The organism is Streptomyces sp. NPDC110618, from assembly GCF_055657065.1.
In genome coordinates, this window is record NZ_JBVKBN010000002.1 from 55,781 (window position 1) to 169,981 (window position 114,201).

Genomic DNA, 114,201 nt, shown 5'->3' on the forward strand with positions numbered 1-114,201 from the left:
TGAACGCCAGCTTCGCCCCCAGGGCCACGAAGGACCCCGCGAACGTCCGGCGCAGCCACGCCATCACCCGCGGCCGGGATGTCACCCGGTCGCGGACCGACGCCGCGAGGACGCCGTACAGGGCGAAGACCACGAACGTGGCCAGCATGAAGACCGCGCTCAGGAGCAGCATGCGGGGCACGGCGCCGGAACTGCCGGGGTCGACGAACTGGGGCAGGAAGGCGAAGAAGAACATCGTCAGCTTGGGGTTGAGGAGGTTGATCAGCACGCCCCGCACGATCATCCGCCCCGCCGACACCGGCTCCGTCGCGCGGTCCACCGTGATCGCCTCCTTGTCCCGCAGGGTGGCCCAGGCCATGTACAACAGGTAGGCGACACCGGCGTACTTGAGGACCTGGAAGGCCGTCGCGCTGGCGTGCAGCAGCGCGGCGACTCCGGTGATCGTGGCCAGTATGTGCGGCAGGATCCCCAGAGTGCAGGCGAAGGCCGCGACGACACTGGCCCGGCGGCCGTGGGAGAGCCCGGCGGCGAGGGTGTAGACGACTCCGGTACCGGGCGTGGCGACGATGATCAGGGTGGTCAGCAGGAACGCGATGCTCATGCCCTCAGCCTGCTGAGGGTGAGGCCCCCGATACAGGACCACTTGAGGTCCTGTATCAGGGACCACCGGAGGATCACCCCGCCCCCGACGGGGCTCCCGCGACGCGTACGTACACGGTCAGTCGGCGCCCCCGGACCTCTTCGTCCGACACAAGCCTGAAGTGCGTCCTCAGGACCGCTGCCTTCATCCGGTCCCGCTCCCCCGTGACCGGCCTCGCCACCGCCGCCGCGTCCGTCACCAGCACGATTCGCCGCTGGCGCAGCATGGCGGCCCGTATGCGCCGCGGGCTCGCCTCGACGCCCCTGAGCGTGCCGGACGCCACCGGGTCCTCGTACAGTGCGATGTCCCGCAGCCCGGCGAAGGCGCCCGGCGAGACGGACTTGGCGTCGCGGCGGTCCGACGGGAGGAACAGCACCGCGTCTCCCGCCTCCTTCGTCCGCCGCACCTCCGACGCCAGGGCCATGACGTCGTCGACCCGACTGACGGAGGAACGTTTCTCCAGTGACTGCGGCAGCAGCCCCGCCATCGCCACGGCGACGGTCACCGGCAGGACCCACCGCGCGGCACCGGCATGGCGGCACCCGACCGCCCGTGCCGCCGCCCCGACGCAGACGCCGATCAGCAGCGCGAGCGAGCATGCTGTAGAGGACGTACCGGTCCAGGAACAGCGGCCGGAACAAGGAAGCGACGGCGAGGCCGAGCTGGGGCACGGCCAGCAGCGGCAGCCCCACGGCCGCCGCGGACAGCCGGCGCGAGCGGGGCGCGTCCAGCAGGGCACCGAGTCCTCCGATGGCCAGCAGCACCGCGGGGCCGATCATCATGTGCCAGGTCAGCGGGGGAATCCAGGCGACCTGTCCGGCCTGGCCCCGGCTGAAGAGGATCAGTGGCAGCGCACAGAGGAAGGCGGATACAGCGGCAGCCGTCCAGCGCAGCCACACCTCGCGCCGGACCCCGCACCACAGCAGGGTGACCAGATGGGCGGCGAGGATCATCAGCGAGAGCCAGTTCAACAGGCCCATCAGCGCGACGGTGCCGCCGTACCCGAACCAGCGCGCTCCCGCACCGCCCTCCTGCAGCACGGTGACGAGGAGCAGGGTGGAGATCCCGGCCCCGGCTGCGACCAGGGCGTACGGCCGGCCCTCCTGGAGGTGGAACTGGACCGCCGGCAGCATCCCGAGCGCCAGCCCGCCCGCCAGGCCCGCCCAGGTGCCCGCCAGCCGCTGCCCGATGACCGCCACACAGCCCGCGGCGACGGCCAGGGCGAGGACGGAGGGCAGCCGGAGAGTGGTGGTACCGGCGCCGAAGCACTCGAAGAGCATGTGCATCAGCAGGTAGTAACAGCCGTGCACGACATCGACGTTCTCCAGCATGTTGCAGATCTCGGCCGTGGAACGCCGGGCGACCAGCCAGGTCGCGGCCTCGTCCCGCCAGACGCTTCCCTGACGCGACAGCCCCCACGACCCGAGAGCGACCGTCCACAGCACGGGGAGCACCCATACGGGGAGGGTGCGCGGCAAGGGGGCGATTCGCTGCAAGGAGGGGCTCCGGGAGGGCGTTCGGGCACGCGGAAGCGGACCGACGGCCCGCGCGGACCATGATCCACAGGCACCCTAAGGCGTCGCCATCACCTCATTACCGGCGGGTAGGGGTAGTTCGGAAATCAACTGAAATAGCGCTATCTGCAAGCGGCGCCGGAACCGATATCGCAACCCGGATATCGCAACCCGGAACGCACGAACGCCGGGCGGGCCGGTCATCCGGCCCGCCCGGCGTTCGCCGGAGAGTGTGCGGCCTAGCAGCCGATCAGGCGCTGGGCCAGGTAGCCCTCGATCTGGTCCAGGGAGACGCGCTCCTGCTTCATGGAGTCGCGCTCGCGGACCGTCACCGCGTTGTCGTCCAGGGTGTCGAAGTCGACCGTCACGCAGTACGGCGTGCCGATCTCGTCCTGGCGGCGGTAGCGGCGGCCGATGGCGCCCGCGTCGTCGAACTCGATGTTCCAGTTCTGGCGGAGCGTCTGGGCGAGGCCCTTGGCCTTCGGGGACAGCTCCGGGTTGCGGGACAGCGGCAGCACCGCGACCTTCACCGGCGCCAGGCGGTGGTCCAGGCGCAGCACGGTGCGCTTCTCCATCTTGCCCTTGGCGTTGGGCGCCTCGTCCTCGACGTAGGCGTCGAGGAGGAAGGCCAGCATCGCGCGGCCGACACCGGCCGCCGGCTCGATGACGTACGGCGTCCAGCGCTCCTGGTTCTCCTGGTCGTAGTAGGAGAGGTCCTGGCCGGAGGCCTTGGAGTGGGCGCCGAGGTCGTAGTCGGTGCGGTTGGCGACACCTTCGAGCTCGCCCCACTCGTTGCCGCCGAACTGGAAGCGGTACTCGATGTCGGCGGTGCGCTTGGAGTAGTGGGAGAGCTTCTCCTTGGGGTGCTCGTACCAGCGCATGTTCTCCTCACGGAGACCAAGGCCCGTGTACCAGTTCCAGCGCTGCTCCATCCAGTACTCGTGCCACTTCTCGTCCTCGCCCGGCTTGACGAAGAACTCCATCTCCATCTGCTCGAACTCACGGGTGCGGAAGATGAAGTTGCCCGGCGTGATCTCGTTGCGGAACGACTTGCCCATCTGGGCGATGCCGAACGGGGGCTTGCGGCGCGAAGTGGTCTGCACCTGGGCGAAGTTGGTGAAGATGCCCTGGGCGGTCTCGGGACGCAGGTAGGCGACCGAGCCGGAGTCCTGGGTCGGGCCGAGGTGCGTGGACAACAGACCCGAGAACTGCTTGGGCTCGGTGAACTGGCCCTTGTTGCCGCAGTTGGGGCAGTTGATGTCCGCGAGGCCGTTCTCCGGGAGGCGCTTGTGCTTGGCCTCGTACGCCTCTTCAAGGTGGTCGGCGCGGAACCGCTTGTGACAGGAGGTGCACTCCGTCAGCGGGTCCGTGAAGGTCGCGACGTGACCGGAGGCGACCCAGACCTCGGAGGCGAGGATCACGGACGAGTCGATACCGACGACGTCCTCGCGCGACGTGACCATGTAGCGCCACCACTGGCGCTTGAGGTTCTCCTTGAGCTCGACACCCAGCGGTCCGTAGTCCCAGGCGGCGCGCTGGCCGCCGTAGATCTCACTGCAAGGGAATACGAAGCCACGGCGCTTGCTCAGGCTGACGATGGTGTCGATCTTGTCGGCGGCCACGGTGCTCTCTTCATGACGGACGGACATTTTGAAAGGTGCGGCGCGAAGCGCCTCGATGAGGGGTGGTGGTCGGGAGACGGGCGGGCGAATGCCTCAGGTTACCGGCGTGGCCCGGCTCCGTATCAAATCGGTTCGCCGCAGGGGGCTTGTTGACAACGGTTTCCAGAATCATTGAAAATGACTGTCATGAACGTACGACGACAGCACATATCCGGGCTGGCCGTGGCGGCCGTCACGGCCCTCGGTCTCGGCACTCTCTCCGCGTGCTCCGACAGCGTCGCCGCCGGGAACACGGAGAAGTTCGACGTCGTCGCGTCGTTCTACCCGATGGCCTACCTCGCCGAGGAGATCGGCGGGGAGCATGTGAACGTCACCACCCTCACCCAGCCCGGCCAGGAGCCGCACGACCTGGAGATCAGCGTCAAGCAGACCGCGCAGCTGGAGGAGTCCGACGCCGCCCTCTACCTCAAGGGACTCCAGCCCTCCGTCGACGAGGCGATCGCCCAGTCCGAGGTGAAGACGAAGATCGACGCGGCCGGGCTGACCTCCCTGGAGAAGCACGGCACCGAGGTCGGCGGCCACGCGGAGGAGCACGAGGAAGAGGCCGAGCACGGCCACGACCACGAGCACGAGGACGGACAGGACCCGCACATCTGGCTCGACCCCGTGAAGTACGCCGAGGTCGCCGAGGGTGTGGGCAAGGCCTTCGAGAAGGCCGACCCGGACCACGCGGCCGACTACCGCGAGAACACCGCGGCCCTGGTGAAGAAGCTCGGCGATCTCGACACCGAGTTCGAGGACGGGCTGCGGAACACCGACACCAAGGTCTTCATCACCACCCACGCCGCCTTCGGCTACCTCGCCGAGCGCTACGGCCTGACCGAGGAGGCCATCAGCGGCCTCGACCCCGAGTCGGAGCCCAGCGCCGCCCGCGTGAAGGAACTCTCCGAGATGGCGAAGGAGGACGGGGTCACCACCGTCTTCTACGAGACTCTCGTGAGCGACAGGACCGCCAAGACCCTCGCCTCCGACGCCGGTCTCAAAACGGCCGTCCTGGACCCGCTCGAAGGCATCACCGACAAGTCCGCGGGCGACGACTACATCCAGGTCATGAAGTCCAACCTCAAGGCGCTGCGGACCGCCCTGGGAGCGAAATGACCAGCTCTGAGGAGCAGCACATGAGCGAGCCCGTCATCTCCCTGCGCGGGGTCCGCGCCGACCTCGGCTCGCGGCCCGTGCTGCGCGGCATCGACCTCACCGTGTCCCGCGGTGAGGTCGTCGCCCTGCTCGGCGCCAACGGCTCGGGCAAGTCGACCGCCGTGCGCAGCGTCATCGGCCAGGTGCAGACCGGCGCCGGTGAGATCGAGCTGTTCGGCACCCCGCGCCGCCGGTTCCGCGACTGGCACCGGGTGGGCTACGTCCCCCAGCGCACCACCGCCGCCAGCGGCGTCCCGGCCACCGTGACCGAGGTCGTCTCCTCGGGCCGGCTCTCCCGCGCCCGCTTCGGCGTGCTGCGCAAGGCCGACCGGGAGGCGGTGCGCCGGGCCCTGGAGCTGGTCGGCATGGCGGACCGTGCCAAGGACAACGTCGAGGCGCTCTCCGGCGGCCAGCACCAGCGGGTGCTGATCGCCCGTGCGCTCGCCGCCGAACCGGAGCTGCTGATCATGGACGAGCCGATGGCGGGCGTCGACCTGGCCAGCCAGGAGGTGCTGGCCGAGACCCTGCGCGGCCAGGTCGAGGCCGGTACGACCGTCCTGCTCGTCCTGCACGAACTCGGGCCCCTGGAACCGCTGATCGACCGTGCGGTGGTCCTGCGCGACGGCTGCGTCGTCCACGACGGACCGCCCCCGCGGGCCGTCGGCCAGCACGCGCTGCCCGGCCACGACCACGTCCACCCGCACGCCCCCGCGGGCGCCGAACCGATCCGTACCGGACTGCTGAGCTGATGGAAATCCTCGACTACGCCTTCATGCAGCGGGCCCTGCTCGCCGCCGTCCTGGTCGGTGTCACGGCCCCCGCGGTCGGCATCTACCTGGTCCAGCGCCGCCAGGCCCTGATGGGCGACGGCATCGGGCATGTCGCCATGACCGGCGTCGGCCTCGGCTTCCTGCTCTCCTGGTCCCCGGTGTGGATGGCGACCCTGGTCTCCGTCCTCGGCGCGATCCTCATGGAGCTGATCCGCTGGTACGGCCGCACCCGCGGCGACATCGCCCTCGCCATGCTCTTCTACGGCGGTATGGCGGGCGGCGTCATGTTCATCAACCTCGCGCCGACGGGCTCCAACGCGAACCTGACGACGTACCTCTTCGGCTCCCTGTCCACGGTGAGCAAGTCTGACGTCACCGCGATCTGCCTGCTGGCGGCCTTCGTGGTGCTGGTCACCGTCGGACTGCGCCGTCAGCTGTTCGCGGTGAGCCAGGACGAGGAGTTCGCGCGGGTGACGGGGCTGCCGGTGCGGGCGCTGAACCTGCTCACCGCGGTCACGGCGGCGGTGACGGTGACCGTCGCCATGCGCGTGGTCGGGCTGCTGCTGGTCTCCGCGCTGATGGTGGTCCCGGTGGCCGCCGCCCAGCAGCTCAGCCGGAGCTTCGCGGCGACGTTCGCCATCGCGGTCGCCATCGGCGTCACCGTGACCATCAGCGGCACGGTGACCTCGTACTACCAGGACGTGCCGCCCGGCGCGACGATCGTGCTGCTGACCATCGGCGCGTTCATTCTGCTGACCGCGCTGGCCACGCCGCTCGCCCGGCGGCGGGCGCGGGCCGTCGCGGCGGCGCAGAAGGCCGGGGACCCCGCGGAGTGCGTGATCCCGCCGAGCCGGGGCGAGGGCCGGGGCAGCGGCGGAAAGGTCGGCGTCTGACCTGTGGCACAGCCCGGGCTGGCACAATGGCCGGGGCAGGCAGACCCTGAGGAGGCACCCCGTGACGACCGCTGGACCGCCCGTGAAGGGCCGCTCCACCCGGCAGCGGGCCGCCGTGGCGGCGGCCCTGGACGAGGTCGACGAGTTCCGCAGCGCGCAGGAACTGCACGACATGCTCAAGCACAAGGGCGACTCGGTCGGGCTGACCACGGTCTACCGCACGCTGCAGTCCCTGGCCGAGGCGGGTGAGGTCGACGTCCTGCGCACCTCCGACGGGGAGTCGGTGTACCGGCGGTGCTCGTCGGGTGAGCACCACCATCATCTGGTCTGCCGGGTGTGCGGCAAGGCGGTGGAGGTCGAGGGGCCGGCGGTGGAGAAGTGGGCCGACGCGATCGCCGCGGAACACGGCTACGTGAACGTGGCCCACACGGTGGAGATCTTCGGCACCTGCGCGGACTGCGCGGCGTCGGCTACCGACTGAACTTTCCTCGCCCCCGCCGCCCCTACCCGTTCCCGTCCTCCAGGGGGCTCTGCCCCCCTGGACCCCCGCTCCTCAAACGCCGGAGGGGCTGACTTCCAGCCCGTCCGGCGTTTGAGGACGAGGCCCGTCCAGGGCCGATCGGGGGTCTGGGGGCGGAGCCCCCAGGTACGGGACGGGAAGGGGCGGCGGGGGCGAAAAACACCCCCCGGCTACTCCTGGCGGCCCTCCATCGCCAGCAGCTCCTCATTCGGGATCGCGCCCCCGAAGCGGCGGTCCCGGGACGCGAATTCGAGGCACGCCCGCCACAGGTCACGCCGGTCGAAGTCCGGCCACAGCACGTCCTGGAACACCATCTCCGCGTAAGCGCTCTGCCAGAGAAGGTAGTTGGACGTGCGCTGCTCACCACTGGGCCGCAGGAAGAGGTCGACGTCCGGCATGTCGGGGTAGTACATGTACTTCGCGAACGTCTTCTCGTTCACCTTGGACGGATCCAGCCGCCCCGCCCGCACATCCTCCGCCAACGCCTGCGCCGCGTCCGCGATCTCGGCCCGCCCGCCGTAGTTCATGCAGAAGTACAGGGTCAGCCGGTCATTGTCCTTGGTCTGCTCCTGCGCGACCTGGAGTTCCTTCGCCACGGACTTCCACAGCTTCGGCATCCGCCCGACCCACCGCACCCGGATCCCCAGCTCGTCCAGCTGATCCCGGGTCTTGCGGATGAAGTCGCGGTTGAAGTTCATCAGGAAGCGCACCTCGTCCGGCGACCGCTTCCAGTTCTCGGTGGAGAAGGCGTACAGCGAGATCGCGCCGACGCCCATCTCGATGCCGCCCTGGAGCACGTCCAGCACCCGCTCGGCGCCGACCTTGTGCCCCTCGGTCCGCGGCAGCCCGCGCTCCTTGGCCCACCGCCCGTTCCCGTCCATGACGATCGCCACATGGCGGGGGATCAGCTCCCCGGGAAGCTTCGGGGGGCGGGCCCCGGACGGGTGCGGCTCCGGCGCCCTGTACTCCCGACGCTGCCGCCCCAGGATCCCGCGTACGACCATGTGCCCCTCGACTCCCTTGCTTCCCTTACTTTTCCACGTACCGAAGCGACCGCAGCCCGCGCTCCAGATGCCAGTGCAGGTAGGCGGAGACCAGTCCGCTGCCCTCCCGGACGTACCGCGGCTCGCAGGCGTCCGCAGTCTCCCAGTCTCCCGTAAGCAGCGCACCGAGCAGTTCCAGGGTCCGCGGCGAGGGTACGACGCTACCGGGCACCCGGCAGTCGACGCATACCGAGCCCCCGGAGGCCACCGAGAAGAAGCGGTTCGGTCCGGGCATCCCGCACTTCGCGCAGTCGCCGAAGCTGGGCGCGTAGCCGTTGACGGCGAGGGAGCGCAGCAGGAAGGCGTCGAGGACCAGGTGCGGGGCGTGCTCCCCGCGGGCCAGGGTGCGCAGGGCGCCGACCAGCAGCAGGTACTGCTGGACGGCCGGCTCGCCCTCGTGGTCGGTGAACCGCTCGGCGGTCTCCAGCATGGCGGTGCCGGCGGTGTAGCGGGCGTAGTCGGTGACGATGCCGCCGCCGTAGGGCGCGATGGTCTCGCTCTGGGTGCACAGCGGCAGCCCGCGCCCGATCAGCTCGCTGCCCCGGGCGAAGAACTGCACGTCCACATGGGAGAAGGGCTCCAGCCGGGCCCCGAACTTCGACTTGGTACGGCGTACCCCGCGCGCCACCGCCCGCACCCGCCCGTGCCCCCGGGTGAGCAGGGTGATGATCCGGTCGGCCTCACCCAGCTTCTGGGTGCGCAGCACGATGCCGTCGTCCCGGAACAGGCTCATCGCGCGCCCCCGGGGGGCGGCGGCTGGAGGTGGCTCATGGAGTCATTCTCGCCTACCGAGGGGGCGGTCCGGGGCGCTGATGGCGGTCCAGGGGGCCCGGTTCCAGGGGCTGTCCCGGTTCGCCGGGTCCAGCAGGGAACGCAGGTGTGCGTCGGCGGTCGCCCGGGGTGCCGGGAAGTCGGCGTCGGGGGTACCGCGCAGGGCGTCCTGCCAGACCTCGCGGCCGAGGAGGTAGTGGTCGGCGTACTCGTGCCAGGAGGCGTACGTCCGCACCACCGACGGCACGATGTTCTTCAGCGCGGTCCAGGCGTCGGCCTCGTCCAGCAGCCCGCAGGCGAACCCGCGGCGCGAGATGTCGACGTACAGGGCCGCGTCCCAGGCGAGCGGCGAGACCCCGGTGAGCCGGTAGGCGCGGGTGCGGTACCCGGCGCGGGACAGCTCGTCGAGCCGTTCGACCAGGGCGGCGCGCGAGGTGATCCCCCACTGCTCGGCGAGCCACTGCCGGGCGCAGTCGTCGTCGATCCTGGTGAACGGGTACAGGGTGGTCCGCGAGGCGCGCTTGTCCCGGCTCACGGGCGCGCTCAGGGACACCATCCACAACTGGTGCGCGGTCAGCGGCACGGGATAGCGACGGGCCGCTTTCGGCCCCCGCTTCCTCCAACTCCACAACCCCATGCCGCCGCACCCTAACGCCCGGCGTCAAGGCACCTCACCGCAGGTGCGCGCACTCACCGCCCGCCGCCGCTCGGCGGGCGTGGCATACCGCACCACCTCGGGCGCCGCGTCCCACTCCAGCCCACCGCCGTACGGTCTGAGCTGCACGTACGGCCCCTCGTGCCCCATCACGATGCCGATCCTCCCGGACCGGGTGTCCACGACGTACGAACCGACGGCCGGCTTCACAGCAGTAACCCCTTCCCGCTGCCCACGCATCTTCCGTCCCGTTCGTTCCCCCGACCTCCCCTGTTTCACTCTTCGCATCCCTTTGACGACGCTGCGCGCCTACACTTCGGAAGGATCAGTGGGGCTGCTGGCCTCCCACAGGTACGCGAACCGCTCGATGCGCTCGGAGACATGGTCCGGTGTCATCTTCAGCGTGGTCTTGGTGGGCGTGGCCCGGACATCGGGCTCGATCTCGTAGCAGAGTTCGTCGTCGAAGATGATGAAGTCGTTGACCGAGGTCACCGGTTCGTTGTCGAGCTGGGACTGGTCCACGATCCGCGCGTCGATGCCGTACCTGCGCTGCCGTTCGCAGAGCCGGCGCAGCGAGTCGGTGATTTCCTCGGGGCTGTCGACGAGGAACAACCGCCGTATCTCCACGCCCCGTTTCCGGATCGCGTCGCCCTGCGCGACCATGTACCGCCTGCCGGGGCCACTGGACCAGAAGTCCCGGTCGACGGAGGTGCTGGTGGCGTAGAGCGTCTTCTTGGTGCAGGCGGTCAGGTCGATCAGCCACTCGTGGTTCTCGCCGGGGCAGTCCGCGGTGCCGTTGGACAGGCTCTCCATCAGCTGGGCCAGGCTGGCGATCTCCTCCTGCGCGAACCGCTTGACGATCTCCGAGCCGTGCTCGCCGACCTGGGTGTACTTGCGGGCCAGCCGGGTCACGCCGTCGGAACGCAGGACGGACCGGTCGACCTGGCTGAAGAGCTCGGTGGCCGCGTTGATCTTGGCGAAGCTCTCGTCGACCGCGGCGCGCATCTCCCGGTGGTGGTCGGCGAGGCTGTCCCGCATAGTGCGGATCCGCCGTCTCTGGGCCTCCTCCATGGCTTCGAGGCGTTCCCCGAAGTCCACCAGGTACTGCACGATCAGCACCGCGCAGCCCAGGACCACGGACATCGTCCACTGCCAGAGCTGACCGGCCTCCGGGCTGAGGACATCGGTCAGGAAGAAGGCCCCGGTCGCCACTAACACCGTGACCAGGGTCTTCCTGAACAGTTTCGACCGGCGTTCGTCCTGCTGCGGCGGCGATACGGTCCTTACATCTCCTGTCGTCGCTCCGTTCATGTCTCCCCCGTCGGGTTGTGTCGTCGGGCCGCTCCTCAGCGCGTGCTCAGCGCCTGGTGCAGCAACGGAATTGTCTGGACCGCCAGTTGGTCGCGGATCCGCTGGACCAGGCTGCGCCACTGGCGGGTGAAGCCGGGCTCCTGTTCCAGCTCGTCCCAGAGGTGACCCAGTGAGCGGTCCACGTGTGCGCGCGGCATCCACAGATGCAGCAGATGATCGACGGCCGGCCGCAGCGCGAGGACGGCCGAGGGGCCGTCCTCGGCGCCGAGCCGGCTGTTGTCCAGCATGTGCACGACGGTCGTGAGCAGCCAGTCGTGCAGGGCGAGGTCCTCGGCGAGGCTCGCCGCCGCGGTCGCCGGGATGTCCTCGGGCAGCCGCAGTTCCATGGTGCGCAGGCCGTCCTCGGCGAGCGTGAAGCGGGTCAGGGCCGGGCGCTGTCCGGCCGGGGCCCGGCGGGCGGTCCACCGCAGGTGTGTGCGGCGGGACTTGAAGGGTGCCTTGTGGTCGAGCAGCGGGTGGCGCAGCAGTTGGGCGAGCAGCCCCTCGGCGATCATCCCGAGGTCCAGTTCGCCGCGTCCGGCGCCGCGCAGCACGCCTTCCGCGGTGGCCTGGGCGGGCAGTTTCCCGAACGGCTCGACGAGCCCGGGGCGTACCAGGTACTGGCCCCAGGGGCGGCGCAGGTCGGGGCCGGTGGCCGGGAGGCTGAACCAGGCGGTGGCCTGCAGGACGCGGCCCTCGGTGAGCGCGGCGCGGGCGGCGACGGTGCCGACGCCGCGCACGCGGGCGCCGTTGGAGGTGGGCAGCCTGCAGTCCACGCCGGTGAGCGTGGCGGGCGAGAGGACGTAGAGGTTGGGCCGCTCGGAGACGCGGACGTGTTCGTCGGCGCGCAGGCGCAGGAACTGGGCGGCGGCCCGGCGGTCCAGTGGCTGGAAGGACGGCAGCAGACAGGTGCGCACCTCGCCGCAGACGAGGACCGGGGGCGCCGACTGTCCGGTGGCCGTCATCTCAGGCTCCCTCGGGGGGTGCGTCGGCGGGCTCCTCGTAGAAGACGTACGAGGCGCGCTGGGCGACGGCCGCGGGCACCGGGACCCGTTCGGCGCGGGAGCGCAGGTCGATCTGTTCCAGGGCGTCGGTGTCGACGTCTATCTGGTCCAGGATCAGCCGTACGGCGTCCTCGACGGCGAGGAAGCGGTTGGGCATCAGGGTGCAGGTGCGGTAGGCGCTGAACGGGTCGGCGTCCGGGTTGAGCCGGAGCAACGGCGGCAGCCGGTCCCAGTCGTGCGGGAAGTCGCCGCCGTCCCAGGGCCTGGGCACCAGGACCGGTTCGCCGAGGTGGCGCAGGAGGCCGAGGCGGGCCAGTTGCCACACGGCGGCCAGGAAGGGGCAGGACCACAGGCGCCGGCCGTCCTTGTCGGACCACAGCTCGACGTCCATGAAGACGGAGTGGTTGCGGGCGGCGGTCTCCTGGGGCGGCTGCCAGGCAGGCGCCTCGGAGAGGGCGGCGCCGCGGCCTGGGCTGCGCTGGCCGTTGGCGAGCCAGCCGGTGCGGCTGACGGGCGGGCGGGAGCCGTAGGAGCCGGGCGGCGGGGACTCGACGAGGCGGTGCATGACGGACTCGGCGAGTTCGACGCGGTCGGCGACGGCGCAGCCGGACTCGCGGGCCAGGTAGTCGATGGTGAGCCCGGCCTCCTCGGCCTCCTTGAGGATCAGCGGCACGAGTTCGGCGGGGGTGGAGAAGCGGCTGAAGTAGTCGTCGATGAGGAAGCAGGTGCTGATCCTGGCCCGGCCGCCGCCCGCGCGCCGGGCGGCGGAGGCGCGGGCGGCCTCCACCCAGATCCGTACCTCGGCGAAGTGCTCGCCCAGCCGCTTGGGCCCGTCCTCGAAGTCCTCCATGTACAGGTGGCCCAGCTCCAGCGAGAGATGGGACAGCGGCACCGCCTGGGTGCGTGGCTCGGCGCTGGTCTCCCGGAAGACGGCTTCGCTCATGCCTGCTCCCAGTACTTGTCGTCGGTGAGCCGGCCGGCCAGGTCGCTGAGCGCCCGCCAGGTCTCCATGTTGGCGATCTGGCTGTCGAGCACGTCCTCGTCGGTGATCAGCTGCTCCCGCCACTGGAGCACGGGTTCGAGCGGTACGGCGCCCAGGACCTGGCTGTAGCCGATGCCGTGGGAGGAGGCGAGCTGCTTCAGATCGCGGTCGCACTCGCGCATCCACGCCGACTGGGTGGCCGAGACCTGCGACCACAGCTGGGAGGCGGGGTCGGGTACGGCGGCCCGGACGAAGCGGATCGAGCCGCGCAGGGTGTCCTCGTCGTGGCCGCGGGCGACTCCTCCGGCGACGATTCCGCGCTTGCCGAAGACCAGTCCCGCGGCGGCGGCCACGTGCTGCCGGGTCCAGCGGTGGAAGATCAGCCAGCGCGCGTCGACGCCGCGCATCTCGGGCAGTGAGGTGGCCTCCAATGCCATGTCGACGGCGTAGGAGCGGCCCGCGCTGAGATCGACGATGATCATGTCGAACTCGGAGTTGAGCTTCAGCAGCAGGTCCACGCAGCGGCGCAGGTTGTCGTCGTCGGTGGCGAACTCGCCGCCGCTGAGGTCGCCGGGCATCAGCACCAGCCGGCCCGAGCCGGGCGGCCGGTTGCGCAGCACGCGGTGCTCGGTGTCCGCCCAGACGTCGACCCGGACGGGCTCGCCGACCTCGCCGATGAGGTAGGAGTGCAGTCCGCGGTCCTCGGCGGCCTGGCGGGCGTCGGGCACGTCGAAGACGGCGGTGGCGGTGGGCGAGCCGAAGTCGAAGTCCAGGTAGCAGACGTCGTCGCCGGCCAGCGACCGGTGGTAGGCGAGGTTGGCGCTGGTGACCGAGCGGCCCGTGCCTCCCTTGTCGGAGGCCGCGAAGATCAGCACGGGTCACACTCCCTGGGCCGCTGCTTCGCGGGCGCGGCCGAGGGCGTCGAGCTGCCCGAGGACGTCGAGGGCGAGCGCGTAGGAGGTGCCGGGCTGTTCCTCGACCAGGGCGCGGGCGCGGCGCAGCTTGACCTCGATGTTGCGCAGCTGCATGCCGTGCCGGCCGTCGTCCTTGGGCGCCGGTTCCATCTGTTCGTTGCCGAGCAGATGGGCGGCCTCGGAGAGCAACGCCTTGGCCAGCTCGATCAGTTCGAGGCTGCGGATCGGCGGCTGCTGGTACATCTGGTGGGCCTGCACCATGACCTCGGTGACCCGCTCGGTGATGCTCCAGGAGACGGGGACGCGCCGCTTGGTGATCTCGGCCTCGGGGTAGGCGGCGTGGACGTTGTCCCACAGGCCCACGCCCTCGCCGTCGCGGATCCGGCGGCGCCACATGTGGTCGAAGATGCTCTCGGCGAGACCGAGCAGCCGGTCGTGGGCGGCCAGGCTGCGGGAGAGCGTGCACAGTTGGACGGTCCGCTTCAGCAACTGCGCCGAGAAGTCGGTCATCGACCAGGTCATCTGCGGCCCGAGCCGCTCGCTGCCCTGGAGGGGCAGGGCGACACCCACGTCGTGCAGGGTGTGGACCATCGGGTCGTTCACCGTCATACGGCTGGTGATACGGCCGCGTTCGGCGAGCCGCTCCATGACGGTGACGGTGCGGTTGAGGTCGTCGTCGGTGGCCCGGCGGCGCATCAGGTCGTGCACCAGGATGGCGGCGACGGAGAGGGAGAAGTACTCGGATTCCAGGCGCTGTCCGGTGGTCCGCCAGGGGATGTCCTCCAGGGGCCAGCGCTCGGCGTCGAAGCGGGCGATCCGGGACCAGTACTGCTGGGTCACCTCCCAGCGCAGGCGCAGCGCCTCGGCGAGCCTTTGCTGCTCGGTGTTGAGCAGGCCCAGGGTGAGGGTGCGGTCGGAGAACAGGTCCTGGATACCGTCGAGGGCGACCACGGTGAAGTACAGGTACGGCACCGGGCTGGCGACGCCCTCGGGCTGCGGGCCGACGGGTTCGTCGGTCTCGACCTCGGGGGCGCCCTGGACCAGGCTCCAGGCCCAGCCGCACTCGAACATCTGGCTCTCGTCCTTGAGGCCTTCCTGGACGTCGATACCGAGCTGGAGGCTCTCGACGATCGCGGCGCGCAGCGGCCGGAAGCGGTCCTGGAATCTCTTGAGCACCTGGCGCTGCGAGAGCCGTCCCTGGCCGAGGAGTTCGGCGAGGGTGCGGCCCTGGGGGGCGTCGGTGTCGAAGACGTTGACGGTGAAGGAGCGCAGCAGGCTGACCATGGCCGCGGTGAGCCGGGCGCTGGTGGCGGCGCGCAGTTCGGCGATGGTCTCGCGGATGTCGGTGCGCCGGGTCTTGCCCTCGTAGATCTTCAGGAAGCCGAGGGTGGCCAGGCACAGGGTGATGGACATCGAGTAGGAGTCCACCACTCCGGTGCGCCGCTGTTCCTCGGTGAGTTCCTGGTCCGGGTCGTGGCTGCCGAAGTAGTAGCCGCCGGCGAAGGAGGGGCCTTTGTCCTCGCCGGTGTGGGCGCGCATGAACTCGGCCGTGGCGGTGACCAGGTTGGCCGGGATGTCGAGTCGTCCGCCGGCCTTCTTCAGTACCTGTTGGACGTCGTCCTGGGTGGTGTCCGGATCGTCCAGCCGGAAGGCCGGAATCTCCGTCGCCGGATAAAGGATGCAGAGCAATCGCTCCGCGTCGGCGACGCTGCTCTCACCGCCCCACTGTCCCCAGTTCCACTCGCCACCCTCGAACGAGTGGCGACCTAGCGCCTGCCAGATGTCCAGCAGGTGCTGACGTGGCTTGATCTGCATCCCATGCCCCTCACACAGGCCGCACTGCCATCAATGGAGGAAATTCCCTCTTCTGTTGTCAGCCGCCCAGTGGCGGAATGCGGGAATCCGAATTCCGCCTGCCATAGGCGACGATCATTCCGGAATATCCGTCACGCACGGCTGCGGAGGATTTCAGACGCACCGTCCGGAAGTCGTCGGTGAATCGCTCCAGGCTCGCATCCACCTCCGCCTGCCCCACGTCGCAGGCGGGAAAGAAATGCTCACCCGCGTGATACCCCTTGGAATGCTCCATGAACGCGGCGGCGAACGGCGCGCCCGGGGCCAGCGCCCGCAGGAAGCACTCCACGCCCCGGTCGAACTCCTCCCGCGAGGAGGTCATCGACTCGGCGACGAAGAACATGGTGCCCATCGACCACCGGCCCTCGTGCCGGACGAGGTCGAAGAGGTTGCCCTCCTGGACCCGCACCACATCCCGGAACCGGGCCCTCGGGTCCATGTCCAGGGCGCCGTACGCCTCCTTCTTGCACAGCACGCGCCAGAACTGGTCCCAGTTGCCGTCGTAGGAGGCGACCTGGGACCTCAGGTAGCGGACGTTGGCGGAGGAGCGCTCGAACAGCGTGATCTCGTCGCACCAGGGCAGCATGGCGAGCGCGGGGTAGAGGTTGGCGCCGGCGCCGACGTCGATGCCGCTGACCGGACGGTCGCCGCGCCTCGGGAAATGATCGCCGAAATGATCCCGGATGACGGAAAGGATCTCCGCGTCCTCTGCCTGTAAGTCGCGGTAATTGTGATCTACGTAGGCGATCGGGTCGAATGCTGCCCAGCTCACGTCCGCATTCAGCTGAGCATCCCCCGAGGATCTCAAGGTCATTCGTCAAAGGTACCAACGCCGGAGGCGCGATGGATCCCCCTTGACAGACTATATACCTGCAATCCAGCGGCCGGATCAGGCCTTGAACCCCGCGATTCCCCCGGTCAAGATGGTATGAACTCTGCCTAACAGACCTGAAAAGGCGGACATCTCTCGTCCCACTGAAACCTCCCGTACCACCCGTATGGGCGTCAACGCGCAATTGACCCGGATCCGCAGGGGGCGGAATGGCGGCTCTTCCAGAGGAACGTTTCCCTTCACGCGCCGGCCGCGTGTTCCTGCGCGAACGGGCCTTCCTCGAACGCCCCCTGACGATGCGTGGCGTCACCGAGGCCGACCTGCCGGAACTGGTCCGGGTCGACCAGGAAGCGTTCCCCGAGGAGCCGTACCCCTACTTCGTGCTGCGGCAGCTGTACGACATCCACGGCGACCGCATGCTGGTCCTCGACGACGGGGAACGGCTGCACGGCTACGTCCTCTTCCCGGTCGCCCCGGACGGTCAGGGCTGGATCATGAGCCTCGGGGTCACCCGGGACCAGCGCGGACGGGGGCTCGGGCGGCGGCTGATGCTGGAGGTGCTGCGGCGGCTGCGCGCCGAGGGCGTGCGGGAGGTCCGGCTGACGGTGGAGCCGACCAACGCCGCCGCGATCATGCTGTACCGGTCGATCGGCTTCGTGTCCGAGGACGAGGTGCGCAAGGGCTACTTCGGACCCGAGGAGGACCGGCTGGTGATGACGCTGAGCCTGCGCCGCGGCTGAGACCGCGGGCACCGGTACCGCCCCGCCAGCGCGTGACACGCCTCCTTCGGCTCCCAGTGCCAGTCCGAACGCGGGTCCTCGGGGCGGTCCATTGTCCCACTGTGGCGAGCGGGGCCGCCGCGGTCTGTCGGCCGATGGTCTACGGCACGGCGACCAAGGTATGAGGCCGCGCGTCGCTCACTGCGGAGACCGTTTCCAGCAGTACGACCAAGGAGCCGGGCGCGGTCAGCTGAACCGCCGTACGTACCGCCGCTGCCACGGGGTTTCCACCGCCCGCGGGTCGTAGTGGCGGCGGACGTAGGCGACGGCGTCCTCGGGCGCCACCCCGTCCAGGACCGCGACACAGGCCAGCGCCGTGCCCGTACGGCCGCGTCCGCCCCCGCAGGCCAGTTCCACCCGCTCGTCGGCGGACCGCCGCCACGCCGCCCGAAGGACCTCGCGGGCCCGTTCGCGGTCGGCGGGGAGCCGGAAGTCGGGCCAGCGGAGCCAGACCGACTCCCAGTCGTAGGACGGGGGTTGGCCGCCCAGGAGGTAGACGCCGTACGTCGGTCGCGGGCCGTCCGCGGGGAGCGGGCGGCGCAGGGCGCGGCCGCGGATCAGGCGTCCCGAGGGGAGCCGCAGGACGCCGGGGGCGCCCTCGTCCCACTGTGAGTCGTCCGTCATGGACGTATTGGAACCCGGTCGCGGGGGCGGGGCAACCGAATCCGCGCGGACGGTGGTCTGGAGGGCGAGGGAGGGTGCTTGATGCAGGTCGATCTAGAAGACCGGTTCCAGGAGTTCGTCAGAGCCCGGTGGTCCCATCTCGTACGGACCGCGTATCTGCTCACGGGCGACGCGCACCACGCCGAGGACCTGACGCAGACCGCGCTGGCCAAGGCGTACCGGTCCTGGCGGCGGGTGGCGCGCAGCGACAACCCGGAGGCGTACGTCCGGCGGATGCTGGTCAGCTGCAACAGCGACCGGTTCCGCAAGCGGCGGGTGCCCGAGGCGCTGACCGCGGCCCCGCCGGAGCGGGCGGGCCGGGACGAGACGGCCTGGGCCGACGAGCGCAGCGCCCTGCTGCCCGCGCTCGCCCAGCTCCCTCCCCGGCAGCGGGCGGTGGTGGTGCTGCGGTACTGGGAGGACCTGTCCGAGGCGGAGGTGGCCGACGCGCTCGGCTGCTCGCCGGGCACCGTCAAGAGCCAGGCGTCCAAGGGCCTGGCGAAGTTGCGTACGTATCCGGGGCTCGCGCGGGCGAAGGGCGCCGGGGAACAGCCATGCGTCGACGGGGGGACCCACAGGTGAGCGAGGAAGAGCGGGACTTCGAGGAGCGGGTGCGCGAGCTGCTCGCCGAGGACGCCTACACCATCCGGCCGTCGACCGTGCCGTACCCGGAGATCCGGCGGCGCGGAACGGTGGAGCGGCGGCGCCGGGTGGCGGCGGCCGGGGCGGTGCTGGTGACGCTGGCCGCGCTGCCGGTGGGGGCGTACGCGGTGAGCGGCGGCGGCTCGGGAGGGAGCGGTGTCGCCGACGCGCCCACTGCCTCGGTGAGCGCCACGCGCTCCCCGAAGCCGACGCCGACCGCCCCCGCCGGTCCGGCGCGGCCCGCCACCGACGGGCAGTTGCTGGACGGCATCACCTTCGAGCGGGCGGCCGAGGCGGTGGACCAGTGCCTCGCGTACAACGCGCAGTTCACGCACGGCCCCGAGGAGATGGACCAGGACCTCGGCCCGGCGAGCAGCTACCGGATCATCCTCGCGATGAAGAGCACCGGTGACTCCAACGCGCCCGGTGACGGCATGTACGTCGTCGCGGTGAAGAAGGACGACCCGGCGGGCATCCGAATGATCTGCAACATCCGTGACGGTGAGGCGCAGGGCCTGAACATCGGCGGCGCGGACGCCTACCCGGGCGCGCCCGCGGTCCTGGCGGACATGAACGGCGGCAAGCTCTACCAGCAGTCGGTGCTGGACCGGGGGCACTGGAAACTGCCGTTCCGCTGGGGGGTGATCGGCACCTTCAAGCCGTCGGTCGCCAAGGTCACCGTCGAGTACGGCGGGGAGACCAGCCAGGCGGTGCTGGACCACGGCTGGTTCGTGGCCTCCGGGGTGCTGGACCACCAGGTGATCATGGCTCCCCGGATCAAGGGGTACGACGCCGGCGGGAAGCTCGTCTACGACTCCGACGAGGACGGCTCATACCAGAAGACCCTGCCGTAACAGGGGCCGTGAGGGGGTGCCGTACAGGGGTGGGCACCCCCTCCGGCGTTCCCCCGGGCAGGGCCGCGCCCGGCATTTCGCGGAGCCATTGGTCCGTTTTGTGGTGAAATGGCGCCGTGACTCTCAGCGTCTCCACGCCCGGCCGCCGGGCCTTCCTGCGACGCACCGGCGCGCTGGCCACCGCCGCCGCGGTCACCGCACCGCTCACGGCCTGCGGGCCGGAGTCCACCATCGCCCTGGACGGCCACGCGAGCGGCCCGGACCGCACGCTCACCGCGGTCATCGGCTACGGCAACGACGGCAGCTGGGACCCCGCGCAGACCGCGTCGGCGTTCGCCATGGCCGCCAACAACCACGTCTACGAAGGCCTGCTGGACACCGACCCGGTCTCCCGCGCCCCGTACCCGGCGCTCGCCACCGCACCGCCCGCCGACCCCAGCGCCACCACCTGGCGCTTCACGCTCCGCGAGGGCGCCACCTTCCACGACGGCGAGCCGGTCACCGCCGACGACGTGCTGTTCGTCTTCGACCGCGTCCTCGACCCCGCGACCGACACGCTCGCCAAGGGCTTCTTCGCGCCGTGGCTGAAGGGGGTCCGCAAGACCGGGCCCCGGGAGGTCGAGCTGGTGCTCAAGTACCCCTTCCCGGACGGGCTTTCCCGGCTCACCCTGGCCAAGATCATGCCCCGGCACGTGTACGCGCGGCCCGGCGGCTGGGAGGACGCCGTGCGGGGGAAGGCGGTCGGCTCGGGCCCGTACCGGCAGACCGCGCACCACCCGAAGTCCAACACCGTCTTCGAGGCGTACCCCGGCTACCACGGCCCGCGCCCGCCCGCCTTCCGGAGGATGAACTGGCTGACCGTCGTGGACGCGGCCCCCAGGGTCGCCCGGATCTCCGGGGCGAGCGCCGGGGCGCAGGTCGCCGACAACATCCCGTACGCCAATATCGGGCAGTTGGAGAGCGACGGGCTGACGGTCGCGGGCGGCGCCGGGATGAACAACCTGTTCCTGATGTTCAACACCGCGCACCCGCCCTTCGACGACGTACGGGTCCGCCAGGCCCTGCACTACGCCGTCGACACCGAGCAGATGATCGAGGTCGCCCTCAAGGGCCATGGCACACCGGCGAGTTCCTTCCTCGACCGGGCCAACCCCGCACACCGCCGCGCGCGCACCGTCTACGACCACGACCCGGACCGGGCACGGGCCTTGCTGAAGGCGGCCGGGGTCAGCGGGCTGGAGGTCGACCTGATGGCGGTGAACGTCAGCTGGATCGTGGACTGCCTGCCCACCATCAAGGCCTCCTGGGACGCGATCGGCGTCCGCACCACGCTCTCCCCGCAGGAGACGACGGCCGTCTTCACCAAGCTGGACCAGAACCAGGACTACCAGGTTGTCGCCGCCGCCTCGAACCCCAACCAGTTCGGCCTCGACGCCGACCTGATCATGCGTTACAACCACGGGCCCGACAACCTCTGGATGCGGTACACCCGTTGGGCCCGCAACCCGGTCGCGCGGCGGCTGTTCCGGGACATGGACCGGGCGGCCCGGGAGCCGGACCCGGACCGCAGGCGGGCGATGATCCAGGACTACGTCGATGTCGTCGCCGAACAGGCCGTGCTCTACCCGGTGGTCCACAACGAGCTGATGACGGCCTGGGACGCCCGGCTGCTCACCGGGCTGCGGGCCCAGCCCTATCCCGGGATCAACCTCCTGCAAGCGAAGTGGGCCTGACGGTATGACAGCTGTCGTACGGATCCTGCTGCGCCGGCTCGCCCTGCTGGTGCCGCTCACCCTCGGCATCGTGCTCTTCGTGTTCCTGGTGATGCGGTTCTCCGCCGTCGACCCGGCGTCCGCGTTCTTCCAGGGCGCCAACCCCACCCCCGCGCAACTGCGCACGTTCCGCGAGGAGAACGGCCTGCTGGACCCGCTGCCCGTGCGCTACGTCGCCTTCCTCGGCGACCTCCTCCACGGCGACCTCGGCACCAGCGCCCTCACCCGCGGCGAGGTCGCCGACCAGGTGCTGACCGCGCTGCCACTGACCCTCCAGCTCACCTTCCTCGGGCTCGGGATCGCGGTGGTGCTGGCGCTGCTCGGCGGGGTCGTCGCGGCCGTGTACCGGGACCGGCTGCCGGACCAGGTGATCCGCGTGGTCTCGCTGGTCGGGGTGGCGGCGCCCGGGTTCTGGCTGGCGCTGCTGATGATCCAGTACCTGGCGGTGGAGCTGGGCTGGTTCCCCTCCGGGGGTTACATCAATCCGGCCGACTCCGTCACCGGCTGGCTGTGGACGATGACCCTGCCCGCGCTGGCGCTGTCCCTGCCGGTAGCCGCGCAGCTCACCCGGATCGTGCGCACCTCGGTGGTGGAGGAGCTGGACAAGGACTACGTGCACACCGCGATCGCCGGGGGCCTGCCGCCGCGCGTGGTGGTGGGCCGGAACGTGCTCAGGAACGCGCTGGTCAATCCGCTGACCGTGCTCGGTCTTCGGGTCGGCTATCTGCTGGGCGGCGCGGTCGTCATCGAGACGATCTTCTCGCTGCCCGGCATGGGCAAGCTGATGATCGACGCGGTGAAGAACGGCGACCCGGCGGTCGTCCAGGGCGTGGTGCTGACCACCGCGTTCGGCTTCGTCGTCGTCAACCTCGTGATCGACGTCCTGTACCTGCTGGTCAACCCACGACTGAGGGACTCGGCCGCATGATCGTGAACCGTGCCGGGCTCACCCGGGCACTGGCCCGCCCCGGCATCCGCCTGCGCCGACTGCCGCCCTTGTCGAACGCGGCCCTCGCCTTCCTCGCACTGGTGGTCCTCGTCGCCGTGTGCGCGCCGCTGCTCGCCCCGCACGACCCGCTGGAGCAGCAGCCGCCCGTCGGCGGCACCGGGGCGCCGTCCGCCGCGCACTGGATGGGCCAGGACAGCCTGGGCCGGGACATCCTCAGCCGCCTGATGTACGGGGCGCGCTGGTCGCTGGCGATCGGGCTCGGCGCGACCGCGCTGGCCCTGGTGGCGGGCGCGCTGATCGGCACGGTGGCGGCGACCTCGCGGCGGGCGGTGGACGAGGCGCTGATGCGCTGTCTGGACGTGGTGATGGCGTTCCCCGGGATCGCCCTGGCCGCCGTCCTGGTCGCCGTCTTCGGCGGCGGGATCACAGTGCTGATCTGCGCGATCGCCTTCCTGTTCACCCCGCCCACGGCCCGGGTCGTGCGGGCCAACGTCCTGGACCAGTACGGCGAGGACTACGTGACCGCGGAACGGGTGATCGGCGCCCGCACCCCGCACATCGTGTGGCGGCACGTCGCCGTCAACTGCGCGGCGCCCGTGCTGGTGTTCTGCACGGTGCAGGTCGCCGAGGCGATCGTGTTCGAGGCGTCGCTGTCCTTCATCGGGGCGGGGGTTCGGCCGCCGGATCCGTCGTGGGGCAGTGTCATCGCCGACGGCAAGAACATGGTGCTGACCGGGGGCTGGTGGGCGACGGTGCTGCCGGGGCTGGTGATCCTCGGCACCGTGCTCTCGCTGAACCTCCTGGCGGAGGGCGTGTCGGACGCGTGGGCGGCGCCGGCGGCGCGGGAGGTGGCGGAGGCACCGGAGGCGGCGGACGCGGGCAGCGGTGCGCAGGTCACCGTGCTGCCGGGCCTCGCGGAGGCCGCCCGGCGGGTGCGGTCGAGGGCCCGGCCGCTGCCCTCCGGCACGGCACCGGTGCTGACGGTCGAGAACCTCGCCATCGGCTTCCCGGACCGCCACCGGGGCGTGGACATCGTCGACGGGATCAGCTTCGAGGTGCGGCCCGGCGAGGTGCTGGGGCTGGTCGGCGAGTCGGGCTGCGGCAAGTCGCTGACGGCGCAGACGGTGATGGGCCTGCCGCCGAAGGGTGCGCGGGTGCGCGGCCGGGTCCGCTTCCGGGGCCGGGACCTGCTGGCCGAGCCGATGCGGGCGCGGCGCAGGCTGCTCGGGCACGAGATCGCGATGGTCCACCAGGACGCCCTGTCCGCGCTGAACCCGGCGATGACGGTACGGGCCCAGCTCAAGCAGCTCGTACGGCGCGGCGGCCACCGCACCCCGGCCGAACTGCTCGCCCTGGTGGGCCTCGACCCCGACCGCACCCTGCGCAGTTACCCGCACGAACTGTCCGGCGGTCAGCGCCAGCGCGTCCTGATCGCCATGGCCCTGTCCCGGGACCCACGGCTGATCGTCGCCGACGAACCGACGACGGCCCTGGACGTCACCGTGCAGGCGCAGATCATGACCCTGCTGCTGCGGCTGCGCGAGGAACTGGGTTTCGCCCTGGTCCTCGTCTCGCACGACCTCGCCCTGGTCGCGGAGGTCACCGACCGGGTGGTGGTGATGTACGGCGGCCAGGTCGTCGAAACGGGCACGACCGCCGACCTGCTCGAACAACCGGCCCACCACTACACCCGGGGCCTGCTCGGCAGCGTCCTCTCTCTGGAGGCGGCCTCGGCCCGCCTGACCCAGATCAAGGGCGTGGTCCCGTCCCCCGCGGACTTCCCGGCGGGCTGCCGCTTCGCCACCCGCTGCCCCAGCACGACGCCCCACTGCCGGACCGACCGCCCACCCCTGCTGGGCACCCCCACGCATACGGCGGCCTGCCATGAACCGGCGGTCGCGCTGGCTCGGAGAAAGGCAGCGCAGTGACCGCCATCGTCGAGCTGCACGACACCCACGTCACCCACAAGGCCCGCGGCGGCGGCCTCCTCACCCGCGACCGCGTCCACGCCCTCACCGGCGTCGACTTCCGCGTCGCCCCCGGTGAGACCGTCGGCGTCGTCGGTGAGTCCGGGTGCGGCAAGTCGACCCTGGCCAAGGTGCTGGTGGGAGTGGAGCGGCCGGCGGCCGGCACCGTGCTCTTCCGGGGCCGTGACCTCTGGGGCATGGCCCCGGGCGAGCGGCGTACCACCGTGGGCCGCAGCACCGGAATGATCTTCCAGGACCCCTCCACCGCCCTGAACCGTCGTCTGACCGTGGGGCGCATCCTGCGCGACCCCCTCGACGTCCACGAACACGGCACCGGACGTGAACGTGAGGACCGGGTAAGGGAGTTGATTGCGCTGGTCGGGCTGCCCCCGGCGCTCGCCGACGCCCTGCCCGGACAGCTGTCCGGAGGTCAGCGGCAACGCGTCGCCATCGCCCGCGCCCTCGCACTCGAACCCGAACTGGTGGTGGCCGACGAGCCGACCAGCGCCCTGGACGTGTCCGTCCGCGCGCAGATCCTGAACCTGCTGCTCGACCTCAAGGAACGCCTGGGCCTCGCCCTCGTCTTCGTCTCGCACGACATCCAGACCGTGCGCCGGATGAGCGACCGGGTGGTCACGATGTACCTGGGCCGGATCGTGGAGGAGGCACCGGCCGACCGGGTGACGGACCGCTCCTGCCACCCGTACACCCGCGCCCTGTTCTCCGCCGCGCCCGGCCTGTTGCGGACCGCGGAGCCGATTCCGCTGGCCGGGCCGGTCCCGTCGGCGACCCGGCCGCCGAGCGGGTGCGCCTTCCGGACGCGATGCTGGAAGGCGACAGAGCTGTGCGCGCGGCAGGTGCCGGAACTCGCCGACGCGTCCACGCCGGGGCACCGGTACCGCTGCCACCATCCTGTCGACGAGGACCGGTCGACCCGCGACCTGGCACAGTCCGCAAGGGAGCCCTCATGAATCCGCTCACCGGTGTCGTCCCTCCCGTGTGCACCCCCCTGACACCGGACCGCGAGATCGACGTCCACTCGCTGCTCAGGCTGGTCGACCACCTGATCGACGGCGGGGTGTCGGGCCTGTTCGTGCTCGGGTCGACCTCCGAGGCCGCCTTCCTGACGGACCGGCAGCGGCGCCTGGTCGTCGAGACGGTGGCCCTGCACGTGGGCGGCCGGCTCCCGGTGCTGGCCGGGGTCATCGACATGACCACGCCCCGCGTGCTGGACCAGGTGTCACGGGCCGCGGCGGCCGGCGCGGACGCCGTCGTGGCCACCGCCCCCTTCTACGCGGCCACCCATCCGGCCGAACTCGCCCGCCACTTCCGCCTGATCGCCGCCGGCAGCCCCGTCCCCGTGATCGCCTACGACATCCCGGCCGCCGTGCACACCAAGCTCCCCGCCGACCTGGTCCTGAAGCTCGCCGCGGAGGGCGTGCTGGCCGGGCTGAAGGACTCCAGCGGCGACCTGGCGGGCTTCCGCGAGGTCGTCACCGGCGCCCGCGACCGCTCCGACATCTCCGGCTTCAGCGTGCTCACCGGCTCGGAGCTGTTCGTGGACGCGGCCCTGGAACTGGGCGCGGACGGGGCGGTGCCGGGACTGGCCAACGTCGACCCGCACGGCTACGTCCGCCTGGACCGCCTCTGCCGCGCCGGCGACCGGCACCGGGCCCGCGCCGAGCAGGAGCGGCTGTGCGCCCTGTACGGCATGGTCCGGGCCGGTGACCCGGACCGGATGGGCGGCAGTTCGTCGGCGCTCGGCGCCTTCAAGGCGGCCCTGCACCTGCGCGGCGTCATCGACTGCCCGGCGACGGCCCACCCGCAGGTACCGCTCACGCCGGACGAAGTGGCGCGAGTGGGCAAGTTCCTCGCGTCGGCGGGACTGCTCTAGGGTCTGAGTTCCGCCACCGGCAGCCTGCGGAACTCGATCGACTCGTACGGCCCCTTCAGCCCCGTCTCGTACAGCACGCCGACCGTGTCCGCGTCGACCTGCACCAGGTCGGAGTAGGCGGCCCGGCGCTCGGACAGCGTGAGCGCCTTGGTGAAGCCCGCCCCGCCGTCGGTGCTGCGCCACACCGCCATGGACTGCCGGGCCGTGGGCACGGACGGGCCGGAGAACAGCAGCGGCGCCCCGTCGCCGGCGAGCTGCAGGACGCTGCCCTGCACCACCGGCACCTCGTCGAGGGCGGACTGGATCGCGTACGGCCGGGTCAGGGTCTCGGCGCCGTCCTCGGACCAGCTGTCGAGACGGTTGCCGATGCCGCTGCCGTGCTGGTCGCGGGCGTTGAAGTAGAGGCGGCCGTCGGGCAGTTCGGTGGCCGTGGTCTCGTTGGCGTTGTGGAGTCCGTCGTAGTCACCGGCCACGAATCCGATGTGCCAGGTGGCGCCGCCGTCGTCACTGACGATCGCGTGGCCGCCGTAGTACCTGGGCTCCTGACCGGAGTCGGCGGAGCCGGGCGGCGGGGCCACCGAGTGGTTCGCGGGGATCACCAGGCGCCCGGCGTGCGGGCCGTGACGGAGGGCCACGGCGTGGCCGGGGCCGGTGGCGTACCAGCGCCAGTCGGGCCGCTTGACCTGCTCGGTGATCTCCTCGGGCGGGCTGAAGCTCTCCCCGTCGTCCCGGCTGCGCTGGACGAAGACCCGGCGGCCCTGCTGGGCCGTCACCTCGCCCCGCATGATCTGCCCCTCGGTCACCGTGCCGCCGTTGTACGACGTGACCAGCACGACCGCGCCGGTCCGCGGGTCCACCACCGGCGCCGGATTGCCGCGCGTGTCGCCGTCCCCGTACGCCACCACGGTCTGCGTGCCCCAGGTGCAGCCGCCGTCGGTGGAGCGGCGCAGCACGACGTCGATGTTCCCGGTGTCGCCCGCGCCGTCCCGGCGGCCCTCGGCGAAGGCCAGCAGGGTGCCGGCGGGCGTGGTGACGGTCGCCGGGATGCGGTAGGAGGCGTAGCCGCCCTGACCGGAGACGTAGGGCACGGAGGAGGTGCACTCGGCGGCAGCGGCGGCCGGGCCGGTCGTGGTGACCGGGGTGAGGAGTACCGCGGTGACGAGGAGAGTGCGGCTGAGCAGGGTCATCGAGCTCCCTTGACGGAATGCCGGTTGCTGACGGTCCGTCACAGGGTTCCCGGGGTCACCAGCCCCGACTCGTAGGCCACGATCACCAGCTGCGCCCGGTCCCGCGCCCCCAGCTTGCCCATGATCCGGCTGACGTGGGTCTTCGCGGTGAGCGGGCTGAGCCCCAACGCCTCGGCGATCTCGGTGTTGTTGAGCCCGCGCGCGACCAGCGCGAGCACCTCGCGCTCCCGCTCCGACAGGCCCTCCGGACCGCCCACCGACGGCGCCGAGGGGCTGCGCAGAAATCGCGCGATCAGCCGTGCGGTGGGCCCCGGCGACAGCAGCGCCTCCCCGGCGGCGACCGTGCGGATCGCGTCGAGGAGGTCGGCCGGGCGGGTGTCCTTCACCAGGAACCCGGAGGCCCCGGCGCGCAGCGCCTCCACGATGTGCTCGTCGGTGTCGTAGGTGGTGAGCACCAGGACCCGTACCCCGGCCAGGTCCTCGTCGGCGGCGATGAGCCGGGTCGCCTCGATGCCGTCGAGGTCGGGCATGCGGATGTCCATCACCACCAGGTCGGCGCGTTCGGCGCGGGCCAGCTCCACGGCCTCGCGGCCGGTCGCGGCCTGTCCGACGACCTCCATGTCCGGCGCGGACTCGACGAGCATGGCGAACGCGGCCCGGACCAGGGTCTGGTCGTCGGCGAGCAGGACGCGGACGGTCACGTGGCTCCTCCCAGCGGCAGTACGGCGGTGACGTGGAAGCCGCCCGGTGCGCGCGGCCCGGCGTCGAGTGTGCCGCCCACGCTGCGCGCCCGCTCGCGCATTCCGACCAGACCGAACCCGGGTGCCTTGCCACCCGGAGTCGGTCCGGCGCCGTCGTCGGTGACCGCCAGATGCAGGGCGCCGTCCCGCTCGTGCAGGTCTATGCGTACGGCCGGTTCGGGTCCCGCGTGCCGTACGGCGTTGGTGAGCGCCTCCTGCACGATGCGGTAGGCGGCGGCGCCGACAGCGGGGGGCGCCTGGTGGACCCGTACCGTCTGCTCCACCTTGGCGCCCGCGAGGCGGGCCGCCTCCACCAGGTCGGGCAGGCCGTCCAGGCCGGGCAGCGGGCCGCGCGCGTCCGGTCCGGGCTCGCGCAGCACCTCCAGCGTGGTGCGCAGTTCGCCGCGCGCGGTGCGGCAGGTCTCGGCGATGTCGTCGAGGGCCTTGGCGAGAGTCGCCCGGTCCAGCCGCTCGGGGTCGGCGTTCAGGACATGGGCGGCGACGGAGGTCTGCACGCCGATCAGGGTGATGCTGTGGGCGAGCAGATCGTGCAGGTCGCGGGCGATGCGCAGGCGTTCCTCGGCGACCCGGCGGCGGGCCTCCTCCTCGCGGGTGCGTTCGGCGCGTTCGGCTCGTTCGAAGACGGCGGCGATGTACTGGCGGTAGAAGCGGACGTCGATGCCGACGAAGATGACGGCGAAGACCCAGCCGTAGATGCGCAGCAGTTCGGCGGCCTCCTTGCCGCCGTTGATGGTGAGCATCGCGGTCATCGACAGGAAGAGTCCACTGCCGGCCACCAGGATCGTGCGCAGGGCGCGCTGGGTGACGGTGACCGTGTACAGCGCGATGAACGAGGCGGGGACGGGCGCGGTGTGGTTGTTGTCGAGGCCGTGGTACGGCAGGACGAGCGCCACCACCGCCACGAACACCAGCAGCGGTCGGCGCCGCCGCCACAGCAGCGGCACATGCGCGCCGACGAGGAGGGCCCAGCCGACCGCGTCGGGCCGCCGGCCGGCGTCGGTGATCGTGCCCAGGAACACGGCGAGGACGAGCGCCGCCACCGCGAGCAGGGCGTCGTTGCGGGCGCCGTGCGGGGCGGTGGTCGGGTCGCGGTTGATGGCGGCCATGATCCGCTCCCCTGTTCGGGGGCGGGCCGCGGGGCTGGTGGGCTGCACGGGGTCATCCTCCGCTGGAAGGCGCCCCTCCGGGAGGGAGGGGCGCCGATCGGTCAGTGGGTGGCCGCGGTGACCCGTTCCGGTTCCATCGGCGGTACGACGTGTTCCGGCGCCTTGGACAGGGCGCCCGGCCACCACACCTTGCGGCCCAGGACGACGCTGGCGCTGGTCACCAGGTAGGTGCGGACCAGGAAGGTGTCCAGCAGCACCCCGACCGCGATGACGAAGCCGAGCTCGACGAGCTGGACCATGGGCATGTTGGTCAGCACCGCGAAGGTGGCGGCGAGGACCAGGCCGGCGGAGGCGATCACCCCGCCGGTGGTGCGCAGCGCGGTGAGGGCGGCGCTGTCCGGTTCGGCGCCGCGCAGGGACTCCTCGCGCATCCGGTGCATCAGGAAGATGCCGTAGTCGACGCCGAGGGCGACCAGGAAGACGAAGGAGAGCAGTCCGAGCCCGGGGTCGGTGCCCTCGAAGCCGAACAGCGGCCCGAAGACGAGCCCGCCGATACCGAGGGCGGCGCCCCAGACGGCGACCACCGCGGAGACCAGGATCAGCGGGGCGACGACCGAGCGGAGCAGGGCGATCAGGATGAGCAGTACCGACACCAGCACGATCGGCACGACGATCGTCCGGTCGCGGGCGTTGGTGTCCTTCAGGTCCAGCTGCTCGGCGCTCGGCCCGCCGACGTAGGAGCCGTCGAGCCGGTCCCGCAGGTCCTTGATGGTGTCCGTCTCCCCCGCGCTCTGCGGCGGTGCGACGGCCAGCACGGAGATCTCGGTCCAGCCGTCCCCGGTGCGCCCGGTCTCGGCGCTGTCGACGCCGCGGGTGTCGCGGATCTCGGCGAGGGCGTCCTCGACGCGGCCGGCCGGGGTGATGACCGTGATGGGCTGGGTGCTGCGCTCGGGGTAGGCGGCGGCGAGGGTCTCCATCGCGGCGATGGCGTCGGGCTTGCTGGTGAAGGAGTCCTCCTGCTTGAGGCTGCCGGGCAGGTTGAAGGTGCCGAGCGCCAGCGCGCCGAGCAGCACACCGCCGCCGAGGAGGACGGCGACGGGACGGCGTCCGGCGGAGCTGCCCATCGCGGAGAACAGCGACCGGCGTGCCTTCGGGACGGAGCCGTGGCGCGGGATCAGCGGCCAGAACACACGCCGCCCGAGCAGGACGAGCACGGTCGGCAGCAGGGTCAGCATCGCGGCCAGCGCGCACAGCACACCGACGGTGCCCAGCGGGCCCATGCCCCGGCTGGAGTTGAGGTCGGCGGCGAGCAGGCACAGCAGCCCGGCGGCCACGGTCCCGGAGGAGGCGAGCACGGCCGGACCGCAGCCCTTGAGGGCGGCGACCATGGCGTCGTACGGGCGCTCGATGCGGCGCAGTTCCTCGCGGTAGCGCGAGACCAGCAGCAGCGCGTAGTCGGTGCCGGCGCCGAAGACGAGGATCGTCATGATCCCGGAGCCCTGGCCGGAGATCGACGTGCCGAACCACTCGTGGAGCCCGTAGGCGACGCCCATGGAGAGATAGTTGGCGGCGCCGGCCACGACGAGCGGCACCAGCCACAGGAACGGGCTGCGGTAGATGAGGATCAGCAACAGGGCCACAACAGACACGGTCGTATACAGCAGCGGCCCGTCGAGCGACTGGTACACCTCGGCGGCGTCGGTGGCCAGAGCCCCCTCCCCACCCACCTCGACACGCAACCCGTCCCCGCCCTTGGCGACCTCCCGCACGGCGTTGACGAGCTCGTCCCGGGCGTCCTCGTCAGTCCCCGGCTCATTGCTGGCCACCGGGTACATCAGCGTGGTGCCGTCCTCGGACGGTACGCCCTCGGGCTCGGCGGCCAGCCGGTGCGCTCCGGCGATCTCCCCGATCTGCCCGGCGGCGAGGGCGCGGTCGGCCTCCGTCAGCCCGCCGGCCCGGTGATAGACCACGACCATCTGCGTGGTCTCACCCCCGGGCAACTCGTCCTGGATCTTGGCGACCTGGGTGGAGTCGGCACTGGCGGGCAGGTAGTCCACCGCCCGGTCGCGCTGCGCGTCGGCGAGCTTGGAGGCGAACGGCGAGGCGATCGCCAGCACGACGACCCACAGCCCGAGCACCACCCAGGGCACGGCCCGCCGCCCCCGATCAGAAGTCCTACCGGCCCCCATGAGCGGGCCTCCCTCCGTTACGTGTCGTCCGGTTCGGGTTCCAGACTTCCGGGGGGAGGGGGCGTATTCGTCCGGCGGCAGGGCGAGTTGGGCGATACTTCCAGGGGTGGCACAGGGGGTGCTTTACTCCCGCGGGAGTACCGGTGCGTACGCGGGAGAGCGTGCTCACGGAAGACGGGCCGGGACCTCCACCGCGGTGGGTACGAAGGGGCACGTGTGACAGGGCGCGAACTGGACGCGGTCGAGCTGGAACTCATCGCGAGAATCGTGGAGGTACTGGAGGAGCCCTCCGGCGGGCTGATGGACGACGCGGCGCGCAGATTCTGGCGGGACCGGATGAACCGCCAGGTCGAAGGACTGCCCCAGGACACCTATCCGAGCCCCCGTCTGGTCTTCCTCAGCGTCGTCACCGCCTGTGCCGAACGGGACCGCGGGCTGGAGCCGCTGATCGACGTGACCCAGTTCGTCGCCCCCGCGCTGGAACGGCTCTTACGGCCGCTGATCGACGAGTGGCGGGCCTACCAGGTCTACCGGGGCCACGACTGGGTCCCGCTGCGCAAGGCCCTTCAGCAGTCGACGGATCCGACGGACCTGGCGGAGCTGTTCGCCGCCGCCTCCCAGGGCCGACGGCGCCTGCCGGAGCACTGCAGGACGCCCTGGGAGGCGTTCTTGAACCTCGCGGACCTCAACACCCCACCGGACGGCCCCCCGCCGAGCATCGCCTTCCTCCACCGGCTCGCCCGGTCCCCGGACCTGGACCCGGCGGCGGCGGACGCCCTCCGCACCTGGAACGCCCAGCTCCCCGACGAATGGCAGCTGCCCGCCCTGCCTCCGGCGCAGGAGACGACCGCCCTCCCCGCCCCGGAGTCCCTGGAGAAGCCCTCGCCGGACGAACCCCGGCCCCCGATCCGCGTCTACATCAGCATCGCCCCCGACCACGCCCCGCAGCGCCGCCGCACACCGCGCTACCGCGTGGCCGCCGCCGTGAAGTTCGCGGACTCGCCCGCCCTGCAACGCGAACCGGAGACCGAATCGCAGGAGCCGGTCACCCGTGACCGGCTCAGGACCCGGGTCGCCGAGCTGCTCAGCCGGGTGGCGGCGGCGTGCCACGACCGCTCCGACCCGATCGCGCTGGAGTTCTTCCTGCCCGTGGAACTCCTCGACGAACCGGTCGAATGGTGGGACAGGGACCCGGCACGCGGCTTCGCCAACCCGCTGCTGTACGCCTACCGGGTGACCCTGCACAGCCTCGAACGCGTCCAGCGCCCGGAGTTCCACCGCGCCTGGCGGGAACGCCACGCCCGCTGGACGCGGCAGCAGATGAACAACGGCGGCTCTCCCCACGGACCGGGGCGTGTGCACGTGTGCCCCCAGGACCCCGCCGTCACCGGCGCCCAGCATCTGAGCCGGCTGGACGCAGTGGTCGGCCGTGACGAGGATGTGGTGGCCATGGTGATGTGCGAAGTCCCGTGGAAGAAGGACACCTTGGGCGGCCAGGAGGTGAACCTCGCGCTGGAGCACGGGGTCTTCGTGTGGATCTACCACCGCGCCGAGGGGCCACCGCCGGAGTGGCGGAGCGCGCTGGAGGACGCCATGGGCGAAGTGGGACTGGCCGGACTCCCCGAGCACGCCCATCAGTGGAAGACAGACACCGACACGGACAGACCCGGCGCACATGATCCAGCGGTGGTCCGCTCGCTGGTCGTGCTGTGGGACGACCCCGAGCAGTTGCTCGACGGCGGCCCGGCCGCGCCTGCCGCGTTCGTAGGGGGGATCTCATGAGCGGCACCGAACCGGCCCTGTACCAGGGCACGGGTGTCCAGGAGCCGCAGGCTCCCTACACGGAAAGGGAGTGGCCCGCCGGGCCGCCCTGGCGCACCTTCGACACCGAGCCGAGCATGCCGGAGCCGCCGGACGACAGGGAGGCGGACCGCAGGCTCGGCCCCGGCTCGATCCGGCGGACCCCGCCGCCGGACGAAGTGCGCATGGTCAACGCGGCCCTGCTGCTGCGCCGCCCGCTGCTGGTGACCGGGCGCCCCGGTGTCGGCAAGTCCGGCCTCGCCTACCGCATCGCCCGGGAACTGCGGCTGGGGCGGGTGCTGCACTGGCCCATCACCAGCCGCACGACCCTGACGTCGGGCCTGTACGAGTACGACGCCATCGGCAGGGCCCAGGCGGCGCACGAGGACGGGAACACGGACGGGGTCGGCTCCTACGTACAACTCGGCCCGCTGGGCACCGCCCTGCTGCCCTACCGACTGCCGCGGGTGCTGCTCATCGACGAGCTCGACAAATGCGACATGGACCTGCCCAACGACCTGCTGACCGTGTTCGAGGACGGCCGCTACAGCATCCCGCCCCTGGTCCGGACGAAGCGGCTCGAACCTCGCGCGCAGGTCCACACGGCGGATCCGGGCGGCACCGCCGAGATCGAGGAGGGCGAGGTCCGCTGCCACGCCTTCCCCGTGGTCGTGATGACCTCGAACGGCGAGCGGGAGTTCCCCGAGGCGTTCATGCGCCGCTGTCTGCGACTGGAGGTGCGCGACCCCGGCGCGGAGGCGCTCGGGCAAATGGTCGGCGCCCACTTCGGCGACCGGCTGGGCGCCCGCCAGCAGCAGCTGATCGAGGACTTCCTGCGCCGCAGGGAAGAGGTCGGCGGGCTCGCTGCCGATCAACTCCTCAACGCCGTCCACCTGGTGACGTCGGGTCATCAGGCCGGGCCGCCCGATGACTGGGAGGAACTTCTCACCGCCATCTGGCATCCACTGGGCGACGAAGGGGCGGGTCAGGCGTGACGTCCGGCGGCGGCGACGGGCTCCATCCGCGGGAGATCGCGGACGCCCTGTGGCTGGCGAGCGAACACGCCTGGCTGGTCGGGGCGGTGGACGAAACCGGCACCGCCCCGGCCGACGGGACTCCGGCCCCGGCACCCGAACTCCACGTGCGCGCGGCCACTCCCGCACCCACCGCCGACGAGCCCACCCCACTCCCCGAGCCGCACCCGCTCCCGGCCGCCATTCCCGCGGCCCTCCCCACGCAAGCGGCACGGCACCGACCGGCCCCGGCACCGGCCCCGCGCGCCCTCACCGCACCGCCACAACCCCCACCGGGCGACCGCTCCCTGGGCCGGGCGCTGCGCCCCTTCCGTACGTCCGTGTCCTCGGCCCATGCCACGGAGCTGGACGAGGAGGCGACGGCCGACCTGATCGCGGTGGCCCCGTACCTGCCGCCCGTGCTCCGGCCGGCAGCGGAGCGGCGCTGGCGGGCCGTGCTGGTGGTGGACACCGCCCCGCGCATGGCGCTGTGGCGGCACACGGTGTCGCGGATCGCCCGGGTGCTGCGCGGCTACGGCGGCTTCCGGGACGTCACCGAACTGACCCTGGACACCGGCCGCTGCGAACAGGCCACCACCCGTCCCGTACCGCCGCGCGCGCTCGTCGATCCCACCGGCCGGTCGGTGATCCTCGTACTGACCGACGGCGTGGCCCCCGCCTGGCGTTCCGGCGCCGCCCAGCGGCTGCTTGCCCGGTGGGGCCGGGGCCAGCCGGTGGCGGTGCTGCACATGCTGCCCCAGCGCCTGTGGCACCGCACAGGACTGCATCCCTCGCGGATCGGCCTGCGCGCGTCGGGGCCGTGGACAGCGGCGGGCCCGCCCTCGTGGGAACCCGCCGAGGCCGTCTCCGCGTTATTGGGCTTCAGGGCCGGCTGGGGTGCGGCCGTCCCCGTGCCGGTACTGGAGGCGCGCCCGGAGTGGCTGGAGCCCTGGGCCCGGTTCATGGGCGGCGACGGGCCCCGTGAACTGGAGTTGGCCGCCGTACTCACCACGGCGCAAGCGCGGCCGGAGCCGCCGCCTGCACCGGTCCGGACACATGACCCCGCCGAAAGCGTCGCGAGGTTCCGCGGCAGCGCGACTCCCGAGGCGTTCGAGCTGGCCGTCCGGCTGGCCGCCGCCCCGCTCGATCTGGCCACCATGACCGAGGTCCAGCACCGCACCCTGCCCCGCTCGGGCACCGAGCATCTGGCGGAGGTGCTGCTCGGCGACAGCCTGTTCTCCCTCCAACCCGACCGGCCCACCGGTGAATTGTCCTTCGTCCTGGACGATGGTGTCCGCCGGGAGTTGCTGGCCTACGGTTCACGGACCGCCACGGAGCGAGTGATCACCCACGTGGCAGCGCTGATCGCGCCGAAGAGCGCGGCGGCCCGGAATCTGCTGTTCTACCTCCGGGAGGGAACGACCACCGTCGTACCTGCCGAGGGCGAGGACCGCACCTTCAGGACCATCGAACGCGTGGTACTGCACGCCCTGAGCGGCCCGCACGTGCGCCGGGCGCACCAACTCGACGAGCTGGAGACGAACGACATGGCAATGACTGCGCTTCCCGGACCGGAGCCACGGCCCGTCGAGCGTGGACCGCGTCCGGTCGCCGGGCCCACGGTCTGGGGGAACGTGCCGCCCCGCAACGCCGCCTTCACCGGCCGCGAGCAGCTGCTGGACCAGCTCCGGGAGTCCCTGTCCTACGGGCCGGCGGCCGTACTGCCGCACGCCCTGCACGGCATGGGCGGCGTCGGCAAGTCCCAGCTGGCGGTGGAATACGTCTACCGCTTCGGCCCGGAGTACGACTTGGTGTGGTGGATCAACGCCGAGCATCCGGGCCGGATCCGGGACGCCTTCGTGGAGCTGGCAGGGCGCCTGGGGCACTCGGGGCCCTCCTCCGCAGCGGTACCCGCCGTTCTGGACGCACTGCGCTCGGGCCATCCGTACGCCCGTTGGCTCCTGGTCTTCGACAACGCCGACAGCCCGGAGGCGGTGCAGGAGTTCATCCCGAGCAGGTTCGAGGGCGGTCCCGGGGGCGCGGTGATCGTGACCTCCCGCAACCCGCAGTGGAACGCCCTGGCCCGCACGATCGAGGTCGGGGTGTTCGAGCGGCGGGAGAGCGTGGCACTGCTCCGGCGCCGCACCCCCGACATCACCGACGACGAGGCCGAACTGCTCGCCGAGACGCTGGGCGACCTTCCGCTGGCCGTGGAACAGGCGTCGGCGTGGCGGGCCGAGACGGGGATGCCCCCCAAGGAGTACGTCCGGCTGTTCGAGGTCACCGCCGCGGAACTGATGGCCTCGTCCCCTCCGGCGCAGTACGGGGGCTCGATCGCGAAGGCGTGGGGTGTCTCGCTGGACAAGCTTCAGGAGCGGGACCCGGGCGCCCTCCAACTCCTGCAGATCTGCTCGTGCTTCGCACCGGAGCCCATCCCCCGTTCGTTCTTCGACGAGCCGTTGGGAGAGGTCGTCGCACCGGAGCTGGGCGGAGTCGTCGGCGATTCCCTCCGGTTCGCCCGTGCCGTCCGGGAGATCAACCGCTATTCCCTGGCCCGGATCGACCACGCGGCCAACACCATCCAGCTGCACCGGTTGGTCCAGTCCGCCCTCCGGTCCCGGATGAGCGACGAGGAGGGCCGATGCTTCCGGCACGGCGCCCATCTGCTGCTCGCCCGTAATCTGCCGGGCGACCCGGGCGACCCCCGTCACTGGCCGGCCTACGCCGCGCTGTATCCGCATGTCCTCGCCTCCCGCGCGGTCGAGTCCGACGCTCCCTCGGTGCGCGAGCTCGTGCGGTCGGTCGTCGAGTGGCTGGTCCAGGCCGGGAACCACGGCACGGCGGTCTCCCTCGCCCAGCAGGTCCACGGCGACTGGCTGGCGAGGTTCGGCGAGGACGACGTACTGACCCGGGTGATGGGCCGGCACCTGCGCCAGGCCCTGTGGCACACGGGACGCTACGACGAGGCGGCGCAGCTCGGAGAGCGCCTGGTGGCCCAGTGGGAGGCGGACGACCGCGAGCCCGATGACGAGGAGCTGCTCAGGGCCAAGGCGCAGACCTGCGACGACCTCAGGGCACGCGGCGACTTCCGCGGTGCCCTGGAGCTGGCCCGCGACATCGAGTCCCGTGCCCGGCGAGACCTCGGCCCTGACGCCTCCCTTGCCCTGGAGTGCGCGGCGAACCTCGCGGTGTGCCTGCGCGCCAACGGGAACCTGTCCAGGGCACTGGAGCTGGACGAGGACACGTTCAGGCGACGTGCTTGGGCGTTCGGCTCCGACGCCCCCCTCGCCCTGTCCTCCCGTGCGGCGGTGGCCCAGGGCCTCCAGGAGCTGGGCCGCTACCGGGAGGCGATGGTGCTCACGGACGAGGTGGCGGCACAGACCCGGGAGCTGTACGGGGCGACGCATCCGACGACGCTGCGGCTCGTCGTGCAGGGGGCCGTCGCCCGGCGCCGGGCCGGCTACCCGAGGGAGGCGGTGGAGGCGACCGCCTTCGCCCTCGCCACTCTGACCGGGATGTTCGGCGAGCGGTCCCCCGACGCCTTGCACGCGGCCCTCACCCAGTCCATCGACCTGTGGCACAACGGATACTTCCATGAGGCCGTTGAGCTCGCCGGACGGACCTACCACTTGTACACGCGGGTCATGGGGGCGCGACATCCGCTGACCCTGGCCGCCGAGGCCGACCTCGCCGTGACTCTGCGGTTGTCGGGTCGATTCGACGACGCCCGCCGACGGGAGGAGGCCGTGTACGCAGAGTGCAGGGATGTGCTCGGCGACTCCCATCCCTGGACCCTCTTCGCCGCGATGAACCTCGCCACCAGCCTGTACGAGTCGGCTGATCCGAGCGGCGCGCACGCCCTGGACGCCTGGGCCTTCGGCCCGATGCCGGACGTACTCGGCGAGTCGCACCCCATGACGCTCGTCCTGCGGGCGCACCTCGCACTGGATCTGCGCGCCCTCGGCGACCGCAGGCACTCGTCCGCGGAGCTCCATCCGCAGGCCGTCAGCCGACTGCGGAAGGTCCTCGGCCCGCGCCACCCCGTCTGCCTGGACGTCGAGGCCGGACGCCGCGTCAAGGTCGCCATCGACCCCATGCCGCTATGACTCCGGCGTGAACCACTCCGGGTACTCCCCCAGCACGGCTTCGAGGTCCCCGAGCGCCGTCGTGCCCGCGTCCAGGTGGGAAACGGCCCGCCACAGATGGCCGAGGCCGTTCTCGAACAGGACGCAGACGCCGATCAGTTCCAGGATCTCGATCCGTGCGACCGGGTTGCGGGGCACGGAGGAGGCGATCGCCGACGGCAGCCGGGCGATCACCGCCGCCCGGGTCCCGGGGTCCTGCATGACCGGCACCGCGTACAGCGCCTCGTACAGCCGTTTCTCGTCCTCCAGGTCCGGTCGGCGCCGCCCCCCCCCGCGCCTGGCCTCGATGCGGATGCTGTCCCCCTCACCCTCGATCCACAGCGTCGTCGGCGCGCCGCCCCTGGCTCCCTTGAACCGCTCGCGCAGGGCGGCGGCCAGCCGGTCGGTGTCGTCCCGCAACTCCGGCTGCTCCCGCAGCAGTTCGAGCACCGAGCGGCTGAACAGTCCGGAGGCCTCCCGAACGTCCGCGCTTGTCACCGCTCGGCGCTGGACGGCGGTCCCGCCCGGCCCGCACGCGAACAGCACCCGTTGCCCCGGCACGCTGCGCAGCCTCGCGCGCGGCACCGGATCGGGCGGCAGCTCGTACGCGGTGGCCGTCTCGACGAAGGTCTGGCAGGCGTCCGCCACCCACAGCTGCCGGGGATGGGAGGGCGCGAGGTCGGAGCGGAAGGCGGCGAGGGCTGCGTCGAGGTCGAGGCAGCGCACGTCGATGTCCCGCGCGTCGGCGTACAGGAGCCGCCGGTGCCCGGCGCCGTCCACCAGCCCGTGCCCCGACCAGGCGACGAAGAGGCCGTCGCTCGCCGTCGGCCCCACCTCGTGGAAGAGCACATCGTGCACGATGTCACGGGTCGCGGGGCGCCACTCCACCCCGGCACCCGCGAGCAGGCCCTCGCCCTCCGGCAGCGGGGAGGCCAGCACGGTGATCGCCTCCGCCGCGCATCCCTGCCCGAGCAGCCATTCCCGGTAGGCCAGCAGATCCCGTACGGGCCCGTCGAGCTCCCACCCCGTCCCGTACGTCTCGACCGCCACCAGTACCGCTCGGCCGCGCGACAGCGCCCCCTGTGCCGTGTCCATGGAGGGAGTCTGCCGGAGAGCCGCCCTGCGCGCGGGACTACGACAAAGTGCCCGCGTGATTACGACGGCGTCCGGGCCGCCGCCAGTAGCCGGGTCACGTCGTCGGCGCAGATCGTCAGGGCCGCGCCCACCGTGGCGAGGACCTCGCGCTCGGCCGGGGTGTAGGGCCCGTCCGCGAGGGCGATGCGGGCGCCCTGGAGGAGGATCGACTCGCGGCCGGCGGGGGCCAGGTGCGGGGCGAGGGGGTCCAGGGCCTCGTGGAGCTCTATGGCCAGGCCCGCGCCGCAGGGTTCGCCCAGGACCCGGCCGGTGTCGGCGGCGAGGGCCTCGACGAGGGCGTCGAGCTGTTCCTCGGTGCAGTCCTCGAAGCCGGCCGCGCGGACCGCAGCGGCGGCGGTCTCCAGGGACGTACGGGCGCAGCAGCCGCCCGCGGCGAGGACCGCGAGGGCGACGGTGTGCACGGCGTCGCGCAGCATCGCGGAGAAGCGGGTGGTGGTGGGGTGGTCCAGCACATCGGTGCCGAAGTGGCGGCGGCAGGCCGCGCACTCGACCACGGGTCCGGTCTCGCCGCGCGGCAGCACCGGGACGCCGAGCAGGGTGAAGCGGCGGCGTCCGGTCAGCCGCTGGTAGTTGCGGTCACCGCCGCAGCCGGGGCAGAAGAACTCGCCGTCCCCGACCGGCGTCCAGGCCGTACGGGTGCCCAGGATGCGGGCAGGCCACGTGGCACGGCCGTTTCGTCCCCGTCCTGGCAGCACGTCGCACCTCCGCGAAACCTCGCGGCAACGTCGCCGCGCCCCGTGATGTTAGCCACATCCCACGGCCCGAGTCAGCACCTTGGACGAGACCTTTCCGTGACCTGGGGTGAGATTGGCCGGTATATGTCGGGTACGGGAACCGGCGTGAACGGCGCGGGGGCCGTGCGCCGGGCCGCGATACGAGCGCGACCGGCGCACGGCCCCCGGAGGAACCCCAGGCGTCTCCCGGTTACCGGGCGGCGCGGTTCACGGCGGAGACGACCGCCTTCAGCGAGGCACGTGTGGTGTTGGCGTCGATGCCGATGCCCCACAGGACCTTGCCGTCGATCGCGCACTCGATGTAGGAGGCGGCCTGCGCGGAGGCGCCCTCGCTCATCGTGTGCTCCTGGTAGTCCAGCAGGCGTACGTCGATGCCGATGGACTGCAGGGCGTCGAAGAAGGCCGAGATCGGACCGTTGCCGGAACCGGTCAGCACGGTGTCGACACCGTCGACGGTGGCCTCCACCTTCAGCGTGTCCACGCCGTCGGTGTCGGTGGTGGACTGGCCGTTGCGGACCTGGATGCGGCCCCACGGGTTGTCCGGGTTCGGCAGGTACTCGTCCTGGAAGACCGCCCAGATGTCGGCGCCGGTGACCTCGCCGCCCTCGGCGTCCGTCTTCGCCTGGATGATCCTGGAGAACTCGATCTGCATCCGGCGCGGCAGGTCCAGCTTGTGGTCGTTCTTCAGGACGTAGGCGATACCGCCCTTGCCGGACTGCGAGTTGACGCGGATGACCGCCTCATAGGAGCGGCCGACGTCCTTCGGGTCGATCGGCAGGTACGGCACCGCCCACTCGATGTCGTCGACGGTGACGCCCTTGGCCCTGGCGTCGGCCTCCATGGCGTCGAAGCCCTTCTTGATGGCGTCCTGGTGGGAGCCGGAGAAGGACGTGTAGACCAGGTCGCCCACGTACGGGTGGCGCGGGTGGACCTCCATCTGGTTGCAGTACTCCCACACGCGACGGATCTCGTCGATGTCGGAGAAGTCGATCTGCGGGTCGACGCCCTGCGAGAACAGGTTCATGCCCAGGGTGACCAGGTCGACGTTGCCGGTGCGCTCGCCCTGCCCGAACAGACAGCCCTCGACGCGGTCGGCGCCGGCCATCAGCGCCAGCTCGGCGGCGGCGACGGCCGTACCGCGGTCGTTGTGCGGGTGGACCGACAGGCAGACGTACTCGCGGCGGGACAGGTTGCGGCCCATCCACTCGAAGCGGTCGGCGTGGGTGGAGGGCGTGGAGCGCTCGACGGTGGCGGGCAGGTTCAGGATGATCTCGCGGCCCGGGCCGGGCTGGTAGACGTCCATCACCGCCTCGCAGACCTCCAGCGCGAAGTCCAGCTCGGTGTCGGTGAAGATCTCGGGGCTGTACTGGTAGCCGAACTCGGTCTCCGGGTCCAGCAGCTTCTCGGCGTACTCCATCACCAGGCGGGTGCCGTCGACGGCGATCTGCTTGATGTCGTCCTTGGAGCCGCGGAAGACGACCCGGCGGAAGACCGGGGCGGTGGCGTTGTACAGGTGGACGGTGGCCCGCTTGGCGCCCTTCAGGGACTCCACCGTGCGCTCGATCAGGTCCTCGCGGGCCTGGGTCAGTACGGAGATGGTGACGTCGTCGGGGATGGCACCGGGCTCTTCGATGATCGACCGTACGAAATCGAAGTCCGTCTGGCCCGAGGCCGGGAAGCCGACCTCGATCTCCTTGTAGCCCATCTTCACCAGCTGGTCGAACATCCGGCGCTTGCGCTCGGGCGACATGGGGTCGATCAGGGCCTGGTTGCCGTCGCGCAGGTCGGTGGAGAGCCAGCGGGGGGCGACGGTGATCCGCTTGTCCGGCCACGTGCGGTCGGGGATGTCGACCTGCTCGTAGCGGCCGTACTTGTGGATCGGCATGGAACTGGGCTGCTGGCGGTTCGCCATGATTGCGGGGCTCCTCAAGGTGTCCGGAAGGACGGCCGACGACGCAACACCAAGCACCGCGGGGAGGGAGTCGACCTGGACTACAGGCCCTCGCCGCGGCAGCTAAGAAGAAGCAGCCCGAAAAGCATGATGCGCAGCATGCTAGCCGAGCCGCCCGCGATGCGACGGTGCGTATCAGTATGCGGGACCGCACGGACCAATGGGACAAAAAGTGCGCTATACCACCTTGCACACGCGAAGACGGTTCGTTGTCGGCACATTTCACCAATCATGGTTGCGGGTAGTGACAGCGGTATAACGCAGTGCAATGGTGCCGGGCATGACGAACCACGGGGGCCATGAGCCCGTCTTCTGCACTGTCGTACCGCCGCATGTCCTCGACAAGCTGGCCCAGGCCGAGGACCCCGCGCTCGCCCGGCCCGCCCGCCGGACCCTCCAGCGCGACGCCTACGAGCGCACCCACCGCCGGCTGACCACCGTGCTCGGAGCGCCCGCCGTCGCCCTCGCGCCCGACGCCGAGCCGGACAAGCCGAACCGCACCGTCTACGACGCCCGGCACGGCACCGAGTTGCCCGGCACCAAGGTCCGCGGGGAGGGCGACGAGCCCGGCAAGGACGCCACCGTCAACCGCGCCTACGCGGGCCTCGGCGCCACCTTCGAGCTGTTCCTGACGGCGTTCGAGCGCAACTCCATCGACGGCAACGGACTGCCGCTGGACGCCACCGTCCACTACGAGGAGGACTACAACAACGCCTTCTGGAACGGCGAGCAGATGGTGTTCGGCGACGGGGACGGGGAGATCTTCCTCGACTTCACCATCCCCATCGACGTCATCGGCCACGAACTCGCCCACGGCGTCACGCAGTACACCGCCAACCTGACCTACTTCGGCCAGCCCGGCGCGCTCAACGAGTCACTGTCGGACGTCTTCGGCTCGCTCATCAAGCAGTACACGCTCGGCCAGACCGCCGCCGAGGCCGACTGGCTGATCGGCGCCGGACTGCTCGCGCCGCGGGTCACCGGCAAGGCGCTGCGCTCGATGAAGGAGCCGGGCACGGCGTACGACGACGACGTCCTCGGCAAGGACCCGCAGCCCGCCACGATGGACGACTACGTCCGCACCGGCCGCGACAACGGCGGCGTGCACATCAACTCCGGTATCCCCAACCACGCCTTCTACCTCGTGGCCACCGCCCTCGGCGGCCACGCCTGGGAGCGCGCCGGACAGATCTGGTACGACGTGCTCATCGGCGGCGAGTTGAAGTCGCAGGCCCTGTTCACCGACTTCGCCACGCTCACCGTCTCCGCCGCGAAAGCGCGTTACGGCGACGGCAGCGACGAGTTCCAGGCCGTGCAGAAGGCCTGGGAGCAGGTCGGGGTGCGCACCCTGTGAATCCGTACTAGACAGATCCCATGCGTATTCAGGTGAGGCGCACGGGCGGATTCGCGGGCATCGAGCGGCAGGCCGAGGTGGACACCTCGGGCCGCCCCGACGCGTCCGAGTGGCACGCCCTGGCCCAGAAGGCGCTCGCCGCGGGCCGGGGCACGCCGCCGGTGGGGGTGCCCGACGGGTTCAGCTACCGGATCACGGTGGACGGGAAGACGGTGTACTGCGCCGACCCGCGACTGACCGAGGAGCAGCGCAAGCTGATCAGCAGGGTGCTCAAGGAAGGCGCGTAACCGCCTGTTCACGCCGGGCCGTTGACTTCCCTTACCGACGGTAAGGATGATCCGGCCCATGGCGACTCAAGAGCATCCGATACCCCGGTTCCCGGACGGTTTCCTGTGGGGCGTGTCGACCTCCGCCCATCAGATCGAGGGCGCGGCCGAGCTGCGCGAGCGGTCGGTGTGGGACGAGTTCACGGACACCCCGGGGCGGGTGAAGGACGGCTCGACGGCGGCGGTGGCCTGCGACCACTACCACCGCTACCGCGAGGACGTGGCCCTGCTGGCGGACCTCGGGGTGGGGGCGTACCGCTTCTCGGTGTCCTGGCCGCGGGTCAACTCCCCCGGCGGACTCGACTTCTACGACCGGCTGGTGGACGAACTGTGCGCGGCGGGCGTCCGCCCGGTGCCGACGCTCTTCCACTGGGACCTGCCGGCCGGCCTGGACTGGCTGGAGCGGGACACCGCGTCCCGGTTCGCCGAGCACGTCTCCCGGGTCGCCGAACGCCTCGGGGACCGGGTGCACAAGTGGATCACCCTCAACGAGCCCGCCGAGCACACCCTGCTGGGCCACGCCCTCGGCGTCCACGCGCCGGGCAAGCAGCTCCTGTTCGACGCACTGCCGGTGGCCCACCACCAACTGCTCGCGCACGGCCTCGCGGTGCGGGCTCTGCGCGCGGCCGGGGTCACGGACATCGGCATCGCCAACTCCCACGGCCCGACCTGGCCGGCGTCGCGCGAGCAGGCGGACGTGGAGGCGGCGGACTTCTACGACGTCCTGCTCAACCGCCTCTTCGCGGACCCGGTCCTGCTCGGCGAATACCCAGCGGGGCTCGGCGAGTTGATGCCGGGCGGCGACGTGGAGGCGGACCTGAAGGTGATCGCCGAACCGCTCGACTGGTACGGCGTCAACTACTACGCCCCGACCAAGGTGGGCGCGCCGCAGGGCGCCGAGATCGAGTTCGGCGGCGTCTCCATGCCGGCGGACCTCCCCTTCTCCGTACGGGAGATCACGGACGTACCGCTGACGGACTTCGGCTGGCCGGTGGTGCCGGAGGCGCTGACGGAACTGCTGACCGGCTTCGGCGAGCGCTACGGCGACCGGCTCCCGCCCGTGATCATCACGGAGAACGGCTGCTCGTACGAGGGCGTCGACGACCAGCAGCGCATCGCCTTCCTCGACGGCCACGTCCGGGCCGTGCACCGGGCGCTGGAGTCGGGGGTGGACGTCCGCGGCTACTTCGTCTGGTCGCTGCTGGACAACTTCGAGTGGGCCGAGGGCTACGCCCGCCGCTTCGGCTTGGTCCACGTCGACTACGCCACGCAGAAGCGGACCCCGAAGGCCTCGTACCACTGGTACCGGGAGGTGCTGCGGTCGCAGGGGTGACGGTACGGGCACGGTCGGTACCCGGTCCCGGGGGGCTCCTGGTACCCCCGGGAAAAGTCCTACGAGGTTGTCAGCCCCCCGGCGTACTCTGGAAGCGCCAGGTCGCCCAGGGGGCGGACGGACCGTTTCGAGGAGGACGAGCAAGGCCACAGAGCCGGCCCATGACTCAGACACCCACAGATCGCACACCCGCGCAGGGGCAGGCGAGAGCACAGTTCACCGTCCCCGCCCAGCACCCCATGGTGACCGTGCTGGGGTCCGGCGACTCCCTCCTGCGTGTGATCGAGAAGGCCTTCCCGGCGGTCGACATCCATGTCCGGGGCAATGAGATCAGCGCGGTCGGCAAGGACGTCGAGGTCGCCCTTGTCCAGCGCCTGTTCGACGAGATGATGCTGGTGCTCCGCACCGGGCAGCCGATGACGGAGGACGCAGTGGAACGCTCGATCGCCATGCTCCGGGCGAGCGAGAACGGCGAGGGGGCGCCCGAGACCCCGGCCGAGGTGCTCACCCAGAACATCCTCTCCTCGCGCGGACGCACGATCCGCCCGAAGACCCTCAACCAGAAGCGGTACGTCGACGCGATCGACAAGCACACGATCGTCTTCGGCATCGGCCCCGCCGGCACCGGCAAGACCTACCTGGCCATGGCCAAGGCGGTACAGGCCCTGCAGTCCAAGCAGGTCAACCGCATCATCCTGACCCGGCCCGCGGTCGAGGCGGGCGAGCGGCTGGGCTTCCTGCCGGGCACGCTGTACGAGAAGATCGACCCGTACCTGCGGCCCCTGTACGACGCGCTGCACGACATGCTGGACCCGGACTCGATTCCGCGGTTGATGGCGGCGGGGACTATTGAGGTGGCGCCGCTGGCTTATATGCGCGGTCGCACCCTTAATGATGCTTTCATCATCCTGGACGAGGCCCAGAACACCAGCCCCGAGCAGATGAAGATGTTCCTCACCCGGCTCGGGTTCGACTCGAAGATCGTCATCACCGGTGACGTGACCCAGGTCGACCTCCCCACCGGCACCAAGTCCGGTCTGCGGCAGGTGCAGGACATCCTGGAGGGCGTCGACGACGTCCACTTCGCCCGGCTGTCGTCCCACGATGTCGTCCGGCACAAGCTGGTCGGCCGTATCGTCGACGCGTACGAGAAGTACGACAGCAAGCACGGCACCGAGAACGGCTCGCACAAGGGCCGCTCCTCGGGGGCCAGGGGATCCAAGGGGAAGTAGACCAGCACGACCATGTCGATCGACGTCAACAACGAATCCGGCACCGAGGTCGACGAGCAGGCGATCCTCGACATCGCCCGGTACGCGCTCGCGCGGATGCGCATCCACCCGCTCTCCGAGCTCTCGGTGATCGTCGTGGACGCCGACGCCATGGAGCAGCTGCACATCCAGTGGATGGACCTGCCCGGCCCCACGGATGTCATGTCCTTTCCGATGGACGAGCTGCGCCCGCCGTCCAAGGACGACGAGGAGCCGCCGCAGGGCCTGCTCGGTGACATCGTGCTCTGCCCCGAGGTCGCCAAGAAGCAGGGCGAGGAGGCGCCGACGAAGCACTCCATGGACGAGGAGCTGCAGCTGCTCACCGTCCACGGCGTGCTGCACCTGCTCGGCTACGACCACGAGGAGCCCGACGAGAAGGCCGAGATGTTCGGCCTGCAGGCGGCCATCGTGGACGGCTGGCGCGCGGAGAAGGGCCTGACCGGCCCCTCCCCGGCTCCGACCGTCTCATGAGTCCGCAACTCGTCCTCGGCGCGATCGCGCTGGTCGTCGTGGCCTGGCTCGCCGCCTGCGCGGAGGCGGGCCTGGCCCGTGTCTCGGCCTTCCGCGCCGAGGAGGCCGTACGGTCCGGCCGGCGCGGCAGCGCCCGCCTCGCGCAGGTCGCCGCCGACCCGACCCGCTACCTCAACGTGGCGCTGCTGGTGCGCGTGGCCTGCGAGATGGCGGCCGCCGCGATGGTCACCTACGCCTGCCTCAACGAGATCGACGGCACCACCCGGGCGCTGCTCGCCGCGATCGGTGTGATGGTGCTGGTCTCCTACGTCGCCGTCGGGGTCTCCCCGCGCACCATCGGCCGCCAGCACCCGCTGAACACGGCCACCGCGGCGGCGTACGTGCTGCTGCCGCTGGCCAGGATCATGGGCCCGATCCCCTCGCTGCTGATCCTCATCGGCAACGCCCTCACCCCGGGCAAGGGCTTCCGGCGCGGCCCGTTCGCCTCCGAGGCGGAGCTGCGCGCGCTGGTGGACCTCGCCGAGCAGGAGTCGCTGATCGAGGACGAGGAGCGCCGCATGGTGCACTCCGTCTTCGAGCTGGGCGACACCCTGGTGCGCGAGGTGATGGTGCCGCGCACCGACCTGATCGTCATCGAGCGGTACAAGACCATCCGCCAGGCCCTCACCCTGGCGCTGAGGTCCGGTTTCTCGCGCATCCCGGTCACCGGGGAGAGCGAGGACGACATCGTCGGGATCGTGTATCTGAAGGACCTGGCCCGCAAGACGCACATCAGCCGGGACGCCGAGAACGAGCTGGTCTCCAGTGCCATGCGCCCGGCCGCGTTCGTGCCGGACACGAAGAACGCCGGTGATCTGCTGCGCGAGATGCAGCAGGACCGCAACCACGTCGCCGTCGTGATCGACGAGTACGGCGGCACCGCCGGGATCGTCACCATCGAGGACATCCTGGAGGAGATCGTCGGCGAGATCACCGACGAGTACGACCGTGAGCTGCCGCCGGTGGAGGAGCTGGGCGAGAACCGCTTCCGGGTCACCGCCCGCCTGGACATCACCGACCTCGGTGAGCTGTACGGGCTCGACGAGTACGACGACGAGGACGTGGAGACCGTCGGCGGACTCCTCGCCAAGGCGCTCGGCCGGGTCCCGATCGCCGGTGCCTCGGCGGTCGTGCCGCTGCCCGACGAGCGGGAGCTGCGGCTGACCGCGGAGGCCGCGGCGGGCCGCCGGAACAAGATCGTGACGGTGCTGGTGGAGCCGGTGGGCGCCGCCGCCAAGGAGGAGGAGCCGGAGGGCGCGTGACACCCGAGGAGCTGCGCGACCTGTGCCTGTCGTTCAACGCGGCCGAGGAGGACTTCCCCTTCGCCCCGGAGATCTCGGTGTTCAAGGTGCGCGGAAAGATGTTCGCGCTGAGCTGGATCGAGGCGCGCCCGCTGAAGGTCAACCTCAAGTGCGACCCGGAGGACGCCGTCCGGCTGCGCTCCGAGCACCCTGAGCTGATCATCCCCGGCTACCACATGAACAAGCGGCACTGGAACACGGTCACCGTCGACGGGGGCCTGCCCGACCGCCTGGTCCGGGAGCTGGTCGAGGACTCCTACGACCTCGTCGTGGCCGGTCTGCCGCGCGCCGAGCGGCTCCGCCTGGACCGGCCCTGACCGGCACTTCGTATGCTCGGAGCATGACCGAGACCAGTGCGCTTGACCCCGAGGACCGCAAGATCGTCACCCTGGCCCGTTCCGCGCGGGCCCGCAACGGCGTGCCCGAGGGCGCGGCGGTACGGGACGAGACGGGCCGTACGTATGTCGCCGGGACCGTGGAGCTGGACTCCCTGAAGCTGAGCGCGCTGCGCACGGCGGTGGCGATGGCGGTGGCTTCCGGGGCGAAGTCGCTGGAGGCGGCGGCCGTGGTGACCGAGGCGGAGAGCGCGGCGGCGGAGGACCTGGCGGCCGTACGGGATCTGGGCGGGGCGGGAACGCCGGTGCTGCTCGCGGGGCCGGACGGTGCCGTACGGGCCACGGTGCCCGCGGAGTAGTCCGGATGCGCGGGGCGGTCCGGATTCATGGAGTGGTCCGGATTCATGGAGTAGTCCGGTTTTCATCCTTGCCGGGGTTGGTCTCTCGCGCATCAATGGGACCGTAAGTTCCGACGGACCGTCAGATCCGGCCCTCCCGCAGTGTGCCCGCACCCACCTGCCGCGGACGGGCCGTCGGTCCCCCCACACCATCCGAAGGGACCCCGAACCCATGAAGGGCAACCGCTTACTCTCCGGTGCGGCATTCGCGGCCGGCGCGCTCGCGCTGACCGGACTCGTGTGCGCGCCGACCGCCTCGGCGGTCACCCCCGCCTCGGCCACGATCAACGCGAACTGCGGCTTCTTCGGCGGCGGCGCGGCCACCCTGACCGCCACCCAGGACGGCACGTCCGCCACCATCACCCTCACCACGTCCGCCATCACCGCGCCGCTCGCCCTCGGCGAGGACTCCATCGCCTCCACGCTCACGCTGGTGAAGGCGGGCGGCGGCACGACCGTGTTCACCGCCACCGAGAACCCGGCGATGGCGGCCGGCGACCCGGTCCAGGTCGGCCCGCTGCCCGGCACGGTGGCCGCCGGGGACACCCTGGAGGCCTACGGCGGCTCGCTGACGATGACGGTCTTCGGCATCACCATCACCTGCACGGCGACGGCGCCGCAGTCACCGGGCCCGTTCGTGTTCTGACGCCCGCGTGCGGGCGAGCGGGGTTGCTCAGAGCGCGTCGGGGCCGCGCTCGCCCGTCCGCACCCGGACGACCGTGTCGACGGGCAGCGCCCACACCTTGCCGTCGCCGATCTTGCCGGTCTGCGCGGCCTTCACGATGGTGTCGATCACGTTGTCGGCGTCCGCGTCCTCCACGACGACCTCGATACGGATCTTCGGCACCAGGTCGATCTGGTACTCGGCGCCCCGGTACACCTCGGTGTGGCCGCGCTGACGGCCGTAGCCGCTGGCCTCGGAGACGGTCAGACCGTGGACGCCGATCTCCTGGAGCGCCGACTTCACCTCGTCGAGGCGGAACGGCTTGACGATCGCGGTGATGAGCTTCATGCCTCGGCCTTCTGGGCAGCGGGAGGGAGGGCGCCGACAGGGGCGCCGGGGCCCGGGACGCCGAGATCGTATGCGCTCACGGCGTCCGGGGCCACGGTGCCTTCGGGGATCAGGGAGAATGGGCGGCATGAGCGTTCGCACCCAGTCATCCGACAAGTCGGCCGAGGCCGTCCATCGCGCCGGTTTCGCCTGCTTCGTGGGCCGCCCCAACGCGGGCAAGTCCACCCTTACGAACGCTTTGGTCGGGCAGAAGGTGGCGATCACCGCCAACCAGCCGCAGACCACCCGGCACACGGTGCGCGGCATCGTGCACCGGCCGGACGCGCAGCTGATCCTGGTGGACACCCCGGGACTGCACAAGCCGCGCACGCTGCTCGGCGAGCGGCTGAACGACGTGGTCCGTACGACCTGGGCCGAGGTCGACGTGATCGGCTTCTGCCTCCCGGCGAACGAGAAGATCGGTCCCGGTGACCGTTTCATCGCCAAGGAGCTGGCCGGGATCAAGAAGTCCCCGAAGGTCGCGATCGTCACCAAGACCGACCTGGTCGACTCCAAGGCCCTGGCCGCCCAGCTCATCGCGATCGACCAGCTCGGCAAGGAGCTGGGCATCGAGTGGGCCGAGATCGTCCCGGTGTCGGCGACCGCGAACAAGCAGGTCGACCTGCTGGCGGACCTGCTGATCCCGATGCTCCCGGAGGGCCCGGCGCTCTACCCCGAGGGCGACCTCACCGACGAGCCCGAGCAGGTCATGATCTCCGAGCTGATCCGCGAGGCGGCGCTGGAGGGCGTCCGTGACGAGCTCCCGCACTCCATCGCGGTGGTGGTGGAGGAGATGCTGCCCCGGGAGGACCGCCCCGCGGACAAGCCGCTGCTCGACATCCACGCCAACCTCTACATCGAGCGCCCCAGCCAGAAGGGCATCATCATCGGCCCCAAGGGCAAGCGCCTGAAGGAGGTCGGCATCAAGTCCCGCCGCCAGATCGAGGCCCTGCTCGGCACGCCGGTCTTCCTGGACCTGCACGTGAAGGTGGCCAAGGACTGGCAGCGCGACCCGAAGCAGCTGCGGAAGCTGGGCTTCTGAGGACGCCGGACGCGGGTTTCCGACCGAAACGGGTCGGGGGACCGGGCGCCGGGTGCGCCTGACCCGACCCGAAACTGCCGCACACTCGCCGGGCGCGTGGGCTGCTACGCGCTCCGCCCGAACCCGATCGTCGGTACCGCCCGCCGCAGCGGCCAGGGCCGGGCCAGTTCCGTGGGGACCAGGTCGCTCAGGAAGGCGTACCGGCGCAGGGCCGCCGGGTCCTGGTCGGCGTAGGACTGGATCTCCCGCCACCAGGCGCCGATCTCCGCCCAGCCGGGGGCGGAGAGGGAGCCGCCGAACTCCTGGACGGAGAGGGCGGCGGTGAGGCCCGCGAAGGCGAGGCGGTCGGCGAGCGGCCAGTCGGCGAGGGTGCCGGTGACGAAACCGGCCACGAAGACGTCCCCGGCGCCGGTGGGGTCGAGGGCCTCCACGGCGATGGCCGGCACCGAGGCCGTCTCACCGGTGCGTCCGTCCACGGCGTAGGCGCCCTCCGCGCCGAGGGTCACCACGGCGAGCGGGACGTGTTCGGTGAGGGCGTGGGCGGCGGCGCGGGGGCAGTTGGCGCCGGTGTAGCGCATGGCCTCCTCGGCGTTCGGCAGGAAGGCCTCGCAGTGTTCGAGGTCGGCGAGCCCGGCCAGGTCCCAGGCGCCGGTCTCGTCCCAGCCGACGTCGGCGAAGATCCGGGTGCCCTTGGCGGCGGCCTGGGCGATCCAGGGGGCGCGTCTGCCGGGTTCCAGGGCGGCGACGGCGGCTCGGGCGCGGGGCGGGCACTCGGGGGCGGGCTTCTCCGGGGGCGGCTCGTGGCCGTGGGAGACCATCGTCCGCTCACCCTCGTAGGCCATGGAGACCGTCACCGGGGAGTGCCAGCCGGGCACGCTGCGCGAGGCGGAGAGGTCGATGCCCTCGCCCTGCTCCAGGGCGTCCCAGCAGTACTCCCCGTAGTGGTCGTCCCCGAAGGCCGCCGCGAGCGCGGTGCGCAGGCCGAGGCGGGCCAGCGCGGTGGCCATGTTGGCGACTCCGCCGGGGCTGGACCCCATGCCCCGGGCCCAGGACTCGGTGCCGCGCACCGGGGCGGAGTCGAGCCCGGTGAAGATGATGTCGAGGAAGACGGTGCCGGTGAGGTACACGTCCCAGGGCGGGTCCGTGGGCCGGCGCAGCCCGGCCAGGGGGTCGACCTGAGCCTGGCTCTGCGGCCTCCCGGCGACGGAGGAAGAGGGTCCCTTTCCGGCGGACGCGGCGGACGCGATCACGGTGCGCTCCCTGACATGGTGCGGATCAGGCCAGTGTGCACCACCGCACCGGCCGGATGCCGCCGCTCACGGGGGAACCACCCACCGCGTCAGACCGCTCCCGTCACCACCGGGGCGCACCCGGCATGCACCGCCCCGGTCCCGGCACCCCGGCACACACCGCCCCGGCACACGGCACCCGCGCCCCCTCTACCCCGGCTCCGCCACCCACATCACCACCGCGGCACCCTCCACCCCGGCTCCGCCACCCACATCACCACCGCGGCACCCCCGGCACCCTCCACCCCGGCTCCGCCACCCGCATCGCCGCCGCGTCGTCCCGGTCGCGCAGGGCCCCGTCGTCCTCCAGCCACCGCCGGTGCAGGAACCGGAGCCGCTCCCGGTCGAGTTCCACTCCCAGCCCGGGCCGGTCCCCCACCGCGACCCGTCCCCCCTCGAACCGCAGCCGCTCCGTGAGCACGTCCTCCGACTGCCACGGGTAGTGGGAGTCGCAGGCGTGGTGGAGGTTGGGCACGGTGGACGCCACGTGGGTCATGGCGGCCAGGGAGATCCCCAGGTGGGTGTTGGAGTGCATGGAGACGCCCACGCCGAAGGTCCGGCAGACCGCCGCGAGGTGCTGGGTGTTGCGCAGTCCGCCCCAGTAGTGGTGGTCGGAGAGGACGACCTGCACGGCGTCGCGCGCGAACGCCTCCTTGATCTCGGCGAACGTCGTCACGCACATGTTGGTCGCCAGCGGCACGTCCGTCCCCGCAGCGACCCGGGCCATGGCCGGGGTGCCGAGCGCGGGGTCCTCCAAGTACTCCAGGACGTCCCCGAGTTCCTTCGCCACCGCCAGGGAGGTCTCCACGGACCAGGCGCCGTTCGGGTCCAGCCGCAGCGGATGCCCGGGGAAGGCCGCGGCAAGCGCCCGCACCGCCGCGATCTCCTCCTCCGGCGGGAACACCCCGCCCTTGAGCTTGAACGAGGTGAACCCGTACCGCTCGGTGAACTTCCGCGCCTGCGCGACGATCCCGTCGGGGTCCAGGGCCGCGCCCCAGTCGTCCTGCTCCGCGGGCACGCCCTCGGGATGCGCGGCCCACTTGTAGAACAGGTACGCGCTGTACTCCACCGAGTGGCGCACCTTGCCGCCGAGCAGCGCGTGCACCGGCAGCCCCAGCGCCTTGCCGAGCGCGTCCAGGCACGCCACCTCGAACCCGGAGACCACGGAGAGGCGGAGCTTGTCGGCGGTCTGGACGCCGCGCAGTCCGCCGACGTCCACGGCCGCCGAGACCCGCGAGCCGTCGACGGCCACGGACTCCGCGACGGTGAACAGGCCGTTCAAGTCGCTGACCTGACGGCCGATCAGCTCGGCCGCGAAGGGGCGGGCCAGCTCCAGGTACTTCGTGTCCCCGTAGGTCTCCCCCACCCCCGTCACCCCGTCCGCCGTCTCCACCTCCACGATCAGCCGGGGGGTGTACGGCTGGTGCACGCCCTGCGTGTTGAGCAGGGGCGGGTCGGCGACCAGGATCGGGGTCAGGCGGACGTCCGTGACGGTGAGGTTCACAAGGCGGCTCCCACGAGGTCGAGGCCGGCGGTCAGCAGGGTCTCCAGGTCGGCCAGATCGCCCGGCGCGGGATCGGTGAGCGGGGCGCGCACCGGGCCCACCCGGCGGCCCCGCAGCCGTGCCGCCGCCTTCACCAGGGACACGGCGTATCCGGGCGCCCGGTCGCGGAGTTCGACGAACGGGACGTAGAAGTCCCGCAGCAGCCGCTCGCGCATCTTGTCGTCCCCGGAGCGCAGAGCCGTGAAGTACGCGGTGGCGATCTCGGGCGCGAAGGCGTGCACCGCGGAGGAGTAGGCGGGGACGCCGACGGCGGTGTAGGCACCGGCCTGGATCTCCGCGGTCGCGGCGCCGTTGAAGAACAGGAAGCCCTCCGGGGCGGCGAGGGTGAGGCGCTGGAGCCGGTCGAGGTCGCTGTGGCCGTCCTTGAGCCCGATGACGGTCGGCAGGGCCGCGATCCGGCGCAACGAGTCGGCGGTGAAGGCGACCCGTCCGCGCTGGTAGGCGATGAGCGGCAGGCGGGTTCCGGCGGCGATCCGCTCCAGTTGCCGTACGAGCCCTTCCTGCGGTGCCGCGACCAGGTAGTGCGGCAGGACGAGCAGGGCGTCGGCGCCCGCCTCCTCGGCGATGCGGGCGAACCGCAGGGCCTGCGCCCAGCCGTAGCCGACGCCGGCGACGACGGGCAGCCGTCCGTCGGCCTCCCGGACGGCGAGGGAGACGACCGTGCGGTACTCGTCCTCGTCGAGGGAGAAGAACTCGCCGGTGCCGCAGGCCGGGAAGAGCGCGCCGGGCCCGGCGGCCACGCACTCGGCGACGTGCGCGCGCACGCCCTCGGGGTCGAGGGAGCCGTCGTCGTGGAAGCTCGTCAGCGGGAACGACAGCACCCCGCCCGCCATCCCGTCCCGCAGCCGCCGCGCCACGGCCGTACCGGTATCGAGGGCCACCGTCATCCATCTCCCTATGCAGACGAGGTACATGTATGTAGATGGAGGTTAGGTATGCGAACGACGGGCCGTCAATGGTGCGGCACGGGCGCAATACGATCGGCGCATGCCAGAGTCAGGGGGCGTCCGCGAAGTGAAGTCGGCCGCGCGCACGGTCGAGCTGCTGGAACTGCTCGCCGCGCGGGGCGACCGCCCGGCCCGGCTCCAGGAGCTGGCGGACGCACTGGAGGTGCCGCGCAGCTCGATGTACGCCCTGCTGCAGACCCTGGTCTCGCGCGGCTGGGTGCGCACGGACGTCACCGGGTCGCTGTACGGCATCGGCATCCACGCCCTGCTCACCGGTACGAGTTACCTGGACTCCGACCCCCGGGTGCGGCTGGTGCGCCCCTACCTCGACGAGGCGTCCGAGGCGCTCGGCGAGACCGTCCACCTCGGGCGTCTGGACGGGCGGGACGTGGCCTATCTCGCGACCCGCGAGTCGCACGAGTACCTGCGCACGATCAGCAGGGTGGGCCGCAGGCTCCCCGCGCACGTCGGCGCCCTCGGCAAGGCCCTGCTGGCCGAACGGCCGGACGAGGAGCTGCCCGAGGGCCCGTACGAGGCGCTCACCCCGCGCACCCGCACCACCCGGGACGCCCTCGCCGCCGACCTCGCCGGGACCCGCGCACGCGGCTACTCGATCGACCGCGAGGAGGGCGTCACCGGAATCGTCGGCTTCGGCTTCGCTCTGCGCTACGACACGCCTGCGCAGGACGCCATCAGCTGCTCGGTGCCGGTGGCCCGGCTGACACCCGGACGCGAGGAGCGGATCGTGGCCGTGATGCGGGAGATCCGGGCGAAGATCGAGTCGGCGGTGCCGACCGGCGGGGGCTCCGTGAGCTGGCGGTAGGCGCCGCTTCTACCCGCTCCCGACCGGCCCAAACCGCATGTGCCCCGGATCACACCGCCCGCCCTTCTTCGCGCCTGCCCCCGCTTGATACAAATTGCCCGCGCGTTCCTGTCCGTCGACGGTCGTCGCCCATCCCCCTTTCCGAGCCGCTCCTTTCGCATGCCCTGGGAACGCCCGTGTCCGCCCGCACCACCCTGCCCTGGCCCCTCGTCGCCCTGTTCACGGCCGGGTACCTCGCCCCCTACCTCCTCCCGACCACCGTCGGCCGCCTCGGCTCGGGCCTCGGTCTGACCGCCACGCAGGCGGGCGCCATCGGCAGCGCGCTGCTGCTGAGTTCCGCGACGGCCGGATTCACCCTCGCCTCCCGGGTCGACCGCGTCGGCGCCCGCCCCCTCGCCCGTCTCGGCCTCGCGCTGGCCGTCGTCGGCTACGGCGAGGCCGCGCTGACCCACTGGGTCCCGGCCGTCGTCGCGGGCGCCCTGGTCGGCGGCTTCGGCTCCGGTACGGCGACGGCGGTCGCCGCCACCGGTATCGCCGGCCGCCCCGACCCGCACCGCGTCACCACGTACGGCCTGCTCGGCGTCTCCGCGCTCGCGGGCGCCGTGTATCTGACGGTCCCGCGCCTCGGACCCGGCCACGGCCTGCCGCTCGCCGCGATCGCGCTCACCGCGCTGGCGGTGTGGCCGCTGACCGGCCGCCTCGGCACCGCGGGCACCGGCACCCGCACCCACCGGGAGGCGGGCCCCCTGCCCCATCGGCGCTCCGGGCTCGCCCTCGCCGCGGCCCTGATGTGCTGGTCGCTCGCACAGAACTCCCTGTGGGGCGTCAGCGGGCGGATCGGGATCGGCCAGGCCCACCTCAGCGAGGTCACGGTCGGCGCGGTGTTCGCGGTCGCGCTCGGCGCGGGTCTGCTCGGTGTGGTCGCCGCGAGCGCGCTCGGGCCGCGGATCGGCCTGGCGGTGCCGATCGGGGCCGGTACGGCGGTGATCGCCCTGTGCGTCGCGGTGAGCGCGTCGGCCCGGGACCTGGTGACCTTCGCGGCCGGGGAGATCGCCTGGAACGCCCTCTACCCGATCGTCCTGTCCTACGTCATCGGCCTCGCCGCCTCCCTGGACGGCCGGGGACGGTGGGCGGTGCTGGTGGGCTCGGCGTCCTCGCTCGGCACGGCGGCGGGACCGCTGACCGGCAGCGCGCTGTCGGCCGCCGCCGGGTTCCCGGTGATGGGAACGGTGCTGGCGGCGGGGCTGCTGGTGGTGGCCGTTCCGATGACCGCGGTGGCCGTGGGAGCGAAACGGCGGTCGCTGCCGGTGGTGGAGATCGCGGTGGACACGCCGGCCTACGAACCCGCCAGGGCCGCCTGAACCCCGCTCCTCACCGGCGCTTGGGCACCGGCACCCGCAGCAGGTCGTGCGCCACGGTCAGTTCGCCCTCGTAGCCGGCCGCCCGCGCCTGTCGCTCGAACTCGTCGGGCTCGGAGTAGCGCTGGCTGAAGTGCGTGAGCACCAGATGCCGTACGCCCGCCTCCCGCGCCACCCGGGCCGCCTGACCGGCGGTGAGGTGACCGTGGTCGACGGCGAGGTCGGTGTCCTCGTCGAGGAAGGTCGACTCGATGACCAGCAGATCGCAGCCCTCGGCCAGGGCGTGCACCCCGTCGCACAGCCGGGTGTCCATGACGAACGCGAACCGCTGCCCCCGGCGCACCTCGCTGACGTCGTCCAGCGTCACGCCCCCGAGGGAACCCTCGCGCTGGAGGCGGCCGACGTCCGGGCCCTTGATGCCGTGCGCGGCGAGCCGGTCCGGCAGCATCCGGCGGCCGTCGGGCTCCACCAGCCGGTAGCCGTAGGACTCCACGGGGTGGGAGAGCTTGCGCGCCTCCAGGGTGTACGACCCGGTCGTGGCGAGGACGCCGTCCCGGTCGACCGGCGCCTGCTGGATGTCGACGGTCTCCCGGTACGCGGTCGCGTACCGCAGCCGGTCGAAGAACCGCTGGCCGGACTTCGGGTAGTGCGCGGTGACCGGGTGCGGCACCTTGTCGAGGTTGATCCGCTGGACGACCCCGGCCAGGCCGAGCGAGTGGTCGCCGTGGAAGTGCGTGACGCAGATCCGGTTCAGGTCATGGGCGGCGACCCCGGCGCGCAGCATCTGCCGCTGGGTGCCCTCGCCGGGGTCGAAGAGGAAGCCCTCCCCGTCCCAGCGCAGCAGATAGCCGTTGTGGTTGCGGTGTCTGGTCGGCACCTGGCTGGCGGTGCCGAGGACCACGAGTTCGCGTACGGACATGGGTGCTTATCCGGGGGGCCATTCCAGGCCGCGGCCGCCGAGGACGTGGGCGTGCGCGTGGAAGACGGTCTGACCCGCGCCGGCGCCGGTGTTGAAGACGGTGCGGTGGGCGTCGAGCTTCTGCTCCTTCGCCACGGCCTCCGTCTCGCGCAGGACGTCGGCGGCCAGTTCCGGGGCACCGGCGGCCAGTTCGCCCGCGTTGGCGTAGTGCGCCTTGGGGATCACCAGGATGTGGACCGGGGCCTGGGGGTTGATGTCCTGGAAGGCGAGGGTGGTTTCGGTCTCCCGGACGATCGTCGCCGGGACCTGGCCTGCCGCGATCTTGCAGAACAGGCAGTCTTCCTGGGGCTCTCCTGGCATACGGGCTCCTCCGGAGGGGTGCGTGGTGCGCCTGACGGGTCGGGGGGCATCGTATCGTCGGCGGGTGGGGACGGTCCGTGGCCGGTCGCGCCCGCGCGGCAGAGCCGCACATCGACACCGCCCCGCACCCCTCAGCCGGGAATCGTCGGCGGGGTCTTCGCCGGACTGTCCTCCAGGGCCTGCAGCGCCCTGCTGATCGCCTCGTCCAACTGGGCGTCCCTGCCCGCCGCGTGGTCCTGCGGGCGCTGGACGACCTCCACGTCCGGGTCGACGCCGTGGTTCTCCACGCCCCAGCCCAGGCCCTCCAGCCAGATCGCGTACTTGGGCTGGGTGATGAGGGTGCCGTCGACCAGGCGGTAGCGGCTGTCGATGCCGATCACACCGCCCCAGGTGCGGGTGCCGACGACGGGGCCGATGCCGAGGGCGCGGAGGGCGGCGTTGACGATGTCGCCGTCGGAGCCGGAGAACTCGTCGGCGACGGCCACGACCGGGCCGCGCGGGGCGTCCAGCGGGTAGGCGTACGGCGGCAGGTCGCGCGGGACCACCCAGCCGACGATCCGCCGGGCCAGCTTCTCCACGACGAGCTGCGAGGTGTGGCCGCCGCGGTTCTCGCGGACGTCGACGATCAGGCCCTCGCGGGCCACCTCGACGCGCAGGTCGCGGTGGATCTGGGCCCAGCCCGGCGCCTGCATGTCGGGGATGTGGAGGTAGCCGAGGCGGCCTCCTGAGCGCTCGTGGACGTAGGCCCGCCGGCCGGCCACCCAGTCGTGGTAGCGCAGGGGTTCCTCGTCGGAGACCGGGACCACGACCGGGTACCGCAGCTCCCCGCCCCCGGCCGGGGACACCGTCAGTTCGACCGGCTTGCCCGCGGTGCCCACCAGGAGCGGTCCTGGCCCGGTCACCGGGTCGACCGGCACTCCGCCGACGGCGACGATCGCGTCGCCCGCCCGTACCGCGACGCCGGGTGCCGCGAGCGGGGCGCGGGCCTGGGGGTCGGAGGTCTCCGAGGGGAGGATCCGGTCGATGCGCCAGGTGCCGTCCTCGTGGCGGGAGATGTCGGCGCCGAGCAGTCCCTGGCGCCCGCCGGAGCCGCCGCGCGGGATGACGTAGGCGTGCGAGGTGCCCAGCTCGCCCTGGACCTCGTAGAGCAGGTCGACCAGGTCGTCGTAGGTGGCCACGCGGTCCAGCACGGGGCGGTAGCGGTCCAGGACGCCGGTCCAGTCGACGCCGCTCATGTCGGAGCGCCAGAAGTGGTCCCGCATGATGCGGCCGGTCTCCTCGAACATCTGCCGCCACTCGGCGGCCGGGTCGAGGGTCTGGCGGATCCGGCCGAGGTCGACGGTGATGTTGGAGTCGCTGTCGTCGTCGCCGGAGGCGCGCCGGTCGCTGGGCACGACCTTGAGCCGCCCGTCGGTCCACAGCAGCACCCGCTTGCCGTCCCCGCTGACCTCGAAGTGGTCGGCGTCGGCGGCCAGATGCTCCACGCGCCGCTGGACGAGGTCGTAGCGCTCCAGCTCGCTGCCGGGCTCCGGGTCGTCGGGGGTGGCGCGGGAGGCGCCGAGTTCGCCGGTGACCGGGTGGCGCAGCCAGAGCACGCCGTCCTTGGCGGCGCGCAGTCCGCTGTAGCGGGCCGCCTCGACCGGGAACGGCACGATGCGGTCGGCGAGGCCCTCGATGTCGATGCGGGTGGTGGGGGTGCCCTCGCTGTCGGGGGTCTCGTCCTTGTCGGGCGCGTCGAAGGAACGGCCGTGCCGCTGCGGGCCGAACGGCGAGGGCGTGGTCGCGGCCAGCGGGATCAGGTACGGGCGGGAACCGACGACGAAGGCCAGGTCGAAGACGTGCTCGTCGTAGACGGGGTCGAAGGAGCGGGCGGAGAGGAAGGCGAGGTGCTTGCCGTCCAGGGTGAACGCGGGCGCGTAGTCCTGGAAGCGCATCGGGGTGGCCTCGGTGACCGACAGGTCGGTGACGTTGGCGATGCGGAGCTGGCTGAGCGGTCGGGGGCCGGGGTGCGACCAGGCCAGCCAGGCGGAGTCGGGTGAGAAGACCAGGCCGGAGACGTCGCCGTCCTCGCTGCGGTCGACCTCGCGGACCTCGCCGGTCTCCCGTTCGACGAGCAGGACGCGCCCGTCGTGGGAGGCGACGGCGGCGCGGCTGCCGTCGGGGGCGACCGCGAGACCCAGGACGCGGCCGAGCTGTCCGGCGGCGAGGCGGCGCGGGGTGGCGCCCGGGGCGAGACCGGTGGCCGGGGCGAACTCCAGCGCGTCGTCGCCCTCGGCGTCGGTCACCCACACCACCCATTCCTCGCCGTCGACGCGGAAGGTGCGGGGCCTGCGGGCGCGGACGCCGGGTTCGGCGGACAGGGCGCGGGCGGGTCCGGAGCGGTGGGTGACCCAGTGGACGGCACCGCGCACCAGGACGGCGCTGCCGCGCGCGGTGTGGTCGGGGGCGGCGGAGCCGAACCAGTGGGCGGCGCTGACCGGGCGGGGCCGGCGGTCGGTGCGCTGGCCGCCGAGCCGGACGTCGAGGCGGCGCGGCTCGGCGCCGTCCAGATCGTCCAGCAGCCACAGTTCACCGGCCGAGGCGTACACGATCCGGGTGCCGTCACCGGCGGCGTGGCGGGCGTAGAAACCGTCGAGGGGGGTGTGGCGGCGCAGGTCGGAGCCGTCGGCGAGGGAGGAGTACAGGGCGCCGGTGCCCTCGTGGTCGCTGAGGAAGGCGATGCGCTCCCCGGCCCAGACGGGGTACTCGATGTTGCCGTCCAGCTCCTCGTGCAGCCGGACGAATTCGCCCTGCCCCTCCCGGTCGATCCACAGCTTTCCGGCCCGACCGCCGCGGTACCGCTTCCAGTACGCCGCCTCCAGGCTCATCACCGCCGACAGCAGCACGGTGTGCGGGCCGTACGCGACGTCCCCGACGATCCCGTACGGCAGGGTCGTGGCCGGTCCGCCGTCCAGCGGGACGGCGTGCGCCCAGGTGCGGTCGCGGCTGGCCTGGCCCCGGCTGCTGATGACCAGGACGTGCCCGTCGGGGGTCCAGCCGCGCACCCGGGTGCGGGTGCCCCAGTAGGTGAGCCGGGTGGCGGGGCCGCCGGACACCGGGGCGATGTGCACCTCGGAGGCGCCGTCGCGGGTGGAGGTCCAGGCGACGGTGGTGCCGTCGGGAGAGATCCGCGGCGCGGTGACCGGCATGTTGTCGGCGCTCACCCGCCAGGCCCGGCCGCCCTCCAAAGGGGCGAGCCAGACGTCGTCCTCTGCGGTGAAGGCGACCAACTCGCCGTGCAGATGCGGGAACCGGAGATACGCGGCAGGCTGAGTCACCTGATCACCCTACGCAGACATGTGACCCAGAGTAAGGGGTTTGCGATCACTTGCCCTCGGGCCAGCACTGCGGGTCCTCCTTGCACCACAGCGTCTTGGTGACGGTCACCGTGACCGTGGGCCGGGGTCCCTGTCCACCGCCGTTGCTGGGCGGCGGCGCGACCGGCGACGGCGTGCCCTCGCAGTTGCCGAGCCCGTCGACCTGGAACAGCGTCTTCCCGCCGACCTTCGCGGTGATGTGCCCGCGCACGCACTTGTTGTCGACGGCCCGGGTGACGACGCCCTCGACGGAGATGTCCCTGCCGTCCTTGGTCTTGCCGGAGCAGTCGACCTCAGCGACGGTCTCCTCCCCCGCGGCCGGCTTCGACCCGTCGCCTCTGTCCCCGTAGGAGGCCCTGCAGGTGAGCCACTGGACCCCGGCATCGCGGCGGTCCAGTTCCTCGGTCACCGTCTGGTCGGTGGTCCAGGCGACGGCCGCGGTGGTCATACCCCCGGCATCGCACGCGGTGACCCCGCCGACGGCCAGCACGACCAACCCCGCCGCACCCGCCACACGCGTCGCACGCGGCCGAACCCAAATCCGCCTCAATACCCCCACGGAGGGCAGCCTGCCACTGTCCGGCCCGCGGCGGTAGAGCGCATACGGTCAACAGCGCTCCCTCGCGTCACAATCGAGTGCTGCCCAACTCGCCCGCTACCGGAGCCCCATTGACGCCCCCTCGGATCCGCACCCGCCGTCTGCTGCCGTCCCCCCGCACCCCGGACGACACCCCGCCCCAGCCCGACCCGGCCTCCCCCGACCCGGCGGCGGGCCCTCCCGCGCCACCGCACCGGCGCCGGGTACGGATGCTCGTCGACGTCGTCGACCAGCAGGACGAAGTGGCGTACGTGACCGCGCTGTTCGAGGAGCGGGGATGGGCGGTACGCCCGGCGGAGGCGGCGGAGGCGGCGCCCACGGCCGCGCACCGGACCTCGCTGGTCGTCGAGGTCCGCCTGCACGGCGCCCGTCTCGGCGCCCTGCGCACGGCGACCGTGGAAGTGGAACGTCTCATCAAGCAGGCCGAGTTGGGCGCGTGGGTGCGGGACGCGGCACTGGTCGAGTACAAGCGTCCGGCCCGGACGACGTACTACGTCCACCGCGCCCGCCCGACGCTGGGCCGCTGGTGGATCCGCCTGGGCGGGGCGGACGAACAGCGCGCGGTGACCGTCCCGGCGGGCCCGGACTCCCGGCAGGCGGCGGAGGCCGAGCTGACGGCGCGTGACCTGGGCGGTCGCGCCTACGACCCGGCCGAGCACGCGCTGCGGGTACCGGGCCACTCGGACGCCGACCCGCCGCGCGACGAGACGCCGCACGAGCGGCGGGTGCGGCGGGCGTGGTTCGCGCTGGGCACGGCGGGGCTGATCAACGCACTCGTCTGCGGGATGTGCGTGGTGTGGGCGGACGGGGCGTGGAAGCTGCTGCCGGTGCTGCTCAGTCCGGCGGGGGCGCTGGGGGTGGGCCGGACGGCGAAGGAGACGCGGGCGCAGAGTACGGCGGCGCAGTGGGCCGCGGGGGCTGCGGCCACCACGTCGACGTTGGCCTTCGGGACGCTGATGGGCGTCAACTACAAGCCCTTGCAACTGCTGGCGGTCCTGTCGCTGGCCGCCGTTGCGGTATTCATCGGCGCCGGGGTGTTCCTCGCGCTGCGGCGGACCTTCCTCACCCGGCACGCGGGCTGGCTGGTACCGCTGTCGGTGCCGGTGCTGTGGTCGGTGGTGAACTGGCTGGGCGGGCAGATGCACGCCGAGTACCTGGACCGCTTCGACATCCGCGCGGACGCGGTGCCCACGTCCACCCTCGGCCGCTACTCGGCGGCGGCAGAGCCCATAGGACTCGCGCTGATCAGCGTCTTGTTTGTGGTGGCGGTCGCCGGCTGGCTGCGCCACTTCCATCTGGGCCGGGACCGCGGCAACCGGCTTATGGCGGTGGTCCTGGCCACGCTCCTCGCGGTGGCCTTCGCCCTGACCGCCATCGGCATCGGCACCAGCAACGCGGCGAGCGCGGCGGGCCGGGCCGCGGAGGCTGTCGCCCGCCAGGGCACCCGCCCACCGGACTACTACGGCGTCTACGCCCACTTCGTCTGCGTACGCCCCGTGGACCCGGACAAGCCCCTCGCCGTCGACAACGGCCCCGCCCCCACCGACCACCCGGTGCTCTCCTTCGGCACCTCGGGCGACTGGATCTGGCTCTGGGACCCCGAGCGCCACAACGGCACCGTGCAGGAGTCCTTCGCGGTCCGACGGGAGGACGTACAGCTCCTCCCGGCCAAGGACCCGAAGAACAGGCGCTGTTAGCTCCAGCGCCCCGTACGCCCGAGCAACAGCGCCGCGGCGGCCGTACCCGCGGTGGAGGTGCGCAGGACCGTCGGACCGAGGACGTACGGGCGGGCGCCCGCCTCCGCGAAGAGGGCCAACTCCTCCGGGGAGACGCCGCCTTCGGGGCCGACGACCAGCACGATCTCCCCGTCGGCGGGGAGTTCGGCGGTGGCCAGCGGCTCGGTGCCGCTCTCGTGCAGGACGGCGGCGAAGTCGGCCTTGGCCAGGAGGGCGGCGACCTGCTTGGACGACGCCGCGTCCGTGACCTCGGGGAAGCGGACCCGACGGGACTGCTTGCCCGCCTCGCGCGCGGTGGCCCGCCACTTGCCGAGCGCCTTCAGGCCGCGGTCGCCCTTCCACTGGGTGATGCAGCGGGACGCCGTCCACGGCACGATCGTGTCGACGCCGACCTCGGTCATCGTCTCGACGGCCACCTCACCGCGGTCGCCCTTGGGCAGGGCCTGTACGACGGTGATCCGGGGTGTCGGCTCGGGCTCCTCGGAGACCGAGTCCAGTTGGACGACCAGCCGGTCCTTGCCCTCGGCCGCCAGCACCACGCACTCCGCCCAGCGCCCGGCGCCGTCGGTGAGGACGACGTCCTCGCCGGGCCGCAGCCGCTTCACGGAGACCGCGTGCCGCCCTTCGGGGCCCTCCAGGACGTACTGTCCTGCGCTCCCCGCGTCGAAGTGCTCGACGACGAACACCGGAGCCGTCATCGCAGCGCACCGCCTTCCCGTCCCTCGGACAACGCTGTCCTGGCGGCGGCGAGTTCGGCCGCCAGCACCTCCACCAGCTGACCCGCCGTCAGCTCCCGCGCCATGCGGTGGCCCTGCCCCGCCCACAGCGCCATGCCCTGCGCGTCGCCCGCCTTGGCCGCCGCCTTGCGCAGTGGCGCGGTGAGGTGGTGGACCTCCGGGTAGGCGGCGGGGGCGTACGGGCCGTGCTCGCGCATGAACCGGTTGACGAGGCCGCGCGCCGGGCGCCCGGAGAAGGCCCGGGTCAGTTCCGTACGGGTGAACAGGGGGTTGGTCAGGGCCTGCTTGTGCACGGCGCTCGCACCGGACTCGGCGGTGGCGAGGAACGCGGTGCCGAGCTGGGCGGCGCTGGCGCCTGCGGCGAGCACGGCGGCGATCTGGCTGCCGCGCATGATGCCCCCGGCGGCGACGATCGGAATACCGACGGTCTCCCGGACCTGCGCGACGAGCGAGAGCAGCCCGATCCCGCTCCCGTCGGTCTCGGGATTGTCCCGGTGGGTCCCCTGGTGCCCGCCGGCTTCCACGCCCTGCGCGATCACGGCATCGGCCCCGGCCCGCTCCACGGCCAGCGCCTCCTCGGCCGTCGTGGCGGTGACCAGCGTGAAGGTCCCGGCCCGGCGGAGAGACTCGAACACCTCGGGTTTCGGCACGCCGAAGTGGAAGGAGACCACCGGCACCGGGTTGTCCAGGAGCACGGCGAGCTTGGCGTCGTAGCCGTCGTCCCGGCCGCTGTCCCGGTCCCCCAGCTCGGTCTCGTACCAGCCCGCCTCACCGGCCAGCTGATGCGCGTACATGTCCACGGCGGCCGAGACAGGGGGCGCGGCGGCAGCCGCTCCAGTGGAGCCGGTGCTTGCACCGGGGTACTCCGGCTGCGGCATGAACAGGTTCACGCCGAAGGGGCACCCGGTGAGTCCCCGCAGCTGCTTGATCTCCTGGTACATGCCGTCGGCGGTCTTGTACCCGGCGGCCAGGAACCCCAGCCCGCCGGCCTCGGACACGGCGGCGGCGAGCGCCGGCACGGACACGCCGCCCGCCATGGGGGCCTGCACGATCGGAAGGGGAAAAAGATCGGTCAGCGCGGAGGACATGACGGCATGTTGTCACGTCCCCCGAACAGTTCCGAATCGGCCCTTCCCAGAGGCATAGGCCACTGGAGAAGGGACCGCTCCGCACCCCTCAGCGGCCGTTGAAGGCGTCCTTCAGCCGCGAGAACAAGCCCTGCTGACCCGGCTGGAACTGCCCCTGCGGCCGCTCCTCGCCCCGCAGCTTCGCCAGCTCCCGCAGCAGCCGCTCCTGCTCGGGATCGAGCTTGGTGGGCGTCTGCACCTCCACGTGGACGATCAGATCGCCCCGCCCGCCGCCACGCAGGTGCGTGACACCGCGCCCGTGCAGCGGGATCGACTGGCCGGACTGCGTACCGGGCCGGATGTCGACCTCCTCCATCCCGTCCAGCGTCTCCAGCGGCACCTTGGTGCCGAGCGAGGCCGCGGTCATCGGAATGGTCACCGTGCAGTGCAGATCGTCCCCGCGCCGCTGGAAGGTCGCGTGCGGCAGCTCGTGGATCTCGACGTACAGGTCACCGGCGGGACCGCCACCGGGCCCGACCTCACCCTCGCCCGCGAGCTGGATCCGCGTGCCGTTGTCGACACCGGCCGGGATCTTCACGGTGAGGGTCCGGCGGGAGCGCACCCGGCCGTCGCCCGCGCACTCGGGGCACGGGGTGGGCACCACGGTGCCGAAGCCCTGGCACTGCGGACACGGCCGCGAGGTCATGACCTGGCCCAGGAAGGACCGCGTCACCTGCGACACCTCACCGCGGCCGCGGCACATGTCACAGGTCTGCGCGGACGTCCCCGGCGCGGCCCCCTCGCCGTTGCAGGTGTTGCAGACGACGGCCGTGTCGACCTGGATGTCCTTCGTCGTGCCGAAGGCCGCCTCGTCGAGGTCGACCTCCAGCCGGATCATGGCGTCCTGGCCGCGCCGGGTCCGCGAGCGCGGCCCGCGCTGCGACGCCGTACCGAAGAACGCGTCCATGATGTCCGAGAAGTTCCCGAAGCCACCCGCGCCGAAGCCGCCCGCGCCGGCGCCGCCGGACTGCGAGAGCGGGTCGCCGCCGAGGTCGTAGACCTGCTTCTTCTGCGGGTCCGACAGCACCTCGTAAGCGGCGTTGATCTCCTTGAACCGCTCCTGGGTCTTCGGGTCGGGGTTGACGTCCGGGTGCAGCTCGCGCGCGAGCCTGCGGAACGCCTTCTTGATCTCATCCTGCGACGCGTCGCGGCGCACGCCGAGAACGGCGTAATAGTCCGTGGCCACCTACGACTCCGCCAGGATCTGTCCGACGTACCGTGCCACTGCGCGTACCGCTCCCATCGTTCCCGGGTAATCCATGCGGGTCGGTCCGACCACGCCGAGCTTGGCGACTGCCTCGCCGCCCGAACCGTAGCCGACCGACACCACCGAGGTGGAGTTGAGCCCCTCATGGGCGTTCTCATGACCGATACGGACGGTCATACCCGGATCCTTCGCCTCACCAAGGAGTTTGAGGAGCACGACCTGCTCCTCAAGGGCCTCCAGGACGGGCCGGATCGTGAGGGGAAAGTCATGTCCGAAGCGGGTGAGATTGGCGGTGCCGCCGATCATCAGCCGCTCCTCGTTCTCCTCGACCAGTGTCTCCAGCAGGGTGGAGAGTACGGCCGAGACCGTGCCGCGGTCCTCCTTGTCGAAGCCCTCGGGGAGGTCCTCGACGAGTGTCGGCACATCGGTGAAGCGCCGGCCGGCGACCCGGCTGTTCAGCCGCGCCCGCAGATCGGCCAGGGACGTCTCGCCGAACGGTGCCGGGCAGTCGACCATCCGCTGCTCGACCCGTCCGGTGTCCGTGATCAGTACGAGCATCACGCGCGCGGGAGCGAGCGAGAGCAACTCGACATGGCGCACGGTGGAACGGGTCAGCGACGGGTACTGCACGACCGCGACCTGCCGGGTGAGCTGGGCGAGCAGCCGCACCGTACGGGCCACGACGTCGTCCAGGTCGACGGCGCCCTCCAGGAAGTTCTGGATGGCCCGCCGCTCGGGGGCGGTCATCGGCTTGACGCCGGCCAGCTTGTCGACGAAGAGCCGGTAGCCCTTGTCGGTCGGGATCCGGCCCGCGCTGGTGTGCGGCTGGGCGATGTACCCCTCCTCCTCCAGCGCCGCCATGTCGTTGCGGACGGTCGCCGGGGAGACGCCGAGGTTGTGCCGCTCGGTCAGGGCCTTCGACCCGACCGGCTCCTCGGTGCCCACGTAGTCCTGGACGATGGCGCGCAGCACTTGGAGTCTGCGTTCACTCAGCATCCGCGCACACCTCCAGAAGTTCGCCCCCGGTCCCCGGGGCGCCTCGCTTGGCACTCTGTGCTTCCGAGTGCCAACTCCGACCAAGCCAGTGTACGGCGGCGGGGTACGCCCCCGGCAAGGCCGGTCCTGTGACGCTAGCGTCGCCGTATGACGGTGACTTGGGAAGACCTCGGGTGGGAGCAGGTCGCGACGGGGGTGGGCCGGGTCCGGCTGCCGGGCTGGGACTGCACGGTGGGGCTGGTCCTCGGCGAGGGTACGGCGCTGATGGTCGACGCGGGGTCGAGCCCGGCCGAGGGGGCGCGGCTCAGGCTGGCGGCGGAGGAGCTGGCCGGTCACCGTGTGACCCATCTCGCGCTGACCCATCCGCACTTCGACCATGTCTTCGGGGCGGCGGCGTTCGCGGGGGCGGAGGTGTACGGCGCGGTCGGCGTCGACGCGGTGTACGGGCCGCACGGCCGGGCGGAGCTGCGGGCGGACGCGGTACGGCACGGGCTGGACGCGCGCGTGGCCGACGAGGCGGTGGAGGTGCTGGTGCCGCCCAAGCACCATGTCTTTGGCGAGTGGACCCTGGACCTCGGCCCCGGCCGCCAGGTGCTGCTGGCGAACGTCGGCCCCGGGCACACCGCCCACGACCTGGTGGTCCTGGTGCCGGGCAGCCCGGAGGTGGTGTTCTGCGGCGACCTGGTGGAGGAGTCGGGCGAGCCGCAGGCGGGCCCGGACGCGGTGCCGTCGCGCTGGCCGGACGCCCTGGACCGGCTGCTGTCCCTCGGCGGGCCGGACGCGCTGTACGTGCCCGGTCACGGAGCGGTGGTGGACGCGGCGTTCGTACGGGCGCAGCGGGACGCGCTGGCGGCGCGTTTCGGCGTGTCGTAGGACCCGCGGCGCCGGTTCTCCTATCGTCATCCGAATGCGCCAGTACTCCGCCGATCTGACCCCGCCCTGGAAGAAGCCGAAGCCCGTCCCCGAGGTCGCCGCGGAGCCGGGACTGGTGGTGGAGGAGCCCGGCACCGGGTTCTGCGGGGCGGTGATCCGCTGCGAGGCGGGCACGGTGACGCTGGAGGACCGCTTCGGCAAGCACCGGGTGTTCCCGCTGGAGCCGCGCGGGTTCCTGCTGGAGGGGCGGGTCGTGACCCTCGTACGACCGTCGTCCGCCGCCCCCGTACGCCCCAGCCGCACCGCCTCCGGCTCGGTGGCCGTCCCCGGCGCCCGCGCCCGTGTGGCCCGCGCCGGGCGCATCTATGTCGAGGGCCGCCACGACGCCGAGCTGGTGGAGAAGGTGTGGGGCGACGACCTGCGCATCGAGGGCGTGGTCGTGGAGTACCTGGAGGGCGTGGACGACCTGCCGTCGATCGTGGCGGACTTCGCGCCGGGCCCGGACGCGCGGCTCGGGGTCCTGGTGGACCATCTCGTCCCCGGCACGAAGGAATGGCGGATCGCCCAGTCCGTGACCAGTGAGCACGCCCTGGTGGTGGGCCACCCGTACATCGACATCTGGGAGGCGGTGAAGCCGTCGTCCCTGGGGATCGCGGGCTGGCCGAAAGTCCCCCATGGGCAGGACTGGAAGACGGGGGTGTGCCGGGCGCTGGGGTGGCCGTCGGAGAACACCGGGGCGGTGTGGCAGGCGATCCTGAAGCGGGTGAACTCCTACAAGGACCTGGAGCCGGAGCTGCTGGGGCGGGTGGAGGAGCTGATCGACTTCGTCACGGTGCAGCCCTGAGGGGCGGCAGAGTCCCGAACCCGCTGGTGTCGAGCTCGATGCCGATAATGGGCAGCGGCACCGGGTCGCCGAACTTGCGGGTCCGCTTCGACTGGTAGTCCGCTGACAAACCTGTACCGGTCGGCTCTGTCAGCACCAGGCACTGGGCCTCGAAGGGGTCGATGATCAGGTAGACCGCGACACGTCCAGCAGCGTAGATCGAGCGCTTCTCGACATAGTCCCGGTGGACACTGGTCTTGGAGACGACCTCTACCAACATCGTCACAGCCGGTCCGGGGACGAGGCGTCCCGGGCTGTCATCGGCGCCGATCTCCATCACCACGAGATCCGGCTGAGGCTCGCTGTCTTCAGCGGGGAAGGCCACGTCCTGAGTCTGCAGCCGCTCCCATCGATCGGCCGGGATCTGGTCCTGGACGGACTGAACGATGCGGTTGTGGACCTTGTCGGGCCCGGCCATCATCACGATTTCCCCCCGGATGAGCTCAGCCTTGAAGCCCTCCGGAACCTCAAGGTTCTCGAAGGCTGTGTGCACCCGGCGATCATCCACAGCGGTCATCTCCGTGGCCCTCCGCTTCCTGTCGCCGCACTCACGGCGACAGCTTACGAACCAGGTTAGGGACCGAACCGAGGTCCCGCACCGATTCGCTCGCCCGAGTGATCAGTCCACCAGATCCCTCACCACCGCGTCCGCCAGCAGCCGCCCCCGCAACGTCAGCACGGCCCGCCCCTCCGCGTACGGCCCGTCCTCCAGCAGCCCCTCCCCCAGCGCCCTGCGGGAGGCCGCAAGCCCCGTCTCCCGCAGCAGCTCCAGCGGCACCCCCTCCCGCAGCCGCAGCTCCAGCAGGATCCGCTCCACGCGCCGGTCCTCCTCCGACAGCAGCTCGCGCCCCGCCCCCGGCGACCGTCCCGCCGCCAGCGCCGCCGCGTACGCGCCCGGATGCTTCACGTTCCACCAGCGCACCCCGCCCACGTGGCTGTGCGCCCCCGGCCCCGCGCCCCACCAGTCGGCGCCCCGCCAGTACAGCTCGTTGTGCAGGCAGCGGGCGGACTCGGAGGTGGCCCAGTTGGAGACCTCGTACCAGTCGAATCCGGCCTCGGACAGGACCGACTCGGCGATGAGGTAGCGGTCGGCGTGGACGTCGTCGTCGGTCATCGGGACCTCGCCGCGGCGGATGCGGCGGGCGAGCTGGGTGCCCTCCTCGACGATCAGGGCGTAGGCGCTGATGTGGTCGGGCCCGGCGCCGAGCGCGGCCTGAAGGGAGGCCCGCCAGTCGTCGTCGGACTCGCCGGGGGTGCCGTAGATCAGGTCCAGGTTGACGTGCTCGAAGCCCGCCGCGCGGGCCTCGGCGACGCAGGCCTCGGGGCGGCCGGGCGTGTGGGTGCGGTCCAGGACCTTCAGGACGTGCTGCCGGGCGCTCTGCATGCCGAAGGAGACCCGGTTGAAGCCGCCCTCGCGCAGCCGGGCGAGGTAGGCCGGGTCCACCGACTCGGGGTTGGCCTCGGTGGTGATCTCGGCGTCGGCGGCGAGCCCGAACTCGTCCCGGATCGCGGCGAGCATCCGTACCAGGTCGTCGGCGGCGAGCAGGGTCGGCGTACCGCCGCCGACGAACACCGTGCGCACCTCGCGCGGGTCCTCGCCCAGCACCTTCCGTGCCAGCCGGATCTCGTCGACCAGGGTGTCGGCGTAGTTGTCGCGGGACGCCAGCACTCCGCCCGTGCCGCGCAGCTCGGTCGCGGTGTAGGTGTTGAAGTCGCAGTACCCGCAGCGGGTCGCGCAGTACGGGACGTGCAGGTAGAAGCCGAGGGGCCGGTCGGCGGCGCCGGCGAGGGCGAAGCCGGGCAGCGAGCCGTCGTCGGGGACGGGCTCACCGTCGGGGAGTGCGGAAGGCATGTCCCCCATTGTCCAGTACGCCGGGTGCTAGTCCGCCTGGAGCACCAGCAGCGCCAGATCGTCCTCCGGGGTCGGACCCCCGAACTCGTGCACCAGGCGGCGGATGCGTTCCGCGATGGACTGGGCGCTCAGGCCCGCGCAACCGGCCAGGGCGGTGGCGAGGCCGTCGCCGTCGTCGAACTGGCGGGAGCCGCTGCGGCGCTCGGTGACGCCGTCGGTGACGCACAGCAGGCTGTCGCCGGGGAGCAGCTCGAAGGTCTCGCTGGTGTATGTGGCGTCCTCGACGACGCCGAGCAGGGTCTGCGGCTGCGCGGCGGTGCGGACGGTGCCGTCGGGGCCGAGTAACAGGGGCAGCGGGTGTCCGGCGGAGGCTAGGGTGCAGCGCACCCCGCCGTCGAAGGGGGCCAGCTCGCCGTAGAGCAGGGACAGGAACCGCGTCTGGGGGCCGTCGCCGGGCGCGGCGGGGCCGACCAGCGCGCGGGCGCCGGCGTCGGCGGCCTCGGTGGCGTCGTCGAGGAGGAGCTGGTTGAGCCGGTCCAGGACGTCGGCGACCCGGTACCCCTCGCGGGCCAGCAGCCGCAGCCAGGGCCGGGCGAGGCCGATCACGACCGCCGCCTCAGGGCCCTTGCCCTGCACGTCGCCGACCGCGAAGCACCAGCGGCCGTCCCCCGCCGGGAACAGGTCGTAGAAGTCGCCGCTGGGGCCGCCCTTGTCGCAGGGCTCGTAGACCAGGGCGCTGCTCACGCCCGGTATCTCGGCGACCGCGCCGGGCAGCAGTCCGCGCTGGAGGACGGCGCTGATGGTGGCCTGGCGGGCGTACTGCCGGGCCGCGCCGATGGCGAGCGCGACCCGGCGGCCGAGGTCCTCCACGAGCCCGGTGACCTCGTCGGGGAACCCCGCCGGACCCGCGCGCCCGGTCACCAGGGTGCCGAGCGGACGGCCGCCCGCGATCAGCCGGTACGACAGCGCCGTGCCGACGGCCTCGCCGGGGCCCAGCGCCGCGCCGGGCCAGGGGTGGGGTTCGGGCCCGGAGCGCAGGTCTCCGGGCGGGCGCGGGGGGTCCTTCTCCAGGACCCGGCGCAGTTCCTCGATGCGGGTCTCGCTGCCGTGCCAGACCCGGGCCAGCCGGGGCCCGGTGCCCGCGGCGCCGGGCAGCGGCCAGCCGCGTCCGGTGACCTCGTCCTCCAGCCACACCGCGCACCAGTCGGCGAGCCGCGGCACCAGCAGCTGGCCGGTGAGCGCGGCGACCAGGTTCTCGTCGAGCTGTCCGGCGAGCAGGCCGGAGGCCTCGGCGAGGAAGGAGAGGGCGCCGCGGTTGAGCCAGTCCTGGTCGCGTTCGGAGCGGTGCGGTCCGGGGCCGGGCAGCGCGGAGAGGCGGGGGCCGGTGAGCGGTCCGAAGTCCTCGGGGTCCTCCTCGGCGGGCAGCCGGGCCCAGACCGTCTTCACTCCGGTGCGGTAGGTGACGCCCCAGGACTCGGCGAGCCGGGCGACCAGGTTCAGGCCGCGGCCGTACTCCGGGGTGTCGTGCGCCGGTTCGGCCGCGCCGTCGCGCGGGGCGCGCGCGGGGTGGCGGTCGGAGACCTCGATGACGACGGCGCCGGTCGCCTCCTCGGCCCGGCACACCAGCTCGATGTCGGTCCCGGCGTGCACGACGGCGTTGGTGACGAGTTCGCTGACGACCAGGACGGCGTCCTCGACGAGGCGCGGGGTGTGGTGCTCGGTGCCGGGCCCGAGTTCGGCCCACTCGGCGAGGGCGCCGCGTACGAGGGCGCGGGCGGAACCCGGCGCGAGGGAGCTTCCGGGCAGGCTCGCGTGACTCCATGCGCGGGGGAGCACGGAGGCGCCGGAGGGGGCGTGCGCATCAGAGGCAAGGGAAGCGGTCTCCCGTTGCGTCGGAATGGCACTCATGGACAGCTCCCCGAACGGTTCGTGCGAATACACCTCAGTTGACGCGGACAGAGTGACAGACTGACCACGCCCATAAGCACCGAGTTACCGAATCGGGCCGCCATGAGTGAGAACAGTGGTACACGCGTGCTCGAAGACGGACAGATTCGAGCATCGGATCTGCGCCCCCTGCTCGCCGCGATGACCTCGCGCGCGACGGGGACTTCCGCAGGGTCTCCGATCCGGGCACCGGTCTGGTCGCGGAACTGGTCGCCGCCTACCACCAGATCATGGACCGCAGTACGCACTTCAACTCCGAGGTGCAACGGGTGAAGCGGGAGTTGGTGCGGCACGGCCGCCTCGACGAACGGCTGGCGGCGAGCCCGGGGCCGGGCGCCTGGACGGCCCGGGTCGACGACGTGAACCAGCTGCTCGACGCCATCGTCGCCCCGGCGGCGAACGCGACCCGGGTGCTGGACGCGGTGGCGGGCGGCGATCTGACCCAGCGGGTCGATCTGCACGACGGCTCCCGCCAGTTACGCGGCGACCTGCGGCGCCTCGGCCGTGCCGTGAACAAGATGGTGGACCAGCTGTCGCTGTTCACCGGCGAGGTGACGCGGGTCGCGCGGGAGGTCGGCACCGAGGGGCGGCTCGGCGGGCGCGCCAAGGTGCGGGGTCTGTCGGGCAGTTGGCGGGATGTGACCGAGGCGGTCAACACCATGGCGGCCCGGCTGACGGCGCAGGTGCGGGACATCGCCCTGGTGACCACGGCGGTGGCGCGCGGCGATCCGACCCGTACGGTCACCGTGGAGGCGACGGGCGAGCTGCTGGAGCTGAAGCTCACCGTGAACACCATGGTGGAGCAGCTCTCGGCGTTCGCCGACGAGGTGACGCGGGTGGCCCGCGAGGTCGGCACCGAGGGGCAGTTGGGCGGCCGGGCGCAGGTGCGCGGGGTGTCCGGGGTCTGGAAGGACCTGACCGACAACGTCAACTTCATGGCGTCGAACCTGACGTCCCAGGTCCGCAATATCGCGCAGGTGACCACGGCGGTGGCCAACGGTGACCTGTCGCAGAAGATCACCGTCGACGCCCAGGGCGAGATCCTGGAGCTGAAGTCGACCATCAACACCATGGTCGACCAGCTCTCCGCCTTCGCCGACGAGGTCACCCGCGTCGCCCGCGAAGTCGGCACCGAGGGAAACCTCGGCGGTCAGGCGCAGGTACGGGGCGTCTCCGGGGTCTGGAAGGACCTCACCGACAACGTCAACTTCATGGCCCTGAACCTGACTTCTCAGGTCCGCAACATCGCCCAGGTCACCACCGCCGTCGCCAACGGCGACCTCTCCAAGAAGATCACCGTGGACGCGCGCGGGGAGATCCTGGAACTGAAGACGGCCATCAACACCATGGTCGACACGCTCTCCTCCTTCTCCTCCGAGGTCACCCGCGTCGCCCGCGAGGTCGGCTCCGAGGGCCAGCTGGGCGGCCAGGCCCGGGTGGAGGGCGTCTACGGCACCTGGAAGCGGCTGACGACCAACGTGAACGAACTGGCGTCGAACCTGACCACCCAGGTCCGCGCGATCGCCGAGGTCGCCTCGGCCGTGGCCCAGGGCGACATGTCCCGCTCGATCACGGTGGAGGCGCGCGGCGAGGTCGCCGAGCTGAAGGACAACATCAACCTGATGGTGTCCAACCTGCGCGAGACGACCCGCGCCAAGGACTGGCTGGAGTCCAACCTCGCCCGCCTCGCCGCCCTGATGCAGGGCCACCGGGACCTGATGGAGGTCGCCGACCTGATCCTGCGCGAGCTGACCCCGCTGGTGAACGCCCAGTACGGCGCCTTCTTCCTGGCCGACCCGGAGGGGGACGGCGCCCTGCACACCGCCGAGCCCGCCAAGGGCCTGGCCTTCATCGCCGGATACGGCGCCGCGGAGGGCGCCACCGTGGAGACCGGCGGACTGCCCGTGCACGGGCTGGTGCGGCAGGCGGCGCGGGAGAAGACCCGGATCCTCGTCGAGGGGGCCCCGCCGGACTACATCAAGATCAACAGCGGGCTGGGCGAGGCCGCCCCGACCACCATCGTCATCATCCCGATCATCTTCGAGGACAAGCTGCTCGGCGTGATCGAGCTGGCCTCCTTCTCCCGCTTCTCCGACGTCCATCTGGCGTTCTTCGACCAGTTCGTGAACACCATCGGCGTCGCGATCAACACCATCATCGCCAACTCCCGCACCGAGTCCCTGCTCGGCGAGTCCCAGCGGCTTGGCCCGCCAGCTCCAGGAACGCTCCGACGAACTGCAGAAGCAGCAGGCGGAGTTGCAGCGCTCCAACGCCGAACTGGAGGAGAAGGCGGCCCTGCTGGCCACCAGCTCCCAGTACAAGTCGGAGTTCCTGGCGAACATGTCGCACGAGCTGCGCACCCCGCTGAACTCCCTGCTGATCCTCGCCCGGCTGCTGTCGGACAACCCGGACGGCCATCTCTCCGGCCAGGAGGTCCAGTTCGCCACGACGATCCACCGCTCGGGCTCGGACCTGCTCCAGCTGATCAACGACATCCTGGACCTGTCCAAGATCGAGGCCGGCCGGATGGACGTACGCCCCAAGCGCCTGCCGCTGATCAAACTGCTCGACTACGTCCACGCCACCTTCCGCCCCCTCACCCACGACCGGGGGCTCGCCTTCGAGGTATCGGTCGGCGAGGACGTACCGCGCGAGAGGTACTCCGACGAGCAGCGGCTCCAGCAGATCCTGCGCAATCTGCTCTCCAACGCCATCAAGTTCACCGCGTCGGGCCGGGTCGAACTGAGCGTCGGCCGGATCGCGGACCCCGATCGGGAGGGCGGTGAGGTGATCGCCTTCGCGGTCTCCGACACCGGGATCGGCATCGCGCCGGAGAAGCTCGCGGTGATCTTCGAGGCGTTCCAGCAGGCCGACGCCACCACCAACCGCAAGTACGGCGGCACGGGGCTCGGTCTGTCCATCAGCCGGGAGATCGCGGGGCTGCTGGGCGGCCGTATCGTCGCCGCGAGTGAACCGGGGAAGGGCTCCACCTTCACGCTGTACGTGCCGGTCGTCAGCCCCGGCCACCCGGTGCCCGAGGACCGGGGCGCCGTACCGCTGCCGGAGCAGATGCCGCCGGTGCCGGAGCCCGACGAGGCCTGGCCCGCGCCGACCGGGCTGGAGGAGTGGCAGTCCGGGCGGGCCGGGCGGGTGCTGTCCGGGCGGCGGGTGCTGATCGTGGACGACGACATCCGCAACGTCTTCGCGCTGACCCATGTGCTCGGCCGGGTCGGCATGCCCGTGCTGTACGCGGAGAACGGCCGTGAGGGCATCGAGACCCTGGAGCGCAACCCGGACGTCGAACTCGTCCTGATGGACATCATGATGCCGGAGATGGACGGCTACGAGACCATCGCGGCGATCCGCCGCACCCCGCGCTGGGTCGGCCTGCCGATCATCGCGCTGACCGCGAAGGCGATGCCCGGCGACCGGGAGAAGTCCATCGCGCGCGGCGCCAACGACTACGTACCCAAACCGGTGGACGTGGACCGGCTGCTCACCGCCGTCTGCGCGCTGCTGGACCCGGAGGAAGCGGACGAGGCCCCATCATGAACGCCACAGACGCCCACGACAGCCGCGCCGGGATCCTGCTCGTCGACGACATGGAGGACAACCTCATCGCCCTGGAGGCGGTGCTCGCCTCACTCAACCGGCCGCTGGTGCGCGCCCGTTCCGGCGAGGAGGCGATGAAGGCCCTGTTGCGCCGCCGCTTCGCCCTGGTCCTCATGGACATCCGGATGCCCGGCATGGACGGCTTCGAGACGGCGGCGAACATCAAACGCCTGGACCAGACGAAGGACGTCCCGATCATCTTCCTCACCGGCGCGGACGACGACGCGGGCTTCGCCTTCCGCGGCTACGCCACCGGTGCCGCGGACTACGTCACCAAGCCCTTCGACCCCTGGGTGCTCAGGGCGAAGGTGCGGGTGTTCCTGGACCTGCACAGCAAACAGCTCCAGTTGGAGGCGCTGAGAGCCGAGGTCCGGGAGCTCAGGGCGCTGGTGGAGGCGTCGGGGGAACCCGCGCGACCGGCCACGACGACCGGCTAGCCGCGCGGATCCCCCGACAGCCCGCTACGCCTCGCGCGTGCCCGCGTACATCTCCTCCAGCAGGTGCGCGTACTCCCGCTCCACGACCGGCCGCTTCAGCTTCAGGCTGGGCGTGATCTCGCCGTGCTCCACGTCGAGGTCGCGCGGCAGGAGGCGGAACTTCTTGATGGTCTGCCAGCGCTGCAGGCCCTCGTTGAGCCGCTTCACATAGCCCTCGACCATCGCGACGGTCTCCGGCGCGGCCACGACCTCCGCGTACGACTTCCCGCCGAGCCCGTTCTCCTCGGCCCAGCCCATGAGCGCGGCCTCGTCCAGCGCGATGAGCGCGGTGCAGAAGTTCCGGTCGGCGCCGTGCACCAGGATGTTGGAGACGAAGGGGCACACCGCCTTGAAGGAGCCCTCGATCTCGGTCGGCGCGATGTACTTGCCGCCGGAGGTCTTGAACAGGTCCTTCTTGCGGTCGGTGATCCGCAGGTAGCCGTCGGGCGACAGCTCGCCGATGTCACCGGTGTGGAACCAGCCGTCCGGCTCCAGCACCTCGGCGGTCTTCTCGGGCAGCCCGTGGTAGCCCTCCATGATGCCGGGGCCGCGCAGCAGGATCTCGCCGTCGTCGGCGATCCGGACCTCGCAGCCGGGCAGCGGCTTGCCGACGGTGCCGGTGCGGTAGGCCTCGCCCGGGTTCACGAAGGACGCGGCGGAGGACTCGGTGAGGCCGTAGCCCTCCAGGATGTGGATGCCGGCGCCGGAGAAGAAGAAGCCGATCTCCGGGGCGAGCGCGACCGAGCCGGAGACACAGGCGCGCAGCCGGCCGCCGAAGGCCTCGCGCAGCTTGGAATAGACGAGCGCGTCGGCGATCTTGTGCTTGGCGCCGAGCCCGAAGGGCACCGAGGCGGTGCCGGTGCGCCGGAAGTTGTCCTGGCTGACCTTGGCGTACTCACGGGCCACCCCGGCGGCCCACTGGAAGATCTTGTACTTGGCCCCGCCGCCCGCGCGGGCCTTGGCGGCGACGCCGTTGTAGACCTTCTCGAAGATGCGCGGCACGGCCGCCATGTAGGTCGGCTGGACGACCGGCAGGTTCTCGATGATCTTGTCGACGCGGCCGTCGACGGCGGTGACATGGCCGACCTCGATCTGGCCGGAGGTGAGCACCTTGCCGAAGACGTGGGCGAGCGGCAGCCACAGGTACTGCACGTCCTCGGGGCCGACCAGGCCGGTCGCGGGGATGGCCTTGGCCATGTAGGCCCAGTTGTCGTGCGGCAGGCGCACGCCCTTGGGGCGGCCGGTGGTGCCGGAGGTGTAGATGAGCGTGGCGAGCTGGTCCTTGGTGATGGCCTCGACCCGCTTGCGGATCAGCTCACCCTCCTTCTCCAGCCGGGCGGCGCCGCGCTTCTGCAGCTCGTCCAGGGTGAGGATCCAGTCGGCGGTCTCCACATCGGTGGGGTCGATCACCACGACATGGGTGAGGGCGGGCAGCTCACCGCGCTTCTCGACGGCCTTGGCCAGCTGGGCGGCGTCCTCGGCGATCAGCACCCGGCTCTCGGAGTCGGAGAGGATGAACGCCGACTCGTCCGCGTTGGTCTGCGGGTAGATGGTGGTGGTGGCCGCGCCCGCGCACATGATGCCGAGGTCGGCGAGGATCCACTCGATCCGGGTCGAGGAGGCGAGGGCCACCCGCTGCTCGGGCTGCACGCCCAGTTCGATCAGACCGGCGGCGATCGCGTAGACCCGCTCGGCGGCCTGGCTCCAGGTCAGCGACTTCCACTCGTCCGGTCCCTCACCGGCTGGGTTCGGCACCGGGTACCGGTACGCCTCCGCGTCCGGCGTGGCGGCCACGCGCTCCAGGAAGAGGGCCGCCACGCTCGGCGGACGGTTCTCGATCAAGGTCTGTGCGTCGCTCACGACATCCTCCGGGGCCCGCGACATTGCGGCTGGCTCAGGCTGCGGCTGGTTCACACTCGCGCGCTTGTTTAACTCGCGAGTAACTATCGAGCAGGGATCAGAGTAAGGCTCGACCGGCCGAAGGGTAAGAGCCCGCGCCCTGTCACTTCCTACAGAGACGCGCCCCCGACATGGGCAGAGGCCCGCCGCACTTTCGTACGACGGACCCCTGAGTGCCCTTTTTGCCGAGCTGAACGGCTGTAACCGGCGGTTACTTCTTGCTCTTGGCCGACCCCGTGCTGTCATCACTGCTCAGTACGGCGATGAAGGCCTCCTGCGGAACTTCCACGGAACCCACCATCTTCATCCGCTTCTTGCCTTCCTTCTGCTTCTCCAGCAGCTTGCGCTTACGGGAGATGTCACCGCCGTAGCACTTGGCGAGGACGTCCTTGCGGATGGCGCGGATGGTCTCGCGGGCGATCACCCGGGAGCCGATGGCGGCCTGCACGGGCACCTCGAAGGCCTGCCGCGGGATGAGCTCCTTGAGCTTGGCGACAAGCCGCACGCCGTACGCGTACGCCTGGTCCCTGTGGGTGATCGCGGAGAAGGCGTCCACCTTGTCGCCGTGCAGCAGGATGTCGACCTTGACCAGGCTGGAGGTCTGCTCGCCGGTGGGCTCGTAGTCCAGCGAGGCGTAGCCGCGCGTCTTGGACTTCAACTGGTCGAAGAAGTCGAAGACGATCTCCGCGAGCGGGAGCGTGTAGCGGATCTCGACCCGGTCCTCGGAGAGGTAGTCCATGCCGAGCAGGGTGCCGCGCCGGGTCTGGCACAGCTCCATGATCGAGCCGATGAACTCGGTGGGCGCGAGGATCGTGGCGCGCACGACCGGCTCGTACACCTCGTTGATCTTGCCCTCGGGGAACTCGCTCGGGTTGGTGACGGTGTGCTCGCTGCCGTCCTCCATGACCACGCGGTAGACCACGTTGGGCGCGGTGGCGATCAGGTCGAGGCCGAACTCGCGCTCCAGCCGCTCGCGGATCACGTCCAGGTGCAGCAGGCCGAGGAAGCCGACACGGAAGCCGAAGCCGAGGGCCGCGGAGGTCTCCGGCTCGTAGACCAGGGCCGCGTCGTTGAGCTGGAGCTTGTCCAGGGCCTCGCGCAGCTCCGGGTAGTCCGAGCCGTCCAGCGGATACAGGCCCGAGAAGACCATGGGCTTGGGGTCCTTGTAGCCGCCGAGCGCCTCGGTGGCGCCCTTGGCCTGGCTGGTGACGGTGTCACCGACCTTGGACTGGCGGACGTCCTTCACACCGGTGATCAGATAGCCCACCTCGCCCACGCCGAGACCGTCGGCGGGGAGCATCTCCGGCGAGTTGGTGCCGATCTCCAGCAGCTCGTGGGTGGCGCCGGTCGACATCATCCTGATGCGCTCGCGCTTGTTGAGCTGGCCGTCGATGACACGCACGTAGGTGACGACGCCGCGGTAGGAGTCGTAGACCGAGTCGAAGATCATCGCGCGGGCGGGGGCGTCCTTGACGCCGACCGGGGCCGGGATCTCCGCGACGACCTTGTCCAGCAGCGCCTCCACGCCCAGGCCCGTCTTCGCCGAGACCTTCAGCACGTCGCTCGGGTCGCAGCCGACCAGGTTGGCCAGCTCCTCGGCGAACTTCTCGGGCTGCGCGGCCGGCAGGTCGATCTTGTTCAGCACGGGGATGATCGTGAGGTCGTTCTCCATCGCCAGGTAGAGGTTGGCGAGGGTCTGCGCCTCGATGCCCTGGGCGGCGTCCACCAGGAGGATGGTCCCCTCGCACGCGGCGAGCGACCGGGAGACCTCGTAGGTGAAGTCGACGTGCCCGGGGGTGTCGATCATGTTGAGGATGTGCGTGTTGCCCGGGTCCGTGGTGGGCGCCCAGGGCAGACGCACGGCCTGGGACTTGATGGTGATGCCGCGCTCGCGCTCGATGTCCATGCGGTCGAGGTACTGAGCACGCATCTGCCGCTGCTCGACCACGCCGGTCAGCTGGAGCATCCGGTCGGCGAGCGTGGACTTGCCGTGGTCGATGTGCGCGATGATGCAGAAATTGCGGATCAGAGCCGGGTCGGTACGGCTCGGCTCGGGCACATGGCTAGGGATCGCGGGCACGCAGGGTCCTGATTCTTGAGGCGTCCGCAGCCGTCTGCGGTCTCGGGTCGGAACAACGATCGGGTCTATACGTAGGCTCCATGGTCCCACGGGCGGCTACCGGAGACCGGTTTGGGCCGCATCCTGGGCCGCTGGTAGTCTGGGTGGCTGTGTCTCATGCCCTCTCAGCGCGAGGCACACCCCAAGAAAATCACCGGTACGGGTCCCGTGCGGCCCCGTGCCTGAACCTGAAAAGGCTCATTCGTGGCGAACATCAAGTCCCAGATCAAGCGGATCAAGACCAACGAGAAGGCCCGGCTGCGCAACAAGGCCGTCAAGTCCTCTCTGAAGACCGCGATCCGCAAGGCCCGTGAGGCCGCTGCCGCGGGTGACGTGGAGAAGGCCACCGAGTACCAGCGCGCTGCCGCGCGTCAGCTCGACAAGGCCGTCTCCAAGGGCGTCATCCACAAGAACCAGGCCGCCAACAAGAAGTCGGCGCTTGCTTCGAAGGTCGCCGCGCTCAAGGGCTGAACCCTTCATCTGGTCTGATCGGATCCGGTACGCCGGGTCCAGTCGCCGGTGGGACCCGGGCGGGCCCTCTCTCATCCGCCCCCGACCGGCACCCTGAGCTCGTACGCGGCCTGCGTTCGCCACGCGGGTACGGGCTCGACATCGTGAACCGGAGGCCCCGGCGCCTGTCCTTCCCCAGGACGGGTGCCGGGGCCTTCGGGCTGTCCGCCTCAGCTCCAGAACTCGTTGGCGCGGTCGAGGTCCGCGACGCACTCGTCGAGGTCGGTGACCTTGTCGCCGACGATGCGGAAGACGATGCAGCCGTCCTCCTCCAGGTGCTTGCCGTTGCGGTCGGCGGAGAAGTGGTGCATGGCCACGACATGGCCACGGCCGTCGACCATGTAGGAGCGGGGCTCGACCTTCATCGTGCCCTGGGTCTCCTCGGCGAGCCTTCCGTACATCTCGATGACCGCGTCCTGGCCCTTGTAGTCACCGGAGAGCATGTGGCTGCCGGGTACGTGGTGCGTACAGTCCGAGGTCATCAGGGCGCGCAGCGCGTCCATGTCACCGCGCGCGAAGGCCTCGTATCCCTTGCGGACGATCATTGCGTGGGGGTGTTCAGCCATGGTTACCGCCACCTTTCCTGCTTCCCGGCGGATGGGCGGCTGACAGGGCTCATTTTCCCCCTCCGCGGGCTCAGCGTCCTCTGGAACGGGCGGCCCGCGCGATGGTGACGACGGCCTTCTCCAGGGCGTACTCGGGGTCGTCCCCGCCGCCCTTGACCCCGGCGTCCGCCTCCGCGACGGCACGCAGCGCGACGGCGACGCCGTCCGGGGTCCAGCCGCGCATCTGCTGGCGCACCCGGTCGATCTTCCAAGGGGGCATGCCCAGCTCACGGGCGAGATCGGCGGGGCGGCCACCGCGCGCGGAGGAGAGCTTGCCGATGGCCCTCACGCCCTGGGCGAGGGCGCTGGTGATCAGGACGGGGGCGACACCGGTGGCCAGCGACCACCGCAGCGCCTCCAGCGCCTCGGCCGTACGCCCCTCCACGGCCCGGTCGGCGACGGTGAAGCTGGAGGCCTCGGCCCGGCCGGTGTAGTACCGCCCGACGACGGCCTCGTCGATGGTCCCCTCGACATCGGCGACGAGCTGGCTCACGGCGGACGCCAGCTCCCGCAGGTCGCTGCCGATGGAGTCGACGAGCGCCTGGCACGCCTCGGGCGTCGCGGACCGGCCGGTGGCCCGGAACTCCTGCCGCACGAAGGCCAGCCGGTCGGCGGGCTTGGTCATCTTCGGACAGGCGACCTCGCGTGCCCCGGCCTTCCGCGCGGCGTCGAGCAGCCCCTTGCCCTTGGCCCCGCCGGCGTGGAGCAGCACCAGGGTGATCTCCTCGGCGGGCGCCGCGAGATACGCCTTGACGTCCTTGACGGTGTCGGCGCCGAGATCCTGCGCGTTGCGCACGACGACGACCTTGCGCTCGGCGAAGAGGGACGGGCTGGTCAGCTCGGCCAAGGTCCCCGGCTGCAACTGCTCCGGGGTCAGCTCCCGCACATCGGTGTCGGCGTCGGCGGCCTTCGCCGCCCGCACCACCTCCTGCACGGCCCGGTCGAGCAACAGCTCCTCCTGCCCGACGGCAACGGTCACAGGAGCGAGCAGGTCATCTGCAGCGGATTTCTTGGCCATCGGGACAAGGATGGCACGGAGGACTGACAGCGCGGACCGACGGCGACCGGGTCGGGACAACAGCACGGACCGGCGGCGACCGGGTCGGGACAACAGCACCGTGCCCGGCGACACACGGCGGGCGGGCCAGCACGGGCGGGGGGCTCCACAGCAGCCGGGCGGCGCGGGCCGGGGCTCCACAGCAGCCGGACGACGCAGACCGGGGCTCCACAGCAGCCGGACGACGCAGACCGGGGCTCCACAGCAGCCGGACGACGCAGACCGGGGCTCCACAGCAGCCGGACGACGCAGACCGGGGCTCCACAGCAGCCGGGCGGCGCAGGCCGGCGGAGACCACCGGGACGGCCGGGTAGACGGGACAACAGCACCGGGCCCAGCGTCACACAGCGGGCAAGCCACCACGGGCGGGAGCTCCACAGCCGCCGAGCAGCGCAGCCGGGGGCTCCACGGCGGCCGGGCGGCGCGGCCCAGCGGGAACCCACCGGGGCGGCACGGGCTGCGCAGCCAGGCCGCCGACCCACCGCCTCGCGGCAGGCGGAGCGGAAGCTCGGGCGGGCGGGCCGGACAGGAGGGACGGGCGGGCGGGTGGGGCAGGCGGGCGGCGGGAAAAGGGCGGCAGACGGAAGCAGCACACGGCGGAACCGCCGGAGCAGGGCGGCAGACGGAAGCAGCACACGGCGGACCGTCAAAACAGGGCGGCAGACGGGGGGCAGGCACACGGCGGACCGCCGGAACAGGGCGCAGACGGGGGCCAGCATGCCGGGCCGCCGAGGGGCAGGGCCTTGCGGGCGGCAGGGGGCCGCATGGGGCGGTCTGCGGGGCCTCTACGGCTCCTCGCGCCAGCCGTCCCACTCGGCCGCGAAGGCGTCCAGTTCCGCCGGGTCGAGGGCGCCGGGCTCGTCGCGGAGGACGACCAGCCACTGGGCGTCCTCCGCGTCGTCCTCGCCGGCCAGGGCGTCCCGGACCACCTGGGGCTCCTCGCGTACGCCGAACCGCTCCGCGAGGGCCTCCACGACCTCCTCGGCGGCGTCGCGGTCGGGCAGCACCAATACGTGTCTCACATCGCTCACACGGTCATTCTCCAGACCCGCCCGCCGACTCCTCCGCCACCCTCGGCACCCGGTCCAGCTCGATCCCGAACCACTCGCGGTACGCCGCCAGCACCTCCGCGTCCGTCCCGAGGTGCCGCTCCTCCTTCACCCCGTCCGCGCTCGTCGTCTTGAACGTGCGCCCGCTCAGCGTGATCCGCCCGCCGTCCTCCGTCACCCGGGAACACACCAGCGACTGCGTGAAGTGGGACGCGGGAGAGGTGCACTGGTACCAGGCCCCGACGCGGAAGTCGGCGAGCGCCCGGGGCCGTGTCTCCAGCCGGTACTCCGGCCTGCCGTTCATCACGACGTCCAGGTCCGCCCCCGCCTCCCCCGCCGCGTCCGGCCCCGCCGCCACGATCCGGAACACGCCCCCGGGGTCCTTCTGCTCCCCCCGCTCCCGGAACACCAGCGGATAGTGGCTGTGCGCCCCGAACCCGACGTCGGCCAGCCACTCGCCCCCGTCGTCCGTCCGCACCCGCAGCGCGAGATGGTCGTACGGGATCCCCAGCCGCCCGTCCCCGCCGTACACCCGGCCCGCCAGCAGCGCGACCTCGTACCCGAGCGCCGCCAGCAACGCCCCGAAGGCGCCGTTGAGTTCGTAGCAGAACCCTCCCCTGCGCGCGCCCACCAGCTTCTCCAGCAGCCGCTCCTCCTCCAGCACGATCTCCTCGCCGAGGTGAATCGACAGGTTCTCGAAGGGCACGGTCCGCAGGTGCCGCAGGTGCAGGTCGCGCAGGGCGTCGGCGGTCGGCCGCGCGGGGCGCTCGGCACCGATCCGGCTGAGGTAGGCATCGACTTCGGCTGAGTTCATGCCCCCAGTCTCCACCTCACTCTCCCGCCACCCTCAGCTCCCCGTCCGCACCCTTCACCACGGCCAGCGCCCCGTCCTCGTCCGTCCGCAGCACCGCCGCCCCGCCCTCCCGCAACGCCGCCACCGTGCCGGGCGCCGGATGCCCGTAGCCGTTGTCCTCTCCGACGGAGATCAACGCCACCCGGGGAGCGGCCCGCCGTATGAGCTCCGGGTCCTGGTAGGCCGAGCCGTGATGGGCGACCTTCAGCACGTCCACTCCCTCCGGCACTCCGCCCGCCCGCAACAGCGCCTGCTGGGCCGGTGGTTCCAGATCCCCGAGCAGCAGGAACCGCACGCCCGCCGACTCCGCGAGCAGGGTGACACTCGCGTCGTTCGGCCCCTCGGGCCCCGGCACCGGGGCGGACGGCGGCCACAGCACCCGCCAGGACAGCTCCCCGGTCCGCCGCCGCTCCCCGGCCACGGCCCGCGTCACCGGGATGCCCCGCGCCGCCGCCTCCCGGCGCACGAACTCCGCCTGCTCGGCCGGCTCCTGGAGCCCGGTCGTCTGGATCTCTCCCACCGCCCGGCCCCGCAACACCCCCGGCAGGCCCGCCACATGGTCCGCGTGGAAGTGTGTGAGGACGACCAGGGGGATCCGGGTGACGGCGAGGGCGCGCAGGCAGCGGTCGACGAGCCCCGGCTCCGGCCCGGCGTCCACGACTACACCTGCGCCCTCCCCCGCGGCGAGCACCAGCGCGTCCCCCTGCCCCACATCGCACGCGACCAGCCGCCACCCCGGCGGCGGCCACCCACCGATCACCCGTACCAGCGGCGGCGGTTGCACCACCGCCAGCACCAGCAGCACCGCCCCGAGCCCGCACCACCACGGGCTGCGCCACAGCCGCCGCCCCACCGCGAGTCCGGTCACCGTGACGAGGAGGAGCAGCCCGGCCCCGGCCCAGCTGCCCGGCCAGTCGATGCCCGCGCCGGGCAGCGCCGCCCCGGTCCGGGCGATGGACGCGATCCACCCCGTCGGCCAACTCGCACACCACGCCAGCGCCTTGGCCACCGGCATCGCCACCGGTGCCGTCGCCAGCGTCGCGAACCCCAGTACCGTGGCCGGGGCGAGCGCGAACTCGGCGAGCAGATTGCACGGCACCGCCACCAGGCTCACCCGCTCCGACAGCACCGCCACCACCGGCGCGCACACCATCTGCGCCGCCCCGGCCGCGGCCACCGCCTCCGCCCACCGCGGCCGGACCCCGCGCCGCTGCAGGGCGGCGCTGAAGCGCGGTGCCAGCACCAGCAGTGCCCCGGTGGCCAGCACCGACAGCAGGAAGCCGTAACTACGGGCCAGCCACGGATCGAACAGCACCAGCAGCAGCACCGCCGTCGCCAGCGCGGGCAGCAGGGACCGGCGCCGCCCCGTGGCCAGGGCCAGCAGCACCACCGCACCGCAGGCGGCGGCCCGCAGCACGCTGGGGTCCGGCCGGCACACCACGACGAAGGCGAGGGTGAGCGCCCCGCCGCACACCGCGGTCGTCCGCAGCGACAGACCGAGCCGGGGCGCCAGTCCACGGCGTTCGGCGCGCTGGGCCGTGCCCGGCGGGCCGATGAGCAGTATCAGGATGATGGTGAGGTTGCTGCCGGACACCGCGAGGGTGTGGGCGAGGTCGGTCTCCTTGAACGCCTCGTCCAGCTCGGGTGTGATCCGTGAGGTGTCCCCGACCACCAGCCCCGGCAACAGCGCCCGCGCGTCGGCGGGCAGCCCGTCGGTCGCCTCCCGCAGCCCGGCCCGCAGCCGCCCCGCGAACCGCTGCGCCGCCGACGCCCGCGCCGCGACCTCCGGCGCCGCCCCGCCCCGTACCCGCAGCACGCCCGCGACGCGGTCGCCGCCGGTCAGCGCGGGCGCCAGCCGCGCGGTCACCCGCAGCCTCGTGGACGGCAGCAGCCCCAGCCACGGCGACCCCTTCGACGCCCGCACCACCATCAGCACCGGCGCCCGCGTCCCCACCGCCGCGCCGGCGCCGACCGTGACCCGCCGCACCCGTGCGTCGATCAGCACGGCCGTCGGAGTCGTCCGGTTGCCGTCGACCCGGGGCCGGGTGAGCCGGGGATCGGAGGTCAGCTCCACCTCCGCGGTCACGGTCGCGTACCTCCGCGCCAGTTCCGGCACCGGGCCGCGCCGCAGATCGGCCCCGTGCAGCCCGGCCGAGGCGGCGGCCGCCGCGACGCAGAGCAGCACGGCGGCGAGCGACAACCGCGACCACGCGGACACCCGCGACCACGCCGACCACCGCGCCGCCAGCAGCACGGCCCCCAGGACGAGGGCCACGGCCACCACCGCGACCGCCCATCCACCGGGTGCCGTCAGCGTCAGCGCCGCCGTGGCCCAGGCCGCGAGCGCCGGTGGCACGAGGCGCAGATCCGTCGGCCCCTCCTGGCGCGGGTGGGACGCGCCGAGCCGGTGCCCGGAGGCCGCGTGCACCTCGTCCCGCGCGGTTTCGGGGGCGCTCGCGGCAGGCGTACGGGACTCGGCTGATACACCCCCGCTCATGGCTGTACGAGATTCCGCAGATCGGCGAAGCGGCGTTCGCCGATGCCGTTGACCTCGCGCAGCTCCTCGACCGAGCGGAAACCGCCGGTGCGGGTGCGGTGGTCGATGATGTGCTGGGCCAGGACGGGGCCGACCCCGGGGAGGGTGTCGAGCTGTTCGGCGGTAGCGGTGTTGAGGGAGACGGGGGCCGCCGGTCCCACCCCGGCCGACAGTCCCGCCCCGGCCGCCGCACCCCGCACGGGGGCGGCGCCCTGCGCCGGCGGCGCCGGACCGCCCACGACGACCTGCTCCCCATCGACGAGGAACCGCGCCCGGTTCAGCCCGTCGGTACGGGTACCCGGCCGCACCCCACCGGCCGCCTGTAACGCGTCCTCGACCCGGGACCCTGCGGGCAGCCGGTGGATCCCCGGCTTGCGGACCTTGCCGCTGACGTCCACGACAATCTCGGACGCCACCGAGGACGCCACCGAGGACGCGCCGGAGGTGGTGCGGGCCGCGGCACCGGTCCCGTCCGGCGGCTCCGCGCCCGCCCCGAACGCGGCCCGGTCCGCCGCGCCGTCTCCCGGCCCGGCCTCCCCGGCCCGCACCACCTCCGGCGCCCGCACCCCTTGAGTCCGTCCGCTCCAGAAGTGCTGCGCCGCGAACCCCGCCGCCACGACCAGCACCACCGCGAGCGCGACCACGCTCCGCCGTTCCAACCCGCACCGGGCCTGCACCCACAGCGGCAGCCGCTCCCGCAACGCGAGCCCGAACCGCCCCCGCCAAGGGGGCCGCTCGTCCTCCGGGGATGCGGGCTCCGACCCCCGCCCCACCACCGCCCGTTCCCCGAACAGCGCCTCCGCCCGCCGCCGGATCTCCTCATCCGGACGGCCTGCCTGGGCGCCCGGGACTGACCTGTGCGTACGTGATCCAAGTGCCATGCGACGAGGATCGGACATCTCGCCGCACCGCGATGATCTTGCTCAATTCCCGGGGACAGTCCCCCGGTTGTGGATAACCCGCTCACTCACAAGGGTTATCGCGCCGAGACGACGACCCCCAGCAGCCCGGGACCCGTATGCGCCCCGATCACCGCCCCCACCTCGCTCACATGCAGGTCCGCCAGCCCCCGTACCCGCGCCCGCAGCCGGTCGGCCAGGGCCGATGCCCGGTCCGGGGCGGCGAGATGGTGCACGGCGATGTCGACCTGCGCGGCGCCCGCCCGGTCCGCGGCGATCTCCTCCAGGCGGGCGATCGCCTTGGACGCCGTCCGCACCTTCTCCAACGGCTCGATCCGGCCGCCGTTCAGCTGGAGCAGCGGCTTCACCGCGAGCGCCGAGCCGAGCAGGGCCTGGGCGGCGCCGATCCGGCCGCCCCGGCGCAGATAGTCGAGGGTGTCGACGTAGAAGTAGGCGGAGGTCCCCTCGGCGCGCTTCTCGGCCGCCGCGACCGCCTCGTCGACGGTGCCGCCCGACTCCGCGACCTGCGCCGCGGCGAGCGCGCAGAAGCCGAGGGCCATCGCGATCATCCCGGTGTCCACCACCCGCACCGGCACGGGCGCGTCCTGGGCGGCGAGCACGGCCGCGTCGTAGGTGCCGGACAGTTCGGCGGACAGGTGCAGGGAGACGATGCCGGTGGCGCCGGACTCGGCGACCTGGCGATAGGTCTCGGCGAACCGCTCGGGGCTGGGGCGGGAGGTGGTGACGGGGCGCCGCTTCTGCAGCGCCTGGGCCAGCGAGCGGGTGGAGATCTCGGTGCCCTCCTCCAGCGCCTCGTCACCGAGGACCACGGTCAGGGGCACCGCGGTGATGCCGTGGCGATCCATCGTCCGCGGCGGCAGGTAGGCCGTTGAATCGGTGACGATCGCGACATGGCGGGACATGAGCTGGAGGTTACCTGGCGTAGTGCCCCCGCGGCAGCCCGGCCCCTGTCACCTGGGCCGTCGTGGCCGGATCAGGTGGTGCTCTCGGGGCGCGGCTGCTTCTTCTCCCACGGGTACGTGGGACGCGGCTCGGGCGGGGTGATGGCGGGCATGGTCGGCTGCTCGGCGGTCTCCCGCCGCGAGCCGCCCGGCCAGGTCTGCTCGGGTTCCGGCGCCTCGGGAGCCGGTGCCTCGGGCCACGGCGGGGGCGGCGTCGCGGTGGACGGCTCCCCCTCGGTGGTCCAGTGCCGCAGCGCCCCGGCCTCCATGTCGATCTGCGCGCTCAGCGAGTCCAGGTCGTCGTCGGCGAACCGGCGGGCCCGGTCGCGGGCCGCCCAGCGCAGCGAGTCCGCCGAGCCGACGATCCGCTCGGTGCGCTCCCGCAGCCCCGGAAGCCGTTCGGCGAGAGTCGTGCGGTCCGGTTCGCTCTCCAGGCGCCGCAGTTCGCCGTCGAGCTCGTGGCCGTGGGCGCTGAGCCGCTGGAACAGCGCGAGGGACTCCTTCAGGGACTCGTCCTCGGCCACGCCCGCGTGCAGCGCGTCCTGGGTCGCGCGCATCGAGGTGCGCAGCTTCAGCCGCAGCTGGGCGAGCTCGGCCTGCGGGCCCACCTGGACGAGGGACTTGGCGCGCAGGGTGTGGTCCTCGACCGTGCGGCGGGCCTGGGTGATCGTGCGGTCGGCGGCCCGCTTGGCCGCTCCCACCGCCTTCACGGTGGCCCAGGCGCCGAGCACCACGAGAAGCACGAAGAGCAGGGCCACCACTGCGATCGCTGCTTCCACTGCGCTCCTCCTCGAATCCACGACTGCGTGCGCCGCGCTGCTCTCCACGGTAAACGCCGCGGGCAGGCCCGGAGTTCCGAAAGAACCCCGAACCTGCCCGTAGGGGACCACCCGGAGGCGGCCCGTCCGGCCGGTTGCCCCATGCCCGGGTCTGCCGGTTGTCCCATGCCCGGGTCTGCCGGTTGCCTCATACCCGGGTCTGCCGGTTGCCTCATACCCGGGTCTGCCGGTTGCCTCATACCCGGGTCTGCCGGTTGCCTCATACCCGGGTCTGCCGGTTGCCCCATACCCGGGCCCGCCAGTTACCCCATACCTGGGTCCGCCGGTCACCCCCGGCCCAGGTCGGCCAGCTACGCCGGAACGATGTTCACCAGCTTCGGCGCCCGCACGATCACCTTGCGGATGCCCGCGCCGCCCAGCGCCGCCACGACCTTGTCGTCGGCCAGCGCGACCTTCTCCAGCTCCTCCTCGGAGATGGACGGCGAGACCTCCAGGCGGGCCTTGACCTTGCCCTTGACCTGGACGACGCAGGTCACCGTCTCGTCAACCACGTAGGCCGGGTCGGCGACCGGGAAGTCCTGGTGCACCACCGAGTCGTCGTGGCCCAGCCTGCGCCACAGCTCCTCGGCGATGTGCGGGGCCAGCGGGGCGACCAGCAGCACCAGCGGCTCGGCGACCGAGCGCGGCAGCGCCCCGCCCGTCTTGGTCAGGTGGTTGTTCAGCTCGGTGACCTTGGCGATGGCGGTGTTGAACCGCATGCCCTCCAGGTCGCCGCGCACCCCGTCGATGGCCTTGTGCAGGGCGCGCAGCGTGTCCTCGTCGGGCTCGGCGTCGGTGACGGTGACCTCGCCGGTGGCCTCGTCGACGATGTTGCGCCACAGCCGCTGCAGCAGCCGGAACTGGCCGACCACCGCGCGGGTGTCCCACGGCCGGGAGACGTCCAGCGGGCCCATGGCCATCTCGTACAGGCGCAGCGTGTCGGCGCCGTACTCGGCGCAGATCTCGTCCGGGGTGACCGCGTTCTTCAGGGACTTGCCCATCTTGCCCAGCAGCCGGGAGACCTTCTCGCCCTGGTAGTAGTAGACGCCGTCGCGCTCCTCCACCTCGGCGGCCGGCACCGCGATACCGCGGCTGTCGCGGTAGACGTAGGCCTGGATCATGCCCTGGTTGAACAGCTTGTGGAACGGCTCGGCCGACGAGACGTGCCCCAGGTCGTACAGGACCTTGGACCAGAAGCGGGCGTACAGCAGGTGCAGCACGGCGTGCTCGGCGCCGCCGACGTACAGGTCGACACCGCCGTGCGGCTGGCCCTCGCGCGGGCCCATCCAGTACTGCTCGATCTCCGGGTCGACCAGCTTCTCGGAGTTGTGCGGGTCCAGGTAGCGCAGCTCGTACCAGCAGGAACCGGCCCAGTTGGGCATGGTGTTGGTCTCGCGGCGGTACTTCTTGGGGCCGTCGCCCAGGTCCAGGGTGACGTTGACCCAGTCCTCGTTGCGGGACAGGGGCGTCTCGGGCTGGGTGTTCGCGTCGTCCGGGTCGAAGGTGCGCGGGGAGTAGTCCTCGACCTCGGGCAGCTCCAGCGGCAGCATCGACTCGGGCAGGGCGTGGGCGACGCCGTCCTCGTCGTAGACGATCGGGAAGGGCTCGCCCCAGTAGCGCTGGCGGCTGAACAGCCAGTCGCGCAGCCGGAAGTTGACGGTGCCCTGGCCCCGGCCTGTGCGCTCCAGCCACTCGGTGATGCGGGCTTTGGCCTCGACGACGCCCAGGCCGTCCAGGGAGACGCCCTCGCCGGAGGAGTTGACGATCTTCGCGTCGTAGGAGACGAACGCCTCGGTCCAGTCGGCGGTGTCGGTGCCGCGGCCGTCGGTCGGCTCGACCACGCAGCAGATCGGCAGCTCGAAGGCGCGCGCGAACTCGAAGTCGCGGCTGTCGTGGCCGGGGACGGCCATGATGGCGCCGGTGCCGTAGCCCATCAGGACGTAGTCCGCGATGAAGACCGGGATCTGCTCGCCGTTGACCGGGTTGGTGGCGTACGCGCCGATGAAGACGCCGGTCTTCTCCTTGGCCTCGGCCTGCCGCTCGACGTCGGACTTGGACGCGGCCTGCGCCCGGTAGGCGGCGACGGCGTCGGCCGGGGTGGCGTGGCCGCCGGTCCACACGTCGTGGGTGCCCTCGGGCCAGGCGTCCGGGGTGAACTTCTCCACCAGCGGGTGCTCGGGGGCCAGCACCATGTAGCTCGCGCCGAACAGGGTGTCGGGGCGGGTGGTGAAGACGGTGATGTTCTCGCCGTCGATCGGGAAGTCGACGCGGGCGCCCTCGGAGCGGCCGATCCAGTTGCGCTGCTGCAGCTTGATGGCCTCGGGCCAGTCCAGCGCCTCCAGGTCGTCCAGCAGCCGGTCCGCGTAGGCGGTGATGCGCATGTTCCACTGGCGCAGCTTGGCCTTGAAGACGGGGAAGTTGCCGCGCTCGGAGCGGCCGTCGGCGGTGACCTCCTCGTTGGCCAGCACGGTGCCCAGACCGGGGCACCAGTTGACGGGCGCGTCGGAGGCGTAGGCCAGGCGGTACTCGCCCAGGATCTCGGCGCGTTCGGCGGCGGTCAGCTCGTTCCAGGACCGGCCGCCGGGCACGGCGCGTTCACCGCTCTCGAACTGGGCGACCAGCTCGGAGATCGGGCGGGCCTTCTTCGCCTCGTCGTCGTACCAGGAGTTGAAGATCTGCAGGAAGATCCACTGGGTCCACTTGTAGTAGTCCGGGTCGATCGTGGCGAACGACCGGCGCTTGTCGTGGCCCAGGCCCAGGCGGCGCAGCTGCGCCTTCATGTTCTCGATGTTGGCCTCGGTGGACACGCGCGGGTGCGTGCCGGTCTGCACGGCGTACTGCTCGGCGGGCAGGCCGAAGGCGTCGAAGCCCAGGGTGTGCAGGACGTTGTGGCCGGTCATCCGCTGGAAGCGGGCGTAGACGTCGGTGGCGATGTAGCCCAGGGGGTGGCCGACGTGCAGGCCCGCACCGGAGGGGTACGGGAACATGTCCATGATGAACTTCTTGGGCTTGGCGACCGTCTCGGGGTCGCCGGCCAGATCACCGGTGGGGTTGGGCGCGGCGTAGGTGCCCTCGGCGTCCCAGAAGTCCTGCCAGCGTGCCTCGATCTCCGCGGCCATGGCGGCCGTGTAGCGGTGCGGCGCGGCCACCTCGGCGGCGGTAGCGGGGTTCATCTCGCTCATGATCCTCAAAGCTCCATCGATCGTCTCTGCCAGCGCTGCGTGTTCTCCGGTCCGGAAACGAAAAATCCCCTCGCACAGGAGGGGACGCCGCGCCGATGCCGGCCACTTTCCGACGGTGGCCGGTGCTGATCAGCGCGGCCCGCTAAGCAGAAGGCGTACGGCACGCATGGCGTCAGGGTACCGCAGCCGTCGACCGGGTCGGGACCAATGGATACCGACCCCTCCGCTCATCGAACCTGTTGTGAAGGTTCTGAAAAGTTGAACGAAGTTCAATTTTTACCCGGCGTAAGCGCCCCTAGCAGGACAACACCGACCCCGCACGGCGCATTGATAACAACGCAATAACTCAAATGGCGCCTGCACGGTTCAGGAGCCACTTAGAGTGCGGCAGCGGGACCGCTTTCCCGAACCGCTCGGAGTTGCCCCCATGAACCCTCAACGCAGTACCCGTTCGCTCCCCCGGCCCGGCCGTTCGGCCTACGGGGCGGCGACGGCTGTCGTTCTGCTGCTCATACCCGTGATCGTGCTGCTCGGCGGCGACTGGCTCCGCGAGTTCCTGAACTTCGGTGCCGGAGTGCTCTCGCTCGTCTCCCTGAGCTGTTCGGTGATCTGGGGCCTGGTCGCCCAGGACCGGATCGTGCTGAACACACGCCAGCGGATCATCGGCCAGGCCGTGCACCGCACCCTGGCGGTCGCCTCGCTCGCCTTCCTGATGCTGCACATCACCACCAAGCTCGTCCTCGACCACGCCGAGCTGATCGCGGCCGTGATCCCCTTCTCGATGGGCTTCACCGGCCTCGGCGGCCTCATCGGCCTCGGCTCGACGGCCGCGCTGCTCATGATCTTCGTGGGCATCACCGGCGCCCTGCGCAGCGCCTTCGCCTCCCCGGCTCCCGTCGCCGCCCGCTGGCGGGCGATGCACATGCTGGCCTACCCGGCCTGGTGCTGCGCACTCGTGCACGGGCTCTACGCGGGTCGTGCGGCCAAGCCGATCTTCGTGATCATGTACGGCATGTGCGTGGCCGGCGTGGCCATCGCCCTGGCGGTGCGCGCGGCACCCCGCCCGGTCAAGCGCAAGATCGCCGACAAGATCGCCATGATCGTGGGCGACAACGAGGAGCGCTCGCCCCGCGAGGGCCTGGAGGCCAGCCGGGCCCGGATGGCCGAGGCCACCGCCGCCCAGCCCGCCGCCAAGCCCGCCAAGCCGGCCGCCGCCCCCTCCTCCTCCGCGCTCCCCGGCTACGAGTCCGCGCTCGCCGAACCCCCGGCCGCCGAACCGGCCAACGGCTTCGCGGCCGCCTACCGCGCCGTCAACACGCCCTCGCGCGGCCAGCAGTCCTTCGCGCCCGACCCCGGCGGACAGTCCTTCGCGACCGACCAGACCGCGCGCATGGACCTGCCGCTGGACATGCAGGCCACCGAGGCGATGCCGCGCGTGGACAACGTCTCCAGCACGTCCGGGAACTGGCCGATCCCCTCGCCCCCGCCGGTCGGGGAGGCGCCGCCGTCCGCGTACGACCCGCTCACGGACACGGGATACAACATCCCGACCTATGACACTTCGGGCGCCGCCGGGTACGGCGGGGGTGATGTGTACAACACCGCTGAGTCGAACGGCCTCTACGGCACGTACAACTCCAACGACACGTACAACAGCGGTCCCGCCAATGAACCAGCCCCCGGTCAGTCGTTCGACGCGCCGGGTTCGGGCGAACCTTGGAACACGCCTTCCGGAGGCTATAGGTGAACGAGGCCCTGCCCGACGTACCAGAAGTCCGCGTGGTCGGCCTTCCCCAGCTCACGTCGGGCTTCGACCTTGTCGAAAGACTGGATCTGCCCATGCACCTCAAGGTGCACGGGCCGCTCGAACCGATGGGCGGGGAGCAGCTCGCGCAGCTCTCCGAACGCATCAACCTGAAGGGCCGCGGCGGCGCGGGCTTCCCCTTCCACAAGAAGCTGCGCTCGGTCGCCGAATCGGCGATCAAGCGCGGCGTCCGGCCGGTCGTCGTCGTCAACGGCAGCGAGGACGAACCGGCCTGCCGCAAGGACACGGTGCTCATCAACCGTGCCCCGCACCTCATCCTGGACGGCGCGCTGCTCGTCGCCGAGGCCCTGGGTGCCCGCACGCTCGTGGTGGGGGTCACTCGTGAGTCGACCCAGCGCTCCATGGAGGCCGCGCTCGCCGAACGCGGCCTGAGCAACGGCCGCCGCTCAGCCCTGCGCGCCCGCGTGCAGCGCAACCCGGTGCGGATGGTCACCGGAGCGGCGGCGTCGCTGATCCGCTCCATCGACGGCGGCCCGGCGATCCCGCCCGGCCGCAAGGTCAGCGCCTCCAAGAGCGGCGTCGGCGGTGCCCCCACCCTGCTGTCGAACGCCGAGACCTTCGCCCAGCTCGCCATCGCGGCCCGCATCGGCCCGGAGCGCTACGGCAACACCGGTCTGTACGACGAGCCGGGCACCGTGATGCTGACGGTGTCCGGCGCGGTCGCCCGCCCGATGGTGATCGAGGTCCCCACGGGCGTCCCGCTGCGGTACGTCCTGCAGCTGGCCGGCGCCCCTCCGGTCCCGCAGGGCGTGCTGACCGGCGGCTACCACGGCAAGTGGATCGACGCGGCCACCGTCAACGAGGCGATCGTCTCGCGCAACTCGCTGGACGCGGTGGGCGGCGCGCTCGGCGCCGGCGCGATCCTGCCGATCACCCAGGAGACCTGCCCGCTGGGCGAGTCGCTCAGGGTGGCGCAGTGGCTGGCCGAGGAGAGCGCGGGCCAGTGCGGCCCCTGCTACCTGGGCCTGCCGGCCGCCGCGCGCGGCATGGAGGACATCCTCAACGGCGGCGGTCCGGCCGCCCTTGAGGCGCTCAAGCAGGTCGCCAAGAACGTCAAGCGGCGCGGTGCGTGTTCGCACCCGGACGGCTCGGCGATGTTCCTGGAGTCGACCATCAAGGCGTTCACGGACGACCTGGCCGCCCATGTCCTCGGCAACGGCTGCGGACGGCCCGTGGAGGGCGTACTGCCACTCTTCGAGGGGGGCAGGATGCCCACCGGCATCCCGGGCGGCGGCGAGTCCGAGGAGAACGGCCCCAGCCGCCAGAAGATCTACGTCGACTGGACGCTGTGCCGCGGGCACGGCCTGTGCGCGGACATCCTCCCGGAGGTCTTCGAACTCGGCGCCGACGGCTTCCCCACGGTCGCCCAGGCCCAAGTCCCGCGCTACGCGGAGGCGAAGGCACTGCGCGCGGTCCGCCGCTGCCCGGCGCTCGCGCTGCGCATCGAGGACCAGGCGGAGCGGGCGCCCTCGCGCACGAACCTCCCGGTGCTCTCCCAGGGCCGCGGCCGCCGCGCCCTGGGCCGCTGACGCCACTCCCCCACAAGGGCCGCCCACTCCCCTGGGCGGCCCTCTTTCATACGCCCGGAGCGTGTCCCTCGTACACGCAAAAAAGATCCCGCCGGATCTTCACGATCCGGCGGGATCTCACTGTGGAGCTAAGGAGAATTGAACTCCTGACCTCCTGCATGCCATGCAGGCGCTCTACCAACTGAGCTATAGCCCCTTGCTTGGTCCCCCGGGTCTTCCTGTCGGTTTCCCCGGCGGCGACGCCAACATTACACGGTCCTCGGGGTGCGCCCCAAATCGATTACCGCGGCGACCGATTGGGGCGCATTGTCCGTTATGCCACCCACGAGTCTGTCGCACCGTCACGTCAGGCCGTCACGTCACGCCGTCACGAACGAGTAGAACCGCTTGAGCGTGCAGTGCTCCTCCAGGAGCCGGCCGTAGATCGGCTCGCCCTCCAGCTCGCGGTACGTCTCGATCGGGTCGCCTTTTATGATCAGCGCCCGCGCGCATTCCTCGCACCAGTACTGGTAGTCCGGGTTCACGGGTTCCATGTCACGCACGATCGGCGTCCCGCTGCCGCACCAGTCGCACTTTCGCCTGTGTGCACCCATCGATCAGCTCCAGCTGTGGCCGCAGGCCGTGCACACGTAGGAAATCCCGCCGTTGTCACCGAGCACCTGGGCGACATGGGCGGAACCGCAGGAAGGGCAGCTGAGGCGGGTCACTGTGTCCCGTGTCCAGCTTGCGTCGGAGAGGCCACCGCCCCCTCCGAGGATGCTCGCAGGCATCACTGCTCCCTCCCGTCGGGCCGCGCCCCCTTCCGGCCGTTTGATTCTGCCACGGCCGGGCCAATACGGTCAGCGACGCCTCAGTACCAGTCCGGACACGGCGGCCACCGCGGCGGTTCCGGCCAGTGCGAACAGGCACGCGAAGAGCGCCTCCGCAGAGGTATACGCCGAAGAGGCCCCGAGTGACTCAACGCGGCTCAGGAACAGTGTGCCGAATACCGCGACCCCGGTCAGCTGCCCGAGCTGGGTGACCGTGGCGAGCAGTCCGCTGGCGTCCGGGGCGTCCTCGGGCCGCACGGCCGCGAGCGCCCCGGTGAGGGTCGGGCTGAAGCCGAGCGCGAGACCGGCGCCCACCCCCGCGTACGCGACGTACACCGCCGCTCCCCCGTCGCCCCCGCCCTCCAGCGCGAGGGCCATGCCCGCCAGGGACAGCGCGGTGAGCCAGAACCCGGCCGGGATCAGCGCGCGCTGCCAGGAGGCGGGCCACATCCGCCAGGTCAGACCGACCAGCCCGAAGACCACGGCGGTCGGCGCGAAGGTCAGCCCCGTGCGCAGCGCGCTGTGCCCGAGGCCGCCCTGGAGGTGCAGGGTGAGCGCGAACAGGAAACCGCCGTTGACGGCCATCACCGCGAGGATGCGGAAGGCGGCGGTGCCCATACCGGGGTGGCGCAGCACCCGGGGCGCGATCAGCGGGCTGCCCCCGCGCCGGGCGAGCCGGGACTCGTAGCCGCAGAACAGCGCGAACACCACCGCCGCCCCGGCCAGCGACAGCCAGGCCCACAGCGGCCAGTCCTGCTCCTGCCCGAGCACCAGCGGCACCGTGAACAGCGACACGGCCGCCCCGAGCAGCACCAGCCCCGGCAGATCGAGGCCGCGCGCCGTCCCGTGCCCCGCCCCCCGGTCCTGCGGCAGCACGCGCCGACCGAGGACCAGGAGTACGGCGCCGACCGGCACGTTCACCAGGAACACCGGCCGCCATCCGGTGCCGAACAGGTCGGCGGCGACCAGGATCCCGCCGAGTACCTGGCCGGCCGCGGCACCGGTGGCGAGGACCGCCGCGTAGGCGCCGAGCGCGCGGGCCCGGGCGGTGCCGGTGAAGGTGCGCTGGATGAGGCTGAGCACCTGAGGGATCATCAGCGCCGAACCGGCGCCCTGCGCCAGCCGGAAGGCGATCAGCTCGGTGACGCCCTGCGCCAGTCCGCAGGCGAGCGAGGCGGCGGTGAACAGGGCGAGCCCGGCGAGATGGACCCGGCCGTGGCCCAGGCGCTCGCCGAGCCGGGCGCCGGTGATGAGCAGCACCGAGTAGGTGATGGCGTACCCGGCCACGACGAGCTGCAAGTCGGCGCCGGAGGCGTGCAGTTCGCGGCTGAGGGTGGGGGCCGCGACGTTCACGATGAAGACGTCCAGCAGGGCCATGAACTGGGCGCCGAGCAGCACCGCCAGCAGCGCGCGGGGCCGGTTGTCAGTGCGGGATGTTTCACTGATCGCGGGACTGGAGCCGGCCGCGGGAGCCGGTCCCGTCCGGGGTGTTGTCGTCATGGCGTCGAGCCTGACGGGGGTTGGATACGGGTGCCGAGAGCCCGCTGATCCTGGTACCGACAGCACCTGGCAGGGGACGGGCCCGGCGTCGACGATGGGGGCGTGACGATGGGGACGACACAGCGCCGACGGCCCGAGCTGGCCGCCTTCCTGCGCAGCCGGCGGGCCCGGGTGACTCCGCAGGACGTGGGCATGGCGCCGGGCCAGCGGCGCCGCACACCGGGCCTGCGCAGGGAGGAGGTCGCCCAGCTCTCCGGGGTGGGCGTGACCTGGTACACGTGGCTGGAGCAGGGCCGCCCGATCAACGCCTCCCCGCAGGTCCTGGACGCCGTGGCGCGCACCCTGCGGCTCGACGCCCCGGAGCGCGAGCACCTGTACCACCTGGCCGAGGTGCCCTTCGCCCCCGCCCCGCAGGCCCCGGCGCTGGCCGTCGGCCCGGACATCCGCGGCATCCTCGACGCGCTCGTACCGCGCCCGGCGGTGGTCTACAACGCGCGCTACGACATCCTCGCCGCGAACGCCGCCTTCCTGACCGTGTTCACCTTCGGGGGCAGGCCGCTCCAGGAGGGCAGCGCCAACGCGCTGTGGGTGCTGTTCACCGCGCAGGAGGAGGACTGCCCGCTGGCCTTCCGGGAGGACGAACTGCCGCTGATGGTGGCGACCCTGCGCGACGCCTACGGCCGCCATGCCGGGGAGCCCGCCTGGGAGGACTTCATAGCCCGGCTGTCCGCGGCCAGCCCGCTCTTCGCCCGGCTGTGGCGCAGCGGCGACGTGCTGCGGCCCGGACGGCGGGTGAAGGTCTTCCGGCACGCGGAGGTGGGCGAGCTGCGGATGAGCACGGTCTCCCTGTCGATCAACGGGATGCCGGAGTGCCGGATCGTGGTCTACACACCGGACGACGAAGAGACCGAGCGCCGTACCGCCCTGCTGCACGAAAAATCCCGCCCCCTGACGGGGACGGGATTTCCGGACTGTGGAGCTAAGGAGAATTGAACTCCTGACCTCCTGCATGCCATGCAGGCGCTCTACCAACTGAGCTATAGCCCCTTGCGTTCTCCCCGCTCGGCGGGGCGAACAAGAAGAACTTTAGCCTGCGACCTGCCGGAAAGTGAAATCCGGGTCCCGGCCCGCGCCCGGGTCCGCCCCGGGCGCCGTCAGTCGTCGTCGCCGAGCACCGGCTCCGGCAGCGTGCCGGCGTTGTGCTCCAGCAGCCGCCAGCCGCGGGCGCCCTCGCCGAGGACGGACCAGCAGCAGTTGGAGAGGCCGCCGAGGCTCTCCCAGTGCCGGGGTTCGAGGCCGAGGAGGCGGCCGATGGTGGTGCGGATCGTGCCGCCGTGGCTCACCACCACCAGGGTGCCGTCGTCGGGCAGCTTCTCGACGTGCCGCAGCACCACCGGGGCGGCGCGGTCGGCGACCTCGGCCTCCAGTTCGCCACCGCCGCGGCGGACCGGCTCACCGCGCTTCCAGGCGGCGTACTCCTCGCCGTACCTGGCGATGATCTCCTCGTGCGTCAGGCCCTGCCAGACGCCCGCGTAGGTCTCCCTGAGGCCCTCGTCCTGGGTGACGTCCAGGCCGGTGAGCGCGGCCAGCTCACCGGCCGTGCGCGCGGCGCGCTGGAGGTCGGAGGCGATGATCGCGTCGGGCCGCAGCGAGGCCAGCAGCCGGGCGGCGCGACGGGCCTGGGCGACACCCTCCTCGGTGAGGGCGACGTCGGTGGAGCCCTGGAAGCGGCGCTCCACGTTCCACGAGGTCTGCCCGTGCCGCCACAGAATGACGCGGCGCCCGCGGCCGGGGCGCCCGGCGGTCACCTCGCCGGTGGTGCTCATCGCCAGTCACCGCCCGGCTCGGCCGCCTCCTCGGCTGCCTGCAGCTTGGCGTGCTCCTCGGCCTTGCCGCGGGTCGCCTTGGCGTCCTCGGGCAGCTCCAGCTCGGGGCAGTCCTTCCACAGCCGCTCAAGGGCGTAGAAGACGCGCTCCTCGCTGTGCTGGACGTGGACGACGATGTCGACGTAGTCGAGCAGCACCCAGCGGGCCTCGCGGTCGCCCTCGCGGCGGACCGGCTTGGCGCCGAGCTCCTTGTTCAGCCGCTCCTCGATCTCGTCGACGATCGACTTGACCTGGCGGTCGTTGGGCGCGGAGGCGAGCAGGAAGGCGTCGGTGATCGACAGCACGTCGCTGACGTCGTAGGCGATGATGTCGTGCGCGAGCTTGTCAGCGGCCGCCTGGGCGGCGGTGTTGATCAGCTCGATGGAACGGTCAGTGGCGGTCACTACAAGGCTTTCCGTCGGCGGTCACTTGGACTCAAGGGTCTCATGACCGCCGACGTCGCCCCACGGAATTCCCCGCCCCCGCCCGGTGCCGCCGGGCGGGGCTACGAGGACGACGGCTTGTAGTCCTGCCCGAGGACCACCGCGACGTTCGCGTTCGTGGTGACCTTCCCCTTCGAGACCGCGCTGGTGGGCAGGCCCAGGGTCTTGGCGACCTCGGTGGCGTTCTCCTTGTCGGCCGCCTCGGCGTAGACGACCTTGGACGTGGCCTGGGCCGCGCCGGCGGTGCCGCCCTCAAGGAAGGTGAAGCCGCCGTTGAGCAGGACCACCCGGGCCTTCTCCGTGTTGTCCTTCACACCGGTGGCGTTCTGCACCGAGACCCGCACGGCCGCGCCCTGGTCGGGGCTCTTCGCGGTGCCGCCGAGGACGTCCTTGACCACGCTGGCGCTGGTCTCCGCGGTCAGCGTCCCGTCGTCCTGCACCGGCAGCAGCGCCGTCTTGTAGTCGCCGCCCTTGGCGAGGTCGGCGAGCTTGGCGAGGAAGGTACCGAGGTCCTTGTCCGTCATGGACGGGTCGAGGATCTGCTGCAGGGTCTGCACGGTGACCGTGGCCGCCCCCGCGTCGGAGGACAGCTTGCGCAGCACTCCCTGCATGACCTGCCCGAACCGCTCCAGCTGGGCGTTCTGCGCCTCGCCGGAGCCGCGGTAGGTGGCGTAGGCGACGGCCATCTTGCCGCTGAGGGTCTGCGACTCGCCCTTGTTGACCAGCGGGGCGGCGCCCTTGGACTTGGCGGACGGGTCGGGCACGTCGGTGTTGGTGTCGATGTCGATGTTGCCGACGAGGTCGACCAGGTTCTGCAGGTACGGGGTGTCCAGCCGCCAGGTGCCCTGGATCTGCGTGCCGAGAACCGTGTCGAGGGCCTCGCGGGTGCCGGAGGAGCCGTCGTCCTCGACGGACTTGGCGAGCGTGGTCGTGGTGCCGTCGTCGCCGGTCAGGGCGAGCGAGTTGGGCAGCAGGACGGTGGTGCCCTGCTTGGTGGTGGTGTTGTCGACGAGCAGGGCGGTCGCCGTGTCGCCGTTCTTGGTGTTGTGCAGGTGGACGACGACCACATCCCGCTTCTGGGCGCCGGAGGCCGTCGTGGCGCCCTCCTTGCCGTCGGAGGACGACAGGCCGGGCAGCTTGCCCGCGTACCAGAGGTAGCCGACACCGCCGACCGCGACCAGCGCCAGCACCACCACGAGGGCGATCATGCGGCTGCGGGCCCGGCGCTTGGCCTCCTCGCGCCGCTCGGTGCGGTTCTCGGTGAAGTTCAGCCAGTCGATGACGTCCTCGGAGTCCTCGTCCGGGTCCTCGACGAAGGCGAACTGCTCGGTGCGGTAGTCCCGTTGCTCGGGCTCCCGCTGCTCGGGCGCCTCCTCGGCGGGCCCGGACTGCTGCGGGATGTAGGCGGTCTGCTCGGCGACCCGCGGCTGCTGTCCACTCGCCGCGGTCTGCCCGTAGGGGTCGTAGGCGGGGGCGGCCGGGGAGTCGTAGGAGGGGGCGGCTCCGGCGTCACCCGTGGCGGTCTGCCCGTACGGGTCGTAGGGGGCGTAGGTGTCGTACGACTGGACCGGCTGCTGCTGGCCGGTCGCGTACGGGTCGTAGCCGTACCCCTGCTGAGCGTAGGGGTCGTAGGGCTGCTGGGCACCCTGGTGCGGCGGGACCTGTCGGTACACAGGCTGCCCGTACTCGTCGTAGCCGACGAGTTCGTACTGGTCGCCCCCGTACGCGTCGTATCGGTCGTTCACCGGTGGTGCCCCTCTCGGCTCACTCGCCGCGGTACAGCTCGCGCTTGTCGATGTAGCGCACGACTCCGTCCGGCACCAGATACCAGACCGGTTCGCCCTTGGCGACTCTCGCACGGCAGTCCGTGGAGGAGATGGCGAGGGCGGGAACCTCCACCAGAGATACACCGCCCTCCGGCAGCCCCGGGTCGGCCAGGTGGTGGCCGGGCCGGGTCACGCCGATGAAGTGCGCGAGGGAGAACAGCTCCTCGGTGTCCCGCCAGGTGAGGATCTGGCCGAGGGCATCGGCACCGGTGATGAAGAACAGGTCGGTGTCGGGGTTGAGCGCCCTGAGGTCGCGCAGCGTGTCCGCGGTGTAGGTCGGTCCGCCGCGGTCGATGTCGATCCGGCTCACCGAGAACTGGGGGTTCTCGGCGGTCGCGATGACCGTCATCAGATAGCGGTCCTCGGCCGGGGAGACCTTGCGGTGGGTCTTCTGCCACGGCTGGCCGGTGGGCACGAACACCACCTCGTCCAGGTGGAACTGGGCGGCGACCTCACTGGCCGCCACCAGGTGCCCGTGGTGGATCGGGTCGAACGTTCCGCCCATGACGCCGAGCCGGCGCTTGCCGGAGTTCGACGGGCCGTTGCCCGGGCCGGTAGGCATGTCCTGCTCTCCCATGCGTGCAGACCCTACCGGCCCGTCCTGTGGGCCACGGAAGCCAGACCCCTCGGGCCCTCGGTTCAGCGGTCGCGGTTGAAGCGCGTGGTGATCCACAGCAGCAGCATCAGGGCGACGAAGGCACCGCCGCCGGTGACCAGCGGGTTGAGGCTGTCGTGGTTGCCGCCGTGCTCTCCGCCCTCGGAAGCGAGGGTGACCAACTGGGCAGCGGTGCTCTGGAAGCTCATCTTCGGCAGGACCTTCGGGTGTGGGCGGGATAAAGATGTCGGCTCATCGTAAGCGGGCGGCTCCGCGCCGATCACGCCGACTCCGCCGTTGGGGCACCCCGGCCGGCCGCCGCACTCGGGCCGAGGCAACTTATCCGGCGCCCCGTTCGTCCTTCAGCTTGTACCCCCGGCAGGAACCAGGCGGGAGGAGGGTGCTGCCGCCGTCTGCCCGTGCCCGGCGACCGGGCCTAGGCTGGAGCCTGCTTCGGGGCCCTAAGGGCCGCACGGCCACACAGACGCACATGGGGGACCACATGTCCGACGACGGCCATCAGCAGGACGGACACGAGCACGTGCCGAGCCGGCAGCGCAGGCGCTTCCCCGGCATCTCCTCGCGTGCGTACGAGCACCCCGCCGACCGCAGCGCCCTGGTGGCGCTGCGCAAGCTGAGCGGGTTCGACACCGTCTTCAAGGCGCTGAGCGGTCTGCTGCCCGAGCGGAGCCTCAGACTGCTGTTCCTCTCCGACTCGGTGCGGGTCTCCGACCAGCAGTTCACGCACCTCAACGACATGCTGCGGGACGCCTGTTACATCCTGGACCTGGAGAAGGTCCCGCCGATGTACGTCAACCAGGACCCGCAGCCGAACGCGATGTGCATCGGCCTGGACGAGCCGATCATCGTGGTGACCACCGGCCTGGTCGAACTCCTCGACGAGGAGGAGATGCGGGCGGTCATCGGCCACGAGGTCGGTCACGCCCTGTCCGGGCACTCGGTGTACCGCACCATCCTGCTGTTCCTGACGAACCTCGCCATCCGGGTCGCCTGGATCCCGCTCGGCAATGTCGCGATCATGGCGATCGTGACGGCGCTGCGCGAGTGGTTCCGCAAGTCCGAGCTGTCCGCCGACCGCGCCGGTCTGCTCGTCGGCCAGGACCTGAAGGCGTCGATGCGCGGCCTGATGAAGATCGCGGGCGGCAACCACCTGCACGAGATGAACGTGGACGCGTTCCTGAAGCAGGCCGAGGAGTACGAGGCGGGCGGCGACCTGCGCGACTCCGTGCTGAAGATCCTCAACGTGCTGCCCCGCTCGCACCCCTTCACCACGGTCCGCGCGGCCGAGCTGAAGAAGTGGGCGGAGTCCCGCGACTACCAGCGGATCATGGACGGCCACTACCCGCGCCGCTCCGAGGACAAGGACACCTCGGTGACGGACTCCTTCCGCGAGTCGGCCGCGCACTACGCCTCGCATGTGAAGTCGTCCAAGGACCCGCTGATGAAGCTGGTCACCGACATCGCGGGCGGCGCCGGCGACCTCGGCGGCCGGGTCCGGCGCGGCTTCGGCGGCTTCGCCTCCTCGGCGCCGCGCGACGACCGGGACGAGCCGCCTACGGACACGCCGCGCGACGGGAGCTGAGCCTCAGACCTTCGGCAGCGCGCCGGGCGCCAGCGATCCGCACAGGGCGGTGGCGTTCCCGGTCGCGTAGGGGTCCGTACCGGCCGGGCCGCCCTCCTTGGCGGTCTGGCCGGCCAGCAGCGGGCGCAGCCGGTTCGCCGAGTCGTCGGCGCAGGACAGCGGGCCCGCCTGGACGTAGGAGACCAGCAGCTGGGCCTGGTGCAGGCGCAGGTCGTCGTGGTCGAAGCGGAAGTGCAGCTCGCGCCGGACGGTGAACAGGGAGGCCTCCGCCTTCGCGCCGGAGCCGGCCGGGCGCAGCGCGTAGACGACGGTGTGGTCGGCGGTGACCTCCAGGGTGGAGGAGTCGGTCTCGCCGAAGGAGAGACTGCCCTGGACCCGGATCCCGCGGTCGGCGAGCTCGACGCCGTCCGGGTCGAAGCGGATCAGCCAGCCGGTCGGGGCGTGCCTGCCGTCGGCGGCCGGGTGGTCGAAGCTCCGGTCGAACTGGTCGAGCTGGTCGGGGGCGATCAGCACCCGCACCGGCCGTACCTGCTCCCCGAGGATCACCTCGGGGTAGAGCGCGGAGCGCACGATGTAGTCCTTGGCGACGGTCAGCGCGTCCACGACCTGGCCGTCGGAGAAGTGCGCGGTGCGCCGGGCGGCGGGCAGCGGCACTCCCTCGGCACCGATCCGGTACTGGGCGGCGGGGCTGCCGGCGAAGAGCGCCTCGGTGTCGGTGGAGCCGGGCACCTTGCCGCTCGGGGCGAGCGGGATCACGGTCATCCGCAGCGGCTCGGCCACCCGGGGGTTGTCCGAGCTCTGGTAGGGGTGCCGTACGCCCATGTAGATCGCGGTGCCGAAGGCGACGGCGATCAGCAGGACCAGGATCAGCGCCTGCCGGGACAGCCCGCCGCGGCGCAGGGGCGGGCGGCGGCGGACGGCGGGGGCGTGGTCGTCGATGCGCTCCTGGGCGGAGAACTCCTGGAGGCGGGCAGCACGGACGAACGATTCGTCGAAGACGACGGATCGGTACTCGTCCTCGCCACCTACGGGTCCACCCTCGGGTGTCCCCTCAGGTGGGTCTCCAGGCCCGCCCATATCTTCAGGGTAGGTCTGACAGGGCCCACATAAACGCCCCGCTGTACGACAAGTTCTGACAGGTTCTCACCAGTCGTGGCGGGTTGTGGCCGGGCTCTGTTCAGGGCGTTCGCGGTACGGCCGAGATGGGTGGCTGGGAATGGTCGGCGGAGGCGGAGGGCACCGCCGACGCTCCACCCTGTTCCACGCCGGTGGTGGCGCCGGGCGGCGGGGGTACCTGTTCCCGGTTGCCCGAGGAGGCGCTGCGGTAGACGGCGGCGAAGGCCAGCGCGACCATGCCGACGCCCATGACAACGGCGAGTATCCAGGCCACGGGCCGGTGCCAGCGGACCTGCTTGCCGTAGGCGCCGGGGGCACCCCAGCGGCCCTCCAGGACATCGGTGTCGTCCAGGTCGTCGAGGTCCGGATCATGGCCGAAACCGCCGGTGCCGTCCGGGCCGTACCCCTCCTGGTACCGCTCGGATCTGCCGCGCGTGCGGCGGGCCTCGGCCTCGGATGCCTCGGCTCTGGCCTGGGCCGCGGCCAGGAGGCGTTCGACGGCGGTCGGCTCGTGGACCTTGGCCGCCTGTACGAAGGCCTCGTCGAAGACCACGGAGGCGAACTCTTCGTCCGACACCCCGCGGTCGTGGTCGTCGTCGGGCTCCCAGCCGTCAGGGAACGGCGTGCCCCCCACGTCCTCCGGCACGGCTCCAGAGTAGTCGCGGGGGGTCAATTTGGGCAGACGGTATGGAAATTCATCCGCCCAATGAGACGTGTTCGCGCCGGTCGCGGGTCAGCCGCGGATGTGCCCGTCGCCGGTGACGATGTACTTGGTGCTGGTCAGCTCCGGCAGGCCCATGGGGCCGCGGGCGTGCAGCTTCTGGGTGGAGATGCCGATCTCCGCGCCGAAGCCGAACTGGCCGCCGTCGGTGAACCGGGTGGAGGCGTTCACGGCGACCGTGGTGGAGTCGACCAACTGGGTGAACCGGCGGGCGGCCTGCTGCGAGGTCGTCACGATCGCCTCGGTGTGACCGGAGGTCCACAGCCGGATGTGCTCGACGGCCTTGTCCAGGGAGTCCACGACGGCGGCGGCGATGTCGTAGGAGAGGTACTCGGTCTCCCAGTCCTCCGGGGTGGCCTCGACGACGGTCGCCCGGGAGTCCTTCGCGTACGCCATGACCCGCTCGTCGGCGTGCACCGTGACCCCGGCGTCGGCGAGGGCGTCCAGGGCGCGGGGCAGGAACTCGGCGGCGATGTCCTGGTGGACCAGCAGGGTCTCGGCGGCGTTGCAGACGCTCACCCGGTGGGCCTTGGAGTTGATCAGCACCTCGACGGCCATGTCAAGGTCGGCCTGCGCGTCGATGTAGACGTGGCAGTTGCCGGTGCCGGTCTCGATGACGGGGACCGTGGACTCGTTGACGACGGTCTTGATCAGGGAGGCGCCGCCGCGCGGGATGAGGACGTCCACCAGGCCCCGGGCGCGCATCAGCTCGCCCACGCTCTCCCGGCTCTGGCCGGGCACGAGCTGGACGGCGTCGGCGGGCAGTCCGGCGCCGCCGACGGCGTCCCGGATCACCTTCACCAGGGCGGTGTTGGACTCGTAGGCGGAGGCCGAGCCGCGCAGCAGGACGGCGTTGCCGGCCTTCAGGCACAGGGCGGCGGCGTCCACGGTGACGTTCGGGCGGGCCTCGTAGATGATGCCGACGACACCGAGCGGGACGCGGACCTGGCGCAGGTCGATGCCATTGGGCAGGGTCGAGCCGCGCACGACCTCGCCGACCGGGTCGGGCAGCGCGACCACGTCCCGCACATCGGAGGCGATGGCCCGCACCCGCTCCGGGGTGAGGGTCAGCCGGTCGATGATCGCCTCGCTGGTGCCGGCCTCGCGGGCGGCGGCGATGTCCTTGGCGTTGGCCTCGACGATCTCGGCCGTACGGACCTGGAGGGCGTCCGCGATGGCGAGCAGCGCCTGGTCCTTGGCGGACCGCGGCAGCGGAGCGAGGTCGGCGGCGGCGGCCTTGGCGCGGTAGGCGGCCTGGGTGACCGGGGTCATCGAGTCGTACGGCGAGAGCGTGGTCATGCAGGAAGGGTAGTGCGCCGGACGGACCGGTTCACGGGACGTCCCACACCGCGAGACAAGCCGTCCGAAGGTCACCCAAAAGGGATTCTCGACGGCTGTTCCACGCGGCCCGTCAGTACGGGTGCACGCCCACCGGGCTGGCCGGAGGCGGTCCGTACCCCTCGGCGACGCGCTGGTGGTAGGTCACCCGGTCGATGACCTCCAGGCCGACGATCTCCCAGGGCGGCAGTCCCGCGCTCTGCCGGTGCTCGCCCCACAGGCGCAGCGCGACGGCGGCCGCGTCGTGCAGATCGCGGGCCTCCTCCCAGTACCGGATCTCGGCGTGGTCGCCCGCGTAGCGGCTGGTCAGCAGGAAGGGGTGGTCGTGGGCGAGCTGCTCAAGGGCGCGCCGGACCTCCTTCAGCGGGGCCTCCTCGCCGGAGACGCTGAGGGTGACGTGCCACAGCCGGGGCAGCTCCTCGGCCTGTCCGCCGCCGACCGCGTCACCGGTCGCGACACTGGTCAGGGCGCGCTCCTCGCCGGGCGCCCGGGAGGAGGTGCCGCCGGCCCCACCGCCGGACGCCGCCGCCCCAGGGCGTACTCGTCTCACGACGGCCTCCTTCGTCCCTCGGTCGAGCTGCGCTCGGCGGATTTTGTCCTTGAGACAAAGTTGAGCAGTCCGCAAGCGGTCGTGTGGCGCTTTTGCGGAACGTCCACCTCAGGGCGACACAATCACCGGGGCGTTCCCCCTGTTTTCGGACGCGGAGCCCCAAGGGCCGGTTTTCAGGGCTCCAGGAGCACCAGATCGTCGCGGTGGACGACCTCGCGTTCGTAGGCCGGACCCAGCTCGCGGGCCAGCTCGTGGGTGGAGCGTCCGATCAGCTGGGGGATCTCCTTGGCGTCGAAGTTGACCATACCGCGCGCGACCGCCCGCCCGGCGGTGTCCCTGAGCTCCACCGGGTCCCCGGCGCTGAACTCGCCCTCGACGGCGGCGATCCCGGCCGGCAGCAGCGACTTGCGGCGCTCCACGACGGCCCGCACGGCGCCGTCGTCCAGGGTCAGCGAGCCCTGCGGGGTGGAGGCGTGCTGGAGCCACAGCAGCCGGTCGGCGGACCGCTTGCCGGTGGCGTGGAAGTAGGTGCCGGTGTCCCCGCCGGACAGCGCCTCGGCCGCGTGGACGGCGCTGGTGAGCACCACCGGGATGCCCGCGGCGGCGGCGATCCGGGCGGCCTCGACCTTGGTGACCATGCCGCCGGTGCCGACCCCGGCCTTGCCCGCGCTGCCGATCTCCACGTCGGCGAGGTCCTCGGGCCCGCGCACCTGCGCTATCCGCGAGGTGCCCGGCTTGCTGGGGTCGCCGTCGTAGACACCGTCCACGTCGGAGAGCAGCACCAGCAGGTCGGCGCGGACCAGGTGGGCGACGAGGGCGGCGAGGCGGTCGTTGTCGCCGAAGCGGATCTCGTCGGTGGCGACGGTGTCGTTCTCGTTGACGACCGGGAGGGCGCCCATCGCGAGCAGCTTGTCGAGGGTGCGGGAGGCGTTGCGGTGGTGGGCGCGGCGGCTCATGTCGTCGGAGGTGAGCAGCACCTGGCCGACGCGGACGCCGTAGCGTGCGAAGGAGGCGGTGTAGCGGGCGACGAGCAGCCCCTGGCCGACGCTGGCGGCGGCCTGCTGGCGGGCCAGGTCCTTGGGACGGCGGCGCAGCCCGAGCGGGGCGAGCCCGGCCGCGATGGCGCCGGACGAAACGAGAACAATCTCACGTTCTCCGCCGCTGCGGCTCTTGGCGAGGACGTCCACAAGGGCGTCCACGCGGTCCGCGTCGAGACCTCCGGAGGCGGTGGTCAAGGACGAGGAACCCACCTTGACGACGATCCTGCGGGCCTCGCCGACGGCCTGCCTTACGCCTGTCACCTGCTGTTCCGTCCCCTCACACGTCGACTGCACCGCAATCTACGCGAAGGGGGCCGTCCGCCGCGCATCGGTCCGGAAACCGGACAGCGGGGCCGTAGCCGCGCCCTCACGCTTTGCGTACGGCAAAAAGGTTGTACTGGTTGCTTATAGAAATGAAAGAGCTCTCAAACTTAATCTGATGCATGTGTCATCGAATGTTCCCCCCGCGCGGCGCATCCTCCTCAGATCGGGGAAGAGCCCCTTCGACGTCCTTTCGATCGAGGAAGCCCTCCATCGCGACGTCATAGCCACCAATTCCGGCAACCTGATCTTCAGCGACGCCGCCCACAAGATCCTGCAGACGCCCAACACCGAGGTCGTCTCCAACGGCATCCGGACGGAGGTAAAGGCCGCGGGTCGGATCAACGAGGAGTACGACGCCTTCGTCGTCCCCCTCGCCAACGCCTTCCGGCTGTCCTTCGAGGCGTCGTTGAAGCGAATGACGCAGCTGATCAAGCAGCTGAAGATCCCGGTCGTCGTGGTGGGTGTCGGTGCTCAGACCAGCCTCACCTACGACCCGGCGCGCCTGAAGCCCATTGAGCCCGCGGTGCGTGAGTTCGTCTCCGCCGTGCTCGACCACAGCGCGTCGATCGGCGTGCGCGGCGAGTTCACCGCTCAGTACCTCAAGGACATGGGTTTCCGGGACGTCGAGGTCATCGGCTGCCCGTCGATGTTCATGTACGGCAAGGAACTGAACGTCGTCAGGAAGGTCCCGGCGCTCACGCCCGAGTCCCGCGTGGCGATCAACGGCTCGCACAGCGCGGTGCGGTCGCAGGGCGTGGGCCGGATCATCATGGAGACCCACGCGCGCTACCCGAACCTGCGCTACATCGGCCAGAACCTCACCGACGCCAAGCAGCTGCACTGGCGCGAGGTCGCCGGTCCGAACGGCAAGATCACGGCGATGCCGACGCACCCGGACCACCCGATGTACCAGGAGGGCAAGGCGCGCGTCTACATCGACCCGGTCACCTGGATCGACGACCTGCGCGGCTTCGACTACTCCTTCGGCTCGCGCATCCACGGCAACATCGCCGCGCTGCTGGCGGGCACGCCCGCGACGGTGCTGTGCGGCGACTCGCGCACCCTGGAGCTGTGCCGCTACTTCGACATCCCGCACCACCGGATCGACCAGCTCGGCAAGGACGCGGACGTCGACCCGGCCCGGCTGTACGAGGAGGCGGACTTCGGCCCGCTGCTCAACGGCCACCAGGAGCGCTTCGAGCGGTTCACCGGCTTCCTCGACCGCAACGGCCTGCAGAACACCTTCACGCACGGCGACGGTGGCAAGGCCTTCGAGGAGCGCCTGCGCTCGCTGTCCTTCCCGCCCGGCATCCGCCCCTGGATCGACAACGACCCGGCCGAGCTGGCCGCCCGCTTCGGCTGGCTGCAGACCCGGATCGGGAAGCTGTCCGCGGACAACGCCAAGCTGAAGAAGCAGCTCGCCGAGGCCAAGTCGACGCGGACCGCCACCTCGGCCGTCCCGGTCCAGCGGACCTCGGTCTACCGCCGGGCCCGCCGTGTGGTCGGCACGCCCCTGCGCAAGGCGATCCGCCCCGAGCGCTAGACCGGACAGGGCCCGAGCCCGCCCCACCACTCCAAGGAGCCTGCCTCCGGACGTCACCCGCGTGTCGTCCGGAGGCAGGCGCGCGTTAACCCGGACGCACGTATGCGCCCGACCTTGGAGTGACCGCAGTGCCCCTACCGATCCCCCGCCCGCCCCGCCTCCGCGTCCCGGCCCGGCCCCTGCTGGCCGCCGTCCTGGTGGTCGCGTTCTGCGCCCAGGCCCTCGCCGCCCTGCGTCCGCACGTCCCGCTGCTGATCGGCGCGACCGCCGTCTGCCTCGCCGTCGAGGGCGTCCTGTACCGCTGGCAGCGCGGCATGCTGGCGGTCTTCGCCAAGTCGCACCTGGACATCACCGTCCGCCATGTGCTGCGGGACCTGCTGCTGGTGGTGGCGCTGCTGAGGCTCGGCGGACAGCACCGGGAGTCGTCGTACACCCCGCTGGTCGCGGCGCTGCTCGCCTTCTACGCGCTGCACTGCGCGATCCAGGCGGCCTCGATCCTGGTCCGCCGCACCCGCACGCTGCCGGTGGTGACCCGGAACATCGACGCCTCCGCGCTGCGCCTGTCCCCCGCCCCGCCCCTGCTGCTGCGCCGCCCGGGCCCCCGGCTGCTGGTCTACGGCCTGCCCGCGACGGCCGGTCTGCTCCTGACCGCCGCCACCGCCGACCGCCGCTTCGCGGCCCTCGGCCTCGCCCTCTCGCTCGGCCTGGCCGCCGTGGGCCTGTGCGACCTGGCGCTGCGGCTGCTGCCCGGCCGCCGGCCCGCGGGTGAGCGGGAGGCCCTGCAGTGGCTCGACCGCTGGCTGGCGGAGTACCGGCCGACCGTCGGCCTGTACTTCTCCGGCGGCACCTCTTCGGCGTACCAGGCGAACATGTGGCTGGAGCCGCTCGCCCAGCTGGAGGGACGGCCGCTGATCGTGCTGCGGGAGCGGTTCATGGTGCAGAAGCTCGCGGCGACCGACGTACCGATCCTGTGCCTGCCGAAGGTCTCCACGCTGATGCGGCTGGAGCAGTCCACGCTCCAGGTGCTCATCCACCCCTCGAACTCCGGCAAGACCTCCCAGGTGCTGCGCATTCCCACGCTCAAGCACACCTTCGTCAACCACGGCGAGAGCGACAAGCTGTCCTCCTGCAACCCGTACGCGAAGGCGTACGACGAGGTGTGGGTGGCCGGTCCGGCGGCGCGCGAGCGGTACGCGCAGGCCGAGGTCGGTGTGGAGGACAAGGACGTCGTGGAGATCGGCCGCCCCCAGCTGGACGCCGTACGGCCGTACGCGGGCCCGCCCACCGGGACCTACACGACCGTGCTGTACGCGCCGACCTGGGAGGGCTGGGACGGCAACCCGGGGAACACCTCGGTGATCGAGGCCGGCGAGAACATCGTCCGGGCGCTGCTGGCGGACCCG

The 114,201-nt window shown here is 71.7% G+C and carries 96 protein-coding genes, 2 tRNA genes and 2 pseudogenes (2 of these 100 only partly in view); 39 read left to right on the top strand and 61 right to left on the bottom strand.

The window, feature by feature from the left end; genetic code table 11:
• The 3 genes and pseudogenes from ACZ7L7_RS03400 to ACZ7L7_RS03410 all read right to left on the bottom strand — a co-directional run.
• Positions 1-601 carry the 5' portion of a LysE family translocator gene (locus ACZ7L7_RS03400; protein WP_285511206.1) on the bottom strand. Its footprint begins 11 nt before the window's first position, so the window shows 601 of its 612 coding nt (coding positions 1-601); the start codon lies at positions 599-601; its stop codon lies off the left edge, out of view.
• A gap of 73 nt (positions 602-674) precedes the next feature.
• Positions 675-2,127, bottom strand: a pseudogene (locus ACZ7L7_RS03405) (glycosyltransferase family 39 protein).
• Between the two features lie 266 nt (positions 2,128-2,393).
• The gene (locus tag ACZ7L7_RS03410) at positions 2,394-3,776 is read right to left on the bottom strand and encodes a glycine--tRNA ligase (RefSeq protein WP_285511204.1); all 1,383 of its coding nucleotides are present in this window, start codon (positions 3,774-3,776) and stop codon (positions 2,394-2,396) included.
• A gap of 186 nt (positions 3,777-3,962) precedes the next feature.
• Between ACZ7L7_RS03410 and ACZ7L7_RS03415 the strand changes: the two genes are divergently transcribed.
• From ACZ7L7_RS03415 to ACZ7L7_RS03430, 4 genes are all read left to right on the top strand, one after another.
• Complete coding sequence (locus ACZ7L7_RS03415; RefSeq protein ID WP_285511203.1) at positions 3,963-4,934, top strand: metal ABC transporter substrate-binding protein; 972 nt, start codon at positions 3,963-3,965, stop codon at positions 4,932-4,934.
• Positions 4,935-4,954: 20 nt separating this feature from the next.
• Positions 4,955-5,722 carry a metal ABC transporter ATP-binding protein gene (locus ACZ7L7_RS03420; RefSeq protein ID WP_285511202.1) on the top strand — a complete coding sequence of 256 codons (768 nt, stop codon included), beginning with the start codon at positions 4,955-4,957 and terminating at the stop codon, positions 5,720-5,722.
• On the top strand, positions 5,722-6,636 hold the full coding sequence (locus ACZ7L7_RS03425) for a metal ABC transporter permease (RefSeq protein WP_285511201.1): 915 nt from the start codon (positions 5,722-5,724) through the stop codon (positions 6,634-6,636). Before ACZ7L7_RS03420 ends, ACZ7L7_RS03425 begins: the two co-directional genes overlap by 1 nt.
• A 61-nt stretch (positions 6,637-6,697) precedes the next feature.
• The gene (locus ACZ7L7_RS03430) at positions 6,698-7,117 is read left to right on the top strand and encodes a Fur family transcriptional regulator (RefSeq protein ID WP_285511200.1); all 420 of its coding nucleotides are present in this window, start codon (positions 6,698-6,700) and stop codon (positions 7,115-7,117) included.
• 209 nt (positions 7,118-7,326) lie between these two features.
• On the opposite strand, the gene ACZ7L7_RS03435 is transcribed toward ACZ7L7_RS03430, so the two are convergent.
• The 10 genes from ACZ7L7_RS03435 to ACZ7L7_RS03480 all read right to left on the bottom strand — a co-directional run bounded on the left by ACZ7L7_RS03435 (position 7,327) and on the right by ACZ7L7_RS03480 (position 16,543).
• Positions 7,327-8,160, bottom strand: a complete 834-nt coding sequence (locus tag ACZ7L7_RS03435) for an isoprenyl transferase (protein WP_285511199.1) — start codon at positions 8,158-8,160, stop codon at positions 7,327-7,329.
• A 25-nt stretch (positions 8,161-8,185) separates the two neighbouring features.
• Positions 8,186-8,932 (bottom strand): DNA repair protein RecO, encoded by a 747-nt coding sequence (gene recO / locus ACZ7L7_RS03440; RefSeq protein WP_285511198.1) that lies wholly within the window; start codon positions 8,930-8,932, stop codon positions 8,186-8,188.
• A gap of 42 nt (positions 8,933-8,974) precedes the next feature.
• Positions 8,975-9,607 carry a DUF1266 domain-containing protein gene (locus ACZ7L7_RS03445; protein ID WP_472074607.1) on the bottom strand — a complete coding sequence of 211 codons (633 nt, stop codon included), beginning with the start codon at positions 9,605-9,607 and terminating at the stop codon, positions 8,975-8,977.
• A 24-nt stretch (positions 9,608-9,631) separates the two neighbouring features.
• The gene (locus tag ACZ7L7_RS03450; RefSeq protein ID WP_285511196.1) at positions 9,632-9,835 is read right to left on the bottom strand and encodes a hypothetical protein; all 204 of its coding nucleotides are present in this window, start codon (positions 9,833-9,835) and stop codon (positions 9,632-9,634) included.
• 99 nt (positions 9,836-9,934) lie between these two features.
• Entirely contained in the window at positions 9,935-10,843 is a 909-nt protein-coding gene (locus tag ACZ7L7_RS03455) for a DUF6879 family protein (RefSeq protein ID WP_471592019.1), read from the bottom strand.
• A gap of 128 nt (positions 10,844-10,971) precedes the next feature.
• Complete coding sequence (locus ACZ7L7_RS03460; protein ID WP_472074609.1) at positions 10,972-11,940, bottom strand: SCO2521 family protein; 969 nt, start codon at positions 11,938-11,940, stop codon at positions 10,972-10,974.
• Between the two features lies 1 nt (position 11,941).
• Positions 11,942-12,922 carry an SCO2522 family protein gene (locus ACZ7L7_RS03465; RefSeq protein ID WP_285511193.1) on the bottom strand — a complete coding sequence of 327 codons (981 nt, stop codon included), beginning with the start codon at positions 12,920-12,922 and terminating at the stop codon, positions 11,942-11,944.
• Positions 12,919-13,836 carry an SCO2523 family variant P-loop protein gene (locus ACZ7L7_RS03470; RefSeq protein WP_285511192.1) on the bottom strand — a complete coding sequence of 306 codons (918 nt, stop codon included), beginning with the start codon at positions 13,834-13,836 and terminating at the stop codon, positions 12,919-12,921. The genes ACZ7L7_RS03465 and ACZ7L7_RS03470 overlap by 4 nt, the downstream gene beginning before the upstream one ends.
• Before the next feature lie 3 nt (positions 13,837-13,839).
• Positions 13,840-15,690, bottom strand: coding sequence for an SCO2524 family protein (locus ACZ7L7_RS03475; protein ID WP_453600270.1), 1,851 nt, complete (start codon positions 15,688-15,690; stop codon positions 13,840-13,842).
• 58 nt (positions 15,691-15,748) lie between these two features.
• Complete coding sequence (locus tag ACZ7L7_RS03480) at positions 15,749-16,543, bottom strand: SCO2525 family SAM-dependent methyltransferase (RefSeq protein WP_285511190.1); 795 nt, start codon at positions 16,541-16,543, stop codon at positions 15,749-15,751.
• Between the two features lie 227 nt (positions 16,544-16,770).
• Here ACZ7L7_RS03480 and ACZ7L7_RS03485 point away from each other — a divergent pair, with 227 nt between their 5' ends.
• Positions 16,771-17,301, top strand: coding sequence for a GNAT family N-acetyltransferase (locus ACZ7L7_RS03485; RefSeq protein WP_472074612.1), 531 nt, complete (start codon positions 16,771-16,773; stop codon positions 17,299-17,301).
• Between the two features lie 225 nt (positions 17,302-17,526).
• Here the strand turns inward: ACZ7L7_RS03485 and ACZ7L7_RS03490 are convergent, their stop codons facing one another.
• Positions 17,527-17,964, bottom strand: a complete 438-nt coding sequence (locus tag ACZ7L7_RS03490; RefSeq protein ID WP_453600264.1) for a protein-tyrosine phosphatase family protein — start codon at positions 17,962-17,964, stop codon at positions 17,527-17,529.
• Between the two features lie 81 nt (positions 17,965-18,045).
• On the opposite strand from ACZ7L7_RS03490, the gene ACZ7L7_RS03495 reads away from it, so the two are divergent.
• The 7 genes from ACZ7L7_RS03495 to ACZ7L7_RS03525 all read left to right on the top strand — a co-directional run bounded on the left by ACZ7L7_RS03495 (position 18,046) and on the right by ACZ7L7_RS03525 (position 26,081).
• Positions 18,046-18,585 carry a SigE family RNA polymerase sigma factor gene (locus ACZ7L7_RS03495; RefSeq protein WP_285511187.1) on the top strand — a complete coding sequence of 180 codons (540 nt, stop codon included), beginning with the start codon at positions 18,046-18,048 and terminating at the stop codon, positions 18,583-18,585.
• Positions 18,558-19,499 carry a hypothetical protein gene (locus tag ACZ7L7_RS03500; RefSeq protein ID WP_471592015.1) on the top strand — a complete coding sequence of 314 codons (942 nt, stop codon included), beginning with the start codon at positions 18,558-18,560 and terminating at the stop codon, positions 19,497-19,499. The genes ACZ7L7_RS03495 and ACZ7L7_RS03500 overlap by 28 nt, the downstream gene beginning before the upstream one ends.
• 116 nt (positions 19,500-19,615) lie before the next feature.
• Entirely contained in the window at positions 19,616-21,232 is a 1,617-nt protein-coding gene (locus ACZ7L7_RS03505) for an ABC transporter substrate-binding protein (protein ID WP_472074615.1), read from the top strand.
• A 4-nt stretch (positions 21,233-21,236) separates the two neighbouring features.
• Positions 21,237-22,199: an ABC transporter permease gene (locus ACZ7L7_RS03510; protein WP_471592013.1), complete on the top strand. Its 963-nt coding sequence runs from the start codon at positions 21,237-21,239 to the stop codon at positions 22,197-22,199.
• Positions 22,196-24,148 carry a dipeptide/oligopeptide/nickel ABC transporter permease/ATP-binding protein gene (locus ACZ7L7_RS03515; RefSeq protein ID WP_472074617.1) on the top strand — a complete coding sequence of 651 codons (1,953 nt, stop codon included), beginning with the start codon at positions 22,196-22,198 and terminating at the stop codon, positions 24,146-24,148. The genes ACZ7L7_RS03510 and ACZ7L7_RS03515 overlap by 4 nt, the downstream gene beginning before the upstream one ends.
• On the top strand, positions 24,145-25,158 hold the full coding sequence (locus tag ACZ7L7_RS03520; protein WP_471592011.1) for an ABC transporter ATP-binding protein: 1,014 nt from the start codon (positions 24,145-24,147) through the stop codon (positions 25,156-25,158). Before ACZ7L7_RS03515 ends, ACZ7L7_RS03520 begins: the two co-directional genes overlap by 4 nt.
• The gene (locus ACZ7L7_RS03525; RefSeq protein WP_453600248.1) at positions 25,155-26,081 is read left to right on the top strand and encodes a dihydrodipicolinate synthase family protein; all 927 of its coding nucleotides are present in this window, start codon (positions 25,155-25,157) and stop codon (positions 26,079-26,081) included. Before ACZ7L7_RS03520 ends, ACZ7L7_RS03525 begins: the two co-directional genes overlap by 4 nt.
• Here the strand turns inward: ACZ7L7_RS03525 and ACZ7L7_RS03530 are convergent.
• The 4 genes from ACZ7L7_RS03530 to ACZ7L7_RS03545 form a co-directional block, all read right to left on the bottom strand.
• Positions 26,078-27,268 (bottom strand): sialidase family protein, encoded by a 1,191-nt coding sequence (locus ACZ7L7_RS03530; RefSeq protein WP_285511180.1) that lies wholly within the window; start codon positions 27,266-27,268, stop codon positions 26,078-26,080. The two genes, ACZ7L7_RS03525 and ACZ7L7_RS03530, sit on opposite strands and share 4 nt — an antisense overlap.
• Before the next feature lie 38 nt (positions 27,269-27,306).
• Positions 27,307-27,969 carry a response regulator gene (locus ACZ7L7_RS03535; protein ID WP_285511179.1) on the bottom strand — a complete coding sequence of 221 codons (663 nt, stop codon included), beginning with the start codon at positions 27,967-27,969 and terminating at the stop codon, positions 27,307-27,309.
• Positions 27,966-29,135: a sensor histidine kinase gene (locus ACZ7L7_RS03540; protein ID WP_453600287.1), complete on the bottom strand. Its 1,170-nt coding sequence runs from the start codon at positions 29,133-29,135 to the stop codon at positions 27,966-27,968. Before ACZ7L7_RS03540 ends, ACZ7L7_RS03535 begins: the two co-directional genes overlap by 4 nt.
• Before the next feature lie 101 nt (positions 29,136-29,236).
• Positions 29,237-31,324, bottom strand: a complete 2,088-nt coding sequence (locus tag ACZ7L7_RS03545; RefSeq protein ID WP_472074620.1) for an MMPL family transporter — start codon at positions 31,322-31,324, stop codon at positions 29,237-29,239.
• A 216-nt stretch (positions 31,325-31,540) separates the two neighbouring features.
• Here ACZ7L7_RS03545 and ACZ7L7_RS03550 point away from each other — a divergent pair, with 216 nt between their 5' ends.
• The 3 genes from ACZ7L7_RS03550 to fxsT are packed head-to-tail and all read left to right on the top strand — an operon-like array spanning position 31,541 to position 38,243.
• The gene (locus ACZ7L7_RS03550; protein ID WP_453600237.1) at positions 31,541-33,106 is read left to right on the top strand and encodes a VMAP-C domain-containing protein; all 1,566 of its coding nucleotides are present in this window, start codon (positions 31,541-31,543) and stop codon (positions 33,104-33,106) included.
• Positions 33,103-34,119 (top strand): AAA family ATPase, encoded by a 1,017-nt coding sequence (locus ACZ7L7_RS03555; protein WP_285511176.1) that lies wholly within the window; start codon positions 33,103-33,105, stop codon positions 34,117-34,119. The genes ACZ7L7_RS03550 and ACZ7L7_RS03555 overlap by 4 nt, the downstream gene beginning before the upstream one ends.
• On the top strand, positions 34,116-38,243 hold the full coding sequence (fxsT, locus tag ACZ7L7_RS03560; RefSeq protein WP_472074622.1) for an FxSxx-COOH system tetratricopeptide repeat protein: 4,128 nt from the start codon (positions 34,116-34,118) through the stop codon (positions 38,241-38,243). The genes ACZ7L7_RS03555 and fxsT overlap by 4 nt, the downstream gene beginning before the upstream one ends.
• On the opposite strand, the gene ACZ7L7_RS03565 is transcribed toward fxsT, so the two are convergent.
• From ACZ7L7_RS03565 to leuA, 3 genes are all read right to left on the bottom strand, one after another.
• Complete coding sequence (locus tag ACZ7L7_RS03565) at positions 38,238-39,356, bottom strand: effector-associated domain 2-containing protein (RefSeq protein ID WP_472074624.1); 1,119 nt, start codon at positions 39,354-39,356, stop codon at positions 38,238-38,240. The genes fxsT and ACZ7L7_RS03565 overlap by 6 nt on opposite strands.
• 59 nt (positions 39,357-39,415) lie before the next feature.
• Positions 39,416-40,111, bottom strand: coding sequence for a TerB family tellurite resistance protein (locus ACZ7L7_RS03570; RefSeq protein ID WP_285511173.1), 696 nt, complete (start codon positions 40,109-40,111; stop codon positions 39,416-39,418).
• A 229-nt stretch (positions 40,112-40,340) separates the two neighbouring features.
• Positions 40,341-42,062, bottom strand: a complete 1,722-nt coding sequence (gene leuA / locus ACZ7L7_RS03575; protein ID WP_285511172.1) for a 2-isopropylmalate synthase — start codon at positions 42,060-42,062, stop codon at positions 40,341-40,343.
• A gap of 319 nt (positions 42,063-42,381) precedes the next feature.
• Between leuA and ACZ7L7_RS03580 the strand changes: the two genes are divergently transcribed.
• The 9 genes from ACZ7L7_RS03580 (at position 42,382) to ACZ7L7_RS03620 (ending at position 49,575) form a co-directional block, all read left to right on the top strand.
• Positions 42,382-43,455 (top strand): M4 family metallopeptidase, encoded by a 1,074-nt coding sequence (locus ACZ7L7_RS03580; protein ID WP_285511171.1) that lies wholly within the window; start codon positions 42,382-42,384, stop codon positions 43,453-43,455.
• 20 nt (positions 43,456-43,475) lie between these two features.
• Positions 43,476-43,742, top strand: a complete 267-nt coding sequence (locus ACZ7L7_RS03585) for a protealysin inhibitor emfourin (protein WP_285511170.1) — start codon at positions 43,476-43,478, stop codon at positions 43,740-43,742.
• Between the two features lie 46 nt (positions 43,743-43,788).
• The gene (locus ACZ7L7_RS03590) at positions 43,789-45,114 is read left to right on the top strand and encodes a GH1 family beta-glucosidase (RefSeq protein WP_472074627.1); all 1,326 of its coding nucleotides are present in this window, start codon (positions 43,789-43,791) and stop codon (positions 45,112-45,114) included.
• 161 nt (positions 45,115-45,275) lie between these two features.
• Positions 45,276-46,346 (top strand): PhoH family protein, encoded by a 1,071-nt coding sequence (locus ACZ7L7_RS03595; protein ID WP_285511168.1) that lies wholly within the window; start codon positions 45,276-45,278, stop codon positions 46,344-46,346.
• A 12-nt stretch (positions 46,347-46,358) separates the two neighbouring features.
• Positions 46,359-46,856 (top strand): rRNA maturation RNase YbeY, encoded by a 498-nt coding sequence (gene ybeY, locus ACZ7L7_RS03600; RefSeq protein WP_285511167.1) that lies wholly within the window; start codon positions 46,359-46,361, stop codon positions 46,854-46,856.
• On the top strand, positions 46,853-48,157 hold the full coding sequence (locus ACZ7L7_RS03605) for a hemolysin family protein (protein WP_285511166.1): 1,305 nt from the start codon (positions 46,853-46,855) through the stop codon (positions 48,155-48,157). The genes ybeY and ACZ7L7_RS03605 overlap by 4 nt, the downstream gene beginning before the upstream one ends.
• Entirely contained in the window at positions 48,154-48,513 is a 360-nt protein-coding gene (locus ACZ7L7_RS03610) for an MmcQ/YjbR family DNA-binding protein (protein WP_285511165.1), read from the top strand. The genes ACZ7L7_RS03605 and ACZ7L7_RS03610 overlap by 4 nt, the downstream gene beginning before the upstream one ends.
• Positions 48,514-48,536: 23 nt before the next feature.
• Positions 48,537-48,890, top strand: a complete 354-nt coding sequence (locus tag ACZ7L7_RS03615) for a cytidine/deoxycytidylate deaminase family protein (protein ID WP_285511164.1) — start codon at positions 48,537-48,539, stop codon at positions 48,888-48,890.
• A 211-nt stretch (positions 48,891-49,101) separates the two neighbouring features.
• On the top strand, positions 49,102-49,575 hold the full coding sequence (locus ACZ7L7_RS03620) for a hypothetical protein (RefSeq protein ID WP_453600219.1): 474 nt from the start codon (positions 49,102-49,104) through the stop codon (positions 49,573-49,575).
• Positions 49,576-49,602: 27 nt separating this feature from the next.
• On the opposite strand, the gene ACZ7L7_RS03625 is transcribed toward ACZ7L7_RS03620, so the two are convergent.
• Positions 49,603-49,941: a P-II family nitrogen regulator gene (locus ACZ7L7_RS03625; RefSeq protein WP_285511162.1), complete on the bottom strand. Its 339-nt coding sequence runs from the start codon at positions 49,939-49,941 to the stop codon at positions 49,603-49,605.
• Between the two features lie 127 nt (positions 49,942-50,068).
• Here ACZ7L7_RS03625 and era point away from each other — a divergent pair, with 127 nt between their 5' ends.
• The gene (gene era / locus ACZ7L7_RS03630; RefSeq protein ID WP_453600215.1) at positions 50,069-51,022 is read left to right on the top strand and encodes a GTPase Era; all 954 of its coding nucleotides are present in this window, start codon (positions 50,069-50,071) and stop codon (positions 51,020-51,022) included.
• Positions 51,023-51,126: 104 nt separating this feature from the next.
• Here era and ACZ7L7_RS03635 read toward each other — a convergent pair whose 3' ends face one another.
• From ACZ7L7_RS03635 to ACZ7L7_RS03645, 3 genes are all read right to left on the bottom strand, one after another.
• On the bottom strand, positions 51,127-52,272 hold the full coding sequence (locus tag ACZ7L7_RS03635; protein WP_453600212.1) for a carbohydrate kinase family protein: 1,146 nt from the start codon (positions 52,270-52,272) through the stop codon (positions 51,127-51,129).
• A gap of 253 nt (positions 52,273-52,525) precedes the next feature.
• Positions 52,526-53,815 carry a glucarate dehydratase family protein gene (locus ACZ7L7_RS03640; RefSeq protein WP_471592001.1) on the bottom strand — a complete coding sequence of 430 codons (1,290 nt, stop codon included), beginning with the start codon at positions 53,813-53,815 and terminating at the stop codon, positions 52,526-52,528.
• Positions 53,812-54,762: a 5-dehydro-4-deoxyglucarate dehydratase gene (locus tag ACZ7L7_RS03645; RefSeq protein ID WP_471429347.1), complete on the bottom strand. Its 951-nt coding sequence runs from the start codon at positions 54,760-54,762 to the stop codon at positions 53,812-53,814. Before ACZ7L7_RS03645 ends, ACZ7L7_RS03640 begins: the two co-directional genes overlap by 4 nt.
• Positions 54,763-54,862: 100 nt before the next feature.
• Between ACZ7L7_RS03645 and ACZ7L7_RS03650 the strand changes: the two genes are divergently transcribed.
• Together ACZ7L7_RS03650 and ACZ7L7_RS03655 are read left to right on the top strand one after the other, a co-directional pair.
• A complete protein-coding gene (locus tag ACZ7L7_RS03650; RefSeq protein WP_471429349.1) occupies positions 54,863-55,645 on the top strand; it encodes an IclR family transcriptional regulator in 783 nt (260 codons plus the stop codon).
• A 176-nt stretch (positions 55,646-55,821) separates the two neighbouring features.
• Positions 55,822-57,006, top strand: coding sequence for an MFS transporter (locus tag ACZ7L7_RS03655; protein ID WP_472074632.1), 1,185 nt, complete (start codon positions 55,822-55,824; stop codon positions 57,004-57,006).
• Positions 57,007-57,016: 10 nt separating this feature from the next.
• Here ACZ7L7_RS03655 and ACZ7L7_RS03660 read toward each other — a convergent pair whose 3' ends face one another.
• The 4 genes from ACZ7L7_RS03660 to ACZ7L7_RS03675 all read right to left on the bottom strand — a co-directional run bounded on the left by ACZ7L7_RS03660 (position 57,017) and on the right by ACZ7L7_RS03675 (position 62,086).
• Positions 57,017-57,922: a ribonuclease Z gene (locus tag ACZ7L7_RS03660; RefSeq protein WP_453600197.1), complete on the bottom strand. Its 906-nt coding sequence runs from the start codon at positions 57,920-57,922 to the stop codon at positions 57,017-57,019.
• Positions 57,923-57,928: 6 nt separating this feature from the next.
• On the bottom strand, positions 57,929-58,282 hold the full coding sequence (locus tag ACZ7L7_RS03665) for a histidine triad nucleotide-binding protein (RefSeq protein ID WP_093718138.1): 354 nt from the start codon (positions 58,280-58,282) through the stop codon (positions 57,929-57,931).
• Between the two features lie 131 nt (positions 58,283-58,413).
• The gene (locus ACZ7L7_RS03670; protein ID WP_472074634.1) at positions 58,414-61,599 is read right to left on the bottom strand and encodes a S41 family peptidase; all 3,186 of its coding nucleotides are present in this window, start codon (positions 61,597-61,599) and stop codon (positions 58,414-58,416) included.
• Between the two features lie 46 nt (positions 61,600-61,645).
• On the bottom strand, positions 61,646-62,086 hold the full coding sequence (locus tag ACZ7L7_RS03675) for a hypothetical protein (protein ID WP_471591998.1): 441 nt from the start codon (positions 62,084-62,086) through the stop codon (positions 61,646-61,648).
• Positions 62,087-62,307: 221 nt separating this feature from the next.
• Between ACZ7L7_RS03675 and ACZ7L7_RS03680 the strand changes: the two genes are divergently transcribed.
• Positions 62,308-63,933 (top strand): hypothetical protein, encoded by a 1,626-nt coding sequence (locus ACZ7L7_RS03680; protein WP_453600188.1) that lies wholly within the window; start codon positions 62,308-62,310, stop codon positions 63,931-63,933.
• On the opposite strand, the gene ACZ7L7_RS03685 is transcribed toward ACZ7L7_RS03680, so the two are convergent.
• The 4 genes from ACZ7L7_RS03685 to hrcA all read right to left on the bottom strand — a co-directional run bounded on the left by ACZ7L7_RS03685 (position 63,930) and on the right by hrcA (position 68,039).
• On the bottom strand, positions 63,930-64,670 hold the full coding sequence (locus ACZ7L7_RS03685) for a 16S rRNA (uracil(1498)-N(3))-methyltransferase (RefSeq protein ID WP_453600185.1): 741 nt from the start codon (positions 64,668-64,670) through the stop codon (positions 63,930-63,932). The genes ACZ7L7_RS03680 and ACZ7L7_RS03685 overlap by 4 nt on opposite strands.
• Complete coding sequence (locus ACZ7L7_RS03690; RefSeq protein WP_472074637.1) at positions 64,667-65,797, bottom strand: nitronate monooxygenase; 1,131 nt, start codon at positions 65,795-65,797, stop codon at positions 64,667-64,669. Before ACZ7L7_RS03690 ends, ACZ7L7_RS03685 begins: the two co-directional genes overlap by 4 nt.
• An 88-nt stretch (positions 65,798-65,885) precedes the next feature.
• A complete protein-coding gene (gene dnaJ / locus ACZ7L7_RS03695) occupies positions 65,886-67,022 on the bottom strand; it encodes a molecular chaperone DnaJ (protein ID WP_453600179.1) in 1,137 nt (378 codons plus the stop codon).
• A complete protein-coding gene (hrcA, locus tag ACZ7L7_RS03700; RefSeq protein ID WP_093718129.1) occupies positions 67,023-68,039 on the bottom strand; it encodes a heat-inducible transcriptional repressor HrcA in 1,017 nt (338 codons plus the stop codon).
• 147 nt (positions 68,040-68,186) lie between these two features.
• On the opposite strand from hrcA, the gene ACZ7L7_RS03705 reads away from it, so the two are divergent.
• Entirely contained in the window at positions 68,187-68,912 is a 726-nt protein-coding gene (locus ACZ7L7_RS03705; protein ID WP_453600175.1) for an MBL fold metallo-hydrolase, read from the top strand.
• Between the two features lie 34 nt (positions 68,913-68,946).
• Complete coding sequence (locus tag ACZ7L7_RS03710) at positions 68,947-69,756, top strand: DUF3097 domain-containing protein (RefSeq protein ID WP_261718360.1); 810 nt, start codon at positions 68,947-68,949, stop codon at positions 69,754-69,756.
• Here the strand turns inward: ACZ7L7_RS03710 and ACZ7L7_RS03715 are convergent.
• The 3 genes from ACZ7L7_RS03715 to ACZ7L7_RS03725 form a co-directional block, all read right to left on the bottom strand.
• Complete coding sequence (locus tag ACZ7L7_RS03715) at positions 69,740-70,312, bottom strand: Uma2 family endonuclease (RefSeq protein WP_093718126.1); 573 nt, start codon at positions 70,310-70,312, stop codon at positions 69,740-69,742. The genes ACZ7L7_RS03710 and ACZ7L7_RS03715 overlap by 17 nt on opposite strands.
• Positions 70,313-70,414: 102 nt before the next feature.
• Positions 70,415-71,647, bottom strand: coding sequence for a radical SAM family heme chaperone HemW (hemW, locus tag ACZ7L7_RS03720; RefSeq protein ID WP_285511149.1), 1,233 nt, complete (start codon positions 71,645-71,647; stop codon positions 70,415-70,417).
• A gap of 27 nt (positions 71,648-71,674) precedes the next feature.
• A complete protein-coding gene (locus ACZ7L7_RS03725; RefSeq protein WP_285511148.1) occupies positions 71,675-73,555 on the bottom strand; it encodes an ATP-binding SpoIIE family protein phosphatase in 1,881 nt (626 codons plus the stop codon).
• Between the two features lie 102 nt (positions 73,556-73,657).
• Here ACZ7L7_RS03725 and ACZ7L7_RS03730 point away from each other — a divergent pair.
• Positions 73,658-77,146, top strand: a pseudogene (locus ACZ7L7_RS03730) (HAMP domain-containing protein).
• Positions 77,143-77,643 (top strand): response regulator, encoded by a 501-nt coding sequence (locus tag ACZ7L7_RS03735; RefSeq protein WP_285511147.1) that lies wholly within the window; start codon positions 77,143-77,145, stop codon positions 77,641-77,643. Before ACZ7L7_RS03730 ends, ACZ7L7_RS03735 begins: the two are co-directional and overlap by 4 nt.
• Before the next feature lie 24 nt (positions 77,644-77,667).
• On the opposite strand, the gene ACZ7L7_RS03740 is transcribed toward ACZ7L7_RS03735, so the two are convergent.
• A complete protein-coding gene (locus ACZ7L7_RS03740) occupies positions 77,668-79,542 on the bottom strand; it encodes an AMP-dependent synthetase/ligase (RefSeq protein WP_285511146.1) in 1,875 nt (624 codons plus the stop codon).
• Between the two features lie 250 nt (positions 79,543-79,792).
• Positions 79,793-81,661: a translation elongation factor 4 gene (gene lepA / locus ACZ7L7_RS03745; protein WP_285511145.1), complete on the bottom strand. Its 1,869-nt coding sequence runs from the start codon at positions 81,659-81,661 to the stop codon at positions 79,793-79,795.
• Positions 81,662-81,904: 243 nt separating this feature from the next.
• On the opposite strand from lepA, the gene rpsT reads away from it, so the two are divergent.
• Positions 81,905-82,171, top strand: a complete 267-nt coding sequence (rpsT, locus tag ACZ7L7_RS03750; RefSeq protein WP_009188551.1) for a 30S ribosomal protein S20 — start codon at positions 81,905-81,907, stop codon at positions 82,169-82,171.
• Positions 82,172-82,380: 209 nt separating this feature from the next.
• Here rpsT and ACZ7L7_RS03755 read toward each other — a convergent pair whose 3' ends face one another.
• From ACZ7L7_RS03755 to leuS, 9 genes are all read right to left on the bottom strand, one after another.
• Positions 82,381-82,776 carry a nuclear transport factor 2 family protein gene (locus ACZ7L7_RS03755; protein WP_285511144.1) on the bottom strand — a complete coding sequence of 132 codons (396 nt, stop codon included), beginning with the start codon at positions 82,774-82,776 and terminating at the stop codon, positions 82,381-82,383.
• A 70-nt stretch (positions 82,777-82,846) separates the two neighbouring features.
• Positions 82,847-83,833, bottom strand: a complete 987-nt coding sequence (gene holA / locus ACZ7L7_RS03760) for a DNA polymerase III subunit delta (protein ID WP_471591996.1) — start codon at positions 83,831-83,833, stop codon at positions 82,847-82,849.
• Between the two features lie 824 nt (positions 83,834-84,657).
• Complete coding sequence (locus ACZ7L7_RS03765; protein WP_285511142.1) at positions 84,658-84,903, bottom strand: hypothetical protein; 246 nt, start codon at positions 84,901-84,903, stop codon at positions 84,658-84,660.
• Between the two features lie 4 nt (positions 84,904-84,907).
• Positions 84,908-85,735, bottom strand: a complete 828-nt coding sequence (locus ACZ7L7_RS03770) for an arylamine N-acetyltransferase family protein (RefSeq protein ID WP_285511141.1) — start codon at positions 85,733-85,735, stop codon at positions 84,908-84,910.
• 16 nt (positions 85,736-85,751) lie between these two features.
• Positions 85,752-88,271 (bottom strand): ComEC/Rec2 family competence protein, encoded by a 2,520-nt coding sequence (locus tag ACZ7L7_RS03775; RefSeq protein ID WP_472074643.1) that lies wholly within the window; start codon positions 88,269-88,271, stop codon positions 85,752-85,754.
• The gene (locus ACZ7L7_RS03780; protein WP_471591994.1) at positions 88,268-89,191 is read right to left on the bottom strand and encodes a ComEA family DNA-binding protein; all 924 of its coding nucleotides are present in this window, start codon (positions 89,189-89,191) and stop codon (positions 88,268-88,270) included. Before ACZ7L7_RS03780 ends, ACZ7L7_RS03775 begins: the two co-directional genes overlap by 4 nt.
• A 95-nt stretch (positions 89,192-89,286) precedes the next feature.
• Positions 89,287-90,132, bottom strand: coding sequence for a DegV family protein (locus tag ACZ7L7_RS03785; protein ID WP_285511138.1), 846 nt, complete (start codon positions 90,130-90,132; stop codon positions 89,287-89,289).
• A 71-nt stretch (positions 90,133-90,203) separates the two neighbouring features.
• Positions 90,204-90,950 (bottom strand): hypothetical protein, encoded by a 747-nt coding sequence (locus tag ACZ7L7_RS03790; protein WP_285511137.1) that lies wholly within the window; start codon positions 90,948-90,950, stop codon positions 90,204-90,206.
• 350 nt (positions 90,951-91,300) lie between these two features.
• A complete protein-coding gene (gene leuS, locus ACZ7L7_RS03795) occupies positions 91,301-94,171 on the bottom strand; it encodes a leucine--tRNA ligase (protein WP_472074646.1) in 2,871 nt (956 codons plus the stop codon).
• A 427-nt stretch (positions 94,172-94,598) separates the two neighbouring features.
• Between leuS and ACZ7L7_RS03800 the strand changes: the two genes are divergently transcribed.
• Complete coding sequence (locus tag ACZ7L7_RS03800; protein WP_285511135.1) at positions 94,599-95,918, top strand: cytochrome b/b6 domain-containing protein; 1,320 nt, start codon at positions 94,599-94,601, stop codon at positions 95,916-95,918.
• The gene (locus ACZ7L7_RS03805) at positions 95,915-97,525 is read left to right on the top strand and encodes an NADH-quinone oxidoreductase subunit NuoF family protein (RefSeq protein ID WP_285511134.1); all 1,611 of its coding nucleotides are present in this window, start codon (positions 95,915-95,917) and stop codon (positions 97,523-97,525) included. The genes ACZ7L7_RS03800 and ACZ7L7_RS03805 overlap by 4 nt, the downstream gene beginning before the upstream one ends.
• A 123-nt stretch (positions 97,526-97,648) precedes the next feature.
• Here the strand turns inward: ACZ7L7_RS03805 and ACZ7L7_RS03810 are convergent.
• The 3 genes from ACZ7L7_RS03810 to ACZ7L7_RS03820 form a co-directional block, all read right to left on the bottom strand.
• Positions 97,649-97,721: transfer RNA gene (locus ACZ7L7_RS03810), tRNA-Ala, on the bottom strand.
• A gap of 163 nt (positions 97,722-97,884) precedes the next feature.
• Complete coding sequence (locus tag ACZ7L7_RS03815) at positions 97,885-98,118, bottom strand: hypothetical protein (protein WP_003976229.1); 234 nt, start codon at positions 98,116-98,118, stop codon at positions 97,885-97,887.
• A gap of 246 nt (positions 98,119-98,364) precedes the next feature.
• Positions 98,365-99,834 (bottom strand): MFS transporter, encoded by a 1,470-nt coding sequence (locus tag ACZ7L7_RS03820; RefSeq protein ID WP_472074649.1) that lies wholly within the window; start codon positions 99,832-99,834, stop codon positions 98,365-98,367.
• A gap of 108 nt (positions 99,835-99,942) precedes the next feature.
• Here ACZ7L7_RS03820 and ACZ7L7_RS03825 point away from each other — a divergent pair, with 108 nt between their 5' ends.
• A complete protein-coding gene (locus tag ACZ7L7_RS03825; RefSeq protein WP_285511301.1) occupies positions 99,943-100,827 on the top strand; it encodes a helix-turn-helix transcriptional regulator in 885 nt (294 codons plus the stop codon).
• On the opposite strand, the gene ACZ7L7_RS03830 is transcribed toward ACZ7L7_RS03825, so the two are convergent.
• The 6 genes from ACZ7L7_RS03830 to ACZ7L7_RS03855 all read right to left on the bottom strand — a co-directional run bounded on the left by ACZ7L7_RS03830 (position 100,809) and on the right by ACZ7L7_RS03855 (position 104,772).
• Positions 100,809-100,881 (bottom strand) — tRNA-Ala (locus ACZ7L7_RS03830). The two genes, ACZ7L7_RS03825 and ACZ7L7_RS03830, sit on opposite strands and share 19 nt — an antisense overlap.
• A gap of 107 nt (positions 100,882-100,988) precedes the next feature.
• A complete protein-coding gene (locus ACZ7L7_RS03835) occupies positions 100,989-101,660 on the bottom strand; it encodes a histidine phosphatase family protein (protein WP_285511132.1) in 672 nt (223 codons plus the stop codon).
• Entirely contained in the window at positions 101,657-102,103 is a 447-nt protein-coding gene (gene rsfS / locus ACZ7L7_RS03840) for a ribosome silencing factor (protein WP_285511131.1), read from the bottom strand. The genes ACZ7L7_RS03835 and rsfS overlap by 4 nt, the downstream gene beginning before the upstream one ends.
• Positions 102,104-102,204: 101 nt before the next feature.
• Positions 102,205-103,887 carry an LCP family protein gene (locus ACZ7L7_RS03845; protein WP_472074651.1) on the bottom strand — a complete coding sequence of 561 codons (1,683 nt, stop codon included), beginning with the start codon at positions 103,885-103,887 and terminating at the stop codon, positions 102,205-102,207.
• Positions 103,888-103,906: 19 nt separating this feature from the next.
• Positions 103,907-104,545, bottom strand: a complete 639-nt coding sequence (gene nadD / locus ACZ7L7_RS03850; RefSeq protein ID WP_285511129.1) for a nicotinate-nucleotide adenylyltransferase — start codon at positions 104,543-104,545, stop codon at positions 103,907-103,909.
• A gap of 62 nt (positions 104,546-104,607) precedes the next feature.
• Entirely contained in the window at positions 104,608-104,772 is a 165-nt protein-coding gene (locus ACZ7L7_RS03855; protein ID WP_093723357.1) for a hypothetical protein, read from the bottom strand.
• Positions 104,773-105,065: 293 nt separating this feature from the next.
• Here ACZ7L7_RS03855 and ACZ7L7_RS03860 point away from each other — a divergent pair, with 293 nt between their 5' ends.
• Positions 105,066-106,166, top strand: a complete 1,101-nt coding sequence (locus tag ACZ7L7_RS03860; protein WP_285511300.1) for a M48 family metallopeptidase — start codon at positions 105,066-105,068, stop codon at positions 106,164-106,166.
• 3 nt (positions 106,167-106,169) lie between these two features.
• Here the strand turns inward: ACZ7L7_RS03860 and ACZ7L7_RS03865 are convergent, their stop codons facing one another.
• From ACZ7L7_RS03865 to proB, 5 genes are all read right to left on the bottom strand, one after another.
• Positions 106,170-107,243, bottom strand: a complete 1,074-nt coding sequence (locus ACZ7L7_RS03865) for an SCO2583 family membrane protein (RefSeq protein WP_285511128.1) — start codon at positions 107,241-107,243, stop codon at positions 106,170-106,172.
• Positions 107,244-107,343: 100 nt separating this feature from the next.
• Positions 107,344-107,928 (bottom strand): SCO2584 family spore wall biosynthesis protein, encoded by a 585-nt coding sequence (locus ACZ7L7_RS03870; protein WP_285511127.1) that lies wholly within the window; start codon positions 107,926-107,928, stop codon positions 107,344-107,346.
• Positions 107,929-108,015: 87 nt separating this feature from the next.
• Positions 108,016-109,302: a glutamate-5-semialdehyde dehydrogenase gene (locus ACZ7L7_RS03875; RefSeq protein WP_285511126.1), complete on the bottom strand. Its 1,287-nt coding sequence runs from the start codon at positions 109,300-109,302 to the stop codon at positions 108,016-108,018.
• A gap of 112 nt (positions 109,303-109,414) precedes the next feature.
• Positions 109,415-109,891: a hypothetical protein gene (locus ACZ7L7_RS03880; protein ID WP_285511125.1), complete on the bottom strand. Its 477-nt coding sequence runs from the start codon at positions 109,889-109,891 to the stop codon at positions 109,415-109,417.
• Positions 109,892-110,064: 173 nt separating this feature from the next.
• Complete coding sequence (gene proB / locus ACZ7L7_RS03885; RefSeq protein ID WP_285511124.1) at positions 110,065-111,192, bottom strand: glutamate 5-kinase; 1,128 nt, start codon at positions 111,190-111,192, stop codon at positions 110,065-110,067.
• A 178-nt stretch (positions 111,193-111,370) separates the two neighbouring features.
• Between proB and ACZ7L7_RS03890 the strand changes: the two genes are divergently transcribed.
• Both ACZ7L7_RS03890 and ACZ7L7_RS03895 read left to right on the top strand, forming a co-directional pair.
• The gene (locus ACZ7L7_RS03890) at positions 111,371-112,798 is read left to right on the top strand and encodes a polysaccharide pyruvyl transferase family protein (RefSeq protein ID WP_285511123.1); all 1,428 of its coding nucleotides are present in this window, start codon (positions 111,371-111,373) and stop codon (positions 112,796-112,798) included.
• A 128-nt stretch (positions 112,799-112,926) separates the two neighbouring features.
• On the top strand, positions 112,927-114,201 hold the 5' portion of the coding sequence (locus ACZ7L7_RS03895) for a hypothetical protein (protein WP_453600124.1). The gene runs 783 nt beyond the window's last position; only the first 1,275 of its 2,058 coding nucleotides appear in the window; its start codon is at positions 112,927-112,929; the stop codon falls past the right edge of the window.

What these genes read in the sequence shown, in the direction of transcription:
- ACZ7L7_RS03800 (WP_285511135.1), top strand. Translation starts at nt 94,599, where the DNA reads ATGAACCCTCAACGCAGTACCCGTTCGCTCCCCCGGCCCGGCCGTTCG.
- ACZ7L7_RS03860 (WP_285511300.1), top strand. Translation starts at nt 105,066, where the DNA reads ATGTCCGACGACGGCCATCAGCAGGACGGACACGAGCACGTGCCGAGC.
- ACZ7L7_RS03875 (WP_285511126.1), bottom strand. Translation starts at nt 109,302, where the DNA reads ATGACCACGCTCTCGCCGTACGACTCGATGACCCCGGTCACCCAGGCC.
- recO (WP_285511198.1), bottom strand. Translation starts at nt 8,932, where the DNA reads ATGAGCCTGTTCCGGGACGACGGCATCGTGCTGCGCACCCAGAAGCTG.
- ACZ7L7_RS03755 (WP_285511144.1), bottom strand. Translation starts at nt 82,776, where the DNA reads ATGGCTGAACACCCCCACGCAATGATCGTCCGCAAGGGATACGAGGCC.
- ACZ7L7_RS03685 (WP_453600185.1), bottom strand. Translation starts at nt 64,670, where the DNA reads ATGACGGCTCCGGTGTTCGTCGTCGAGCACTTCGACGCGGGGAGCGCA.
- ACZ7L7_RS03780 (WP_471591994.1), bottom strand. Translation starts at nt 89,191, where the DNA reads ATGGCACTTGGATCACGTACGCACAGGTCAGTCCCGGGCGCCCAGGCA.
- ACZ7L7_RS03710 (WP_261718360.1), top strand. Translation starts at nt 68,947, where the DNA reads ATGCGCCAGTACTCCGCCGATCTGACCCCGCCCTGGAAGAAGCCGAAG.
- ACZ7L7_RS03515 (WP_472074617.1), top strand. Translation starts at nt 22,196, where the DNA reads ATGATCGTGAACCGTGCCGGGCTCACCCGGGCACTGGCCCGCCCCGGC.
- holA (WP_471591996.1), bottom strand. Translation starts at nt 83,833, where the DNA reads ATGGCCAAGAAATCCGCTGCAGATGACCTGCTCGCTCCTGTGACCGTT.
- ACZ7L7_RS03585 (WP_285511170.1), top strand. Translation starts at nt 43,476, where the DNA reads ATGCGTATTCAGGTGAGGCGCACGGGCGGATTCGCGGGCATCGAGCGG.
- ACZ7L7_RS03525 (WP_453600248.1), top strand. Translation starts at nt 25,155, where the DNA reads ATGAATCCGCTCACCGGTGTCGTCCCTCCCGTGTGCACCCCCCTGACA.
- hrcA (WP_093718129.1), bottom strand. Translation starts at nt 68,039, where the DNA reads ATGCTGAGTGAACGCAGACTCCAAGTGCTGCGCGCCATCGTCCAGGAC.
- ACZ7L7_RS03715 (WP_093718126.1), bottom strand. Translation starts at nt 70,312, where the DNA reads ATGACCGCTGTGGATGATCGCCGGGTGCACACAGCCTTCGAGAACCTT.
- ACZ7L7_RS03605 (WP_285511166.1), top strand. Translation starts at nt 46,853, where the DNA reads ATGAGTCCGCAACTCGTCCTCGGCGCGATCGCGCTGGTCGTCGTGGCC.
- leuS (WP_472074646.1), bottom strand. Translation starts at nt 94,171, where the DNA reads ATGAGCGAGATGAACCCCGCTACCGCCGCCGAGGTGGCCGCGCCGCAC.
- ACZ7L7_RS03500 (WP_471592015.1), top strand. Translation starts at nt 18,558, where the DNA reads ATGCGTCGACGGGGGGACCCACAGGTGAGCGAGGAAGAGCGGGACTTC.
- ACZ7L7_RS03645 (WP_471429347.1), bottom strand. Translation starts at nt 54,762, where the DNA reads ATGACGGTGGCCCTCGATACCGGTACGGCCGTGGCGCGGCGGCTGCGG.
- ACZ7L7_RS03490 (WP_453600264.1), bottom strand. Translation starts at nt 17,964, where the DNA reads ATGACGGACGACTCACAGTGGGACGAGGGCGCCCCCGGCGTCCTGCGG.
- ACZ7L7_RS03510 (WP_471592013.1), top strand. Translation starts at nt 21,237, where the DNA reads ATGACAGCTGTCGTACGGATCCTGCTGCGCCGGCTCGCCCTGCTGGTG.
- ACZ7L7_RS03815 (WP_003976229.1), bottom strand. Translation starts at nt 98,118, where the DNA reads ATGGGTGCACACAGGCGAAAGTGCGACTGGTGCGGCAGCGGGACGCCG.
- ACZ7L7_RS03735 (WP_285511147.1), top strand. Translation starts at nt 77,143, where the DNA reads ATGAACGCCACAGACGCCCACGACAGCCGCGCCGGGATCCTGCTCGTC.
- ACZ7L7_RS03690 (WP_472074637.1), bottom strand. Translation starts at nt 65,797, where the DNA reads ATGTCCTCCGCGCTGACCGATCTTTTTCCCCTTCCGATCGTGCAGGCC.
- ACZ7L7_RS03770 (WP_285511141.1), bottom strand. Translation starts at nt 85,735, where the DNA reads ATGAACTCAGCCGAAGTCGATGCCTACCTCAGCCGGATCGGTGCCGAG.
- ACZ7L7_RS03580 (WP_285511171.1), top strand. Translation starts at nt 42,382, where the DNA reads ATGACGAACCACGGGGGCCATGAGCCCGTCTTCTGCACTGTCGTACCG.
- ACZ7L7_RS03480 (WP_285511190.1), bottom strand. Translation starts at nt 16,543, where the DNA reads ATGACCTTGAGATCCTCGGGGGATGCTCAGCTGAATGCGGACGTGAGC.
- ybeY (WP_285511167.1), top strand. Translation starts at nt 46,359, where the DNA reads ATGTCGATCGACGTCAACAACGAATCCGGCACCGAGGTCGACGAGCAG.
- ACZ7L7_RS03835 (WP_285511132.1), bottom strand. Translation starts at nt 101,660, where the DNA reads ATGAGCACCACCGGCGAGGTGACCGCCGGGCGCCCCGGCCGCGGGCGC.
- ACZ7L7_RS03415 (WP_285511203.1), top strand. Translation starts at nt 3,963, where the DNA reads ATGAACGTACGACGACAGCACATATCCGGGCTGGCCGTGGCGGCCGTC.
- ACZ7L7_RS03530 (WP_285511180.1), bottom strand. Translation starts at nt 27,268, where the DNA reads ATGACCCTGCTCAGCCGCACTCTCCTCGTCACCGCGGTACTCCTCACC.
- nadD (WP_285511129.1), bottom strand. Translation starts at nt 104,545, where the DNA reads ATGGGAGAGCAGGACATGCCTACCGGCCCGGGCAACGGCCCGTCGAAC.
- ACZ7L7_RS03475 (WP_453600270.1), bottom strand. Translation starts at nt 15,690, where the DNA reads ATGCAGATCAAGCCACGTCAGCACCTGCTGGACATCTGGCAGGCGCTA.
- ACZ7L7_RS03485 (WP_472074612.1), top strand. Translation starts at nt 16,771, where the DNA reads ATGGCGGCTCTTCCAGAGGAACGTTTCCCTTCACGCGCCGGCCGCGTG.
- ACZ7L7_RS03595 (WP_285511168.1), top strand. Translation starts at nt 45,276, where the DNA reads ATGACTCAGACACCCACAGATCGCACACCCGCGCAGGGGCAGGCGAGA.
- ACZ7L7_RS03625 (WP_285511162.1), bottom strand. Translation starts at nt 49,941, where the DNA reads ATGAAGCTCATCACCGCGATCGTCAAGCCGTTCCGCCTCGACGAGGTG.
- ACZ7L7_RS03465 (WP_285511193.1), bottom strand. Translation starts at nt 12,922, where the DNA reads ATGAGCGAAGCCGTCTTCCGGGAGACCAGCGCCGAGCCACGCACCCAG.
- ACZ7L7_RS03890 (WP_285511123.1), top strand. Translation starts at nt 111,371, where the DNA reads ATGCATGTGTCATCGAATGTTCCCCCCGCGCGGCGCATCCTCCTCAGA.
- ACZ7L7_RS03590 (WP_472074627.1), top strand. Translation starts at nt 43,789, where the DNA reads ATGATCCGGCCCATGGCGACTCAAGAGCATCCGATACCCCGGTTCCCG.
- ACZ7L7_RS03775 (WP_472074643.1), bottom strand. Translation starts at nt 88,271, where the DNA reads ATGAGCGGGGGTGTATCAGCCGAGTCCCGTACGCCTGCCGCGAGCGCC.
- ACZ7L7_RS03825 (WP_285511301.1), top strand. Translation starts at nt 99,943, where the DNA reads ATGGGGACGACACAGCGCCGACGGCCCGAGCTGGCCGCCTTCCTGCGC.
- ACZ7L7_RS03495 (WP_285511187.1), top strand. Translation starts at nt 18,046, where the DNA reads ATGCAGGTCGATCTAGAAGACCGGTTCCAGGAGTTCGTCAGAGCCCGG.
- era (WP_453600215.1), top strand. Translation starts at nt 50,069, where the DNA reads ATGAGCGTTCGCACCCAGTCATCCGACAAGTCGGCCGAGGCCGTCCAT.
- ACZ7L7_RS03425 (WP_285511201.1), top strand. Translation starts at nt 5,722, where the DNA reads ATGGAAATCCTCGACTACGCCTTCATGCAGCGGGCCCTGCTCGCCGCC.
- ACZ7L7_RS03855 (WP_093723357.1), bottom strand. Translation starts at nt 104,772, where the DNA reads ATGAGCTTCCAGAGCACCGCTGCCCAGTTGGTCACCCTCGCTTCCGAG.
- hemW (WP_285511149.1), bottom strand. Translation starts at nt 71,647, where the DNA reads ATGCCTTCCGCACTCCCCGACGGTGAGCCCGTCCCCGACGACGGCTCG.
- ACZ7L7_RS03660 (WP_453600197.1), bottom strand. Translation starts at nt 57,922, where the DNA reads ATGTCCGTACGCGAACTCGTGGTCCTCGGCACCGCCAGCCAGGTGCCG.
- ACZ7L7_RS03435 (WP_285511199.1), bottom strand. Translation starts at nt 8,160, where the DNA reads ATGGTCGTACGCGGGATCCTGGGGCGGCAGCGTCGGGAGTACAGGGCG.
- ACZ7L7_RS03650 (WP_471429349.1), top strand. Translation starts at nt 54,863, where the DNA reads ATGCCAGAGTCAGGGGGCGTCCGCGAAGTGAAGTCGGCCGCGCGCACG.
- ACZ7L7_RS03620 (WP_453600219.1), top strand. Translation starts at nt 49,102, where the DNA reads ATGAAGGGCAACCGCTTACTCTCCGGTGCGGCATTCGCGGCCGGCGCG.
- ACZ7L7_RS03445 (WP_472074607.1), bottom strand. Translation starts at nt 9,607, where the DNA reads ATGGGGTTGTGGAGTTGGAGGAAGCGGGGGCCGAAAGCGGCCCGTCGC.
- ACZ7L7_RS03565 (WP_472074624.1), bottom strand. Translation starts at nt 39,356, where the DNA reads ATGGACACGGCACAGGGGGCGCTGTCGCGCGGCCGAGCGGTACTGGTG.
- ACZ7L7_RS03545 (WP_472074620.1), bottom strand. Translation starts at nt 31,324, where the DNA reads ATGGGGGCCGGTAGGACTTCTGATCGGGGGCGGCGGGCCGTGCCCTGG.
- ACZ7L7_RS03420 (WP_285511202.1), top strand. Translation starts at nt 4,955, where the DNA reads ATGAGCGAGCCCGTCATCTCCCTGCGCGGGGTCCGCGCCGACCTCGGC.
- ACZ7L7_RS03540 (WP_453600287.1), bottom strand. Translation starts at nt 29,135, where the DNA reads ATGGCCGCCATCAACCGCGACCCGACCACCGCCCCGCACGGCGCCCGC.
- ACZ7L7_RS03865 (WP_285511128.1), bottom strand. Translation starts at nt 107,243, where the DNA reads ATGGGCGGGCCTGGAGACCCACCTGAGGGGACACCCGAGGGTGGACCC.
- leuA (WP_285511172.1), bottom strand. Translation starts at nt 42,062, where the DNA reads ATGGCGAACCGCCAGCAGCCCAGTTCCATGCCGATCCACAAGTACGGC.
- ACZ7L7_RS03725 (WP_285511148.1), bottom strand. Translation starts at nt 73,555, where the DNA reads ATGAGTGCCATTCCGACGCAACGGGAGACCGCTTCCCTTGCCTCTGAT.
- ACZ7L7_RS03460 (WP_472074609.1), bottom strand. Translation starts at nt 11,940, where the DNA reads ATGACGGCCACCGGACAGTCGGCGCCCCCGGTCCTCGTCTGCGGCGAG.
- ACZ7L7_RS03785 (WP_285511138.1), bottom strand. Translation starts at nt 90,132, where the DNA reads ATGTCCCGCCATGTCGCGATCGTCACCGATTCAACGGCCTACCTGCCG.
- ACZ7L7_RS03675 (WP_471591998.1), bottom strand. Translation starts at nt 62,086, where the DNA reads ATGACCACCGCGGCCGTCGCCTGGACCACCGACCAGACGGTGACCGAG.
- ACZ7L7_RS03820 (WP_472074649.1), bottom strand. Translation starts at nt 99,834, where the DNA reads ATGACGACAACACCCCGGACGGGACCGGCTCCCGCGGCCGGCTCCAGT.
- ACZ7L7_RS03555 (WP_285511176.1), top strand. Translation starts at nt 33,103, where the DNA reads ATGAGCGGCACCGAACCGGCCCTGTACCAGGGCACGGGTGTCCAGGAG.
- ACZ7L7_RS03705 (WP_453600175.1), top strand. Translation starts at nt 68,187, where the DNA reads ATGACGGTGACTTGGGAAGACCTCGGGTGGGAGCAGGTCGCGACGGGG.
- ACZ7L7_RS03615 (WP_285511164.1), top strand. Translation starts at nt 48,537, where the DNA reads ATGACCGAGACCAGTGCGCTTGACCCCGAGGACCGCAAGATCGTCACC.
- ACZ7L7_RS03665 (WP_093718138.1), bottom strand. Translation starts at nt 58,282, where the DNA reads ATGCCAGGAGAGCCCCAGGAAGACTGCCTGTTCTGCAAGATCGCGGCA.